This window comes from Crateriforma spongiae (assembly GCF_012290005.1).
GTDB lineage: Bacteria > Planctomycetota > Planctomycetia > Pirellulales > Pirellulaceae > Crateriforma > Crateriforma spongiae.
Genome location: NZ_JAAXMS010000008.1, coordinates 173014 through 288356, shown reverse-complemented (window position 1 = coordinate 288356; position 115343 = coordinate 173014). Strand labels below are relative to the sequence as shown.

Below are 115343 nucleotides of genomic sequence, written 5' to 3'. Positions count from 1 at the left end.
GTGTACGGCAAACGCATCATCGAAAACGCTCAGGCCTTGGCCGAAACGCTGACCGCGACCGGCATGCGGTTGGTCAGCGGCGGAACCGACAACCACCTGATGTTGGTCGACGTGACCACCGCCGGTCTGGGCGGCAAGAAGGCCGAAGCGGTGCTGGACGAATGCGGCATCACGGTCAACATGAACATGATCCCGTTTGACGAGCGGAAACCGATGGACCCGTCGGGGATCCGCATCGGCACCCCCGCCCTGACCACCCGCGGCATGGGACCGGACGAAATGCGGCGCATCGGCGGCTGGATCGATAAGGCCCTTCGCAACAGCGATGATGCGTCGGTCCATCAATCGATCCGCGGCGAAATCAAAGAACTGTGCGACAGCTTTCCTGTCCCCGCCGGTCGTGCAGCCGTGGCCGAAGTGGTCGGCTGATCCGTACCGGAAGGGAAATCGAAAAGTGAATCGGATTCTGATCGCCGACGACAATGCGGCGAACCGCGAATTGCTGGAAGCCTACTTGGTGGGCGTCGACTGTGACTTGGAAACCGCGGTCGACGGTGAAGACACGTTGGCCAAGGTCGCCGCGTTCGGGCCGGATTTGGTCCTGCTGGACGTGATGATGCCCAAGCTCAGCGGCTTCGAAGTGTGTCGCAAGATCAAAGACGATGCGGCCACCAGCGGCATCATGATCTTGATGGTCACGGCGCTGAACGAATTGGGCGACATCGAACGTGCGGTCGCCGCGGGGACGGACGACTTTCTGACCAAGCCGGTCAACAAAGTCGAACTGCTCAAACGCGTCGAAAACATGTTGAAGCTGAAAGACGTCAACGACGAACTGGAACGTCTTCGCCAGTACATCCAGCAAATGGAAACCCGCTAGCGGGCCGACCAGATCGCGACATCGGTGGGCAAGACCACGCGGTCGTCCGAGACCGTCGCGGGGTGGATCAGCTGGCGCCGCTGGTTTCGTTCTGCTGCTTCTTTGCGGGGTCGGGCACCGCGTCGCTGCATCCTTCGGCCAACTCCGGTTGGTTGGCCAACAGGATCGTCCGCACCACATCGATCAACTGGTCCAGTCGGAACGGCTTGTACAGGACACCCTTGGGGTGCAGCCCGTTTTGTCGCGCTTTGACGATGCTGTGGCCCGGGTCGTAACCGAACCCCTGCATCAGAATCATCGGCACGCGATCCATCCGTTCCCCCAACCGCAACATCAGCTGGTAACCGCTGTAATCGGGCAACTGGATGTCGCTAATCACCACGTCGTACGATTCGCCAGATCCCAGACCACGAACCATCAGCACCGCTTCGTCGCCCTTGGACGCCGTTTCGACGATGCATCCGTATCGTTCCAGCAACTGATGGGCGTCTTCGCGGACCTTTTCGTCGGCGTCGACGACCAAGACGCGTTGCCCCCGCAACACTTCGTCCTGTGGCGAACGCGATCCGGCCGGGACCGCTTCCAGCGGCGTCATCTTTTGACCGATCTGTTGGATCGTCCGTTTGATGTCGCGGGTGTTTTGCAGAATCCGACGCAAACGATCCGCCATTTCGCCGCCGTGCCCGATGTAATCCTCCATCAGGTTGACCGCGTCGTTCAAGATTTCGTCGACGGGCATCGCCACGGCACTGTGAATCGCGTCACAGCTTTGCTGGGCGGTGTTGGCCTTTTGGGCGACCAGCAATTCCAACGTGTTCAAAGCCAGCGCGATGTCGCGGGCAAAGATTTCCAAGAACTGCAGATCCGTGTCGCCGAACGCATGGGGTTCGGGGCTTTCGACGTTCAGCGTGCCCAGCACTTGGTCGTGCAAGATCAACGGGACCGTCAGCGAACTGCGGGATCCCTGCACGCCGGGAATGAACAGCGGATCGTTGACAACGTCGGCACAGATGTAGCTGACGCCCGTGGCCGCCACGTATCCGGTGATGCCGTTGCCCTGGGGATGAGCCAGCAATTTGCGGTCGGCCGCTTCTTGGTCGATGCCCACGCTTAACAAGGGCATCAGATTGCCCGTGGCATGTTCCAACAGCCGAATTTCGATGAACTCGTAATTCAGCAGATCGCTCAGGTAGTGCCGAATGTTGTCCTTGAGCAGCTCGATCCGCTCGTCGACTTCCATCATGAAGATCTCGGCGGGCCGGATGTCGGCCAATTCGCGCCCCGCCTGGTGGATCGCAGCCAGCTTTTGCTGCTGCATGATTTCGTCGGTGATGTCGCCGACGGTGACGATCAGCTGCTTGGTTGCATCCGGATAGTGGATCGGTGCCGCATGGACCTGGAAATAGCGATTGTCAGCCGTGTGCAGCGTGCTGTTGCTTTCATCCGCGATGGCCAGAGCCGTGTGGAAGGGACAAAAATCGGGTCCCATGATTTCCGGTTCGCCCAACAGGGCATAAAAGTTCATCCCCATCGGGGTCTGCTCGTCCCGCCCGGCCCATTTCAACAGCCGGCGGTTGGCCCACAAGACGCGCATGTCCGCATCCAACAAGGCGACGCCTTCGGGCATATCGCGCAACATCGCGCCCGATTGTGCGATACCGCGCACCTCACCGATCTGGGGCAGCTGGTCGCGAGCGATCCAAATGCCCACCACATCACCGCACTCCAGTTCATCAAACGCTTCGGAAGCGGAACGAACCGGTACCACATCCAGGCTGTCGTGCGTTGCAGGAGCCAGCGAGGGGTCTCCGATGCAAATCAGCCTGGGCGTCGACGACTCTGGTCGCTGACCGCCGCGATCTGAATTCGACCCGTCGAATTGAGACATCGATCTTCCCCACCCGTGAAAACCGGAAATTGAATGGCAGGCATCGGAGCAGCGAACCAGGACACGTTTGTGTCCGTAGCAGCATCACCCGTCCGCGACGGCCCCATCCACCGCCTTCTGACGATGAAATCGTGCGCCCCTGGATTCGTTTCACCCCTGGTCGTCCGTCTTCTCCGGTGGGACCGGAATCGGCGTCAGAAATCGTCGCAAACGCCACCCCCGAACCCACGGTTCCGGCCGAAGCCGGATCGATGAAACGGTGCCCCCATCAGTCAACCGCGAATTGACTGACGCAATTCTCGGTCCACTTTCAAGGACGCGGATTTAGGCGAGACGTCCCCATTCTGATTCCAGTCGAAGAACGGCCATTCTTTGTTCGACAAAAACTAGCCCAAAGCGACACGACATAAAACAGTTATTTCGCAAGGTCTTTGCACAGCGGTGCTCAAGGCGTGCCTGTGGGAGTCGCGGCGATGGGGCCAACGGTAAAAAGGCACGCCCTAATGCCCCGTGGCGGCAACGATCAAATCCTTAAGGAATGACCGTACCTCCGGGCTGCCTTCTCAGAATTTTCTCGACCCGTTGTCGCGGGTTGTCCCAGTCGGATCGACAGGCTGGTTTTGCGGCTCTCGGCAGACTGGGCCCCGGCCGCAGACTGGGAAATCTTTAGCGGTTCACCGCGGTTTGTTGGACGCGATTACGCTTTGCCAGATTGACAGATTATCGGGTCGACAGCGTCATCGAATCGGCCCCTCAGTCTTTCATTCGGGTGCCGTCAATTTGTGACAGCACGGCTGTATCGATGCAGCGGCGCCCGGAATCTCGTTGCGAGACTTCTGGCGGATGACCGCCGGATCGGGACCGCAGCGAGGTGTGACGGGAGTCACGATAGCCACACCGACTTTGGGAGTCGCGAAGGGGCGTCCGATCAGAATTAGCCTGATCAGGCGACCCTTGCACCCCAGATTAGCGTGTCCCCTCGGGAATGGCATGACAGGAAGAATCGCAGGTCGCTATTTCTTCCCTGAATCGCCCATTTTCGCTTGGCAAATCGTTGACACCCCCATGCCAATGAATAAGGTTACGACGCGGGTGGGGAATCCACCCAGAATACGCAGCCGTTAAAGTCCCCTCGTATTTCTTCTGTTGCCCCATGGGCTGTGAGACTTTTTGGAGGTCCTATTGATGAAAGCCTTTGTGCTGAAAAGCATTCTCGGCTCGGCCGCGGCGCTGATGTTCGCCGCCACTGCCGATGCTGGATGCGGTGATTGTGGCGGCTGCGACAGCGGTTCCGCCTGCACCGGCTCGGTCGCCGTTGCCGGTGCCGTCGACGGTGCTGTTGTTGCAGGTGGCGGCTCGGCCGGCGCTTGTGGCCCGACCGTCACGTACCAAACGCAAACCGTGATGCGTTCGCAGTACGTCACCGAGACCCGCATGGTCCCGACGACGACGTACCAGCGTCAAACGCAAACCCGCATGAAGACGGTCACGAAGAAGGTCGCTCGAGTGGAAACCCGCTCGCAAGACTACACCGTCAACGTGCCGCAAACTCAAACCCGTACCGAAACTTACGACGTTCAGGTTGCTGTTCCTTACACCGAGGAAGAGGAATACACCGTTCAAGTTCCGGTCACCACGGAAGTGGAACAATCCTACGATGTCACCGTGCCCTACACGGAAATGACCACGCAGGAATACACGGTTCAGGTTCCGAAGACCGAAGAGGTCGAGCAAACCTACACCGTTCAAGTTCCCTACCAAGAAACCAAGACTCGTACGTACACCGTCAACGTGCCGTACACCGAGCAAGTCGAACAGACTTACACGGTCCAAGTCCCGGTTCAAAAGACCCGTGAAGAAACCTACACGGTTCAGGTCCCTTACACCGAGCAAGTGGAACAGACCTACACGGTCAACGTTCCGGTGACCAAGACGCGTACCCAGACGTACCAAGTTTGCGTCCCGTACACCGAAACCGTCACCCAGTCTTACACGGTTCAGGTCCCTTACCAGCAAGTTCGCCAACAGACCTACATGGTCAACGTGCCTTACACCGAGTCGGTTGAACAAACCTATTCGGTTTCGGTTCCCTACACCGAGCAAGTCGAACAAAGCTACACCGTTCAGGTTCCTTACACCGAAGAAGTTGAACAAACCTACACCGTCCAAGTCCCGGTTCAAGAAACCAAGACGGGCGTTCGCACCGAAACCAAGTGTGTTCCGGTTCAAACGACCAAGACCGTCACCAAGGACATGGGCAGCTACCAGTGCCAAGCCGTCGTCTCTGACGCCGGTGCGGTTGCAGCCGGCAGCGGCTGTGGCGGTGGATGCGGCGAAGCAGCGAGCAGCTGCGGCGGCGGATGTGGCGAAGCGGTCAGCAGCTGTGGCGGATGCGGCAGCTCCTGCGGCGGCGGATGCGGCACTGCAGCCAGCAGCTGTGGTGGTGGATGCGGCGGAGTCGTCGGTGGCGGTGTCGCCGCTGGTGCTTCCTGCGGCCCGACGGTCACCTACCGTCAGGTCTACGTCCCGAACTTGGTCACCGAAGAAGTTCCGGTCACCACGTACCAACAACAAACCGTCGAAGTTCCTTACAGCTACACGGTCACCAACTACGTCACCGAAACCAAGAGCCGTATGGTTCCGGTTCAAAAGTGCCGTACCGAAACCCGTAGCCGCACGGTCAACGTGACCAAGTACCGCACCGAGCAAAAAACTCGTACGGTCCAAGTCCAAAAGACCCGTCAAGAAACTCGTACGCGTGACTACACCGTCACCCTGTGCAAGACCGAAACCCGCACCCGCGAAGTTCCGGTTCAACGCACTCGTATGGAAACTCGCACCCGCGAAGTTCCCTACACCGTGATGGAACCGCAACAGCGGACCCGCATGGTCACCGTGCAGAAGTGCCGTACCGAAACCCGCACTCGCAGCGTGCCTTACACCGAAATGACCACCGAGCAACGCACTCGCATGGTCACGGTGCAAAAGTGCCGTCAAGAAGAGCGGACTCAAGAGTACACCGTCACCAACTACCGCACCGAAACCCGCACCAAGATGGTTCCGGTCACCAAGATGGTCACGGAAACTCGTACGCGTGAAGTTCCGGTCACCAAGACCCGTACCGAAACTCGTACTCGTATGGTTCCCCAAACGACGATGACGACCGAAACCCGCACGCGGACGGTCAACAAGACTCGTATGGAAACCCAACAGAAGACCCGCGAAGTTTCCTACACCGTCATGGTTCCGGAAACCCGCACCCGCACCTACAACGTCACCGTCTATGACGATGTGACCGAAGAAGTGCCGGAAACCTACAGCGTGTGTGTCCCCGTCACCACGATGAAGGAAGTCCAAGTTCAGGTCTGCAAGCAAGTTCCGACCACGGTTCAAGTCCCGGTCTACAGCAGTGCTCCCGCTGTCTCGACCAGCGGATGCAGCAGCTGCGGTTCGGCCGCTCCGGTTGTTGAAAGTGCCCCGGTCATGACCGAAGGTGCTGTCATCCAAGCCGCTCCGATGGCGACCGGCGCTGGTTGCACCAACTGCAACTGATCGCAGATGAACGTCATCAACGCCGACCCGCATCGGCGTTGATCGAAACCACGAACCCCGCATCAAAGATTCCCTTTGGTGCGGGGTTTTTCATTGCGCCGACGGTGAACCCTGACCATAACCCACAGACGGAAATCGACGGCGATCGATTCCGAACCGAACTCGATGGGGGTCCAGCTAGGGCTTCAACGCAACGGTTTTGATCACCGGACGACTTCGATCCGCCATCAGACGTCGACAGCCCATCGCACCCACCTCGCCCACGGCCCACATCCCACCGGCAGCCAACGCCGCCGCCGGGCCCGCCGCCACGCTGACCCCGACCGTGGTCGCCAAGTTCAATCCACGGCCGACACCACGCCGCAGACGTTGGTCACGCAAGCCCAGATGGCCGCCGACCGCTTCGGTCGCCCACTGTGCCGCGTCACCCAACAACGTCGCCGGATGCAGTCGTCCGGTCAGACGCCCACGCACCAGATGCTTCGCCATCGACACCGCTGTCTTCGCGGCAACCGAACCGCCGCGTTCAACGATCGCATCGACCTGCCGGCTTTCCCATCGCCCGGTCGACGCCCAACGGGCAAAGTGTTCGCAATTGCGGAACACCAAACAGTATTCGGCTTCACCCAATTGCTGCATCGCGCGGCCGACGATCAGATCTCGCTGGGAATCCGGTGCCGATTCGACGATGTGAATCTTGCTTTTGCCGCCGACGGTCAATCGATCCATTGGGGTGCGTCGGATGCGATGATCCAGTCGACCGCCCCAGGGCCGAGCCGTGCTGTGGTCATCACCGCAGTAGTGCACCACCGTGCCGTCGCCCATGTCGATCGCATGATGCTGGTACGGCACCACACAATCGAATCGCCAAACAAAAAGATGGTCCCCCTTGCTCATCGGCATCGCTTTCCTGTTCCGGTTAATTCGTCAGCCGATGATTCGGCGAGACACCCATCATTCCACCCGCGACCTCGGTGTCCAGTCGTCCGGACAACGCGATCGCCGCCACCGATGTCGCGTACAAGACGGCAAAGGTCGCATAGTCGCCCCAATAAACGCTGGACAATTCGGGTGGACGGCCGCCGACTTGCACCTGCAACCGTGACAAGACGAACAGCGCCAGTATCGACCAGGCCGTCGCCGCCACACCACCACCGATCCAAGTGAACGCACGGGCGGCCAATACTGTCTTTCCGATCAGAACCGAAAAAATTGGCAACCAAATCCAAACGACGCACCATCCGGCCAGAACATGCCGGATCGATGTCCAATATTGATCGGCCGGGACACCGATTCGAATCCGCAGCGATCGCCCCAGATCGGCATCGGTCAGCAAAACGTAAAAGGCACGCAGCGTGGTGATCATGATCGCAACCGCGGCGGTCAGTGCGACCAAATCGGCGATCCGGTACTGCACGTCGACCGCCGCACGTGATTCACGTGGTCGCCAAGTGGGAACCCGCGTGAACCAGAACACGAAACTTTGAACAGCGGCCAGCCCGACCAGCGAAGCGACGTACATCATCCACGGTCGACCGCTTTGCATTGCCAGCACGCCGGCGCATCCGCCGACCGCGGCCGCCACCATCGTCCAACGGGCCAGACCGCGACGCCAACAAGACGACCACCAGACAAATCCGCTGAAGGCCCCATAATACAAACCGTTGACCATGACCAAGTATCGATCGCGGTCGCCGTCGGATTGCCACCGCGTCGAAGACACATCGGAAACCAACCACCACGTCGACGCGGTGGTGATCAGTGCGACGACCGCGAACATGCCCCCCGTCCACCGTCCGGCCGATGGCCGTGGCGGTCCGTCGTCACCATCGTCCGGCGGGACGGCCCGATCGGTCTTAGGATTGAAACTTCTTTGCATCGCCTCTCGTGACTCACCTGTTCAGCCGACATGGATGAAAGCGTCGAACCCGTCATCGCCCTGCTCGGTCATCCGATCGCCGGCAACCCCGCCCCGTTGGCGCTCAGCCGCGCCGTCGCCGCACTCGGCTTGGATTGCCGACTGCATTCATTTGACGTCACCCCCGACGATTTGCCCACAGCATTGTCGGGGTTGCGTGTCCTGGGATTCACCGGCGTCTGGCTGGACGACCGCCTCAGTCCCCACGCCGGTCGATGGGATTCCATTCAAGAAAACGCCCCGCACCACGGCGGCGAACCCGCAAACGTCCAGCCACCTGGCCCTGGTTCGCACCCTGGCAATCCCGCCTCCGACGACAAGGCCCCGACGAATCAACCGTCCAGCGATGCAATCCACATCGATGCGATCACCGATAAAGCCACTCGATCGATCGCGACGCGATGCGATTGCCTATGGCGATGCCAAGACACACCGGACCAGCTGGTGGGTGCCAATCGCAGGCGTCGATTTTTTCGTGAACGCATGGCCGTCGCCCTTCGGCAATGTGACGACGCGGCCAACAGCATCTGGGTCATCCACCATCGCCAGCGAAACTTGGATGACCCCGCATCGAACCAGCGGTTGTCGCAAAGCCGTGTGATCGTCCTTCCCGATCTTTCGTCCACCGGCGACGCGATCGTTTCACGCCTGAACGCCGATGCCTGGCCCGAACCCACCGAACCCACCGTCGTGTTTGACCTTTCTCGGGAAGGCCATCCCGAATCGGACAAGCTTCGCAAACGCGGTTATGAATTGATCGGCTGGACCGAGGCGTTGGTCGGATCGTTGAACGCTTGCTTGCAAATCTGGACCGGTCGCCAAGGGTCCAGTGAAATCATGTTCGAAGCGATCGAAGAATACCTGGGCGTCTAACCCTTTGATGCCGCGGGGTCGACGTTGCCCGACCACTTTTTCCACCCACCTATTGTTTTGACGATGCCACGGACCAACGCCCGCAGCCGCGCCCTGATCGATGCCGCCGACCGGCTTCGTGATGCAGTCGACCGGTTGAATTTCGCACCCCCGGTGACCCACATCTACAATCCTTTGCGTTACGCTTGGAAATCGCACCAAGCCTATTTGCGGATGGCCCCCAGGGGTGATGTCAATGCGGTGTTTTTGGGGATGAACCCGGGACCGTGGGGCATGGCCCAAACCGGCGTACCGTTCGGAGAGATCCAGTTGGTCAAAGATTTTTTGAAGATCAACGAACCGGTCGATCGTCCGGCGCTTGAAAACCCCAAGCGTCCCGTCGAAGGCTTCGACTGTCCCCGCAGCGAAGTCAGCGGTCGACGTCTATGGGGATACTTCCGCGACCAATTTCAAACCGCCCAGCGGTTCTTTGACGAACACTTTGTGACCAACTATTGCCCGCTGGTCTTCATGGAATCCGGCGGGCGGAATCGAACCCCTGACAAGCTGCCGGTCGGCGAACGTTTGCCGCTGCAGCAATGTTGTGACCAGCACCTGCGCGAAGTCTTGGACATCCTGCGCCCTCGTTACGTCGTTGCGGTCGGCACGTTTGCCGAAGCATGTGTGAAACGCTGTCGTGACGGTCTCGCGAAATCAGACGCACCCAAAAGTTCCGACGTCACCACCCCTTGGTCATTGGTTCGGATTTTACACCCCAGCCCCGCATCACCGGCGGCCAACCGAGACTGGGCGGGCACCGTCCATCGTCAACTTTGCGAGGCGGCCGTCCTGGACGGCAAAGAACACACGACCTGATCGGCGCAACGTTTCCAAAATCGCGATCGTTGCCGCCGTCAGACTTTTCAGATTCTGACTCCTATCCGGCAATCCTAGACGCGATGAATCAACGCAAATCGATCGCCAATGCGCTTCTGTTCGTCGCTTTGACCGTGACGGCGCTGGTCGTGGTCAACCTACCCCATCGCTACGTCGACCGAGATCCCCAGTGGATGCGGCGCGGGACCAGCAACGACTTGCTGCCACTTCAATCCCCGCGGCCCAGAATCATGGCCGGGTGGCCGGTCCGTTATCTGATCCAACACGAAAGCTACGATAAGTCCCGAACGCGCTGGTGGTCCCTTGCCGCGTTGTCGACCGACATCGCCGTCGCCTTGGCATTGGCCGCATTGGTGGGAGGATTCACTTGGTATCGACACCGCGCGATGATCCGTTCGGATGATCCCCGTCGCTTGCGTCGACGCTTGGACCGGATCATGGTCGCCGGCATTTTGGTATTCATCGGCATCTGTGCCGCACGAACCGGATGGACCAGTTACCAACACCATCGTGTGGCCCAAGGGGTTTTTGCCAAGGGCGGCGACTGTTACCGATCCTGCATCTTGCCCGAAACCATCGCCCAGCGGATCCCCAGCGGGTTCTTGCCGCTGTTCCGCCGCGTCATTGCCGTCGACGTCATCGCGCCCGACGATGCACTGGTTCGACGAATCACCCTGTTGCCGACGTTACGGACGTTGGACATCAGCGGCGAAACTTATGACCAAAGCCTTTTGGGACAATTGGCCGGCCATCACGAATTGTCCGCCATCCGTTTGCGACGAAAGGACCTGCGCCCCGAATCGATGGTCTTCCTGCAAACGTTGCCCCAGTTGCAACAACTTGATTTTCAAAGGTGCAATGTCGGACACGAACACCTGTTGCCCCTGCGTCGTTTGAACGAATTGGTGCGGCTGAACTTTTCACGCACGCCGTTGCGATTGGAAACGGTTTCCAATTTTCTTGCCCTTCCGCAACGTATTGAGGTACTGGAGCTGTCACGACCCCCGATCGGTCAAACCGACAGCCTGGTCATCGACGGTTGGGATTCGCTGCGACGTATCAAAATCGATCGCGATCGTACCGTCCGGAATCACACGCCGCTGCGATTGGTCATTCGCAACTGTCCCAACCTTCGCAAGTTGGATCTGGATCGTTTTCAAAAGTATGACCTGGATTTTGAAAACCTGCCGCGTCTGGCCGACTTTGGTGAAGAGATCGGCGACCTATTCATCTACATCAAAGTCCATGATTCCATTCCCGGCATGACTTGGGTGCGAAACTTAAGGCTCAAAGACGTTCCGTCACTGGAACACATTTCGTGTAGCGCGCTGGATCTACAGTCGCTGAAAATCGAAGGCCTGACGTCGATCAAGTCTCTGGAATTGGGCGGTCAGATCGTCACCGGGTTCGGCATGCTGTCTCCGCAACCGATCGCCAAAGAACTGCGTCAACGCCTGATCGATGACTTGGGTCGATGTGAAGGTCCGTCGCGACTGTGCTTTCAAGGCATGTCACTTTCGGATCTCGACCTACAACCGCTGAACGAAAACCAGGGCATTCGATCGCTGGACTTCGCTCGATCGGACATCACGTTTTCTCAGGTGCAGTCCCTTGCACCCATGGGCGAACGGTTGGACGAGATTCTATTGGATCGTTGCCCGCTGGAAGAAAAGGATTTGTCTTGGATGTTGAAGACATTTCCCAAGGCCCAGTCCATTGGCGTCAACCTTTACGATTCGTCGGACATTCGCATCGTGTCCAACGACCAACTGGAATTGATGCTGACCTCGGTCATCGACAAACCACGCCAGGTCACCATCGTGGACGCGCCCAAACTGCGATCGTCATTGCTGATGCTGGATTCGCCACGCAAGTTGGACATTCGCAACGCGCCGTCATTGCAGGGCGTCGCCGTCGGCGGTGTTTGGCCCAAGGATTGTCGATTCAAAGGCCTTCGAAAACTGCGCTGGTTCGCCGGCGGCGGTCCCACGCTTTCCAACGATGTCTTCGATCAACTGCTGGATTGCCGACGACTGGATGAATTGACGTTGGCCTATTCGGGTATCAGCAAAGACCGCCTGCGAAAGGTCGGCCTGTTCCGACAACTGACGGTTTTGAACGTTCCCGGATCCGACGTCGATGACGATGTCGCCGATCACTGGCGTGGCATCGAACGGATCCAGCACTTGGATTTGAGTGACACTCAAATCGGTCACCGAACGCTTCACTGGGCGACCGGATTGCCCAACCTGCGAAGCCTGTCGATCAACGGTGTCCCACTGGACAAACGGTCCAGCCGGCTGTTGTCAAACCTGGGTGACCTGCAATACATCCACGTCGGTGACACCAACGCCGACGTCGGTGATTTGATCCCCACACTGCATGGCGAAGTCGTCATGATGTTGGACGTTTCCGGACTGACGCTGACCGACGCATTCATCGATGCCGCGATCAATGCCAAAGCGTTGAAACGGATCCGCATCGATCGGTGCGACATGACGCCGGAACAACTTCAACGGCTGGTGGACCGATCGCGACCGGACCTCCGAATCGACATCGATCCCGGTCATCCGGCCCTCAGCGACCAACTGGCCGGTTTCATTGATGAACGCAATCGTCTCGCGGGGCGACCGTTCCAGCTTGATCCATCCGAAGCAGCGTTGGCATCGCTGGCACAGACCGAAGGACTGCAGCGACGCTGGTTGACCAGCCGTCGCGCGTCATTTGAAGCCTTCACGCGTCCGGGAAAGATCGACACCGAACGCTTGCGGCAAATACTCAATCGCTAGCGACGGCTCAGAATGGCGCGTCTTCGTCGTCGGCCGCTTCGCTGAACGCCGAATTGGCGTCTTCCACCGCATCGCCGGTCACGCCGCCGTAGCCCGACAGGACTTTGTACGACATCGCTTCCAGACTTAGGAAATACTTCACGTCACTGTTGCTGTCACGCTGCCATTTGCGACCGCTCAGCCGATACGACACTTCGACATCGTCGCCCAAATTCATTTCATCGACCGTGTCACAGCCGTCTTTGATGAATTCGACCGGGATGTAATTGGTGAATCCACCCTTTTCTTGTTCCAAGACGACCAGACGTTTGCGGAAGCCTTTCTGACCGTACGTCTTGGTCTCTTCGATCACGTGGACGACTCCACGAACCGTCGAATCACTCATCAATTCTCTCGCTGGTTCCGTTGGCGATTTTCTCTAGCAAAGGGGCAGGATTATAGCGTTGAAACTTCCAACGCACGATGGCCAATCCCCCGCCATCGAAGCACCCTGCACCGTCACCATTTTGATCAGGGGCACCGCTGGCGGACGAATTCGCCGATTTCATCAATCGCCTGTTGGTGATTGTCGAAACAAGCCGCGAAGTGAACGAATCCGTGCAGCGTTCCCATAAAGTGCGAATGGGTGACGTCCACGTCGGCCGATTCCATGGCCGACGCCAAATTCGTGCCCTCGTCACACAACACGTCGTATTGTGCGGTGATCAAAAACGTCGGCGGCATGCCCGCGACATCCATCTGCAACAGATCGATCGGCCATGTGTCATCGTTCTGGATCGCATCGACATAGCAATCCCAGAACCAACGCATGTCCGCCCGCGTCAGCCCGTATCCTTCGGCGCACCGCAAATACGACTTGGTGTCAAAATTCGGGGAAACCACCGGATAGACCAAAATCTGGCCGCACACCAGCGGCCCGCCGCGGCGTCTGGCCACCGCCGAAACACTGGCGGCCAAGTGGCCACCGGCACTGTCACCCCCGACGAACAACCGCGTGACATCCAAACCATGATCCGACGCATGGTCGCTGAAATATTGCAGGGCGGCAAAACAGGATTCCGCGGCCGACGGAAAACGGTGTTCCGGGGCCAGCGGGTAATCCACGCTGATCACGACCGCATCGGCCGCCACGGTCAACCGACGACACATCGCATCGTGCGTGTCCAAGTCACCCATGACCCATCCGCCGCCGTGGAACCACAAGATCGCCGGCAAATCCGGTCGGTCCGACGGCCGATACAAACGCACCCGGATGTTTTCCGGAATGACCAAGTTTTCCACGCGATGCACGGGCGGTCCGATCCCGAAAATCTGGCCCATGCCGGTGAACGCCTCCCGAGCCGCTTCGGGTCCGACGTCTTGCCAGGCGGGACGTTCGACGGCGGACATCGACGCGATGAACGCTTCGGCTTGTGGATCAAGAGTCATCAGAAATCTCTTCGGGTCCCTATCGTGATGCCGTCGTCCGGCCCGACACACGGAATCCAGCGACTGGCCGATCGATCACCCTGAACAGATGTCGGCGGGCGTCGATGACCAGTATGCCAGAACGGCAAAAAACTTGCGAATTCACACCGCCCCCTGTCCAATCAACCGTTGGCGTTTGGTTCACCCCGACCACCACGCCACCCCCGACGACTCGTCCGCCAACATTCGGCGAGAATCGGCTTTTTCGAGAATTTCGACTTTTCTGCGCGCCGTTTTTCGTTCACCCCAGACTTACCCGGTGAACAACTTGTCCGTCGCATCGCTGTGAACCCGCTGGCATCTCCGATGAGCACGATCGAAACCGACGCGTCGCCATTGCGCTGCGATGCCCTGACCGACGCCGATCTGTTGGACGCATGGGTCAGCGATCGAAATCACCAAGCGATGGATGCGTTGTTTCATCGTTACGCGACGGTCGTCTATCAGGTCTGTCGCCGTCATTGCCGGTCCCACTGCGACGCCGAAGACGCCATGCAAATGACGTTCTTTTATCTGGCAAAGTCCGCGGGAAGCATTCGCAAACCCGAGTACCTGCCGGGATGGTTACACCGCGTCGCCCAGCGGTCCAGTTTGGCCACCATGAAATCCCATTCCGATCGACCCTTGGAAGATGCCGACGTTGCGTCACGCCCCGATGACCCGTTCCAGCGGCTGACGCGTCGGCACGAAGCCTTGGTTTTGGACGAAGAACTGTCGGATCTGCCGGCACGGTATCGCACGGCGCTGGTGCTGCATTTGATGGACCGGCACAGCATCGCGACCATCGCCGACCGAATGCAGACGACGACGGGATCGGTCCGCGGATGGATCCAACGTGGCAAACAACGGTTGGCCAAACGATTGCGACATCGCGGCGTGGTGCCGGTCGTCGCGATGGCCACCGTCACATCGTGGGCACGCGACGCCGCCGCGGTGACCGCCGAACGGACCCTTGATTCTCCTCCCGTCGCCCCGCCCGATTGGGACCATCCTCCGTCCGAATCGGACTTCTCTTCCCTTGAAACGCTCCTCCAATCCGGTCAATCGATCATGACATCCACCCTCATCAAAACCTCGGCTCTCGCGGCTCTCGCCACCGTCGCCTTGGGGCTGACCACGCTCAGCGTCGGACAGCCCGCCCACGACGGAACATCGACCAGCATCCAAGGATTGCCGCCATCAAACCAAATCCCCGTCGCCCTGGCCCAAGGCGACGATGCCGGCCAGGGAATGGAAATGGAAGATGCCTATGGGATGGGGATGGGAGGAGGCTATGGGGCGATGTCGGAACAAGACGACGGCATGGGCGGCATGATGATGGGTGGTTACGAATCGTCAACGAAGCGACGTAAACCCGGTTCGCCTGTCGGCACGACGACCTATCGTCCGCCTTCGACCGTGGTCGACCTGTCCAGCGAAGATTCGCCCCTGGTCGTCCAGATCCGCCAGGCTCTGGATCGATCGATCGACTGGAACGGTCTGGACAGCCTGAAAAATCTGCCACGATTCCTGGGCCAAGAGATCAACGTTCCGGTCTTGCTGGACGACAACGGCTTGGGCATCGCCGGTGTTTCACCCGATCACGCCCTCCGCCGCCCCGAATCGTCCCAAGACCACGTGCGGACGGGCTTGCGAGTCATCCTGCGGCCCCTGGGGTTACGCGCCGAAATTCAAGACGACGGATTGGTCATCACCGCCGACATGAATCAACTGACACGCCAAGGGATCGCCACCGATCGCTGGCTGGATACTTCGGGTGAACAGGCCGATCGGCTGGACCAAGTCTTGGATTCCAAGATCACGGTCCAATATATCGATACTCCGGTGCAAGAAGTTGCCATGGACTTGGCACGTGAACTCGGTTTCCCGATCGTGTTGGACCTGCGCGCCATGGAAGAACTCGGACTCTCGTCCGACATGCCAGTGACATTCATGGGCAAAGACCTGTCGGCCCGATCGGTGCTGTCCGCCATTTTGAAACCGCTGGACATGACTTACACCTACGCCGATGAAACACTAACTCTGACCACCGTCGACGCCAGTACGCGACGACTGCGGATCTATTACTTGGAAGGCCTGGGGATCAACCCGGGCGATCCGTCCGGCTTGGTGGAACTGATTCAATCCACGATCAAACCGGACGGCTGGGATATCCTGGGCGGCACCAGCACGATCGTCCCCCTACCCAGCTCCGGTGCACTCGGTCGTCCGGGACTGGTCGTCAACGCACCCGATTCGATCCAGCATCGCATCAAACAGATGTTTGCCGGCCTGCGACGCAGTGATCAACCGGCCGCCTTGCCCAATTCGCCGATGATCGATGACACCGCCGCTGAACAGACCGCACCAAGTCGACAAGCCGATTCGCAGCAATCTGACACACTATCAGCCGACACACCCCAAGGCGCCCGAGCACGGCGTCCCCAGCCCAAGCCCGACTCGTTCGGCAACGACGCGGGTGCGGACGATCCGTTCGGCCCCAACCACGCTAACAACGATCCCTTCGGCGGCCCGGCCGGCGAGAACGATCCTTTCGGAAGCAACCCGTTCGGAAATTAGTCACCGCGACCGCGGACCCGATGCTGACAACTCTTCCAACCCCAGCCGATACGTCTGTTGTCGCTGGCCGGTCCAGCGATCCGAAACGCTTTTGACAATACCACGCACCTGGTCATCGATCTGGTGCCTTCGGCACAGCCGGTCGATCAAAGCGATCTGGTACCGTGACTGGGGATACACCGGAACGCCTCGGCGATCCAGTGACCACGCGGACATGTCCAACGTCCGCCATCGATCGCCGTCGGAATCGGATTCCAAATGGCGACTCACCGACGCCGGCAATCGATTCGTGGCCGTCTGGTGAAACTGCACTTCCAATCGACTGGTGTGTGGCGAATACAGCGACCAAGAAAGCCAGTGGTCCCAGTACCCCGCTCGCTCGGACAACGGCATCAACAACGCCGCCACCAAGACCAGACGGACTGCCACGCCGGACCACCCATCGGTTGTCGGTCGGTGGCCCGATGCGTCCGCGTGATCGTTTGCTTCCTCGGATGTCGGGCCGTCAAACCATCGCGGACGGACAAACAAACACCACGCTTGAACGATCAGCAAGACATTCCACAGCACCACCCCACGACTGTGCGCCAGCCCCAACGGCCCCAGCACCAACAACAACACGCCGTGCATTCCCATCGCGGCGATCCCCGCCGCCCGGCGTGTCCAGGGCATCCATAACCCGATCGCGATCAGCAATTCACCAGCCGGCAACGCCAACGCCAAGCGAGGCCGAATGCTCTCGGGCAAAGATTCCGGATCACCGCCAACGGTGGCCCACAGATTCGTCACCAAGTCGGCGCCGACGGTGTGCGCGAACTGGAAATCAAACTTACCGGCCGCGCTGTACAGATACACGCTGGACGCCAAAGCGATCAGCCAAGCTTTGGAACGCCGCACGTCCATTGTCGCAAACACCAGCGCGTATAACGCCGCCTGATAGGCCCACGGTTGTAACCGGTGTTGATCGATCACAAACAAGACGATCCACCCACCGGCGACGATCCACCACCGCCGGTCGGCCGCCGTCATTGGTTCGGGTGTCGGTCTGTCAGCGCGGACGCCCCGGACAGTCGGTCGCACCAAGATCCACCCACACGCGATCAAAACGACGATCGTGGACAGTAAACTGATCGATGCGGCGGTCGCCCAGGAAAGCCGGACGAAGCCGACCATCGGATACTCAGGCGATCCCCAGGGAATCCACAACCGCCAAGTGGCGACCAGCAACACGATCGATCCGATCGCCCAAACGCCACGCAATCCCACCGCCAACCGCGGCGGCCCGCCCCGCCATCGATCATCGTCTTGATCGCTCAACGCCCAAACACCCGATTGAAAAGTCTCACTCGGCCGAATAAATCATTTCGGCCAACAACTTAAGATCCAGCCAAGAAACCACACCCCATGCGAAACATCATTCTCGTTGCATCATGCGTGCTTTGCCTAGCCGCGGTCGCCACCGCCGACGATCGTCCCAACATCATGATCATCCTGGCCGACGATCTGGGATATGGCGACATCAGTCTGCACGGATGCACCGACATTCCCACCCCCAACATCGATTCGATCGCCCATCAAGGTGCACGATTCACCAACGGCTATTCGTCTCACCCGTACTGTAGCCCCATGCGTGCGGGATTGATGACCGGGCGTTACCAACACCGTTTCGGCTATACAAAGAACGTCGCCTATGATCCGCACAATGCGGTGCTTGGTTTGCCCACGACCCAAACCACGATCGCCCAGCGATTGCACGACGCCGGCTACGCCACCGGCATGGTCGGCAAATGGCACTTGGGCGCTCACGCAAACTTCCATCCACGCAATCGGGGCTTTGATGATTTCTTCGGCTTCCTGGGCGGCGGTCACGATTACTTCGTCGTCGATACCACACGGCCGCTTCGTGAAAATTACCAAGCCCCGTTGGATAAAAACGGCATCGGAACCGGTTTGGATCAATACCTGACCACCGAATTGACCGACCATGCGTTGAAGTTCATCGATGATCACGCGGATCATCCGTTCTTCATGTATGTCGCCTACAACGCGCCCCACACTCCGCTGCAAGCTCCCGACGAAAAGCTGGAACAATTCGCATCGATCACCGCCAAGAAACGCCGCACTTACGCCGCCATGGTGTCATCGATGGACGACCAAATCGGACGTCTGCTCCGCCGTCTGGACCAGCACGACTTGTCCGAAAACACGCTGGTGTTTTTTCTCAGTGATAACGGCGGACCTGAAAACGCCAACGCGTCGGACAATGGCCCCCTGCGTGGACAAAAAGGCGACGTTCACGAAGGCGGCATCCGTGTCCCATTCTTGATGCGATACCCGGCGGCGATCCAACCGGGAACCGTGATCGACACGCCCGTCATTTCCCTGGACGTCAGCACCACGGCGTTGGCCGTCGCCGATGCTGATCAAGACGCCACGCTGGATGGCGTCAACCTGATCGATCGATTGACCGGCAAAGTTCCCTTTGATTCCCAGCGCGAACTGTTCTGGTTGTCGGCGACCAATCCCAAGACCGGAAAGATGGCCGTGCGCCGCGGCGCGATCAAACTTTCGCGTTTCGACGGCAAAGCCCACTTGTACAACTTGGACGACGACCTGGGCGAAACCAATGATCTGTTCGAACAAGACACGACGACGGCCCAATCGCTGAATCACGCTTTCGGCCTTTGGTCTTCGCAAAACCAACCCACGATCTTCCCCAGCTACAGCACCTACCATCGCTTGCTGAAAGAATTCCATGAATCCGTCAAAGCATCCACGATGCAATCCGAACCACCGCCCAGCGAAATGATTGATCCTTAGGACTCCACTTCGATCGGCCGCAACATGCTTCCGATTTGGAATCGCGCGGCCGCCCCAGCCGCGTCGACGCAATGTCGCACCACCCATCCAGTTGCTTGAACCTGGGACGCACATCTTCAAAGAATGGAACGTTTTCAATCGCAATCCATTCGGGGCACGGACATGACGGATCAGACAAGGAACCCGACACGCAGACGCCTGCACGCCACCGACCGAATTCACGTCCACTGGTCTCCCCAACCGGTGCGGATGCCCGACGGACGCCCCGGCCACGTGCGATCGCTGATGCCCGGCGACCGTGACGCTTTGGTGCATGGGTTGCAAAGCCTTTCGCCTCAAAGCCGCGTGCGCCGATTCTTCTTCGACAAACGTTCCTTTACCAACGACCAGTTGTTTCAGCTGACGCATCCCGATGGGTTTCAGCAAATCGCATTCGCACTGGAAGTCCGCGATGATTCGATGGACCAGATGGTGCCCATCGCGGTGGCCCGAATGATCCGCGATCCCGATCGAATGCGGACCGCCGACCTGGGCATCGTCGTCGTCGATCAATGGCAAAATCGCGGGGCCGGAACGCTGTTGTTGCGTTCCCTAGCCGCTGCGTCTTTGCGTGTGGGAATCACCCGCTGGCAAGCCACCGCCTTGGCCGACAATCCATCGATCGCCGCAGTGTTGCGCAAGACCACGCATATCGAACGCCGCCGGATCGACCCCTCCGGCATCGCGCGGTTTCGCTGTCGAATTCTCCCTGATGCGATCGACCCACGCCGTGCGCCCCGTTCCGAATTGTCCACCGCCGTCTAATCGGACTGCGTCACTCCCCGCTACCCGCTACCGCTACCGCTACCGCTACCGCTACCCGCTACCCGCTACCCGCTACCCGCTACCTTCAACCCATCGGTGTCGGATCGGCGGCCTCTTCGACCATTCTTAGGTATTGCCCCGTCCCGCCGCATCGACGTCAAATATTTCGATTGACCGGCCCCGGGGTGACTCTCTAGCGTAGTTGTATGGTCCCATTTCGCAGCATCATCGCGTTCGTCCTCGCCGCGGCTCTGGCGTTCCCGCCGGCCGTGATGGCGTCGTGCTGTTGTGACCAGACCATCACCGCAAGCCATCCCGTGGCGTCGCCGTCGTGCTGCTGTGGTTCGACGTCGGCCGCATCAGCCGCGGACGTCCTTTGCGGATTGGACGGCAATCGTCACAACGAGCAAGACCCGTCATCATGTGCGTGCCTCAGCCGCACCGAATCTTTTGCCGTCGTCACGTCCAACGTCGACCGGCCCGACTCGGTTGCCGTCGCCCTGCTGTCTTATCCGGCTTCGGAATTTGCCGACTCCGCATTCCCGGTTCGTCGGGAACGTACGGTTGACCGGCCAATTCCCAGCCACAATCAGCGGCAATCTCAACTCAGTGTTTGGCTGAAATAACAACTCCGACTGACCTTTCGTTTTTGATTCGAATTGTTTTGTCTGTTTGGAGTTATTGTCTGATGATCAAGAATCTTATGATCGGTACCGTTCTGGCCGGCGCTCTGGCCACCGCCCCGTTCGCCCTGAACGCATCCACGACGCAAGCCGATGCGGCCTGTGCATGCTGTGGCGACAGCTGTTCGTGTGAAAACTGTCGGTGTGATGCCGCCGGTTGTGTCTGTGACGACGGCGGACCTTGTGCCTGCGAAGCCGCCTGCTGCACCACGTGCTGCGACGACTGATCCAGCCGGATCTGCGAAGAAGTTGAATTTCCAAACGGGCCGCCGGGTGATCCATCGGGCGGCCCGTTTCATTTTGCCGTCCGCGCGATCGGACCGTGCGCGGTGCGCGTGGCCAAGACCACAGAAAAACAAAGAAGACCAGCATGCCCGGGGCGGGACTCGAACCCGCAAGGCCGTAACCGGCCGGGGGATTTTAAATCCCCTGTGTCTGCCAATTCCACCACCCGGGCTGGGCTGGAACGATCGGGGGCCACGCGGTGGTGGCCGATCCCAATCGTCGGTGTTTTCCCAATATCGGTCCATTCAAACGACCGATGCAGCACGACCAGTGTTGAGCCCAAAGCCGGGTTGTGCAAGACAGGCAACGAAAGCCGCGATGGCGACCCGCTCTTTGCGAGCCGAACGCTGTGAGACGGACTTGGCGGGCCTGGCACAGTTGCTCCGCCGGGTCCGGATGACGGGCGGCTTTCCGACGTCACCGCCCCAGCGTCCCGAACATCCTCGGCCGACGATGCGATCGGCCGGCGAAGACCCACGCGTGCCGGTTCACGACCGGCAACGGGAACTTGCCACACAGTCGGCGGCGGAGCTGGGGCGATGACCGAGCGTGAGTTGAAAAGGATGCGATCGTTACTGATGAAAGCCAGCGATCCGGATCGCTATGCGGCGCGAATCCAATACATCGACGCGGCCGGCGAAGTGACGGATCGCATCATCAGTCCGATACGCATGACCACACCCACAACCGTCCGTGCCCTCTGCCTCCAAAGGGAGGAGGTCCGCCAATTCCGCTTGGCATCGATCCGGACGATTGAACTGGTCCCGGCTCATGAGGTGTTGGCTGGTGCAAAGCCCTCTGGACATCTGTAGTCGACCGCCAATCTGCGATTGAGATCCCAATTCATGTCGCCGCTGTCGGCCACCGGATAGTACTAGCGAGGGCGTAACATCGAATCGCCGGGATCAGGCAACACAGAGGAAACAGGTTGCCAACTAAGACTTCACGCCAGTTTCAGAAACCGATCCGCCATGCGATGTTAGCTGACCACAATCTTCAAACGGCGCGAAGCCGGGTGTCGAGCTAGCAAGGAAGACATCGAACACTCGTGTCAGATTGTCGTGTGCGACGGTGCGCCCCTGATGCAACAGTGCCGGAAGGTGCTGCAAAGAATCAAGCGTCCACGATGCGTCAGGCAGTTCAAAGTTGATTCGCGAGTACCTCTCACCCAGCAAATAGTTGAGTTGGAAACTGACGCCCTGGGATTGCGAAATCGAAGCCACATCAAAAACCTGCGGTCCCCACCATCCAATGCCCGCGTTGTCCCCAGGAGGGACCAGAGAGTATCGTGGTTCACCAGTTCCTATTGACAGGATGTGAACGTCAGCAGAATCGAAATCAGGATCAACTTCTCGACAAGCACACTCTCGAATCTTCATCGCTTCGGTATAGGCAACAAGGCTCGGGTTGTTTGCCCACAAGCCGCCGTCAACCACCGCTCCGTCTTCGCCTAGCATCGCGTGCGGAAAAAAAGTTGGTGCCGCAGTCGTCGCCATCAGAATATCCGCCAGCTTGTAGTGACGATCACGAGTCATTCCGGGGATGTGCGGAGTCTTGAAGACAATCGTTCTTCCGGCAGTTACATCGACGGCTGGAACAACCAGTCGACATCGGGTGATATCTCCCATCAGCTGCTGGCCAAAGACACCCTCTACGGCCGACCGCAGCGGTCCACCTTCGTACTTCGTCTGCAGCACATCATCCAACTGCACACCGACAGCTTTCTTGGCTGCGAATCTGGCGACTGGCATTCCGATTTTGCGACCGAACTTTTTCGGTTTGTATTTCGGGCGAGGAGCAAACACCTCCGGGCCTTTCTCTTTGTAGAATTCCACGATCGTGGAAGCTGACATACCAGTGGCAACAGCTGCGGCTATCAGCCCGCCTGTCGATGTGCCAGCGACCAGATCAAAGTAATCTCCGATTGGGCGTTGTAGACGGTTTTCAATTTCGGCAAGGACCGCCGCCGTAAAGGCACCACGGATGCCGCCGCCATCAAGACTAAGAATTTTGAACATTAACTTAACTCCTCTTCATCTGATTGATTGTGTGTTTCATTTGAGTCGGTCGGCACCTCAGGGTGCTCTCCACCGCCCAGCCATTCCCCCGTCGCATGCCAGAACTCGTAGTACATCAGCCACATTGCAAGCCACGGGATGAGGGTCGAGGCCAATATCTTTTCATCTGACCAGTCGACTCCCGGCCGAAAAACACAAGGCTCGTCTTCAAGATAGGTATGAGGGATCTTGCTTTGGTCACTACGGCACCGAAGGACCGGGTCGAGAATCCACACTTTTGGGCTCTCGCCAATGCGGTACCTCAGCCTGAACCGATAACAGCAACATGTTGGCGTTGGCTGCATCGATCCCGTCCCAACGAGCTCACCCTTGCGGATGCTGTATTTGAAATCCGGACAAACGAGGCAGACGCGGGCCGCTTGTTCGGGAAGACCGTAGATCCGTTTACCGAATTTAGTTGCCGAAGAATTCATTTCGCGGCACCATCCGTGTTGCGGTCGAAGCGGCGGGAGTCAGGATGACTGGTCCAGCCGAAAATCCCAATTTGCTGCTTCTACGTTTTTCTTCCAAGCTCTTGGCGTATTTTTCCACGGCACCACGTGCTCGATCGCCAAAAAGTTCTTCCAACGCTTCGGTGATCTTGTCCCAGCCACGCAGCTCGAGCAGCTCGTGCATTTCCTCCAGGAACTGGCTAATGAACCGCTTGAACCGAGCGTATGATCGTTCATTCCAATGACGTCCGAGATTCTCAGATCGATCTACAGGGTTCGGGATCACCAAGATGCCGGAAGCCTTGTTGATTTCTTCCTGTATTCTGGTCAGCACTGTTAGCAACGCATCGGTGCACATTGCCTCGCCGTCGTAGTGTTTGGATGCCAAAGTCGTCAAAGCAATCGACTTCGGAGCGTCTTCACTTCCGTCGAAGAACAAATCTCGACGACGCTTCATCAATTGAACGGTCCGCTGCAATGGTGCGATGTCCTTGGCTCGTTTCGCAGGCTGCAGCGGCTGGACGTCCGCTCGAGCTTTGTATTGCTCAGCGGCCATTTTCGTGACGGGCGTCCGGCCGAAGAACCAATCCGCGTATCCGAACGGGTCAGTTGGAATCCAGACTTTTTGTTTCCTGTCTGGGATCATGAGCTTCTGGCCAAGCCCGAATCTTGGAATCGCAGGCACGATATCGAGATGGAATTGGCCCGCGTAGTTGAGTTCGATGCACCGTTCCTTGCGTGTCATCAAGCGTCGATACGTGGCGTGCTCGGCGAGTCGAGCCGCAACCAAGTCGTACACCGCCATGGGATTCGGGTGCTGTACACGGTCGGTATTCAGAATGCAGAGCAAGTCGACGTCAAATTCTTCGCGTCCCCAAGGTCGAACGACTGTCTCGATCAACGCAGAGCCCTGATACTTGATGTCTGGTTTCAGCAAGTTCAGCTTCGATTCCGGAGCAGCAAGCCAATTGCCCACAGCGTTGTACTTCTGCTGTGCGTCTCCCCACAGGGTTGGGGTTGGTTGGAGTGCCTCGCACAGCAGCTCAAGCACTTCGTCAAGCTCGGCATTTGCCGAGGCTCTAACTTCTTTTAACATTTGCGTTTACCTCGTATTATGTATGCTTCGTTGTGGCGGATTTGCCACGCCCTATTACTTCATGCCGGCCTACAGTTGGAATTTGCCGTGCATTTCGAAGAAATTTCCCAGCGTCTTTGAAATTGGCTGAACGCCCCAAATCTCAGCAAAAAGCGGATCGGAGGCCGTTGCTTGGTTGAAGTACCCAACTTGTCCGATGCTGAGTGGGAAGAGCTGGTTGGGAAACTGACGCTCCACGCCCATTCCAAGCTGAAAAAGCTGTACTGGCGGGGCGTTCCGTATGCCAAGGGTGGAGCAGTTCCGGGCGCCGCTGGCGCTCAGGATTTCGCTGCTGAGGCCATCGAGGCGTTTCTCGATGGAACGAGGAAATGGGACAAAACCAAACACCCTGATTTCTTGCAGTTCCTACAGAGTGTGGTCGACAGCAAGATCAGCCACCTTGTGGAAAGCGTCGAGAATCGCAAGACACGAAGGATCAACACGGCAAAAAAAGACAACGAGCCGGCATATAGACTTAGAGGCAAGAGTAAGAGGCCTGACGAAATCGTGATCGACGAGGAAGGACGGCTTCGTACCCGAGAAGCCGTGCTTGCCGAATTGGGAGACGACGAATTGGCGAAGTCAATCTTCGAGTGCATCGAGGCCGAAATCACGAAGCCTGCTGAAATCGCGGAGTATCTTGGATTGGATGTATCTGATGTCAACAACGCACAGAAACGCCTGCGACGGGCAGTAGACAAGGCCTTCGTGAAACTTGGGAGGTCGCGAAAATGAACGACTTAGACCGATATGCTGACGAGGTTTGGGACCGATTCTTTGACTTTGTGTCGGAGCCCGTAAGTGCTCTCAGCCAGGAAGAGGTTCGTGATGAGCTAGCCCGCTGTGGGTTAGACATCACAAATGCTGTCTCACGAGTTCAGCGGGCCCTCGCAACGGCAAAGGCAAAGAATGAGCTTGCTGCCGCCAGAGAAAAACGCGCAAGCATCGTGGAAAAGCTTTCGTCAGTTGTCGCTCCGAAGATTGAAGGACTGCGTGAACGCCTGGATGAGATGATCGCGGGGAAGCTGAAGGGATCAGTTCAGGCAGCCTACTTCCGCAAACTTGAAGAAGCCGCCGACGAAGATGACTTGCGTCGCTTAATGGACGACATCGAACGACTGGATGCATTGGCTGATATTGATGAAACAGAAACCGAAACCTAGCGTCGCGCTTCCTACAGCCGAAGCAACACGGCTCTGGAACCTTTACGGCTTCGAAAGCAGCTCTGATCTCGTTCTCGAAGATCTTGCCATGGCCCTCGGAGTCGTAGTGCTCGATGATGACCTTAAGTCCGCTGATGCTTGGCTCGTTCGCAAGGGAGACAAAGGGATCATTCGCGTCAGCAATACGATTGTCGAATCTGGCCGGAGGCGATTTGCAGTCGCACACGAACTGGGTCATTGGTCCCTTCACAAGACAGTAACCCAACTGATGTCTTGCACGAGTGCAGACATGCTTGCGCGATACAAAGCCAGTCCGCCGGAGATGGAGGCCAACACCTTTGCTGCTGAGTTACTTATGCCGCGGCACCTTTTTCAGCCAGCGTTAAGACAATCTCGACCGACCTCGCACTTCGTCAATAAACTTGCCAAACAGTTTGGAACAACTCGAACTTCAACCGCTTACCGAATTGCTGATGTGACCAAAGACTACTTCGCTTTGGTGATGTCGAAGAATGGCGTCATCAAATGGTGGCAAGCTAGCGAAGCCCTGAAAGACCTCATATGGATAGACGCCGGCGAAGAAGTACCTCCCCACAGCGTTGCGGCCCAGTTTTTTAATGATGAGGCGCTACCGAATAGGCCCGAGAAGGTTGATCTAGATGATTGGATTGCGGAAAACAGGGGTCTCGACGCGGAGTATTTCTACGAGGACGTGATCCCAATGCCCGTCTACGGCCAAGCCTTGAGTCTCCTCTGGCTTGAGTAGAAAAACGCACTCATCCGGCCTGTTGTCAACGGATCTCAATGCAGTGGATGTTTTGCAGAGTGATGCTGTAAGCCACGCCAAAACAGGAGAATAGCGAACTGTTAGGTGCATTGGTGTCTTAATTCTGAACTCAAACTCGAATGGACGTGCCGGTGCCCGACGTCAAGGGTCTAGTGTCGACTCTGACGCCGACGCCCTAGGTTCTTCCCTCCCGGGGGTTTGTTCTTACCCGACACGAAGATACCGGGAGGGGAGAGAGTGTTTGTTTCGCGCCGGAGACTTGTCCGACCTCCGGCGATCGCCGATACCGACCACCGCTGCGCGGACGGCCGGCAACGGCAATCGCCTTCGGATGTGTTGGCTGTCCGGCCGGCGACGCCAGTCCGAAGAGATTGAATGGCTTGAGAAGGCTTCGGGCCAAGTTCCTTCTGCAAATCAGCGGGCAAACGATCAATGAAGAAACAAGTCTCGCTTCGCACAGTGCTGTTGGGGTGCACCGGCTTTGCGATCGTTCTGTTTGCCGGGCGTCTCTATCGTGATCACCTGACGCGGACCAATTTTCGTCTTCGCGACGAGATAGCCACTCTGAATAATTCGATCCGTGGCAACGTTTCGAAAGGGAGCTACGACATCAGCATCGTCAACGAGATTGCGGTGGACAGTGACCAAACAAAGAGAGCCCGGATTGCAAGTCTCCAGGCTCGATTCGAAAGCAACCGTTTTCGTGAAGCTTGTCTGAGCGTGATCTATGGCGATTCTACTCGCCCCCACCGTACTCCAGATTCATAGGAGCCGCGTCGATGACCGATGCCGCTCCAGTGAACCAGTCGAATGGTGGTGGAAATCAGGTTCCATATCCAACGGGTTTGAGAAAGTCAGACCGTCCATTACCTGTCCAGCGGATTCAGACCTTGCGATTGCGGACTCAAACTCGGCCTGAGGGTCCCCCAAATGTTTTGGTGAACCCAGACCTCCCGACAGAAGAGATCGCCCCGCTTCCGCATACAAAACCGCGCAACGAAGTCCCCGACGGTGAACACTACACCGGCGGGTACCCATTTCCTGGCGTACTTGCATGCGGACCAGAGCGAGATCATGGATCGCAACACGCGAGCGTGTCAGCAGACTGTCGAGATGCTGAACGAGACACGGGCTTCCCCGGCTCAAACCCGCCTGGTGATCGATGCCGCGGAAATCGAAACACAGAGACACTGATTGCTACCGAGGATCAGCTCTACGCTCTCTGCGGCTTAGCATTTCGTCGGCTCACGCAACGAAAGATCAACCATCAACGGCCGTGTCTGTCTTTAGGCGTATGACACCCAGCCTCGGAAAGCGAACCCGGCGTAAAAAAGCTCGACGTTCGTGAAGCCCGCCTCTTGCAACAACGCTTCGTCTTGTTGGGGTTCGAGAATGGTGAGATAAGCATCGACCGCCTTTCGAAACTGCGATGCCTTTTCCGCATCCACGGCGGGACGAACCATGTAAGCTGCGTACCGTGAAAGCCACCGCTCGCGCGCACCATCGGTTTGAGGGAAACTCAGGTGCACCACGATGAACGGTGCTTGTGGCCCGAGTCGCTGACGAATGGCGGTCAACATCTTTCGTCGCTCTTCGAAGTCTGCAAAATGCATCGTCAAAATGCACGTGGCCGCATCAAACGGCCCCTCCGGCGCAGCATCGACCTTGCCCTCGTGCAGTCTGACTCGCGAGGCAAGCGGCCCCAGCGTTTGCTCGGCAAGTTGCAACATTGCCGGGGAAGGATCCACGCCATCAAACTCCCAACTCGGTTCCGCTTCGGCGAACACCTTCATCTCCAGTCCGCCGCCGGCTCCGACGACCAGGATACGACCGTGGCTCTGCACCCGCTCGGTCAACAACAATGCCGCCATCCGCTGCATGTCCGCGAACCCCGGAACGGCAATCGGTGGCGAATCCACGTATTTCGCAACCGCTTCGGGAGCGTGAAAAGCCGCTTCCAAAAATTCAGCTTTGGAGTCCATGTCGGTTCCGTTTGGCTTTGAGGGAAATGCCTTTCGCTTCGAGGCGTTGGTGGCAATCGGCGCTCAGCGAGGCAAGCGTGACTTCCCCCAACCGCCGGAGCAGCAGTTGTTCGGCTTCGTCAAACGTCCTGCCCAGTGCGGCGTTCACGGATTGCTCCACCAAACAACCCGGAGCTTTCGTGCGATTGCCCATTGCCAACAACCCCGGGCTGCCCACCGCCTCGTAAATGTCCAGCAAAGTGACCTCGGCCAGCTCGCACGCCAAAATCCAACCACCTCCGTGGCCCTTGGCGCTTTGCACATACTGCCGCTCGCGCAGCCCCGCCATCAGACGACGCACCACGACAGGATTCGTGTCGATGATCTTCGACAAATCGTCCGAAGTCACCGGTTCGTCCAGCTCCGCCATGTGCAACAAAATGTGCAGGACCCCGGATAGCCTGCTATCTCGCTTCATGTAACTTACGTTATTACATGAAAGTGGCGTCGTCAAGTTCGGCTTGGAAAGCCATGGAGGCTTCAGCCATCGACGCGAGCAGCCACACGTTGTCACTACCAGATTAGAACGCTCGCTATTGCGAATCCAAATTTGCATACGGCACCGAACCGAATGCAATTCTCAAACAGCAGGCCGCCCTGTTGTTGGACCGGTACTTTCGATTCCCGACGGCCAGGGCCGCAACGCCGTGTATCTGGCCTCCAAGGTCCTGCCGTTGGTGCTCTGCGGCCACCACTCTGAACGATGGACTGGCTTCAAACACGCCAACAACACTGTTCGATTGGGGATGTCATAGGTGATCCACGCTTCGGCCCCGCGTATCCGCAGTCCCTACCGTGCATCAAGCCAATTCTTCGTGACTTCATCAAGCGGCTGGTTCTCTCGGCAAACTCGGTAGTCCAACTCGGCGATGATTTCGTTGGACCAACGCAGGCTGTCGAGCGTTTTCAATTCGTCTTCCGTGAAAAGAGTCGACTGGTCATCGCGCAAAAGCAGAACCGCTTTGTCGACAACGCCCAGCAAACCCTTTGGTTCCCTCAGCTCTCGAATCTTGTGTTTGAAGTGCAGGAACTGCGGCTTCCATAGCGGGACGACGACCCATTCACCGTTCTCGACCGCATGCTCAAAGGCGGTGAAGCAGTCTTCTTCACTGCCCGTGTGAAACCGGTATCCCGCATCGTTCAATCCGTATTCACTCATCATCGCGATGGAGAACCGAGTGATGCCCGCCCCCGGATTGATGCCCTGAATATCACGCTTCATTTTGTCGGACACATCGGGCTTGAGCAGGTCAGCGACTTCGGCAACCGCGGATTCGGGAACGTAGTCGGGGACTCCCCAGAGTGCATACGGTTCGTAGTGCAGGCCGAGAACTCGAAGCGGAACGGTTTCTTCGACCTCCGCTTTGTAACCGCCATGGCTGGACGGTAGCCAAGCCGACGCCAGCATCTGCGTCTCACCTGCTTTCAGCTTTTGAAAGTTGGCTTCGTGTGGTGAGTAGATCCGCTCGACCTCGATTTCCATGCCATTCAGAACATGCGCCGTCAACGATCCTGCGACTCGATGAAACGAAAGATCGGTGATGCCAAGCGTGATATGCCGCGTCATTTTCGTAACCCTTTTCGTTGCCGTTTGAATAGCCGGTCTCGGATCAACCAATTTTTGTCATCTCGTGCAATGTGAACTCTTCGAACGCTCCGTCTGTCGCGGCCACGCAACTCCATGCACCTCATCCTGGTTCGAACATTGAACAGGCAGACATAACCTCTCGATTAGGCAGACGGGCAAATCGTATTAAGTTCAGCAACCCGACGCGTAAGTTTTGAAGTTGCGCTTTTCTGGTAACCCGACGCGTGAGCGAGGAATGAACTGGCGAAGAACGCGGTCTCTCGCTTACGCGTCGGATTGCCATTTGTCGTAGAATTCCTGTCCGCCTGCAAAAAAACTGCAATTAGCGGCCGATCAGACCGGACGCCAGCGGCTTGAATCGGAAGATGAAAAACGGTTTCGATGTCTTGTCTTTTCCACCGTTGAACGGCGCGCCAAGATGCACCTGAGCGGCAGACACGTACATGAAGCCGTCGTGATTGAAGCTGATGCCGTCCGGCCATCGCATGCGATCGTCGGATGCAAATTGTGTGTATTGTCGATCGCTGGCCGAGACCATGCCGATGCTGCGGCTTTCCACATTGGTCGAGTAGACATTGCCAGCGGTGTCGATCGAGAGCCCACCGTTGTTGACCTTGGGACTGTACGTTTCCACCGCCCTCGCCAATTCGTCTTGAGACAAGGTCTCGTCGGCGATCGCTTTCATCGGCACCCGATACAGCTTCTTGCCGCACAAGGGTGCGAAGTAAAGCCACTCGCTGTTCGCATCCAAAGTGATTCCGTCACAGCCAACCAGGACAGGAGCTTTTTCGCCGTCGCTTTCGACCGTCATCGGTTCGCCGTCGATCATGATCGGTGAATCTTTATCGGGCTGCGTCATCGAGCGGCCTTCGAGCAATCGGCGAGTGGATCCGGTTTTCAAGTCGACGACGACGAGAGCGGCTTTCGATCCATCACCACCGCGGCCGATCCCTTCGTCGGCGATCACCGCAAGCTCACGTTTTGGGTCGATCACGAAGTCATTCAGTTGCGAAGTCGGACGACTTGCTGGTGCGGGGATATAGTAGATTCGGTGAAGCTCATTCGACGTCGTGTTCCAACCGACCAGTTTCGGGGTGATGTTGTTTCTCGTCCCCATGTCCAGCATCCAAACAACTCCCTGATCATCGTTGCGAATCCCCAGTACATCATCGAGATACCAGTCGTTCTCCTCGCGTGGTGTGTTCCATTGTTTGTTGGGAAATGGCGAGACGATCTTCTTGTCAGCGTCATACGTTGCGACACGAATTTCCGGTTTGAAGAACGGATGGTGGCTAAACACCAGCTGACCATTCGGCTTGAAAGCGATGTTGCCAACCGCTTGATCGAGAGACGCGTACAACTCGAGTTCGGTCTTGGCGGTCGACGACTCTTGCGACACGGCCGGAGTTACGAAGCCGCAGCAAAGTAGCGCGGCAACGAAACAATTCGAAAAGGCCCGCTGGTAAGTTCGGGTTCCGATTTTTGGAAGGCGACGACTCATTGCTTTTTGCGGTCCGTTCTTGAAGAGAAACTGCCTTTTTGAATCGAAAAACCGATACTATCGGTACTACAGAAAACATCAAGAATGAACATTTTGGGTACCTAGTATCAATTTGGTCCCCCCTTCAAGCCGCAACACAAAGACGATGAAAAGCCAGCTTGCCAGGTGGGGGCAACACCGGGGTTGATCGGAGGCCAGTGGAGTGGAATCGCCCTCGCTGTGCAAAACCGCTCCGGACAATATTGCAGGCCTTTTCTGGCTCGGAATGGTCGTTGTGATGCGTTTCTAATCTCTCGACCAGTCTCGAAACGAAGCGAAAACGAACGCGTCTGCGCCCCTGGCAATCTGTGCCGGTCATCTTCAGCGACACGATGGGATTCCGAAGGCGCCCGCGTAAACGAGAGCACCTCACAACGCCACCCCAATCATTCCAGGATCGGCCAGGGAATCAGTCGCACGAATGCTGGCCGAGTTGGAGTTTGTGGAGAACCATCCGCCGGGGACCACGCTGCAATGCTTCGCGATGGACTTCCGCAGCGGCGACGACTACAGCGGCGACCGAGCCCGGCGGATCAACATCACCGGCACCGGTACGGACTTGGCCGGCAAGAAGGTTCAGTTGCAAGGCTGGCTGGACGACCTGGTCCAGATCAGTCACGAAGTCGACATTCAGGGCACGCCCGGATCGCATTACATCCTGCTGGATCCCGACACCGCGACCACCGCCACTTGGCCGCCGAACTACTACCTCGGCCTGCTACGCATCAAGCACGACGCGACGACGTTCCAAACCATCTGGGAAGGCACCCTACGCATCCACGCGTTCCCAACACCAGGGATCTAGGGCTGCCGGTCACCGGCGATCGAGAGCGATTACCTGAAAAATCCAGAATGCTGTCATCGACGCCTGAACGGAAAAGCCCCCCGTCCAGATTTTCCTGGTTCTGCTCTTCTGTGCGCTACGAACGCACTTCCAGCTGAGCACGTTCCAGTGCTTCGTCTAATGTTTGATGCACGCCGCCAGATCCGTAAAGATCGAACATCAATCGAGCCCTGGGTATTGCGTCGGCTTTGACAAAGAAGCCGCCCTTGCCGTCAACTTCTGGTATTGGAAGCAAATACCGGCCGCCGTCGACAAGAACCATCCGAGATTCATCAACGATAACGCCGCGATACCGGACGCACACATGACGGGCGGTTGCAGTTGGAGCGGGAAAGTTCTGAACCCATGGTTCGTCAAACGAATCCCCGTCGTTCGCGCCAAATACGAGCGTGATGTCAACGTCCGGTTTGTATACCGCAAGGTAGTGGTGGGTAATCGGTCTCAAATACGGACCGCCTGAGTCTGTTCCATATTCCCAACCGTGAACTGTAGGGGTTTCCATTTTGTGCCAATCGTTTGCGTGCGATGCTGACACGGTGTTTAGGATTTCGTCAAGCGTCATTTGCGTTGTGGATTCAAGGGAGGTTTCAGTAGCGGAACGTCTGGCATAACCGGGCCGCCGCGGTTGATGCTCCACTTGAAAACGCGGCATCGGCGGCTCCGCGTTCATGCCTTTGTTATCTGACTTACGTGTCGCGCGGCTCCTTCACGTTCAACGCTCGAATTAGGCCGTCATGAAGCTTGTATACGTCTGATTCGATAAACCCTTGTGATCGAGAAAAGCAGCGATAACGCCATGCTGTAGAGGCACCGACCTTGAATCCAATGACCGAATTTGCGAATAGAAATCGTAGATCGTCAACGATTTCGGTTTGTGTGAATTCAACGCCTAACGATTTGAGTTGCGACTCCAATTCGTCTCGCTTGAATTGCGTAGACCCGTGGTTTTGTATCGCTGAAAACAGTTCCTTTATTCGTGGACGCTGAACGGACCATTCGTCGAGCAATTCTTGCCGAAGCCAATCAGAGTAGCCAGGCTCAGCTGTGTATATCGCCTCAACAGACAAATGTGTGTATTCGTCGGGCGTTTCTTCGAACGGATCATTCGCGCTGTCTCGCATTGCGTCAACCGTACGGCGAAGGAAACAAATCATATCGCGCGGTCGCATCATCGTACGTTTTAGCAAATAGTTTGGCGGCTTCGATCGTTGTCGCATTTCCTTTTTGTCGAACAACGCTTCGAAATCATCGACGGCATCAACCCCTTTCTGCTCCGCGAAGAAAGAAAGCCGACGCAGAAGCAACTTAATTAAGTCGTCGCGTTCCCATTTCAACAAAGCCCCGCAATCCTCGCGCAGCTTGTTGGAGTCATTTAGCGGCAAGACCGAGAATATATCTTCACGCAGAAAGACGATGGGCCTGACGACACCATCGTATTTCTCAGTCAGGGAATCACAAGCGGAGACCAGCCCCGCCAACACTTTCCGGGAAACATCGAGCGATACATCGTCCCATGCCTCATCAACACGGTCGAAGCAGATGATGGTTCGAAATTGGAGGGGCTTAGACTGCGATATTGCGGATTCAAGAATCGCGATGATGTTGGAAATATTTTGTGACAGAGCCGTGCGGATGTCATCATCCGCTGCGACATCGTCGAACGAAACTTCACCACCGGACACCTCTACAGAATCAAAGTCGCCCTCCTCTAAGTCCAAACCGGCTTTGGGAAGTTTGACTTTTGAAAGTCCTAGCAATTTCCTCCCGATCAGTTGGTAGATAGTCGGGAGCGGATGCTCGAAAATCCTTTCAAGGAGTCTTTGTGCTTTGTCAATCGGCTTTGGAATCGCGACGCCTTTCTCCGTGCAGCGAGACGAATAAGCTTTGATCACTTCCACAAGAATCACGAAACGCCACGATTGCTTATAGGCGAGCGATTCCGCCGCTTCGGCGTTGGCGAGAAGGGAGTGCACCCTCCAGTTGTAGTCTTCAAAAGACAGCGACACTAAAACGTCGTCATCGCCGAGGTGTTCACTTGGATTCTCCCGTAAGTATCGGAAGACCGCGGTTTTGCCCGCGCCCTTACGCCCCAAGACCAAGAACGATGATTTGCTTTCCAAAACTGAGCGAAGAACCCCATTGTCGTAGAAGTAGTTGACTAGGTTATCGTCACGTTCCGCTGAGACTTTCCCAACGTCGATCCATTCGAGGATGTTCATTCGCGTCCTTGGTGTGTTTGAATTTGGTCAGATAACTCAGAATTCTTCCGCGGTTTCGGGGAGAATGCCCGTTCGCATCGGCTTCAACAGATTTGCCCCGGGCCGACTTCCCCTCAGATGAGCGGAATTATAACCGTTCCCCCTCAGTTGGTGAAACGGTAAGGCATCGGTTCTGGCAGGGCACGATTATGCGTCAATCACTAGGGCTCGGATTCAGAAAATCCTCCTACATATTTTGGTCCGCGTTCCCGCCTCCAAAATGACTGGAATTACACCGGTGTAACGGAGTTCAGCGATTCGGATCGGAAGCCCGGTTTTGCCCGTTGAACGGGAGACGCTTGCCGCCAATCGTTGACGGCATGGCAGATCCATCCGTCGAAACGATCACCGACCAAATCGCATCCAACGCGGCCCAGCCGGCGAGCGCCTCGGGTGACGGTCACTCCGCCGCGCAGCACTCGCTGCGGGAACAGATCGAAGCGGACAAGTATCTCCGCAGCGTCAAAGCCGCCGAAGGTCGCAAGAGCCTGAAACAAAAGATCGGCCTGGGCCGCTTCGCTGCTCCGGGGGCCTGCGGATGAACGGACAATTGATCGGCGTCGATGGCAAACCACTGACAAACCTCCACCGGTAGCTGGCGGATCGTATGCCGGAAAAAGACCTCCGTCCCCTTAGATGTCTTCGATGCCAGCGAGAACACGACGACAACCGTCCGTCACGAACCTGTGACCAAAAGTGAATGCTACTTCATTCGTGATGCTCATCATCTTGCGACCGAGATCTTCCAGCTCGTTGCACGAACAGAATTGCGAGAATGATGATGGCAACAGGAATCCCAACCAGAACGAGCAGGATCGCCGCAATCACCAGCAATTCAGTTGGACCGGGGAGACCCATAGCGATCACTCCATGGTTTGTTGTTTGGATGCATCAAATAAAGCACTCTAAGAGTGGCCAGCCGGTGGTTAGACCTACCGACATTCGCCGGGATTTTCGAAATTTTGGCGATGCCAACGACTCTTCTTGTCAACAAGCGGTCTCGACCACCGAATCACGGCGTTGGATTGATCGCCTTCTCAAACATCGGCTTTGCGACGACTGTTCATTGCAGGATTCGTTTTCATCTCGCATCGTCGGTCCGTGCTCGTCACCCAGCGACATTCCCGAGCGTGTGACGACCATTTTGTGCTTTCGCGAAAGTGACGCAGCTGTCATCGCCGCCTGCCAAGGAAGCTCATCACGTGGTCGACAAGGGTAAATCCGGCGAAGACACAAACCACCGAAAAGAAAAATGTTATCGCAGCATGTGTCCATGAAGTCACGTGGTCGCGGGGGATGTCCCAATAGAGTAGCGGCGCCTGATTGCAAAAAAACGCGTTCACGTTGCCGACAACCGCACCAAGCACAACCGCAAGCTTGTTGGTGCGAGTCGCGGGGTACCTATACGCCAAGACACAGACGACCCCGAGCATCGCACCGCCCATTGGCGGAAATTCCGTGTCGAATGTGTCTGTCCAGAAGAGTACCCATTGCAATGCCGTTCCACCGAAGAAACCAGTGAAGAACGAAGGTAGTACTCGACGCAGCGATCTCTTGGACGCCCTTGCCGCGTTGGTGTCGGCGATGGGTGCGTATGGATTGAGTCCTGGCTGCACTATTGGATCACCAAACCGGAGTTTACTTTCGACAACCGTTAACAATAACCGCTTGGATCGTAGCAGATGCGGAGAAATCGAGCGTGAAGTGGCCCGAACCGGCGACCGCCTCGGGTGACTGCTACATCACCGCTAAGCGCTGGCTCCACGAATCAATTGATTCGCCGACAAGTATTCACGCATCGTTCAATCCATCGAAGTTCGCGCAAGCCTGCAGCGAACGATCGGCACTGATGGCTTCGTTACTTTTGCTGCCCAGCTGATGCGCTGCCGGTAGGTCGACGTCCATCCTCATCGAATGACTCCTACGGAACGGCACTGGATCCAAAGCAAGATCCGCTGTGCGAGGAACGTTGAAAGCACCACCGCAAAGAAAGGCTTCCGGTCGAACAGTGGAACCACACTGCCACACGGTGACTCAGCTGCACGCCCTGCAGACGACTGATCGACCGGAAGCCAAAAACGGAGCGACGAAGCCATGGCCAAATCACCGGAGACCATGACCGCGCCGCTCAAAGCAACCCTATGTCAAAACCAAGCCTTGTAGTCGTTTTGATACCCGCATTACACCGCTGGCAATGTGCTTCTCCACCAACCGGGCTGCACTAATCGCTAGAACCGGCAAGCGATACCAGCGCGACGCGACGGCCCCGGTGCTGTTCGCTCATTGGACTTAGCCGCGCAGAACATCTCTCGGTCGCACTGTCGACACTCAGCCGTCAGCCGAACTTCACTGCAAACTGGGTACTGGCACCGCCATCTGCCGCCCCTCGACGTCCGTAAACGTGAACGTGTCGAACGCGAAGTACCCGTTTTGCGGACAAGGAACCGGACTTAAATTCGATAGGTAGTCCTGGGGAACCTTGATCACCGGAGATTCATCCACCAACGGTTCGCCCGCGTTGTATCCGCGGCCATATCCAAAGACGAAGCCCGTCAGCAACGATAGCGTGATGGTCGTCACCAGGACAAACGGTTTCCACCACTTCATATTCGTCATAGGTCATTGCTCCGAACGGACCCAGATTGAACTCATGTTTCTCACGGTAGCCGCGTGAACCGCATCAGGTCAAGCCGAGTGTTGCATCGTCCCGCCATCGCTTCACTCACCAAGACGATCTTTGTAGATCACACCGTCTTTCATGATCAACATAAAGTTCTTATCGGCATCGACGACCAGCCCCAAGTCTTCCAGCGGATTGCCGTCGACGATGATCAAGTCGGCATAAGCACCCACGCGAATCACTCCAAGCGGGCCATCTGGATATGGATTGCGAGGTCCCGACAGACTGAGCAGTTCTCCCGCCGTCGATGTGGCTTGTCGCAATGCCTCCACTGGTGTGTACCAACGGCCGAGCTTTGCCAGCAACTTGCCTTGTTTGTCGGCAAGTTCGGGATCAAAAAGAGCGTCGGTTCCGAATACTGTCTTAACCCCAAGCGCCCGCGCCATTCGATAAACTCGATCCGTTCCCCGCGTCACCTCGACATACTTCTGACGACTGAAAGAACCCTCAGGAAACTGAATCGCGTCCTCGTCATCGAGGATGGGCTGCATGCTCAGGTAAGCCCCTTTCTCCTTCATCATTTTTAATGTTTCAGCGGTGAACAGGTGACCGTGTTCGAGGCACATCACACCTGCACTGAGTGCTCGCTGGGCGGCTTCATCGGTAAACACGTGCGTGCAAACATAGGTATTCCAGTCGGATGCGGCGTCAACAGCGGCCTTCGTTTCTTCGAACGTAAACTGGGAAACGTCCAGAGGATCGAACGACGATGATACGCCACCGCCTGAATTTATCTTGATCTGTGTTGCCCCCATGCGAAGCGCTTCACGCGTACGCTTGAGAACATCCGGAACACCGTCTGCGACCATGACATGGCCAATCCGTTCCATATAAACCAACGGCATGTTCCGGTCCGCTGGCACGGCCGTCGAAGGACGAAAATCCGTGTGACCGGATGTTTGACTGATTGCCGGACCGGACGGAAAAATTCGGGGTCCATCATACAACCTGGCGTCCGTCAATTCCGCCAAGGAAAACACGTTGCCACCAACGTCTCGAACCGTGGTGAATCCTCGCATCAATGCCCGTTCGTTTCCTTTCGCAGCGATAAGAAGATGGTAAGCGTGATCGGAATTCAGCCCCTTCTGCATTGGGATATTCGCATACGCAGAGTGCCAATGCATATCGATCAATCCTGGCATTAGCGTCCTTCCACCAGCATCAACAATCGTTTCATCGCCCGACAGTTTGACTTCGCGCCCAATCTTCTCGATCAAGTTGCCTCGTATGAGTACCGTCGAAGGCTCGCTGAGTCGCTCAGATACACCATCGAAAATTCGTGCATTCCTGATAGCGATCATAGAATATTGATTCGTGTCGCCCGACTCCTGTGCACACGTCAAACCGACCAACATGCAAAGCGATAAGCACATAAGGCACATCCGGATCTTCGAAAACATGTTGTCGTCTCGTCTGGGGTTTTGTGACGGGGAAACGATAGCGATTTACGGGCAGCGGTCGGCGTATCAACAATCACTCGCACGGCTGCCACCACCATTGCCCGGTGCGCAGCAGGCGAACAGAACTTCTTCAGTTTAGTAACTAAACGCGAACCCGAGGAACGAACCGGCGGAGAATGTGGTCCCTCGTTTACACGCCAGGTTGCCATTTGTCGCAAAGCTCCTAACCGCCTAAGCAGTAGGGTCACCCGAGACCAGGCTTACGAAAACGCTGCGGTAAAAGTCTTCGGTGGGAATTCAAAGACCACTGTTCAACACACAGCATTGACGCCCCCATGGATACAAACGCGACCAACAGTGCAACCATGTTGAAATGCACAAACATCGGTCCCATGTTGATTCACTAGCCGATCATCAGAAGCCACGCGAACACGACTTCGGTTTGCAGCTTGGTCATCGATCGTTCAGAGGCGACGTCCGATCGGTGGCGGAAGTAGGCAAATGGATGCGGCGCCAACCGCAGCTACCGAGATAAGCCGAGATAACGACGAAGCCAAGACCGAAGATGACGAGGAACATCGGATCCACTGGGTCGTCAGCCAAGACAACCTCACCAACATTCGTCACACCACCGAAGACGAAGAATGCGGCAAGCAACAGGTTCAGGATTCCCATCGGACGCCTAAGCCAATGCTCGCGTCGATACCAACAAAGCCATTCGGCGATGGCGTATCCCAAAACGGGCAGAAGCATGAAAACGCCGCCAAGGAATGCGAACGGATTGTCGGCGGTTGCAATCGCAATGACGCACGCGATGAAGAAAAGTGTTGCGACAGCGAAGTTGATTCCGAACAACAAAGTGTCCACAAAGCTGTTGGTTTCCGACTGGTTTCCCATCTCAAAATCCATCGGCGGAAGGCGGGGCTTGGCTGCATGGTGGACATATTCCGTCGGATAACATGGGCGGCATCCAAACGAGGGATTTGGGTCAAGGCTACACTCAACGCAAATGAGTAGCGTTAGTCGGGCGGGAGAAACCATTCCACCATTTACTTGGCGAGCACCCCGGTCGTCTTCGATAAATCACAGGCAGCCAAGGCGAACACATCGAATGAAGTTCTCAATCCGCTCGCTATTGATCGCAGTCTTCGTCGCCGCCGTGACCATCTCAGGATCACACACCATAGCAATCAATCTTGATCATCGGATAGAACGCCTGGAACAACTGCGGAGGTCGGCTTCACGCAGGGTACGCGACGCGGATCATTGGCTCGAGTCACTGGAGCGGTTCACGTCATTCAGTGATGCTCGCGTCAACGGTTCGCTACCGATGATTGCCGAGGGAGCGAACATCGACATCAACAAAGGTGCAACACAGCAAGCTTTCACGTTGATGAGCCGCAAGCAATTGGCGGAATTAGAACGTCGACAATTGGATCAAAAGATCGAACAACTGTCTCGTATACGACGCTGTCTACCGACCATCCCGATTCGCAATCACATTCGATCTCCATGACCGTCGATTAGGTGGTCCGATACCAAGGGGCTCCCCGCAATATCGCCTTTTCAACACCGCCACCCCGTGAAAATTCCCCCCGTCCTCTTTGTTTTGCGTCACGTTCGTTTTGTACGCTGGGCGGTTTGAAATTTTGCCGTCGATGGGTGTAAAAGCAGGCCACCGCAGATCGCGAGATAGACCATGAATACCAGCGTGATGATTCGTTGCGGCGTAGGATCGGTGTTGAATAGAGACGTCAATAAAAGCGTCAGCGCGATGACGAGCGCGAGCAAGAGGGCAATCACCGATGTACCGATCCGAAACCCCTTCGAACCACGCCAAATCATCAATGCACAAAGCCAGCAGATTCCGGTTCGAATCACTTGCACGGCGATCGAGTTACCGACTGCAAACATCACTTCTGAAAACTGGCATAGGAAGGGAAACGCGGCGACCATGGCGACGGTCGCCATTCCCAGAAATCGCGAGTTGGTTGGGTTCGAATCCATCGCCGGCAACCCTCATTCCATGGGATAGCCACAGAGCTTGTATAGTGAAACGAAGATATTCACTTCGACTGCTCCTTGGTCAATGACGGATCAATCCTTGGGGTCGACCTTTGTCAGTCGTGCGCCGCAGGAATCACAACAGACATCAGACCGTAGAATCGCGCCGCAGTTGCTGCAGGTCATCACTGTGTCGACGTACGACCCGGAAATACGACCGGCATAGTCCAGATCCACCGATCGCTTCAACAGGCGGATGACTTCGGCCAATGCCCGGAACACCAACCAGTTCAAAAATGATCCCAGGATCAACCAGCAAGCCATGCCGAGACCCACGATCCCGACCCATGCCAACACCGTGATCGATGCCGCAACGCCCAAACAGAGGATGACAATGGCGGCAATATCAAGCAGCGATTCAATCGCCGTACTGGTGACCCTGCGGCGCTCGGGCACGGGCGTTGCGGTCAATTCCATCGGGTCAGATCCTGGGCGTGGTCGTTCGTGATTGCGTGATTGTCGGCGCTGGCGATTAGATCCGGCATTGAACCCCATCCTGGTTTCCCGGGACGAACTGCGTTTGCCGCAACCGTAACGATCATGGTACACGATTCCGTTCGCTTGAGATTGCATCCGCGCGAATCACCTGCCGGACGACGCGTGATTCAGCCAAAGTGTTCGGCAAGTTTGCCAAGATCCAACAGTCCCAGCTTCGCGTACAGCCCCGTGTAATCGATGATATTATGTGCCCTGTAAATCAGCCCGTTCCGCATCGTTCCGAAGCAGCAGACTTCCATCGCGACATCCAAGTTCGCATCGCGCTGACGTCCTTCGAACTCCATGGCAGCCGAAAATTGGTCGCCCCGCATCAACAGGAATTGAATCGTGGCGGTGCGGTGTTGCAATCGCGCGCACATCGCACGATGGGTGACCCGCATTTCGTCCAGGCCTTCGATCACCTCCGGCGCCAGACCGCTGATGATACATTCCGGATGAAAATGTTCGTCGACCAACGAGCTGTCGTTGGCTTCCCATCCCGCCTTCAGCCAACGCCGCAACAGCGCCGCATTCAGCTCTTCCCGTTGAGTCCAAGGGGGATCAATTTCGGGAACTTCTTCTTTGAAATTCATCAGGATGCGATTGAATGTGCTTCAAGGGGCGAGTATTTCTCGCATTGTCTTTCACTCATGATAAGATCATTGCCATACAAATTCCGCCCCTAGCATGATAGCGAACCCGCCACCGGGAAAGCCGACGCGTTCCGATCCATCGCGATCCATTTTTGCCCCGTTTGAACGCATTCCGGATGCCAGGATTTTCATGGCGACAGGACAACGGAACCGATGATCGTCATGCCGATTGCCATGCATGATATCGCTGCAAATTCGCTGGAAATGGTCTGCGACCATCGCGATGGCAGACCAGCCATTGGGGTTTGATCCCGTATCATTATGCTTTTCGCCCCACGTACTGGATGACGGATGCCATGCCGGTGTGGAACTTCCCTTCGTGAACCTCGCGTTCAATTTCGTGCAAGCAAACGGTTTCGAGACCCACAAATTCATTCTCGATCTTGCTGCATGACATCAGCAAGTCGACATCGCCCGGACCTCCCGTCCCACGACCAATCTGATTCTCCGAATAGGCCTCTAGGATCAAGATGGCTCCAGGCTTGAGGGCTTTGGCAAGCAGCGGATACAGCCGTCGACGAATGGACCCGTCCAAGTGCGCGTAAATCGAAATGATGGATCTGAAAGCGTTTTCGGCTGGTTCGTAGTCGCTCAGATCAGAAACTTCGGTTGAAATTTGCACGCCATATTGATCGGCCAGTTTGACGGCTTTTGCAAGTCCGACTGCGGAACCATCAACTGCATGAACATGGTGCCCGTTGCTGGCCAGATACGCGGCGTTGCGTCCCTCGCCTTCGGCGATTGAAAGAACGGGGCCCGACACGCGGAAAGCCTGTTGGACCAGAAATTCATTCGGTTCCGTTCCGTACGCATACTCGCTTTCCGAAAATCGAGCATTCCAGTCGGGCGATGGCATAAGAGCACTCACGAACTGCAAAAAGAAAGATCGGCCGTAATCGACTGCAATGGCTTCAACAGGTTAGGTGTTCCGATAAATCGGGGGACTCGAATCACCGCCCTTCCAGACAAACTGAACGCTAGTACAGACGCCCCGTCGCGGTAGGGCAACCAGGCGGAATGCACCACATCCGAAAGCCAAGACTAGCGTTGACGAGTCGAACGATACGTTAGATTGGCGATATCAACGAGGCCGACTCGAATCATTTTAGAGGAAATTGTCATGCATTTGCGGATGATCATGTCCATCTTGATTGTCACCACCGTCGGCCTGTTTGTGATACAGCATTCAGACGCCGACAATCAATCAAGCGACCGCGAGGCCAGAATCGATAGCACGGATGACATGGATCCCGTCATTCGTAAACTCTTGACCGAGCGACGGGATACATTCAAATCGCTGGTCGAAATTGTGAACGAATCTTATCTGGTGGGACGCGCCGAGCATCGCCAGTTGATCCAGGTTCAAAACGATTTGCTTCAAGCCGAGTTAGACTTGGCCACAACGCGGTCCGAACGACTGAAACTTTACCAACAGTTGGTCGACAACTTGCAGGCCTATGAAAAGCTGCTGGAAGCACGGTTTGCAAACGGTACGACCCAACAGACCGACGTCTTGTCCACAAAAGCAGATCGACTGAAAGCGGAAGTTGCACTGCGGCGACAACAGATCCTAGACGAGTGATTCAACATCCGCTGTTCTTCGGTGATCAGACAGCGGTTCGATGGCGTTGAAGAACTTCGATATGCAAACCAATCGTCGATCAATCGCCGGATGACGATTCGCCAGCATCTGTGTTGAGTGCTTTCCGAGCTATTTATTCAACCGGGGAAACCCCATCCATGCCAAGAATCGGAATCAGCGTCGTCGTCCCCCGTCGGTTCACATCGGCAGCAACATTTCTGCTTGGGATGTCGCTTCTGACAATACCGACGGCCGATGCCCAACCATCGCAGGCCAAATTGGAAGCGAAAATCGGCGAGATCTGTCGAAAGCACGATCTCCCTGCGATGACGGTAGCCGTTGTCAATTCAAAAGGGGCGCTGCAAACCGCACGTTGGGGAGTACGCAAACGAGGGACAAGCGACCAGGTTCAGCCGACGGACCGATTCGCGATCGGTTCGAACACCAAATCGATGACGGCGACCTTGGCTGCGGTCTTGGTGGAAGCTGGAAAGATTCAATGGAACACGACCATCGGACAGGTTTGGCCTAAGGCGACCGATCAGCATATTCATCCCAAGTTGAAAGCCGTCGCCATTGACGACCTGCTGTCGCACCAAAGCGGACTGCCGGCCAACATCAGCGATTTGTCACCGGAAGCCTGGGCCGGGTTCTTTGCCGAAACTCGCGCTCCCGCGCTGGAGCGCCGCCGAATGCTGGGAATCGTCTTGTCCAAGCCACCGACGGGCGACCGTGGACAATACCTGTATTCAAATTTGGGCTATGCGGTCGTCGCCGCAATGTTGGAAACGCGTGCGGGCGAACCGTTCGAAACACTGATGAAGAAGCACGTGTTCGACCCGCTAGAAATGACATCGGCCGAGTTTCGATCACTTGCCACAGCCAAACAAATGAAACCGCCGATGCTTTGGGGGCACAAGGCCGACGGTTCGCCAATCGATCCGAGAATACGGGGTGCAGAGAATCCGACCGTCTACGCTTCATGCGGGACGATACACATCGCACTTGATGATTATGCCAAGTACGCGCGGTGGCATCTGGCGGGCGATCCCAAACCCGTATTAGAAACGCAGGAAGCATTCGATCATCTGCACGAACCGTTGGTCGAATCAGGACCGGGAACAAAATACGCGTGTGGTTGGATCTGTGCTCCGACGTCGCTGGGTCCCGGTTGGAATCACGCCGGAAGCAATACGAATTTCTTTGCGTTGATCTGGGTGGTTCCTGAATCGGACATTGCCACAATCGTCTGCACCAATTCAGGACAATCTCAAGCGTTCACCGCTTGCGATGCGATGACCGGTCATCTGTTTGAATCTCATTCACCGGATCTTGGGAAGGTCAAACCGGAACGATTGGTGGGTCGTTATCAACTGAATCCGAACTTTGTTTTTGACGTTCGATATCGCAATGGGCGAATGATGGTGGGGATCACCAACCAGCCAACACAAGAGGTCTTTGCGGATTCACCGACGCGTTGGTCGTACCGTTCAGTCAAGGCGACGTTGGAGTTCCACCTGCGGCCCGGAAAAGGTCCGGCGCATGCTTTGACACTCCACCAAAACGGTGCGGCCCAGAAAGCCAAGCGGATCGGTAACTAGCTATCTGCGATAGCCTTGAATGCAGTTGGTTTTCGTCTGGTTTTCGATCACGGACTGATTCCGGAAAACTGGGCCACACCCACCCTGTTTTCCCATCGCCAGAGTTCGCGTTTCAGTTCTTCGGTGATCTTAGGACGCTTTTTGGACAGGTCATGTTGTTCGCTTCGATCTTTCACGACGTTGTACAAAGCGACCTGACCGCTGCGGTTGACCAGCAGTTTCCAATCACCGTCACGGACCGATGCATACAGGTCTTCGTAAGCCCGATAGCCGAAAATCGGTTCGTTGCGCTGGATCGTCACATTGTCTCGCAGAATCGGCATTAACGAGATTCCATCCAAGTTGTCATACGACGACGCATCACCTCCGGCCAATTCAACCAGCGTCGGAAACAAATCCGTGGTTTGAACGATACTTTCATTCACCGCGCCTTCAGCGATAACACTGGGCCAGTGGAAGATCATCGGAACCCGAGCACCGCCTTCGCACAAGGTGTCAACACGCTTGCCACCGCGATACGGTTCCCATTCGAAAAAACTGCCTTGATCTGACGTGAAGATGATCAGGGTATTGTCGTCGATTCCTTTGTCGGCCAACGCCTTTCGCACGCGTCCGACCGACCGATCAACGGCGGCGACTTGAGCGGCGTATTCGGCGCGTTTGCCGTCCAAACCTTCGCGTCCCTGGTACTTGGGCACCAGTTCGCTCGGCCCTTGGCTGGGTGTATGCACGTTGTAGTACCACAACGAGATCATCAGCGGTTGATCGATCGAATAGTCCGAGATGAACTGAACCGTTTCGTCGGTGATACGATCGGTCAGGTATTGTGTTTTGGCATCGGGAAAGACTTCACCGTTGGGCGCATATGGCGGATAGTATCCTTTGGGATGACCAAAGTTGCTGGTACCGATTTGACGATCAAAACCTTGGTGGATGGGATGATAGGGTTCGTGGCCCAAATGCCACTTTCCGACAAACAGGTTGTAATATCCCAGATCACTCAAAGCTTCCGCATACGTGACATGTTCCAGCGGCAACCAATTGCGGCAGGGGAATTGTGCGGGGTCGCCGGGCCACAGGTTGAATTCGACATCGGTGCGGCCGAACTTATCAAAATCCGGATGCTTTGGACCGCCAGGGATGTGGCGAACCATTTGCAAGCGTGCCGGGTGTTGTCCGGTCAACAACGTGGCGCGACTGGGGCTGCAGGTTGGACTGGCGACGTAGACTTGTTGTAAATCGATCCCCTGTTGAGCAAGCAAATCGATATTCGGCGTGTCGAACTGATCCGGCTGGCGATATCCCAGATTGCTCCAGCCAAGATCATCGACAAAGAACAGAACGATATTGGGGCGGTCTGCCGCCAATGCCTCGGTTGAAACGAGTGCCAAAACGCCCAGAAGTAACCACGGTCGATACATGATGAATCTCGCTAGAAACCGAGCTGCTTTTTATTCAACCCTTCGGCACCGATCACTTTTTCCGGCGCCACGTCGGCGATGATACGGCGTAACTGTGCAACCTTATCGGGGTGATCCGTGGCAACGTTCTTCAATTCGCCTGGGTCATCGGCAAGGTTGAACAACCAGCCCGGTTCATCGACGGTGATTGATTTCCATTGGTCGATGCCACCACGCTCGGTAATGCTTCCCGGCGGCAAGTATTTCCAGTCGCCTTGTCGCACGGCCAACTGGGTTAAAGCTTCTTGGATGACGAAGTCGCGACCTTGATCGGTATGACCTAACAGGGCCGCGGAGACGTCTTGACCATCCATTGCGGCGTTATCGGGAAATGGCATCTTGATCAGTGCAGCGATGGACCGGAACAAATCGACTTGGCTGATCAAGGCATCAGAAACGCCGGGCGATATCGTACCGGGCCAATAGGTGATCAAGGGCATCCGCGTGCCGCCTTCCCATCGACTGTACTTTCCGCCACGCCAGGGACCGGCGGCTCGGTGGTCCCCTGTTCTGTTGATCGCGCCGTCCCAGTACCCATCGAACAACACGGGGCCGTTGTCGGATGACAGAATGATCAACGTGTTCTGTTCCAAACCTTCGCTGCGTAGTGTTTCAACGAACCGGCCGACGCACCAATCGAACACCATCAGAGCGTCACCACGTGGTCCAAGGCCAGATGATCCTGCGAATCTTGGGTGAATGACGCGAGGAACATGGTTTTCGTTGGGGGCGTAGTACAAAAAGAACGGTTGGTCTTTGTTCCTGCGGACAAAGTCGATTGCCTCGTTCAAGTACGTATCGGCCATGTCTTCGTCCTTGAAGCGGGCCGCTTTTCCACCGGTCATGTATCCGATGCGGCTGACGCCGTTGACGATCGTGCAGGAATGCTGATCATCGGCTTGGACCTTCAGCAATTCAGGGTGTGATCGTCCGGTCGGTTCATCGCCGATCTTGGATTGATAGTTCACACCAATGGGATCATTGGGATCCAAGTTCACGACGCGCCCGTCGCGGATGTACACCGACGGGACTCGATCAGCGGTGGCGGCCATGTTGAACGATTCATCGAATCCGACTTCGGCGGGACCAGGTGCAATCTTGCCGTTCCAGTCCAGTGGACGGTCGGCGTGTCCCAATCCCAAGTGCCACTTGCCGACCAAACCCGTGCGATATCCGACCGATCGCAGGAAGCTGGCAAGATTGGGTCGATCGGTATCAATGATCAGGGGTGCATTGCCCGGAAGGATCTTCGCAGCCTGATTTCGAAACGCATACTGTCCGGTCAACAAGGAATAGCGTGACGGCGTGCACGTCGCCGCCGTGCAGTACGCGGACGTGAATCGCATGCCGCCGTCGGCCAGGGCGTCGATGTTTGCTGTGTCGGCCCCGGTTCCGCCGTAACAACCAAAGTCGCCGTACCCGATGTCGTCACCATAGATGACCACGATGTTGGGCAACCCCTTTGCATCCCCGGCGACGCAGACACGATCCACACCGGCAAACAATAGGCCGCCGATCACGATGACGAGCGGAACAAACATGTCAACGAGCGGTCGAACTTGGTCAGACGATAAACGCATATTGATGTCAACCATACCGACGTGATTCACCAAAGAGGATCGCATCATTTTGATCGCTCGGCGTGCAGGTAGTCATTCCACCATTGCAAATATTCTTCGTCCGACAGGCCCGGATCTAAACCGCGTTTGCGAAGGGACTGTTCATACCACCGGCGTTTTTCTTTCATCAACGCATCCATGTCCACATTGACGGATTCATCCAACCGTCCCTGGTCGTCGGTGCGAACGATCCATTGGTCGACCAACTGGCGAAGTCGAATCAACTGGGTCGCATACTGTGGATCGTCGGCCAGGTTGTGCTGTTCATGCGGGTCGGTCCGCAAGTCGTACAGTTCTTCGGTTGGTCGACGATTCGCCATGAAGGGCGAATCAAATTCACCACGCTGGTGCAAGACACGCATCAAGGTATCCACGGGGTACTGCAAACGCTTGTATCCGCTGTGCTGCATGTAGGGCAATTCTGGGTGGAAATTGCGGATATATTTGAAATCCTTGGTTCGCACCGAACGGATTCGGTCGATGGCATCGCCGCATCGATCCCGTGCGGCGAACAAGACGTCATGGCCGGAGGCGTTCGGATCCAGAAGATTGCGTCCCGGGAGTTCGGGAACATCGGCGTTCGCGGCGGCCAGAGTCGTCGGCATCAGGTCCAGCAGAGACGCCAAGTCGTCGCTGACCTCCTTTGCCGCAATACGACCGGGCCATCGCAGAATCAGTGGCACGTGTAATCCGCCTTCATACAACCACTGTTTGGCACGCACATGTGGTCGACCATGATCACCGGTGAAAATCACCAGCGTGTTGTCCGTCAATCCCTCGTCATCCAGACGCTTCAGCACGGCACCGACTTTTCGGTCCAGCATTTCGATGCTGGCCAAGTAGTTTCCCCAATCGGCGCGGGTGATCGGATGGTCGGGATAATACGGTGGTATCGGCACATTTGGATATTCGCGATCCCGCTGGACGAACGTGCGATGAGGCTCCTTGATTTGCACCTGTGCAAAGAACGGTTGTCCGGGACGTCGTTGCGACCAATCGGCACCGTCAAAGAACGCGTGAGGTTGGTATTGAAAATTCAGGTGTGACTTGGCGAACTTTTTGTCGCCCGCCTTTCCGCTACCGTTGCAAACAAAGTAACCAGCCTTTTGCATCTGCTGCGTCACCGTCGTGATGCCGTCGGGCAACGGTTGCTTGTCACGAGTGTTGTGGTGATGACCGCCAACGGTGGTTTGGTAGTGGCCGGTTTGAAATGCGGTGCGTGAGGAGGAACATACCGGTGCGGTGGCAAACGCATGAGTGTATCGCCGGCCTTCGTGGGCAAGCCGATCGATGTTCGGCGTCTGGACCGATGGATACCCATAGCAGCCCAGTTCGGGGCCCAAGTCATCGGCGATGATCCACACGACGTTGATTCGATCTTCGGCGGATGCGCTGCGCGAAACGCCCAGTGGGTCGACCAAACTGCCGGTCAAGCTGATCCATAAAGAAAGCCCACCCAGAATGCCGGGCAGAAATGTCGTCGGGTTCAAACGTGTGAGCATGGATGAGCGTATGGAGGTCAAAGTACCTGTCACTATCACGGTTTGGGATCGCCAAGGGCGGGCAGCATTCCAGGACATGGTGACGCCGCGGTTCCTGGCACGAAGGTTTAGGCCACGACAGTTTTACGCACGACGATTCTGTGCACCGAGGATGTCATTGTTAACAGTGGGATCGACACTTGATTGTAATCCAGATCGGGCCGAGCATCGGTGTGGTCGATCGCCCCTGCAGCGGCACTCGGCAAGCCACTACGATGACACGACACTGGATCCTTGAATTGGCCGTTACGGCCGTCTTTTTCGAACCCGATACCCGGCGGAGTTGCTGTGGAAATCCTGGATGTCATCTCACGCATCACCCACGTCGGCACGGCGATCGTCTTGATCGGCGGCAGCGCATTCACCGCGTTGGTGCTGATGCCCGCCGCGTCACAGATTCCCGACGAGTCGCATCAGGCGTTGCGTGCGGCGGTCGCCGACCGTTGGAAACGATTTGTCCACGCCGGTATTTTGCTGTTTTTGATCAGCGGTTTTTACAACTACATTCGTGCGATCGAAGACCATCGGGGCGACGGGATCTATCACGCCCTGATCGGAACGAAAATGTTGTTGGCTTTCGTCGTCATGTTTCTAGCCGCGGCCTTGGTCGGACGAAGCGCGGCACTGCAGAAGCTCCGCCAGCAGCGTGGTCGGACGTTGACCATCATGCTGACATTGGCAGCCGTCGTGGTCGCCATCGGCGGCTATGCGAAGGTGCGCGGGGTCCCCGTCGGCGTCCCGCAAGAAATCACGGTCGACGCCGAAGAATCGAACGAATCCGATCGGTGATCCAACCGTATCGCCCCGGGCAATGCGGTTAGACGTTTTTCCAAGCACGGTCGGCGGCACTGGACAAGACAGCGTCGCAGACCTTCTGGGTTTCCAGGGCATCGCGGAAGGTCGGACCGATCGCTTCACCGGTCTCCAACGACTTCAGGAAATCGGCGACTTGGTGAATGAAGGTGTGTTCGTAACCGATCTGCAGACCGGGTACCCACCAGTTGCCCATGTAGGGCTGATCGCCGTCGGTCACGTGCACACTGCGCCAACCGCGAACGACTGAATCATCGCTGTGATCGAAATATTCCAGGCGGTGCAGATCGTGAAGGTCCCAACGGATCGATGCTTTTTCGCCGTTGATTTCCAGCGTGTAAAGCGCCTTGTGGCCGCGGGCGTAGCGGGTCGATTCGAACAATCCCAGTGACCCGTTATCGAAGTGGCAGAAGAAGCTGCATGCGTCGTCGATCTTGACGGGTTTCTTTTCGCCCGTTTCCGCGTGGGTGCGTTCCTTGACGAAGGTTTCCGTGACGGCGGAGACATCGGTGATGCCGCCGTTGAGCCAGATGGCGGTGTCGATACAGTGCGCCAGCAGGTCGCCTGTCACGCCGCTTCCGGCCGCTTCGGCATCCAACCGCCACGTCGCCGCACCGCCTTGGGGCACGTCCGCGTTGATCGTCCAGTCTTGCAGAAAGTTTGCGCGGTAATGAAAGATTTTGCCCAAGCGACCTTGGTCGATCAGTTGTTTGGCCAGCGTCACGGCGGGAACACGTCGGTAGTTGTACCAGACCATGTTCCGAACGCCGGCGTCTTCGACAGCCTTGCACATTTCTTCGCCTTCGGCCGTATTCATTGCCAACGGCTTTTCGCACAGGATCATCTTGCCCGCTTTGGCGGCGGCGATGGAAATTTCCTTGTGCAAATTGTTCGGCGTGCAAACGTCGATGGCGTCGATGTCGTCACGCTCGATCAGCTTTCGCCAATCGGTTTCCACCGATTCGTATCCCCATTGCTGGGCAAACGCCTTCGCCTTTTCCTCGTTGCGTGCACAAACGGCTTTCAGGACCGGCTTGTACTGCAAATCAAAAAAGTGATTCGCCTGGCAGTAACCATTGGTGTGGGTTCGGCCCATGAAGCCGTAGCCGATCATGCCGATGTTCAAGGTTTTCATTGGTGCAGGTGCGTTCGCTGAGCGGGGAGAAATGGGTGGGAGCGTTTCGGCAAGGTTTTAACATGCACCGATCGGCCGTTGGTGCCGAACGGTGATGATCGAAGACGGGACGCAAAGGATCGATTGATCCGATATCCGTCGGGTCGTGGGAGAACTATTCGTTCCAGCCGTGAGCGTCTTGAACGCTAAGCATGGCGGCCAAGATGTGATTCCACGTGTCGGCACTGTGCATGACGTCATTGGGGAACATGCATCCGTCCCAACAGATGTGTCGACACGTCGTCAGCACATCACCGTGTTCGTCACGCAACCAGTATCCGGCGTCATGGGCGATGTCTAGTTTGCCGTTGGGGTCATCGGGCAAACAGTGACGTCCTGTCTTGTCGTGGCTGCCCGTTCCGTGGACCGACGCGTCGTTCTGGGCGACATGAAAATCAATGGTCCATGGACGCAAGACGTGGGTCAATTCCTTGAACGCATGATCCAAACGATCTTTGTCGTTCCAGTCAAAGTCTTGCGGCAGGATGGCGTCTTCCGGTGCGTTGTAGCCCAACAGGTACAACAACGTGTGCGCCATGTCGGCTTGGAAACCGAACCGTTCAGGGTGACCGACACGTTCCAAAAGGTCGGCCATCTTTCGCCAACTGTGCATACCGCCCCAGCAGATTTCGCCTTCGGCGGCCAAACGTTGGTCGTATTCTTCGGCGATGTCCGCGGCCGCTTTGAACGTGTCGGCGATGCGCGACTGGTTGGCGTGCGGATCTTTGATCCAATCGGCCACGGGCATGGCCGAATCCAAACGCACCACGCCGTAGGGTCGAATCCCGATCTCGGTCAAACGTTTGGCAACGCTACAGCCTTTGCGGACCTGCGTCAGAAAGGCTTCGATGTCGTCCTTGGTGCCGCCGGCAGGGCCACCGCCGGTCGGTCCCCAAACCGGTGCGACGACGCTGCCGATCACCAGTCCGCGTTCTTTGACCCGGCGGGCGACATCTTCCAACTGTTCGTCAGTGGAATCGATCGAGATGTGTGGATCGTACAAAAAGATGTCAACGCCATCGAATTTGCGTCCATCGACTTGGGCGGCTGCGGTCAGATCCAGCATTTCGTCCAGTTCGATCACCGGGTTGGCGTCGTCGTCGCCTTTGCCCACGACCCCCGGCCATGCCGCGTTGTGCAGTTTGGGAAATTGATTGGGATGATCAGTCATCGTTGTGCTCGCTTTCTATCGAATTCGCGTTTCAGCTGCCGGCGGAGGGAAGGTTTTCGTGGGTGTCGGGACCAAAGTATCGCAGACCGACCAACGGTTCGCTGCCGGTGTTTTCGATTTCCACACCGGCGGTCGCCGCGGTGTGAGAGATGAAGACTTCGTCGGTCGTGTGTTCACCGAAGCGAATCATCGCGGGGGTCTGCAGATCCAAATTGCCCATCCGTCCGCGTCCTTGGACGGTGATCCAACTGCTTGCACCGGGGTCTTGCAGTTTGCACTTCGCACCTGGCTGGATGGTCAACTCTTTTGCGCTGAACAATTGACGTCCGTCGACAGTCCCATAGACGATCCACAGGTCTTCGTATCCATCGCCGCTGCGTGATTCGTCGCGAACGGGTTGCAAGAAATTGCTTTGCTTGAAATGGGTGTCGACATTCTTGTCCCAATCCAGCTGGCCGACGATGAAATCCAAGTCGCGATGTTTTTCCTCCGGCATGTCTTTGACCAACAAGTCCCAGGGGACGTAGCGGCCTTCGACGATTGATTGGTACATGCCGAACACGTCGCTGCCCCACTGCGGTTCATAGGTGCACAGTGAACCCGGTGCGTGCAAAACACCCGGCGGGATCAGCCAACCGGTACCACGCTGCAATCGATAGGCGCGACTGAGATCCAAGATGCCGTTATCGCCGTCGTCCCAACGTTCCAAACACCGACGGACGTCTTCGGGTTGCGTGCCGGGTTCCAACCCCATGAACGTGTATGCGAAGTTGTTGTCGACGTTGTTCAGTTGGGGCGGAAAGTAATAACTTTCCGGTTTGCCTTCTTGGCCGACCAGTTTGGCGTCCTCGAAGGTCTGGTGCATGTGGTGCGGGATCGGCCCCATGTTGTCGAAGAATTTCGAATACACGGGCCAACGGTCATACTTCGCAAACATGTCTTTGCCGATCAGTCGATCGCCCTGTTCGGCAACGGCGTCCCGCAGCAAAAATTGTTGGCCTTCGAACAGGCACATGCTGAGCCCTTCGTGCCAGACGCGACCATCGTTTGCCGCCTCGGTCGTGCTGCCGAACCATCGTTCATCGATCCCACCGCGTTGGGCGCCGAAGCGATAGTAGTCGTTGGGGTGCAGTTTGATCCGTCGTCCGGGATGCAGAAACGAACGTGGCACCCAGGTCGGGGTCAGCCGCAGCAATCCATCGCCTGCGTCCATGGCGCGGTCCAAGATGGCGGCCACGTTGTCGCTTGAAATCAAACCTTCGTCTAACTTGATCTGGCTCATGGTTCCGGTCTGGTATTGAATGTCGGTTGCCGATCGCTTTGGGCAGGATCCAGGGGGACGCCAAGCAGGGTTCGCGTTCGGCGGAAGGGGCGTTTGGCGCAACCCGAAACGACCGTTTTATTCACTGCCTGTTCTGGGTACAAGAACGCACACCGGTGCAGCACATTCCCGAAAGACCAAGATGACAACAGAATCCCAGCCATTGCGTTCGCTAGAAAACCGATCGGATTCCATCCGATGGGACCCGGATTCGCCGCTTTCGATGACGGTCAACACGCGTCAGGGCGACATCGTGACACGCCTGGGTCGGTTCGTCGGTGGCCGCAGCGACGGGGTCGAAATCGTTGAAATCGACACCGGTGCGGCAATTGTGCGCGTCTTGCCCAGTCGCGGAATGGGCATTTGGGAAATCGAAGTCGGTGGGACTCGTTTCGGTTGGCGATCCCCGGTCGAAGGCCCGGTTCATCCCCAACATGTTCCCGTGTTCGATCCCAGCGGGTTGGGTTGGCTGGAAGGTTTCGACGAACTGGTCGCACGTTGTGGGTTGGAAAGCAATGGCGCACCCCAACACGACGATGCGGGCCATCTGGTGTATCCGCTGCACGGCCGGATCGCCAACTTGCCGGCCGATTCGTTGTCGATCGAGTTTGACGAAGCGTCCGGACGTCTGGACTTGATCGGTGAAATGTTGGAAAGCCGTCTGTTCTTCAAGCGATTGCGCCTGCGAAGTCGTATTCGCATGCATGCCGGGTCGACACGAGTGGATCTGTTGGATGACGTGACCAACGAGCTGGATAAAGCCGCCACGGCACAGATGCTTTATCACATCAACGTCGGTCCACCCGTCTTGGGCGAAGGTGCGACGTTGGACGCCCCGACCGTTGAATTGGCCGGCAAAGATGATCTGTCTGCCGGCGAGATCGACCAATGGAATCAATTCGGTCCGCCCACGGCTGGTTATGGCGAACGGGTGTATTTCAGCCAGTTGCAAGCCGACGACAACGGGCACACCACCGCGATGCTGTGTTCGGCCGATCGCGACAAGGCGCTTGCCGTTGACTTTGCGACCAAGACCCTGCCCTACTTCGTGACCTGGAAGAACACGTCGTCGGAAAACGATGGTTACGTGACCGGTTTGGAACCGGCAACCAATTTGCCCAACACCCGCGAGTTCGAAACCGGACAAGGTCGCGTCGTCACGTTGGAACCGGGTGAATGCGTCTCATTCCGTCTGGCGCTAATCCCAATGACCGATGCCGCGAAGATCGAAAAGGTCAGCGACGCGATCGAACGGTTGCGCGAAGGCGTCGACACCACGGTGCACCGCGAACCAAAACCGGGCTGGTCCGCCTGATTTCAATGAATCAGCGAATGCACGGACGCCTGGAGGCGGTCTATCGGGCTGCTGGTTTTGATCGTCGCCATTGGCTTCGCGAAAGTTGCGTGTTGCGACGATGCTTTCGCAGCAGCCAGAGGCAACGATGAGAAAACCACAAGTCGCTAGCGGACTTCGACGCCTTCGATTTCAAACACGGCCAAGTGGCTGGCACCGTCGGGTCCGCGACCGCCGGGGTAGCGATAGGACTTGGCATCGATCTTGAATTTGCCCCGCACGGTCACCGGACGAGTGACAAAGTCGGTGGTGTTGCCATCGGTCATCTTGACCATCACACAATCAAAAAGCGCCGCGCCGGGTCCGAAGCAACATTCTTGGTTGTCACGTACCAAAACGAACTGATCGATGTTGGTCATCCGGAACAGTGTGCTGGGCAAGATATAGCCGCGCAGTTCGACGCTTCGTCCGTTCAGAAATTTGACACGATCGGTCAATTGTTTTTCGTCAAAGGTTTCACCTTTTTCGATATCAAACTTCAAGTCGTCGAAGTTGATATCGCCTTTGGCCAACCGCGCCTGACTGCTCTTGCGATCTTCCGCCAGCTCGCGTCCCTCATCGTCCACCTGGGCACCGCGAATGGCCGCGCGTGAGGGGCGGGATTGGTCCTCGGCGCTCACCGTCGCGGCAGCCCACAATCCGGCCGTCAGGGTCAAACAAGCGGCCAGCAGGTTCCAGCGAATGCCCGCGGCTTGGCGTGCCAGGGACGCGATCGAGGTCGGGACAATGTTCGGCTGCACAACAAAAACCTGGGATCGCGGTGTACGGATGACGAGGTTCAGCGGATTTGGTCGACCTTCATTCGATACAACACTTGGTTGTCAAAGTCGGCGATTTCACGCGGCGTTCGGTTCAACTGGAACTCGCCGGCCAGTTTCTGTTTCAGGAAACCGGCACGAACGGTCTGCCCGCCCTTGAGCGTCACTTCAATCATGTCGCTGCTGACCGGTTGTCCGCCGAAACAGCAAGTGCCCAAGTCGGGAACCAGGATGAATTGACGAAGCATTCCGCTGCCGGAGGACGGGTGGATGTAACCCTTCAAAAAAACCTTCTCCCCGTCAATCTCAAAAGCTTTATCGGCCGGCATGTCCGATTCGCTTTCGGGTTGCTGCAGCTCGTAAAAATGGACTCGCGTATAACCGTCGGGCACCTCGGTCATGTACCAATACGCGTGCAGCGATCCCACGCCCGCAAGCATCAGTCCGTTGACCGCCAGCCCGATCATCGCCAGCAATTTGCCGCTGTATTCGTCGGGATAACGGCCGATCATCCGCAGCGCCAGCACCGACGCGGCCAGGCCCAATGCCGCCATTCCCAGCACAGGCCACCACAAGATGCCGACCAACGCCAAGAAGGCAAACACGATCGACATGATCGCCCAAGGACTGATCGCGCGATAGGGAAATTCAACCGAATCATCGGTCGCGGACAGTTGTGCAGCATCAACAGACATGGCAGCAGTCATGATCGAAAATTTAAACCGTCACGATCGAACACAGAAACAAAAATCCGGAATCCGACCGTCCAACGCGATCTTTAGGGCCGTTCCCCCGACCTGCGTCGTGCCGACGCCAAGGGAAATTCAGCGGGCTCCGCCGGTCAAAAGCAGGTACTGGCCGATCACGATCGAACCCAGATTCACCGCCATTACGCCGGCGATGCGACAAAGGTTCGCCCACGGGGCGGCGGCCGCCTCGGCCGTCTGCACCTTCAGCGCCGGCCGGTCGGTTTGTTCAAATCGCCAGGATGACGTGGCGGCGGGTTCCGCATTCTCGGATTCGGATCCCGAATCCTGATCACTAGAATCTTCGGGCTGAGGCTTGGGAATCGAAAAGAACATGTTGGCCCGGCGGACCGCTTCGGGGTCGACTTTGGACAATTCGTCCAGTGCTTCGCGCGCCTCGGGCTTGGGACAGGCTTTCAGGTAATTGACGACCGGGACGCGGACAAAGCTGGTTTCTTCATCGGCTTCCAAAAACAACTGTTTCATGCGATCGATTTGCGACCAATCTTCCCATCGTGCCAAGTCGGGAATGACCAAATCGGCCAAGTCCGGACGCTGCAGAATCAGGTGCAAGGATTCAATCAATGCACTGCGGGCGATCACATCGCCTTCGGTCCCGTGGAATCGGATGGCCATGATGGCCGCGTAGGTGTCGCCGTAGCCGCATTGCCTGTTGGCCAAGAATTTCTCGTTGATCAGCGGCAATCCCTTTTCGCCGGCCAGTGTCAGATAACAGGCGATCAAGGCGTCCAGGCCGTTCCGGACACTTTTTTGTTCGCTGCGCAACATGCGTTCCAGCATCGGCAGGTCGTCTTCGCTGCCGCAGACGCCCAGCATGGTCAGGTACAAGCGTTTTCGATCCGCCGACAGTTCCGGATCTTCGATCCACTGGATCAGTTGGGCGTGGTCCATGTCGTCCTTGATTTCGCGGACCGCTTCATAGGGGGTGATGGCGAATTCGTCGTAGGCGTCGCGTGACAGCATCGAATCTTCATCCTGCAAATAATCGATGAAGAACCGAAGCCGTGATGCGGCATCCTCGGCATCCAATTCGCTGACTCGGATGACGTATTTTTCGACGCGTTCGTTCACCGGCAGACTGGACCACTGCAGATCCGGTGGCTGGGCACCCTGAACCAAGAACCGACGGGACTTTTGAATCTCGCCAAAGTAGATCGCGGTGATGACATCGCCGACTTCCGCATGCTGGTCGCCCTTCAGGATCGTTTCGATACGCATCCGGACACCGCCGGTTTCGCTGTCACGCGTCGTTTCGGTGTCGACCACGGTCGCGATGGCCACGACGTCCATGGCCTGCATTTCCTGGCGAAGCGTTTGCGAAATCGCGTTGCAAAAGGGGCAGCCCAGTGCCACCGATGTCCCGCCCCAGGGGGTCAGGGTCGCGAAACAGGCCAACAGCGAAGCGACGATGGCGAGCGGGGTTCGGCGGAACATGACAGCCTTTTTCGGTGAAACGTCATTCAAAAGCATGGGGACATCGTTGCAGCGGAATCCAGCGTCTCCGGCGGGATCGCTCGCGCGTTGTGGTTCATCATACGTAGGGCGGCCCCGCGCTGAGAAGGCAAAAGCGTTCCCCGAATCGACTCAACCCGCCATGACGGACGTGCCGATAGAACGGGTGCGTCGGATTGCAGGGGATATCCCATTTGCCGGCTGCGCCATGTCGTTCGTAGGGGGAAATCACAGGATGATCCGTCAGATTTTCATTGCCGCCGTTTTAGCGGCCGCGGCTTTTGCCACCATTCAACCGGCCTCGGCCGAACCTCGTGCCTATGGTCAGGCATGGGGTGGCGGCGCCAGACCGCATGACTGGAACCGCTTTTATCACTATCCGTACGTCTATTACCCGCAGAACTTCTACGGGCAAGACTACTACAAAAGCAGCGACAGCTTGTACCATCGTTATCCGTCCGAAATGCGGATTCCGGTGTACAACAAACGCTGGCACAACTTTTATCCCAGCAACCGCCGGTTCCACAGCGGACATCACTTCATCCTGGACACGTTCTAGGCCGACGGCGGCGGGTTTCGACGTGTAAGACGCAGATCCCGCGGCCAGACGCGGCGAACGGTCCGGCGTTGATGCATCCCTTTGCAGGGACAAGTCCGTACCTTTCGTCCGTCGATCCCGCTTTCGGGGGCTTAGCCGTTGCCAAACGTTACGCAACTGCGTTCGTTCGCCAAGCTGTTGACCCAGCACGGCTTGGCAATGTGGGTCCTGGATGAAGATGACCGGATCGCCCTGGCGACCGACGCCGTCGGCGATCGATTGCGCTGTGACAGCGACGAATTGATCGGCGTGCGTGTCACATCCGCCGGCGACGATGATGCCCTGTCGCGCTGTGCGGCTCATCTGACACCGCCCCCGGGTCGTGGGGTTACCGGCTTGTTGGTCGTGCCGTGGTCCGGCCCCGAATGTCCGAACGCGGCACCGGGTCTGGTCGAATGTGCGGCCTTTCTTTCTTGGCCGACCGCCCCCGGGCGATCACTGACAATCGGTTGGATCGGGCCTTCGGATCGCTTTCCGCTGTATCCATCCCAGACAAACGATCCTTCTTGGCAAGCGTCCATCGAACTGCAACGCCATCTGCGGATCTGGATGGATGAAGATCGACGGATCCACGACCCGATCATCGCCGGCGACAGTGATGCGATTCGACGCACGCGTCGCCAGTTGGAAATCGCCGGACGCATTCGCGATGACACACTGATCACCGCGCCGGGGGGTTTTCCAAGCGAACGCTTGGCCCAACGGTTGCATCAGCTTTCCACGCCCGTCGATTCGGACGACGCGAACCAACCGGCGATCGAACCGACCGAAACGATCGACGGTGCGCTGATGGATTTGGAATTGTTGGAGGCGGTCGCCGCACCGTTGATCAGCCACCTGACCGGGGACGGCCGACCGACCGCCACCGTCGTGCTTCGAGGTTTGGAGGAAACACCGCCGGACGTGCAACAGCGGGTGGATCAGTGGAAGGATCTGTTCGGACAACGTTTGCGATTGATCGCGATTCTGGATCGACGCCACAAAGGATCTGCCGACGTCATTGAGCCTTTGATGCGGCGGTTGTGCGGATTGATGATCGACGTTCCCTTTTTGGCCGATCGGCCCGATGACGTCCCGACGGTTGCAGCAGCTTTGCTGGAAAGCCGACGAAGTGGCGGCAACGTCATTGCCGAACGCTTCAACCGCGACGGTCAAGATGCGTTGGTCCGCTATCCCTGGCCCGGCGACATTGGCGAACTGGACGATGCGGTTCGTTTTGCTGCGGGCATGGGTTCACAGGCCGTGCTGACCCGCGAACACTTGCCATTGGCGGTGCGTTCCTATCGTCCACCTTCGGCCGAAGCCGATGCGATGGGTGACATCGACTTGGACGCGACCCTTCATCAAATCGAACGGCGGTTGATCGAAGAAGCGGTTGCGGCGGCCGACGGAAACCGCAGTGAAGCTGCCAGGCGTTTGGGAATCAGCCGTGCGCGTTTGCTGCGCCGTTTGGAAAGTCAGCCGGACGGTGACACCGGCACAACCAAGGACGACAGCACACCTTCGATCTCCAACGAATGATGCCTTCGCAATCTTCCGCCGATGATTGGATGCGACCGTGGCGTCGCCGACGACCGGATCGAATCGTCGTGGTGACCGACGAAGAATCCTGGTTGCTGAATGTTCGCTTTGTCATCGATCGTATGAATTCCGTTCGGGATACATCCACGTCGACGTCCCCGAATATGAACCCAACCCCGCCCGTCCGTGTCGACCGGGCGGTTGCACCGCCGATCCGCGACAACGGACCGGGGGCAAACGCGCCGGGGATCCTGGCAGACGACTTTCGACGATGGCTGGATGACCTTGCCGTGGATCGCCCCGACATTCTGATCTGGCATGACAGGATTGCCACGCCGCTGGTTATTGCCGCGCACCTGCGAAGCGCCCGTGACGTCGCGCGACGACAGTGGGTGGTGGGCGAAGGTTTGTCCGATCGCGACCGATTACTGATGCACAGCCAAGGCGCCGAAGGCACCGCGGCGACCGCAGCGGAACTGTGGCGAATGCGACATCGATTGACCGCGGGATTGGCGATCTTCGACGGATGCTTAGACTGACATTGTTCACGTCGGTGGTTTTGACGAACCACCGGTGGTCAATGTTTCGGCGGCGCGACGGATACTTGCGTATGCCCTTTCGACTGTCCCGGTCCCTTCTGCCACGGTCACAACCCCATGTCTGAAATCACGCTTACGGCCGTCCAAGCCATCTTGGATCAAACGCTTGACCCCGAAACCGGTCGCGCGATGGGACCGATGGGTCAGATCCAAGACGTTCAGGTGGACGACAACAAGATCAGCTACAGCGTGGGCATCACGTCGTGCATGTGGGCGATCGGTGACGAAGTGCGCGACGGCATCAACGACCGATTGACGGCCGCGTTTCCCGGCGCCGCAATCAACGCAACAATCGTTCCGCATGAACGCCCACCGGCGCGAATCGGTCAATTGGGACTGCGTGTCAAGAAGGTCGTGTTGGTCGGCAGTGGCAAAGGCGGTGTGGGGAAAAGTACCGTCGCCGCATCTTTGGCGGTCATGCTGAATCAAATGGGCAGTCGTGTCGGATTGATGGATGCGGATGTCTATGGCCCCAGCGTGCCTCACCTGTTGGGGCTGGAAGGACGTCCGGAGGTCGACGCGGACAAGAAGATCCGACCGATCGAATTGCGTGAAGGATTTCCCGTCATGTCGATGGGCTTCTTGGTGGAACCCGACCAAGCGGTGATCTGGCGTGGGCCGATGTTGCACGGCAGCATCCAACAGTTTTTGCGTGACACCCAATGGGGCGAACTGGATTACCTGATCATCGACATGCCACCGGGTACCGGTGATATCGCCCTGACGTTGTCACAGTCGGTCCCGATCAGCGGCGCGGTCGTCGTTTGCACGCCGCAAGAAGTCGCTTTGTTGGATGCGGTCAAAGCGATCAACATGTTTCGCAAGGTCAACATTCCGGTTGCCGGCATGGTCGAAAACATGAGCGGCTTTCTGTGCCCGGATAACGGCAAGACCTACGACATTTTCGGCCGTGGTGGTGCACGTGACAAAGCTGCTCAGATGGACGTGCCGTTCTTGGGCGGCTTGCCGATCGACATTCGCTTGCGCGAAGCCGGCGACGAAGGCCGTTTGCATGAAGTGATTGCCGATCAGCCTGATGCGGCGGCACCGATTGAACAGGCGGCGCGTGCGTTGGTGCGGCATTTGGCATCCAAAGCGGCGTCGGAGGGCGTATCGACCAGCCTTCCGACCTTGTAGAAGACACCACGGGGGCGATTCGTGGCGGCATTGGGGCCGTCGCTGCACTGCATTTGCAGCATCCGGGCACGTTTGCAGCATCCGGGCACGCGGAGCGCAAGAAAAAAGCCGCATCGGAAATGCCGACGCGGCGATGTGGATTCTGTCTTGCCGATCGAGCTGAAAATCAGCAAACGATCGAATCAAAAAGGCACTAGCGGCGCTTCTTGGCGGCCTTCTTCTTGGTCGCGCGCTTCTTAGCGGTCTTTTTCTTGGCTGCCTTTTTCTTTGTTGCGCGCTTCTTAGCGGCCTTCTTCTTGGCTGCCTTTTTCTTCGTTGCGCGTTTCTTGGCTACCTTCTTCTTGACGGCTGCCTTCTTCGTTGCACGTTTCTTAACGGCACGTTTCTTCGCTGCTTTCTTTTTGGCCACGTTCTTCCTCCGCGAGAAAGGAACTGCCAGTGAGTCATTGTGACTTGCAAAACTTTCGTTTCAGAAGTCACCGGCCACGGCTCACTGAACATGAATCGTGGTTGATCCAACGCATCACGACATCCACGTCGTACCGATCCATCGACTCAACCGTAAAAAACTGCGCGTAACTGTACGCAGTTCAGCAGATTTCGCAACATCTTTTCAACAAAAAAGTGGTTGCGAAGAAAACTTTTTTTGCTACGCGAAGACGTTCAAACAGCGTGTTTGATGCTGCAACATGCTCTGTTTCAAGCATGGCTTTGGTCGATCAATTGACACGCGACATGCAATGTGTTTTGCACACGAATCGATGGTTCGTTTACCACGCATGCGTCAACTTTGACCTTCAACGGACCTTGAACGATCAACTTGTCGCGTACCGTCGCAACGTTTCATCATTCGACCGTACAAACGGACGCATCGCTAAGCCGCGTCAACGCCAGACAGCGTTAAAAACGACCGCCGTACTGCTGCAGCATCTGGTAGTTGCCCATGGCCAGCGAAGCGAACAACAGCGTGATGAAAATCTCGCCGCTTTGCAGACCCCAAACTGCCATCAAAACGGCCACCACCAGACTTAACCACAGCGACTGTTCGATCTGGCCGCCGGCCAACTGAATGATCGCACGCGCGACGCGTCCACCGTCCAACGGATAGACGGGCAAAAGGTTGAAAAGGGCCCACAAAACACTGGGCAAAATGTAGAACAACGCGATCGCAAACATCCCCACCGTGGCCAGCGGTTGGCCCTCTTGAAGCCATTCGATTCGGTTGAAACCGGGAATGATTCCGAAGGCCGCAACGCCATAGCCGGCCGCCTTTAAACCGACCGCCAAAACCATCGCCGACGCGATCTGCAGCAAGGGTCCTGATGCGGCGATGAACAGGTCCTGGGACGGCGAAAGTCGAGTCACCGGAGCGAATTCGAAACCGCCACCGGTGGTTCGGCCGCTACGTGGAATCGCTAAACCACCGAAGTGATACAAAACGATCGATGATTCAATGCCCAGCGTCCGAAACGCCAACGCATGGCCCAGTTCATGGATGATGATCGAAACCAACAAACACGCCGCCCACAACAACAACAGCGGAAACCGCCCCGGGCTGGAATCTTGGAACAACTGGTCGACCATGTCGGCCAAACCGTAACCAAACACGACCGCTCCGATCCAAAACGTCCACGCCACGCGGATCGGAAATCCGAACAGCTGGAATCGCAAGTCGTAGGGGGATTCGGCAGGTTGTTGCAGCAGCATTGTCGGTGTGATTCCCAAAGACGTCGGCGTCGCTGCCGACAGAAGACTTTTTCGCGGATGTTGTAGTGCATCAGCGGATTCGCGGGGTCGCGCGTTCTCCGGCGCGACGGTCGTCGCTGTTTCCGGCCGCTAGCGTTCGTTTCCACCGGTCGCGGCGTCCAAGAACGACCACAAGTCGGCGTATTCTTCGATTCGCTTGCTGACCGGCGTCCCCGCACCGTGACCGGCACGGGTTTCGATACGGATCAGTGTCGGATGTTCGCAACCCTGGGCCGCTTGAAGTGCCGCGGCGAACTTGAAACTGTGCCCCGGAACAACGCGATCATCACGATCGGCCGTCGTGATTAGTGTCGCCGGATAACAAACGCCGGGTTTCAGGTTGTGCAGCGGAGAATACGACAACAGGTTGTCGATCTGGTCTTCTTCATCACTGCTACCGTATTCGGTCGCCCACGCCCATCCGATGGTGAATTTGTGGTATCGCAGCATGTCCATCACGCCGACCGCCGGCAAACAAGCCGCGAACAGATCGGGACGTTGCGTCATGACCGCACCGACCAACAATCCGCCGTTGCTGCCGCCTCGGATCCCCAGCTTCGACGAACGGGTGTAACCCTGATCGATCAAGTATTCGGCTGACGCGATGAAATCATCGAACACGTTCTGCTTCTTCAGTCGCATGCCGTCTTCGTGCCATTGGCGTCCATATTCTCCACCACCACGCAAGTTGGCCACGGCGTAAATGCCGCCCGCATCCAGCCACGCGGCGATGGCCGGTGAATACGATGGCGTCAGTGAAATGTTGAAGCCGCCGTAACCGTACAACAATGTTTGGTTTTCACCATCAAGCTGACTGTTGCGATGCCGTGTGATGATCATCGGCACTTGGGTGCCATCGCGACTGGTCACAAAGACTTGTTCGGTCAAGTAATCCTGCACCGCGAAATCGACATCGGGCGATCGCCAAAGTTCGGTTTGCCCGGTGGTCAAATCCAACCGATAGATCGAACTGGGCGTCACGTAATTGGTGAAGCTGAAAAACGTTTCGGTCGCATCCTGTTGCCCCGACAGCCCGACAACGCTGCCCACGCCGGGCAATTCCAGGTCGTCCATGGCCGTGCCGTCGATGGTGTAACGCGCCACTCGCGATCGAGCGTCCTGCAGATAGTCCGCATAGAACGTTTCGCCGAACAGTTGGACGCCTTGAAGAACGTCACGCGGATGTTGGGCGATGACTTCACGCCACTGTTCCCGTTGCGGGTCGTTGGCGTCAACGGCGATCAAACGTCGTCGCGGTGCCTGATCGTCGGTCAAGAAGTAAAGCGTATCGTCGACCGATGCGACGAATTCAAAATCCGCTTCGAAACCACCAATCAGTAATTCCAATTCGTCGCCTTCACCACGAAGCGGGTCATCCCCGTTCAACCGACGAATGAAGATTTGAGTTTTCGGTTCAGTCCCTTTCCAGTTTTGCACGACTAGAAAACGTCCGTCGTCGGTGACTTCGGGTGAAAAGCCCCATTGCGGATGATCCGGGCGTGCATAGACCAGCAGGTCGTCCGCTTGGTCGGTGCCCAGCCGATGAAAGAACAGTTTTTGGTTCTCGTTGGTGCCCGTCAGTTCTTCGCCATCGCCCGGTTCGTCGTAGCGGGCATAAAAGAACCCGCTGGCATCGGACAACCATGCAATGCCGCTGAACTTGACCCACCGAACAAGGTCGTCGGTGTCTTCGCCGGTGGCCACCGTTCGAACCTTGACGGTTCGCCAATCACTGCCGCCGTCGGCCAGCGTATAGGCGACCAACCGGCCGTCTTTGCTGGGAACCCAAGACGATAGCGCCACGGTCCCATCGTCAGAAAGTTGGTTGGGATCGATCAACACACGACGCGGCGAATCCGGTCCCTGGGCAACGTACAGAATGCTTTGATCCTGGAGACCGTCGTTGTGACTAAAGAAATACTGTTGCGGTTTTGCCGCATCAGATTCGCTGTTGTTGGCAACCGGATGGGGCAATCCGAAACGCTCGTAATTCCACAGACGTTCCAACGAATCACGAAACTTGGACCGGGACGGCAATTCGGAAAGGTAACTTTGGGTTAATTGGTTTTGAGCCTGCACCCATGCGGCGGTTTCATCACTTTCGACATCTTCGAGCCATCGGTAAGGATCGGCCACTTGGCGACCGTGATAATTATCGACGACGTCGACCGTTTTGGTTTCCGGGTATTCCAAGGTCATGTTGCTTTGTGCAGAAGCAGACGATTGTGGAAGATGTTTCGAAGCAGGCTGCGCGTTCAAAATGGCCGACGGGATCAAGGCCACGCCGACGATCCGCAGGAAAGTGAATTTCATGATGCGACTGTGCTTGAAGGAGAATGGTGCATGGGGCAAAGCGGCCGATGTTCCACCACGATAGACTATGTTTTGGCCGATCGGGGTGGGAATGGATAGACGTCGCCAAACACATCACAGTTCAAATGATCTCGTCAAGGATTCCGGCGTTGACGGGTCGGTGCGGACGACGGCTTCGCGGATGGTGTGGACGATCGGGCGATCTGTGACGCAACGGGGTTCACGCTGGCTGCACCGTCAACCAATGGTGATATTGGCGGTACTGGCATGCGTGGGAATTCTGCTGGATCGGTTCGTCGGCACCCGTTGGGGCGTGATGAGCCTGTGGGTGATCGGATCGGCGGTCTGGACGCTTTGGGGTCCGGTGCGGGGGCGGACGTTTGCCGCGATGCTGGTGGTGGTCCCATGTTTCGCGATGCGACACCACCTGGAAACGACGCGTTACGACGCGGCGGAATTACGACAACACATCGGTGAATTTTCGCGGCCCGCCATTGTTCAAGCCGTCGTGGACCGACCACCGACGTTTCGTCGTCACCCGCTGGCCGACCAACGACGGCTTCGCAATCAACCGACGATGCAAACGCGATTCGAAGTGACCGTGTCGGCCATTCGCATCGGCAAAGCATTTCGAAGCACCGGGGGCCGTGCGATGGTCACCGTCGACCAGCCGTTGTCCGATTTGCGGTGTGGCGATGCGGTCACACTGCTGGGTGAGTTGAGCCGTTTTCAGCCGGCTAGCAATCCAGGACAGCCTGACTTGCAACGCGTTTATCGGCAACGACGACTGCATGGTCGAATCCACGTGGATGACGCGGCCGGTGTCATCACATCCGCGGCCGATGACCAACCGGCCTGGTGGGCGGCGTCGGGGAATTGGATCGGACGCTTTGCGGGCGAACTATCGCGATTGGGCCGTCAATCCATTTTGCGTCACACCGATGTCAGCAGCGGTCCGCTGGCGATGGCGCTGATCTTGGGACAACGCGACAATGTGAATCCGCTGACCCGTGATCAGTTGTTGGTGACCGGTACCGTGCATTTGTTGTCGGTCAGCGGTTTGCACCTGGCGATCGTCGTGGTGATGGCCGGATGGTTGGCGACATTTGTCGGCGTCCGCGTCCATGGTCGCGTCGTGCTGATTCTGTTGACGTGTTTGGTCTATACCGCGGTGACCGGTGGTCGGCCGCCGGTGGTTCGGGCATCGATCTTGGTGGCGGTTTACGCACTGTCACTGTGGGTCCGGCGACCCGCCGTATCGATCAACTCGTTGGGGTTGGCCGCCTTGTTGTTGTTGTTGTGGAATCCCACGTTGATCGAAAGCATCGGCGTTCAACTGTCGTTCATTGCGGTTTCCACGTTGATCATTTGCGGGTCCACCGATCCGTTGCAAAGCGAAGCGGTCCGCCAAGAACTATCGCGAGAAGAACAGCTGGATCGATTGATCGAAAAATCCAGCCCGCCGATCGCCTATCACGCCAGACGAATCTGGACAGGTGTCCGCAACGCGTTTTCCTACAGTGCCGCGGTGACCTTGGTCAGCGCACCATTGGTGTGGCACCAGTTTCATGTCATTTCACCCATCAGTGTCTTGGCCAATGTGTTGTTGGGTCCGTGGATGTTCATCGCCCTTGCATCGGGTCTGGTGACGATCGCGCTGGACCAGTTGTGGATGCCTCTGGGTCTTCCCAGCGGTTGGATTTGTCACCAAACCATTTTGGTCATGCGCTGGATCGTCCAGCGGGCGGCGGAAATACCCGGTGGCCATTTTTGGTTGCCTTCGCCGCCGACCTGGTGCGTCGTTGGGTTCTACGTCGTCTTGATCGTGGCCTTACTGTCACGTGGCATCGGTCGATCGACCAATCCGATTCCGCCGGCACTCGAAAATCCACGGCGGCGGAGTCTCATGGTGGCAATATCGGCATGGGGGTTATGGGTTGTGATGGCTTGGTGGTTGTCCACGACGCCGGTTCCCATGAACAACGCCACGACGGAATCGATCTTCGTCGACGTCGGCCATGGAACGGCGGTGGTGATGCGTTTCGACCAGGATGATGTCTGGTTGTATGACTGTGGGCACTTGGGCAACGACCTTGGCGAAAGCCATGACATTGACGGCGTGTTGTGGTCACTGGGCACCACGCACCTGTCGGGCATCGTGTTGTCGCACGCCGACTCGGATCACTTCAACGCGTTACCGTCGCTGTTGAATCGGTTTGACGTGGATCAAATCATCACGCCGCCCGGCATGATGGATGAACCGGACGAACCCGCGCTGATTCCGATCCGAAACGCCATCCGGCGGCACCGTGTTCCGGTGAAGACGTGGTCGGTGGGTGATCATCACCAACGCGATCGTGCGGATCTGGTCACGTTGCATCCGCCGAAAACTCGTCTGGCCGGGTCGGACAACGCGAACAGTTTGGTGTTGCAGATCAATGCCGGATCGACGTGGATGATTTTGCCCGGTGATTTGGAACCGCCTGGTACGATGACTCTGGTCAACGGCCCACGTCCGTCGCCCGGCGGCGTGATGATGGCACCCCACCACGGCAGCCTGGCAGCCGATTCAGACATGGTGCTTCGCTGGGCCAGACCTTCGAAGGTCGTCGTCAGTGGTGGCCGACGCGCACTGCATCCGGACGTAGAAATCGCGATGCAATTGACCGGTTCGGATGTGGCGATCACGCGTCGCGACGGCGCCGTCCGCGTCCGTTTGTTTTCCCAGGGGCCCGACCAGATTCAGATTCGGCGTTGGAACCAGAACCCGTGGTGATCACGACCGATCAACGCCGGCGCATTGTTTTGTGATTCGTCTGCCGCGTACGTTTGGCGGCCGACCGAGTGTATCGGGCAAGGATCCTTTCGGGGCGCATCGAATCGGGACGGGCCACCCTAGTGAGGCAGGCGAATCGAAGTCGATCGATTAGACTTGGCGGTAACACCCCCCGGCACCCCCAAGTTGCTGTTCAGTTTCCATGTTGGATTTTCTCAGCGAGATTTCCGTGATCTGCTTTGCCAGCTGTTATCTGCTGGCTTTGCTGCTGGAATTGTCGCGATTGATCGGGCGGTATCCCGGTCGCGGTATCGCCGTTCTGGCGCTAACCATCATCGGGCTGTTGACGCAGTTGGCGTATCTGACGTTGCGGGCGACCGGATCGGACGGCGGCGATGAATTGTCACGCTTGGCAACCTGGATGGACTGGTCTTTGCTGACGTCGTTCGGATTGGCGGTCTGCTTTTTGGTGATGTATCTGCGTCGTCCCGATACGGTGATCAGCTTCTTCTTCTTGCCGGCGATCTTGTTGTTGATCGGGTTGGCGGCGATGCTGCGAAACCAGCCTCCGTTCACCCGCAGCGAAGCGTTTGAAATCTGGCGGACGGTCCATGCGATTGGGATGGCTGCCGGATCGGCGGCGGTGACCGTTGGGTTTTTAAGCGGTTTGATGTACCTGTTCCAGTCGCGACGTTTGAAACAGAAACGTGCCGGTTCGACGATTCGCTTGCCCGATTTAGAAACACTTCAGCGTCTGAGTCGCGGTTGTTTGCTGACCAGTTTGCTGTCCGTCGGCGTGGGCGTGCTTGCCGGCGTTGTGATGAACTTGAATCGATGGGGCCAAGTCGGCTGGACCGACGGCGGCGTTCTGTTCAGCGGTGCGTTGTTTCTGTGGCTGTTGATCGCCAGCATCGTGGAGATGTTGTATGCCCCGGCACGACGCGGCCATAAGGTGGCCTATCTGACGTTGGCCAGTTTCGGCTTTTTGGTTTTGGCGATGTTCGGCGTGTTGGGATCACCCCACGGTGAACCAGCGGTCGAACCCGGGCCGCCCGCTGTGGGAATCCACACGACGACACCAATCGATTCGATCGTCGTGGGCAAATTCTTGGATCAGCCGGAGGTCTTCCTGCGGTGACAAAATCCGACACGCCAAAATCCGCTGCGACATCGGAAGATTCGACAACGGACAATCCGACACCCGACAATCCAGTCGCACAGCCGGCCAATGGTTCGGCCGGGGCACTGCAAATGATCGGCTGCAGCCACCACGATGCATCGGTGGAATTTCGTGAAAAGGTCAGCGTTCCCGCCGATCAAATCGATGCGTTTCTGGGTGCGTTTCGGAACCGATTCCCCAAGGGCGAATTGGTTCTGTTAAGCACCTGTAATCGTGTGGAGCTGTATGCCGCGTCCCCCGACCCGTCGACGTTGGACCGACGAGCCTTCGCCGATTTCGTCGCCAACCAACAGCGTTTGAATGCCGACGATGTGTTGCATCAGATGATTCATCGCAGTGGTCCCGAAGCGGTCGAGCACCTGTTCACGGTGGCGGCCAGCCTGGACAGCATGGTGCTGGGCGAAGCGCAAATTTTGTCCCAGGTGAAACAGGCCTATCAACAAGCCAACATGTTCGGTTCAACCGGACCGCTGACACATGCCGTCTTTCAAGCCGCCAATCGCGCGGCCAAACGTGTCCAGCAAGAAACCACGATTCACCGACGACGTGTCAGTGTGCCCAGTGTCGCGGTGGGCGAAGTCGTTCCCGAGGTCTTTGATTCCTTGGCCGACAAGCGTGTGGTGCTGTGCGGCGCCGGCGAGATGGCGGGGGAAACATTGCGCTACCTGAAAGACGCCGGTGCCCGCGACATTTGCGTGCTGAACCGCAACCGTCCACGTGCGATCGAATTGGCAGATCAATTTCAATGCGAAAGTGATGACTGGGAACAGTTGAATCAGCGTTTGGTCGGCGCCGATTTGTTGATCGGCACCACATCGGCCGCTGAACCGATCGTCAGTGCGGCGACCTTTGCCCAGATCCATCCGCGGCGCCGAGGCAAAGTCTTATTGATTTTGGACCTAGCGGTACCCCGCGATTTCGATCCGGGGATCGACGATTATTCCGGAGTGTATCTGTATCAGATCGATGACTTGGAAGCGGCCTGCACGCGAAACCGACGTGAACGCGAAAAGGAATGGCCCAAAGCGAAGAAGATCATCGCGGAAGAAACCGAACGTTTCTTTCACGATTTGAATCATCGTGCCACCGGTCCGGTGATCCGGCGTTTGCGGAACCAAGCGTTGGAGATCAAAGACGACGAATTGGTCCGTCTGAACAACAAGCTTCGCGAAATGGGAATCGAAGAAGCCGCGATCAAGGAGATCGACAAGTCCTTTGATCGTGTGGTCAACAAACTGTTGCACCCGCCCCTGGCATCGCTTCGAGACGATGCCGCCGAAGGCCACAGCCGCGGGTTGTTAGAAGCGCTGCGGCACTTGTTCAATCTGGGCGACGATTGATTCGGCTGCGCGTGGTTGATTCGGCTGCGTGTCGCGATCGTTCATCACGAAGCGACGAAGCTTACTCTGACCAGTCCTCATCATCGTCAGCGGACTCATCGTCGTCATCCCAGTCGTCCGACTCGTCTTCTTCGTCCCAGTCTTCATCGTCATCGTCGCCGACTTCTTCCCAGTCGTCGTCTAGATCATCTTCTTCGTCGTCGTCATCGGACGAATCTTCATCATCGTCGTCGTCTTCTTCGTCGGCCCAATCGTCGCTGAATTCATCGTCATCGATTTCTTCATCGTCGTCGTCGTCGAAACCACCTTCGTACAACTCGTCTTCTTCATCCTCGATGACAGCGACGGGCGAAGCGGTGACGTCGGCCGCTTGATCCTGTGCGAACGAATCGGAATCGGCCGCAGCTTGATCCGGCTGGCTGGTGGTGAATTCGATTGGGGATGCCATGGCGGTACTCACGACTGACTCCTTCGTTGATGTCGATGATTCGTCGAAGTTTGATTCGCGCGAAGGGGATTCGTTCGGTGTTGGATCGTTGGGATCCGAGGGCGGATCGTCGCGAACGGCCTGCCATTGAATTTTCGGCAAGTCGTCGGCGCCTGTCAGGCCAAAGAGTTGTAAAAAACGTTTGGTGGTTCCGTAAAGATAGGGGCGGCCGAGCTGTTCGCTACGTCCGGCGATCCGTATCAAATCGCGTTCCATCAGTTGTCGTAGGATTTCGCCACACGCGACGCCTCGCACTGCTTCGGCGTCGGCACGCGAAACCGGTTGGCGATACGCGACGACCGCCAAGGTTTCCATCATCGGGGATGATAACCGGATCGGCCCCGGCACGTGGCTAAGCCGTCGCAACCAAGGTGCCAAGGCCGCACGGGTCACCATCCGGTAACCGCCGGCCAGTTTTTCGATCCGCATCGCACGGTGATGTGTGCTGTAAATCTCGTTCAATTCACGAATTCGTGTCCTGGCCTCGGTTCCATCGGCCAATTGGGCCAGCTGGGCCAGTTTTCTTGTCGAAAGCGGGCTCTTGGCCAGCAACAAAACGGCTTCACATCGCATCCGACGCTGCTGCGGGTCTTCATCTTCGGCGTCGTCCGCTGCGGCGACGGTGTGCCCCACGCCCATGGCGGCGGCCGATTCGCCGCGGTGATAGACGTCATAGGGTCGACGCAGTGGCCGTGATCCCCAACCATGATGGCTACCCCACGGATTGCCGCCGGGTCGATTTGTCCCAACCGTCATGGACAACGATGGCACCGCAGCGGTTCGAATCGTGGGTGGGAAGCGGCGTTTCATCCCAGCAACTTATGAAAAATGAGCACGGTAAGCCACACGAGCGAAACGCCAAGCGGAACCGAACGCCCGACCAATCGCCGTCCGCGGCGTCGTTGGTCGGCGGCCCGTACCCGTGGCTGGATCATTGCTTTGACGATCATTCTGACGGCGGGCGGCTTGTTTTTCGGGATCCGGTTGCTGGGATACGTCGAAGGCGAAGAACTTTCACCCGACACCTTTCGCCAACGCAGCTTTCAGTTTTATGAAATCCCGTTCCTGCAATGGCAGATCACGCCGATTCGTCGCAAGGTGCGTTCGGACGCCTTGGCGACGTACCTGCGACAAAACGGACTGATCCAGGCGTCACCCGCATCGCAACCACCCGTCGATGGCGAGCAAGACGCTTCCACTTGGCACTTGATCCGATTGAATCGTTTCGTCCGTGGTTCCTCCAGCGCCGATGCCGCCTTGCTGGTCGATCAAATGGATCTTGATCGAAACGGGAAACCCTATTGGAAGACTTGGTCGACCAATCACCCCGAAGCCGCCAAACAGCTGTGGCCCGAAATTCAACGGTTGGCCCGACGCGAGTTGTATATCCTGATGCCCGGGGTTTTCGAGATCGCCCAGCGTCACACGAACACGACGTCAGCACGGGGTGATGCACTGAATCAAACGATTCGACGCTATGTCGCTGGTCAGTACGATGGTTTGATTCAAGACGCCAAAGCAGCGAACAACCCCGCTCTGGCCGATGAACTGTTACGGGAAGCATTAGCGGATGATCCTGAATTCCGTCTGCGATCCGTAGTAAACCCGTGACCACCGATCAATGTGTTTGGCACCTCCGGGGCCGAAGTGATGCAACGTGATTTATCTGGATAACAATGCGACGACGGTGACCGATCCGGACGCCGCCAAAGTGGTTCATGACGTTTTGATGCAAGGGCCGGCCAATGCATCAAGTCAACACGCCGAAGGCCAGCGCGCCCGCGGTGTGTTGGACGATGCGATCGAACAGGTCGGTCGACTGTTGGGCAGTGATCTGACCCGACCCGGTGGTCCTCGGTTGGTCATCACCAGTGGCGGTACCGAATCGAACAATACCGCGCTGCGGGGCATCGGTGATCCGGATCGACCGCTGGTGGTCAGCTGTATCGAACACCCCAGCGTTTTGTCGACGGCCCAAAAGATGCAAGACGCCGGTCGAGCCGTCCGGTACTTGCCCGTTGATTCCGATGGCGTCGTCCGTACCGATCGGCTGGCCGACCTGATCGGTGAAGGCGATGATTTGGCGGGTCTGGTCAGCGTAATGTCGGCGAATAACGAAACCGGGGTTCAGCAGCCGATCGATGAAGTCGCGAAGATTTGTCGCTGGAAGAACGTTCCGCTGCACGTCGACGCGACCCAATCGATTGGCAAAGTCCCCTTCTCGGTGCATTCCAGCGGCGCAGCGGCCGTGACCCTTTCGGCCCACAAATTTCACGGGCCTCCGGGAATCGGCGGCCTGTGGCTGGACGCGGGCGTCCGCGTCGATGCATTGATGCAGGGCGGCGAACAACAATTGGCCAGCCGTCCGGGAACCGAGCCGGTCGCCTTGGCGGCCGGGATGGCCAAGGCCCTGGAAAACAGTTTGGCATCGCTGGAAAAGATGTCCGGCACCGTGGCGGCAATCCGCGACCGTTTGGAATCAGAAATTTGCCGTCGTACCGGTGCGGCAGTCATCGGCGGCGATTCCCCCCGGCTGCCCACCACCACGTGCCTTGCTTTTCCGGGCGTTGATCGCCAATCACTGTTGATGGCGCTGGACATGATGGGGGTTGCCTGCAGTTCAGGGTCCGCTTGCAGCAGCGGCAGCAGCCAGCCCAGTTACGTGCTGATGGCCATGGGATTGGATCGATCGCTGGTGGATTCCGCGTTGCGTTTCGGGGTGTCCAGGTTTTCCACAGAAAAAGATGTGGATCTTGCCGCCGAACTTATCTCTAGTGCCTATCAGCGTTTACGCAGTATTTAGGCTGTGGAAAACTTTGATTTTTGGGCTCGATTTTCTCGACCTTTGCACATAAAACACAGCAGTCAAGACGGTGACTTTCGCCTCTTTCGGTCTTTCCCGCTGTGCAAACGTCGGCCCAACCCGAATCAATGCCCACCGCGTCATCGCTGGGATCTGCGGATTCCCGGTCGCGTCGTGTCGTGTCGTTTCCGCTGGAACGCCCGCGTTTAAAAGTCCGGCGACACCTACGCCCCCGTCGCGGCGGGAACGATGCAACCACCGCTAAATCGCTGCCCTATTGCGTTTTAGGCCCCGAGAATCAATTGCTGTGCCATCTGGCCGGTCCGCAAGGCGGATTGTTGTCATTGGCCAGCCCACTGTTGATTACCGGACCATCGGGCATCGGCAAATCGGCCTTCGCCCTGCACTTGGCGGCCCGACATGCCGTCCAGAATCCGGACGACGGTCAGCCCGCGGTGGTGCATTACTTGCCGGCGGTGGATTTTGCCCGTCAGTACGCCGATGCGATCAATTCGGATGACCTTCCACCGCTGCAAAGCGAATTGGACGAGGTTGAAATCCTGGTGCTGGATGACTTGCACCTGATTGCGGACAAGTCGGCGGCTCAGGAGGAATTGGCCAACCGAATTGATCGACGCGCCGAATCCGGCAAGCTGACCATCTTGGTTTGTCGGCGATTCCCGTCGGACACCCGCGGATTGCGTCCTCGATTGGTCAGTCGTTCGATGGGCGGGCTGACGCTGAACATCGCCTGCCCGGGTGATGAAGCTCGTCGGGTTCTGTTGGGCGAATATTGCCTGCTGCACGACCTGGACGTCCCGCCCGACATGGTGCATTTGTTGTCGGCGGGTCTTCCCGACGGGCTGACACCACGCGATTTGGAAGGCTGTGTCAAACAGCTGAACCTGTGGTGCCGGATGAACGACCGCGCCCCCGACATGGAAGGCATCCAATTCGCTCTGGATTCGCTGCAACGCGATTCGGAACTTTCGATCAACGCGATCACCAAATCGGTGGCCCGGCATTTTCGCTTGCGATCGGCTGATTTGCGCAGCAGTTCACGCCAACAAAAGATCGTTCGAGCACGATCCCTGGCGATGACACTGGCGCGACAATTGACCACCCACAGTCTGCATCAGATCGGCGAATCCTTTGGCGGGCGCGACCATTCGACGGTACTTCACGCGATCCGTAAGACGGAAGCTTCATTGGTCAGCGACGCCGATTTGCGCCGTGCCGCGGCTGAAGTCACCGAAAAGCTGGGCGCCTGAGCCCAATCCGCCGTCGTTCGGCTTGACGACGGTTGCTTCGTCTTTTTCCCGGCGGATTCTGGAAAAGAAATCTCTACGGAGGATATGTCTGCACGCTGGTTTTCCGCATGGATAGGCTCGCCTTCGGTGACAAGATGAAAGGATTCAAACGATCGTCCGGAAAGAATCCCGAAAAAGATCATCGTGGAAAACTTGGTCAGACTCGGTCGCGTCTCGGTGTCCGTTTTCCCGATCGCACTGTCAACGTTTTCGATGCGATGTTTCCGAGTGTCGGAAACTGTCACATCGGGCGACAAAGAACGCACCGATTTCAATCGCGTTTTCCACAGCGGGTTGATTCACGTAAGTGGTTGCGACAACGGTGTTTGGCTTGACGATTCTGGCAAGATCAACATCATTCGCGTGCGCATTCCGATGACGACGGTCAATAAAAATATAAATCCCTGGATTCAATCCTCTGGGGGAACACTATCGATGCCTACAGCCGTCTTCATCCTGCGGGTACCATCCTCGGTCAGGTCGGGTACAAAAGCATGGCCGGACGGATTCACACTTTCGCGAACGTGGTCTGTCCGATCCGTGCACCCTTGCTTCGGGCCGGTGTGATCGTCCCCTGTCATTTCCCCTCCGTCCTTCTGCGACTTGTCAGCCCTCGATGAAAATTTCTTGCCAGCGTGACACCCTGACCGCCGCCTTTTCCTTGGCGGCCAGCATCGCTCCCGCACGATCGCCCAAGGAAATCCTGCAGAACGTCAAGGTGACCGCGGCCGGTGGCAAGTTGACGCTGGCAGCGACCGACATGGAGGTGGGGATCCGTTTGGAAGTCACCGAGGGCGTGGAAATCGAAGTCGAAGGCGCGGCTTTGCTGCCCGTCCAGCGGACCGGAGCGATTCTGCGGGAAAGCAACGACGAAACACTGACGATCGAAACCGACGAAGGCGGCATCCGCGTGACCGGTGGACGCAGCAAGTTCAAGCTGCCCGGCGGCAACCCCGATGAATTCCCGGTCGTCGACGGCTTCGACGAAGACAAGTACCACGTCGTGCCCACGCGGCTGTTTCGCGAAATGGTTCGCCGAACCGTTTTCGCCACCGATTCGGAAAGCAGCCGTTATGCCCTGGGCGGCGTGCTGTTGGAATTGGACGCCAATCGTGTGATCGCCGTCGGCACCGACGGACGCCGTCTGGCCCGAATGGAAGGCAAAGGGGAATCCCAGGGTGGGCACGAAACCAGTGGGATGAGCACGATCGTTCCGACACGAGCCATCCAGCTGATCGAACGGGCGCTGAACGACAAAGAAGAAACCGTCGACATCGCCGCCCGACCAAACGACTTGCTGTTGCGAACCAGCACGGCGGTGATCTACAGCCGTTTGGTCGAAGGGCGTTATCCGAATTGGCGTCAAGTTTTTCCGACTCGCGAAAACGCCATCCAGTTGGACATGACCATCGGACCGTTGTTTGCGGCATTGCGACAAGCGGCCATCGTCACCGATCACGAAAGTCGCGGGATCGATTTCACGTTTGCCGACGGAACGCTGAAGCTGGAAGCCAGCACCGCCGATATCGGTGAATCGCAGGTCGAATTGCCGATCGCGTACGACGGGGAACCGATCACCCTGACGATGGACCATCGCTACGTCGCCGATTTTTGCAAAGTGTTGGATTCGGAAACGGCATTCATCTTCGAAATCGAATCGGGCAATGCCCCTGCCCTGCTGTCGACCGACGACGGCTACGGTTACGTGATCATGCCCATGGCACGCGACCGATGAACGAAGACAAACCGCGGCTGCGAAAGGTCGGCTCCATCATCAATCAATTGATGGCACGTCGCGGTTATGCCCAAATCGCGGCTTCCGAACAAATACAGAACATTGTTCGACAAGCCGCCGGTCCGCCGTTGGCTGACAGTATCGAAGTCGGGCAACAAAAGGCGGGCGTGCTGTTTCTCTATGCCACCGATTCAGTCACGTTGCAGGAACTGAATTTTCAAAAGCGTCGGATGTTGCGAAAGATTCAAAAGGAAATGCCGGCGGCCAATGTGACCGACCTGCGGTTTCGCATCCAAGCGCCCGGCAAATCGTCATCGGCGTGATCGATCATGTCCGAATCGACTGATCCGTCACACGCCCCCATTCGCGTCAACGACTGGCAAGACCCGCGTGTCGCGGTGTTTGCGAATCTACCGCGTTCGGGTTCTGACCGACGGTTGCACCACGATGGGGTGTTCGTTTGCGAAGGCCGCTGGGTCACCCATCGAATGTTGGATAGCGATGTAAACCCGGTCGCGGTTTTGGCTCGCGAAGACCTCGCACCAGAGTTTGTCCAAGCCGCTGGTGGACGTTGTCCCGTTTATCAGATGGATAAACCGGTCATGGACCAGTTGATGGGTTTCGAATTCCATCGCGGTGTCATCGCCTGTGGAACACGGCCGGCGATCCCAAACGCCGGTGATTTTGATCGCATCCGCGGGCGTGGCTTGGTCGTCTTGGATCAGATCCATACCGCCGAAAACGTGGGGATGATCCTGCGAAGCTGCGCCGCATTCGGCGTTCAAGATGTGTGGATCGGCGGTGGGACCATCGACCCACTGCGACGACGAGTGACTCGTGTATCGATGGGGGCGGTCTTTGCCCAGCAGTTCTTTCACACTGCAGCTTTAGCCGAAGATTTGGATCGGCTTAGAAAAAAACTTGACGTGACGATTTTGGCGACCTCGCTGGAAAACACCGCCGACAGCATCCGAGGCTACCAAGTGCCCGACCGACGACCACAAGTGTTAGTGTTGGGAAACGAAGCAGAGGGTGTTGCCGAACAGACCCAACGAATCGCCGACCGATGTTTACGTATCCCGATGGCGCCGGGTGTCGACAGCCTGAACGTCGCGGCGGCCGCGGCCATCTTTTTACAGCACCTGTTTGGTGTGGACTGAATCGATCCAAGATAGTTGTCACCGCGCGTCGACAAACGGATCGGAATATTTAGGGTCTGACAACAACGCGTGATCGGTCAGCGTTTTTAGGAAAGCGATCAAGGCGTCTTTGTCCGTTTCACGGATTGCCAAGCCATCGGTGGAAGCAACGCGAAGCGATCCGCCCAGATTGGGATGTGGTTTGACTGACCAGTTGTAATGTTCCACGACTTCATACAGCGTTTCAAATCGTCCGTCGTGCATGTAGGGTGCGGTGACTTCGATGTTTCGCAGCGAAGGTGACTTGAATCGACCCATGTCCAGATCGACGCCGTTAAACCCGCCCACACCCTGATCCACGTCGGGGCCATCGATATCGATACCGTTGGCCACCGGACGCAGCATGTGAAAGAAAGCGTCTTGTCGAACCGGGCGGCGGCCGTCGGCCAATCGCGTGGGGACACCATTGCTGAAGTGACAGTTTGCACATCGCCCCTGGCCCAGGAAAACTTGCTTTCCCCGGTTCTCCTCCGGTGTAAAATTTGGAAACGGCTGGGAGATATCATCAACCGCGGCGCGTCCGATGTCGTACTTAGCGCGGTACGAAACGATCGATCGAACAAACTGGGATAAAGCCTTGGCGATTCGGTCTTGGTTGATCTCGCGATCCCCGAAGGCCTTTTCAAACAGAGACGGATAAATGGGGTCGTTTTGTAACTGGCTGGTCAGCGCGGGTAACTGATGGCCCATTTCGATCGGGTCGATGATCGGCATCAAGACTTGGTCTTCCAACGTCCGGGCCCGTTCGTCCCAAAAGAATCGGCCCCGCTGATAGAAGCGTACATTGATCAGGCTCATCGAATTTCGTGCGACGGTTTCACCCCGATGGCCGATGCTTAACCTTTCGTCGTCGGTGAACGCCAATTTCTGCTGATGGCAACTGGCACAAGAAGTGTTTCCACTGGATGAAAGGGTCGGGTCATAAAAAAGGACTCGACCCAGCGTCGCCCCGTGGTCGGTGATCGGGTTGTCATCGGGTGTGTTGTCCAGCCTGTCAGCCGATCGAGCGAAATGATCCGGCCAATCCGGATTGCTGTAGTTATCGGGCGTATCCGGCAAGTTCAATCGACGCCCGGCGCGATCGTACAAGTCGGGGCGTGTCGCATTGGACGGCCCGGACAGGAATGATCCGGCGATGGCGAACATCAGTGCGACGCGGAGGGTTCGCGGGCGATTCAAAGGCGTCATGTGGATGCACCGCAGCGTGAAATCTTTAACGGACATGGATCAAACGGCGTTTCACGATTCGGGATCGTCCGCCGTCGGCGGTGGGCCCCAACCGCCGCCGCCGGGCGACAGAATTCTAAATCGATCACCGGCACAGACCTCGATTGTATCGGCCGAGCGTAGGGTGACGATTTCTCCATCGTGAACCCATTGGTTGATACCTGTTGCACCGTCGCAACCGCCATGGACCCCATAAGGTGACGTGGTTCGCCGCCCGGTGATCCATGAAACCGTCAAGTCCTTGTGAAATTCGATTTCGCGAATCAATCCATCGCCGCCGCGGTGTCGACCGCTGCCACCGCTGTTTCGCCGGATCGCGAACCGGATTAACGAACACGGCAACCGACTTTCAAAAATCTCCGGATCGGTGATCCGCGTGTTGGTCATATGCGTGTGAACGCCGTCACATCCCGGACGTTGACTGGTTGCCCCGGCACCGCCCCCAATCGTTTCGTAGTACCCAAACGTGTCATCACCGATCAAAAGATTATTCATTGTTCCCTGGGATGCCGCGGCAAGGTCCAGGCAACCCATCAGCACGTCCACAACACGTTGACTGGTTTCAACGTTTCCGGCGACAACCGCGGCGCAACGACGTGGATCGTCGTCGGCGGGCGGATTCAATAGCCCGACCGGAATGACGAGTTGAACATCGCGTAGAAGCCCATCGCACAATGGCAAGTGATCGCCACCGGCAACTTTAAGGACGTACAAAACAGCGGCGGTGACGATTGCCGGTGTCGCGTTAAAGCCGTTTAGGTGAACGGCGGATGTGCCAGTGAAGTCGATCTTCAGTTTGGGACGATCGCCTTGGTTTGACTTGCCGATCTGAACCGCGATTACGGTCCCATCGTCCAATTGGTCTTGGTAATGACGTGGTTCGTCGGGCAACGTCGTCAGCCAGGTGTCCAAAGAATTACCCGCCAAGTCAATCAAGCGATCCATCACGCGGGTGATAGCAGCGACGTCATAGCGACGGGTCAATTCACGCAGAGCATAAACGCCATCGGTACCTGCGGCGCGTTGTGCTTGAATATCAGCCAGGTTCTGATCGGGACATCGCGAAGGGTAATCGCCCCCGGTCAACAACCGCATCAGTGCATCCGTGTTTTCATGGCCGTTTCGGCACAGCGGAAAGTCGCGAATCAAAACGCCTTCCTGTGCCAAACAGGTCGCATCCGGTGGCATTGATCCGGGAGTGATGCCACCGATTTCGGCATGATGGGCACGCGAGGCGACGAAAAAGTCTGGCGCACCCGAGCGATCGCCTGTTCGGCAAAACACCGGGGTGACGACGGTCACATCGGGAAGGTGTGAACCGCCCGCAAAGGGATGATTGCTGATGTAACAATCGCCGTCGTGCATGTCGGGATAGACATGCATCAGATGGCGGACGGTGTGTCCCATCGCTCCCAAGTGGACGGGAACATGCGGTGCGTTGGCAATCAGTGCACCATCGTATCGAAACACAGCGCAACTGTAATCTTTACGTTCGCGAACGTTGACGCTGATCGCGGTGCGACGCAGCACTTCGCCCATCGAATCGGCGATCCCTTGCAGACGACGCGCGACGACTTCGACGGTCACATCGTCCACCGTTTCGGATTCGGCCTTGGCATCACCGGAGCCGCTTGGCCCTAGGGACCCATCGGCCAAACGCTTCATTCGAATCGTCCCGCCCCGATCCACCTTGGCGTTCCAACCGGGCGACAACAGCAACGTGGAATGGTCGCTGATGATCATGGCGGGTGCGTCGATGGATTGCCCCGTCGTCAGAGCTTGCCGTTCCCAGACGCGGACGTCTTGCCAACGTCCATTGATCCAAACGCTGGTCAGGGCTGAACCAGCGTCGTGGTCCGTCGCGGGGTCGACCGATGATTCAGGGGACGGATCGACAAAAATGTCCGAGTCCGACGCCAAGGTGACTTCGCACCGCACCGCCACCCACTGGACGGGATGATCACGGCGATAGCCAAAGACTTGTTCGTGGCGTTGGTGAAACCGTTTCACCCACTGGTTGGGATCAACATGTTCCTGCAGATTGATGTCCAGTGTCAGGGTCGATTCGGTGCCTAGGTAGCGACAATCGATTTCGAAGCGAGTTTGCAACCGATCGTTGATCTTCGCCCCACGATCCGACTGCGAATCGATTTGGTTTTCCGCCAATTCGTTGGCCAGCCGTTGGTGGCACTGTTTTTGTAAAGATTCCGCAGTCTTGATCAGTTCATCGACATCGCATTGATCGGCAGCTTGATAGACACCCGCGGTGGCAACATGACCGGTGGAGGCCAGCCCCATGCCAAGTGCACTTAACAGGCTGGCATCTGGATGATCGACCACTTCGGTGATGCCCAGAAGTTCCGCGACATCGCATAGGTGACCTCCGGCCGCGCCGCCGAACCCCACCAAAGCCATGTCGCGCGGATCGATACCTTGGGACGTCGTGACCGTTCGGACAGCTTCGGCCATATGGGTGCAGGCGATTTGCAGAAAACCGGCCGCCAGTTCGTCGCAGTCCGACGATGATGGTGGGTCCAAATTTCGTTCGTCGGCGATCTCTTTCAGACGCGACATCGCCGCTTCGCGGTCCAGCGGGAATGGAAAGCGATCGGCTGGCAAACGTCCCAACAACAAATTGACGTCCGTCACCGTCAACGGGCCGCCACGGCCGTAACAGGCCGGGCCAGGGTCGGCGCCCGCACTGTCAGGTCCGACGGTCAATCGCCCGGCCACTGATGCACAAACCGAACCGCCGCCCGCGGCAACGGTGTGGATATCCATCATCGGTGTCAGGATCCGAGTGCCCGAAACTTCGGATTCGTAGCGTCGTCCGACCTTGCCCACAAAACGGCTGACGTCCGTGCTGGTGCCGCCCATGTCTAACCCGATGGCACCTTGGCAATCCATCGCTTCGGCCAGTCTGCCTAGTGCGACGACGCCACCGGCCGGTCCCGACAACACACTATCGCGGCCACGGTAATCGACATCCGGAACCAAATTTCCGGCACTGGTCATCACCAATAGTCGACAATGCCGGCTTCCGCCCAGCTGCTGACGAACGCGACGCAGGTAGTCATCCAGAATGGGACTCAGGTAGGCGTCCAAACAAGTCGTTTCGGCACGGTGAACCAGCTTGATCAATGGTGCAACTTCGGACGAACGACTGATGTTTTCAAAGCCCACTTCATCGGCCCACTGTGCGACGCGACGTTCATGTTCGTCGTTGACGTGTGCGTGCATCAGACAAATCGCAATGGAGATCGCACCTTGACGTTTCAGGTCGCGCAGCACGGTGATCACGTCATCGCGATCGGGTTGCCGGATCACTTCGCCGTGATGATTCAATCGTTCGTTGATACCGATCATCCATTTCGGCAGAGGTGCCGGTTTGATGATGTCTTTGGCAAACAAATCGGGACGGTCTTGTTCACCGATCAACAGCAAGTCTTCGAACCCCGCGGTGGTGATCAACGCGGTCGGCGCACCGGTCCGCGTCAACAGCGCGTTGGTGCCACGAGTGGTTCCCAAGCGGACAGACACCTCAGGCAACGAAGCGGCGATCGGCGTTTTCAGCAGAACGTGGGCCGCCAAAGCCGGTGCTTCCAAACCGGCATCCAGTTCCAGTACGACCGATTCGGATAGGTCCGCCCGGCTGGGCTCTCGTTCGGTCCCATCACGTTCGCCGGCCGATAATTTCAGTCGACTCGACGTCGCGTCCGTTTCGGACACGGTTCCCAGCATGATCGCTTGGCCGCCAGCGTCGATCCGACGGACGGTCGCCGAATTCCAAAATCCAGACACGCGATGTTCATCGGGCAAATCAACCGACCAATGTTCGGCGTCGATCCGCCTCGCGGTGTATCGCACCAGGCCGCTGGACAGAACCTTGGTGCTGTGTCGTCGGCCTTGGTGGCTGACGAACGCATCGGTGAAGGTACCACCGACATCGATCCACAGACGAATCGTGTCAGACGTTAAAGCATTTTTTCGAACCATCGGATCATTGTTTGCTTCGTCCGCTGGTCCATAAAGGTCATTAAGTGCCCGAGTTTGGGCAGTTCGGTCAATTGACACTCCACACCCTGGTCGCGAAGCGCCGCGACGAAGGATCGGCTGGTCGTGACGGGCACCAGAAAATCATCGCCCCCATGAATGATGTGAATCGGTGGATCACCGGTTGATGCCAGGGCCGTCGGTGAAGCGGCACGATAGATTTCGGGAACCTGACGTCGTGAACCACCCAGGAAATAGGCCAGCGAAGTGTTTTCCGGTGGCAGATCACGAAAGTCACAAGGCGGACCGCCCGCGCAGACCGCTTTGATCTTTGGCAACCGATCCCAGCGAGCGTCGTCGACCGCCCAGTCGCTGGACCGTTGGCGAATCTCGGGTGATTCGTCCGCCACCACGGCGACAAGCGCCGAAAGATGTCCGCCGGCGGAATAGCCGAACAATCCGACACGGTTCAGATCGACGTTCAATTCCGACGCATGATCGACCAGCCACAACAGGGCTTTCCGCACGTCGTCGACTTGTGCCGGAAATTTGTGTTCGGGGGCCAAGCGGTAATTGATGCTGATCACCACGTGGCCGCGTTTCGCCAACGCGTTGCAGTGGCTGTACATCGTCCATTTGTCACCCGACATCCATCCGCCGCCGTGAACCACGACCACGGCGGGGCGGTCGTTTGTCTTGGGCGGTGGATCGGGCGAATCCGGGTGTGATGGATCGATGGCGGGGCCGGGCAAGTAGATGTCACACTTACCTGCCCTGCCCGTTTCCGGGTCGTACACGACGTCGAACCTGCGGACGACGTCGCCGGCCGGCGCTGCCGAATCTTCCGCGCCGGTTTGGACGGCGGGTTCGGTCTTGGCGATGTTGTCATTGTCCGGCGTGTCCGCCCCGGCGGCCGCGGTGCTCATCAGGCCGATCACGAAACCGGTCACCAGGCAGAACGTTGTGATCGCGAAAGCGTTAAAACCGATCCACCCGAATGCGGCGGCGGGCTTGGCGGCCAAAGATGGATCTTGGGTTGAATGCGGTATCGAACGCATGATGTCGATCCATAGGAATCACGGGTGGGGACTTAGGACGGTTTCCGCCCAGGTCTATACTAGGAAAGCGGCCAGCGGCACAAACGCGTTGGCGGCCGCCCTCCCCCCATGCTTTCACTCAACCATCCGGCACGACTTTCATGTCCGAGCGACTTAACACCATTCCCGAAGCCATCGAAGCGATCGCCAGGGGCGAAGTCATCATCGTGGTCGACGCCGAAGACCGCGAAAACGAAGGCGACTTCATTTGTGCGGCGGAAAAGGCCAGTGTCGACACGATTAATTTTATCTTGGCCGGCCGTGGACAGTTATGCGTGGCGGTGTTGCCGGAGGTTTGTCGCCGATTGGATTTGGTGCCGATCGTCAACCAGAACGACGCCCCGCTGAAGACCGCTTTTGTGACCCCGGTGGACATCGCAACGGCCAAGACGGGGATCACGGCGTCGGAGCGAGCGGAGACGATTCGACGTTTGGCGGACCCCGAATGTGCGATCACCGATTTCGTTCGGCCCGGCCACGTTTACCCGTTGTTGGCCAAACAAGGCGGCGTTTTGCGTCGGGCCGGACACACCGAAGCGGCCGTCGATTTGGCACGAATGGCGGGGCTGGAACCTGCTGGTGTGTTGTGTGAGATCCTGGACGAAACCGGAGACCGTGCCAGCCGACCGAAGCTGCGGGAATTGGCCGACGAACACAACATGGTGATGATCAGCATCGAACAACTGATCGCCTATCGCCGCGTTAGTGAACGACTGATCACACGCAGTGCCGGTGCCCAATTGCCGACCCAGTACGGCGACTTTCAGATCTTGGTGTACCAAGTCGAATACGAGTCCCAGGAACCGATCGCGTTGGTGTTCGGCGACTTGAAAGCGCCCGGGCCGCCGCCGTTGGTTCGGATGCACAGCAGCTGTTTCACCGGCGATCTGATTTCATCGCTGCGTTGTGACTGTGGCGATCAGTTGCACATGGCGCTGAAGATGATCAGTCAGGAGGGCCGCGGCGCGTTGGTCTATCTGCCTCAGGAAGGTCGCGGCATCGGATTGTCCGCAAAAATCCGTGCGTACGCACTACAGGACCAGGGGCTTGATACCGTCGAAGCCAACCACGCGTTGGGCTTCAAAGCCGACATGCGGGATTACGGTATTGGTCTTCAGATTTTGAAAGACTTGGGGCTGCACGAAGTCCGCCTGCTGACCAACAACCCCAAGAAAACCGAAGCGTTCAATCTGCGTGGGTTCGACCTGCGGGTCGTTGATCAGGTGCCGATCGTTCCGGCGATCAACCAGCACAACCAACGTTACATGGAAACCAAACGCGACAAGATGGGGCACCAATTGCCGTGACCGACGACGACTTTCGGTTGACCATCGTCGGCGTCGGCTTGTTGGGCGGAAGCGTTGCCAAGGCGATCCGTCGCACGCATCCCAACGCGCACGTTCGTGGTGTCAGTCGCCGTCCTTCGACACTGGAACGCGCTTTCGATGCGGGGGTGATCGATCAGGGCTTCGAACACTTGGCCGATGCTTGTGTGGACAGTGATGTCGTGGTTATCGCCACGCCCGTGGATCGTTTGGCAGGTTATGTGATCCAGGCGGCGAATCACTCGCCAGCAGAGTGTCTGATCACCGACGTCGGCAGCACTAAAGCGGGAATCGTCAACGATGTCGGCGACGACGCGGATGCTGCCGCCAAGTTTGTGGCCGCTCATCCGATCGCGGGCAGCGAGAAAACCGGTGTCGAAAACGCCACTGATGATTTGTTCGACGGCAAAGTCATCATCCTGACCCCCACGGCGGCCAATGGCCCGGCGGTGCGTGAAAAGGCGGATCAGTTTTGGCGTGCCACCGGCGGGCGATGTCTGGAAATGACGCCCGAGGAACACGACGATCGACTGGCCGCGATCAGCCACGTTCCCCATTTGATGTCGTCCTTGGTCGCCAAGTTGACGGATCCGGAATCGTTGCCGCTGGCCGGAAGCGGTTGGCGAGACATCACGCGGGTTGCCGCGGGCGATCCGGAAATGTGGACGGCCATCTGTCAACAAAATCGTTCTGCGGTGCTGGATCAGCTGCGGCGCTGTGCGGACGAACTGAAAATGTTGCACCAGTGGATTGAAACTCGGGACGACGCAGAATTGTGCCGCTGGTTGGCCGACGCCCAGGCGGTTCGCTGGCAGTCCGACGAATCCGACGCCGGCGAGTGATTCATCCTGGCCCACTTCTCGATCCGGTCGGCCGGTCCGTATGCTTTGGGGAAACCTACGGCGATCCCTAGGGTTCGTTTCGGCGATTGATCGCTGATTCGGACCGGTTCGATCAGTCCCGACCTCGTTTTGTCACCGGGCCCGCTGGTCCAGAGACCGTTGCATTCCAGGCCGGGCCATTCATTTTCGGTCCACCGATCGGGTCGCCCGTAACACCGATGATCGAGACGCGAATCCAGGAAAATCGTGAACCATGGCCCTCTGGCAAATTGACATCTATCCGGCCGACGGCGAAGTGGATCGAGAAGGACAGCGGACGCGCGAGGAGATTCACGAGCTAGGGTTGGGCGATGTGGATGTCCGCTGCGCCACCGGCTTTCTGGTTCAAGGCGACCTGGATGAAGGACACGCCGTCGATCTGGCCCAATCTTTCCTGGCCGATGCTGTGGTCCAACGGACCGTCGTCGCGATCGTCGGCGATCCCGATTTGGCCGAACCACCTGGCGCCGAAGAAACCCTGGTCCATGTGTTGCCCAAGCCCGGGGTGATGGATCCCGTTGCAGCGTCGACCCTATCGGCAGCTGCCGATCGCGGATTGTCCGTCGACGCCGTTCGCTCGTTTCGCAAGTATTGGCTGGGCGAACTGTCCGCTGATGATCTGGACCGGATTTGTCGTCGCGCGTTGTCCAACGATGCGATCGAACAAGTCGTCCAAGGTCCGCTGCAGATGGATCGGTTGGACGTGGGATCGCCCTATGAGTTCCAAAAGGTGGTCGTCCCGATCCGCAACGCGGACGACGATGCATTGATGCGATTGTCCAAGGAAGGACAACTGTATTTGACGTTGGTCGAAATGCAGACCATCCGCGACCACTTTGAATCGATCGGTCGTGATCCTACCGACATCGAACTGGAATCTGTCGCGCAAACGTGGTCGGAACACTGCAGCCACAAAACACTGGCCGGCCGCATTCATTATCGCGGCCCCGGACCGGACGGTACGCCCGACGCTGATGAACGCCAGTATGACAACATGCTGAAAGAAACGATCTTTGCGGCCACGCAACAGATCCGAAAAACGTTGGGCGACGACGATTGGTGTGTCAGCGTGTTTAAAGACAATGCCGGCGTGGTCACCTTTGACGATCAATACCATGCGTGTTTCAAAGTCGAAACGCACAACCACCCATCGGCGCTGGAACCCTATGGTGGGGCGAACACGGGGATCGGTGGTGTGATCCGTGACCCGATGGGCACCGGTATGGGCGCCAAACCGGTTTGCAACACCGACGTGTTTTGCTTTGCCAGTCCGGACACAGATCCCACCACATTGCCGCCGGGTGTGTTGCATCCCCGACGCGTGATGAAAGGTGTGGTGTCTGGTGTTCGCGACTACGGCAATCGGATGGGCATCCCGACTGTCAACGGCGCCGTTTATTTCGACGAACGGTATTTGGGCAATCCGTTGGTCTTCTGTGGCAACGCCGGAATGATCCCGGTCGGCATGGAAGAAAAGGAGGCCAAAGCGGATGATCTGATCGTCGCGATCGGCGGTCGCACCGGTCGCGACGGCATCCACGGGGCGACCTTCAGCAGCGCGGAATTGACCAGCGAATCCGAATCGCTTTCCGGCGGTGCGGTCCAGATCGGTAACGCGATCACCGAAAAGATGGTCTTGGACGTGCTGATTCAGGCGCGTGATCGCGGACTGTACAACGCGGTGACCGATTGCGGTGCGGGCGGTTTCAGCAGCGCCGTGGGCGAAATGGGTGAAGAAATCGGCGCAGAAGTGTGGCTGGAGAAAGCGCCGCTGAAGTACGAGGGTCTCAGCTATACCGAAATCTGGATCAGCGAAGCGCAAGAACGAATGGTCTTTGCCGTTCCCCAGTCCAGTTGGGATGAACTGCGGGAATTATGCGAAAGCGAAGGCGTCGAAGCGGCGGTCATCGGGCGATTCACACCGACCGGACGATTGACGTTGACCTACCACGGCGAAACCGTCGGCGACGTCGCCATGAAATTCTTGCACGACGGTCGTCCGCCGGTGATCCGCGACGCGACCTATCATCCGGCTCCGGTGCAAGATATTGAAACCGAAGCGTTGTCGGCAGATCAACATCGACAAACGTTGTTGGACATTTTGGCAAGCCCCAACGTCGCCAGCAAACACGCGATCGTTCGTCAGTACGATCACGAAGTCCAAGGCGGCAGCGTGATCAAACCTTTCGTGGGGCCGCTGTGTGACGGACCCAGTGACGCGGCAGTGCTTCGCCCGTTGTTGACGTCGCATCGTGGCCTGGTCATCAGTTGCGGCATGAACCCGCACTACGGTGACTTCGACACCTATCACATGGCCGCATCGGCGATCGACGAAGCGATTCGAAATGCGGTTGCCGTTGGTGCGGACCCCGAACGCATTGCGATCTTGGACAACTTTTGTTGGGGTTACACCGATCGACCCGAAACGCTGGGGTCGTTGGTACGCGCCGCCATCGCATGCCAAGATTTGGCCGTTGCATTGGGCACGCCATTCATCAGTGGCAAAGACAGCTTGAACAACGAATTCAGCTATGTGGATGCGTCGGGTGAAAAGCAGACAATTTCGATCCCGCCCAGTTTGCTGATCAGCGCGATGGGTCAAATCGATGACGTGCGAAAAGCCGTCACCATGGACGCCAAGCAAGCGGGTAACGCTGTCTTTTTGATCGGCCAAACACGCCGTGAATTGGGCGGTTCCCACTTCGGTCTGGTTCACGGTTTGTCCGGCGGCCAGGTCCCCCGCGTCGACCCAGCGATGTCCAAATCCACCTTCACCGTGGTGCATCAGGCGATCATGTCCGGAATGATCCGGGCCTGTCACGACTTGAGCGAAGGCGGGTTGGCGGTCGCGGCAACTGAAATGGCCATGTCAGGAGGCCTGGGGATCGAATTGCAATTGGATGATGTCGGTGGCAATGGATCTGAGTCGTCGGCGTTGTCAGCGACCGAACTGCTGTTCAGCGAATCGAACACGCGATTCTTGGTCGAAGTGGCTCCAGGTCACGAAGACGAATTGCAGAAACGTTTCGCCGATGCCGGGGTTCCACTTTGGCACGTCGGGTCGGTCCAGTCGGATCCGCAGGTCAGCGTCGGCTGGGGGAACCAAACCGTTCTGCAGATCGACACGGCCGATGCCAAGTCGGCTTGGCTGGGGACGCTGGATTGGTAATCACTTCGTCGCCGGGCGGACTTGCTGAATTTTTGCGGGTCCGGCGACGGCGTTGCTTGTAGACTGGACGTCGAACGATCCCCGTGAACGACCCCAGCAAAACATCCCGATCGACGAACCCGATTCAATCAGTTTCATGATCTCAGCTGTACCTTCCGCCCAAACGATCACGGTCGTTGTATCCAAAGGCCAATCGCGAAACCCGGAAAAGCGTGGTTTGGAACAGGCTTTGGCGCAGCAGGCCGGGCAGATCGATGGCGTACGCGTGATCGTGGTCCCGCACCTGTACGACTTGCCCCGCAACAGCGATTCGTATCGCGAATTGGCCGAGGTCCAAGGCGATCTGATCATCGCCTCCTGGATCTTTCCGCGTGCGGCGCACTGGGTGTTGGACCGGAATCAAATTCGCGGACGATACCAGGAATTTCTGGCCGACGATGATGCGTCCGGCGACGCAGAACCGGTCGCGATCACGCCGTCGAACGACGAAGACGAACCCACGCGAGTCACCGAATTGCACCCGCGTCCGGATCGCGTCATCCACTGTGTCGATTTGAAGACCGGAAAAGATGTCGGGCGATATGTCGACGGGATCCGTGAATTGATTGGCCGGACCGATCCGGAATCGGCGGGGCTGCCGATCGTCGGCGGAAAGATTGTCGAAGTGGACGAGCCGACCAAACGTCGGTGGTACCCCGTGATCGATTTCGATCGCTGCACCAATTGCATGGAGTGCATCGACTTTTGTCTGTTCGGCGTCTATGGCGTCGACGGTGCGGAAACCATCTTGGTCGAACAGCCTGACAACTGTCGCAAAGGTTGTCCGGCGTGCAGTCGCGTGTGCCCTGAGAACGCCATCATCTTTCCTCAGCACAAGGCCCCCGCGATCGCCGGCGCCCCGACCGATGGCGATGAAGGGTTCAAGATCGATCTTTCACAATTGTTTGGCGCACCGGCCAAGGGTGATGATCCGATCGCGACAGCGGCCCGCGAACGTGACGAGCAGTTATTGTTGGCCGGGCGAGATGCGATTGGGATCGACGATCAACTGCGACGCCGGCAATCGGATTTGGAAAATCAGCCCAAGGATCGTCTGGACAATCTGATCGACGCTTTGGACGACATGGATCTGTAGCCATCGCCGCGACGATCGTGTTTCATGCCCTATGGGCATTGTCTACGGCGAAATTTCGCAAACGACGCAGCTTTTCCAAACTGTCATTGCGGTGCGTTTTCCGCGCTCTGTGAAGCGTTTTTCCCCCGTGTGGTCGAAACGGCTCGATGTCTGTTCATTAGCCGATTCGTTTCTGTGAACTTCTGGCGCCGGTGTTCCGATGGAGAAGGATGTCTGATCATCCGCCTAGGAGCCCACCGTGTCGCTGCGAACCCGCCGCCAATGTGCCGCCCGCCGAACCGCCCTCGCTTGCCTGATCGCCATGGCCGGGGGGGCTGATACGGCACGGGCTGATGAGAGCGGACTGACACTGCAGGGGCCGGCCAATGTGCAAGTGCGCATTCGCGAGGCACACAAGCCGTGGCAGGACGAGCCGGTGGAAACCATCGAGCCGGCGTTGAAGCTGTTGCCGCCTAAGGATCAGACCGCCGAATCGAAAGCGGATGAACCACAGGCCGAGCCCGCATCGGTTGAAAAGAGCCAGCCGAAATCGGTGGCCGCATCGTCGATCAAGCTGCGTCCGCTGAATCTGGCACCGGCCCGTCCCTCGGCGACCGTCGAAAAGTTGGTCCCCGCGAAACCGGTCAACCAGCGCGAAGCACGTCCTGGTCCGCTGTCGTTGGACGCCCCGGCCGCCGCGTCTCAGCCCAAGCCGATCAATGGGTTGCCGCCATCGTTGCGGACCGAATCGGATCGTGGCCTTGATTCACCTGCAAACGATTCGTCGTCGCGGAAGCCATCAGCACCCGTTCAGCGACCGGCACCCGTACAGCGAAACGTGCAGCGCGGCGTCGTTCCGAACGCCGGCGTCGATCCCGATTCCAACTGGGTCGCCCGCGAAGCGATCAACCGGATCGCCCCGTTGACCGATCCCGTTGCTCGGTCTCGTCAACCGTCGGCTCCGATCGCAACGACACCTGCCGCACCGTCGGCTGATCGTTTCCGTCCGATGCCGGCCGTGACGAAGCCTGAATTGGCGAAACCGGATCTTGCAGAACCGGACGTCGCAAACGAAACGACGTTATCACCCCAGGATTCGACTCCGTCGGCGGACCTGGAAACCCAACCCAAACTTGAACGGGATACATCGTCCGATCAGCTTCGGCCCGTGCCATCACTGGGCGACCCATCGGCGGATGTTCAGGTCAAAGAAACTCAGCGGGATGTCGCCAGCGAAACGCAGGCAACGACCAAAAAGCCAGCCGAGACCGCCGACGAACCCGTCGCGTCATCCAGCAATGCACGCGGCATCACCGTGCGTTCGTTGAAGATCGATCGTTCGGGTCGACACACCGAATCGGTGCACCCCGATTACCAACGTCCGTCGGCAGACGCGGATCAGAAAATGGCGGTTGCCCCGCGTCGTGTCGATCGTCGCAGCGATGATTCGTCCGAATCGCCTCGCATTGCCCGATCGACGCAACAGAAGACATCACCTGGACTGACCGAGGCGAACGTCAAGGATCTGGACGCGCATGATTCGAAGGCCGCATCGCCTCAAGCCGACCAGCAAGACAAATCGCCATCGGTGGCATCCGCCGCACCATCGGACGTCGATGAAGTCCCTCAAGTCGAACTGGACTACACCGGAAATCCGAAACAGGATTTCGGTTTGACCCGCACCGCGGCGTCGATGAAGGGGCGAATCGCGGGCGTGTTGAAGTATTTTTATGACCGACCGGAGATCGCCGACGGCCGCAGCAACTGGGGCATGATTCACGCGATGTTGGTGTACGGGCCGGATACCAAAGTCCGCGTCGGCAAAAAACATTACAGCACCATCGCTTGGGTCGCGGGGAACAATATCTGTCGTGGCCAGCGATTGTTGGTCGATGGGCCCAACGGCATCGAGGCGACCAATGGTGTGGGGCTGCAAGGACACGACGGCCAATTCCTGATGACCCTTGGCCTGTCTGGTGTTCCCGACACTTATCCGCTGTATGCCAGCGGTAAAAAGTACACGGTCGCTGACTTGGTCCAACGCGAAGCCAAGTCGTGTAAGTCGGGAACGGAATTGACGTTCATCATGATCGGCTTGCTGCATTACATGAGCACCGATGCAACCTGGGTTTCCGATGACGGCCAGCGTTGGGATTTTGAGCGATTGTTGGCGGAAGAATTGTCGCAGCCGATCGTCGGTCAAGCCTGTGGTGGCACACACCGTTTGATGGGCTTTGCACACGCCTTGCGGAAGCGTCGCGCCGAAGGACTGCCCATCACCGGGCAGTGGCGTCGGGCTGACAAGTTCGTGCAAGACTTCATGGCTTACACTTACAAACTTCAAAACCGCGACGGATCCTTCAGCACCGATTGGTTTTCCGGTCGTGAAGACAACGGTGATCTGGATCGAAAGATTCAAACCACCGGTCATATGACCGAATGGTTGTTGACCGCCACACCGGATCATGAAATCCAAAACCCGCGACTGTTGGCCGCGGTTCGATTCCTGGCCACCGAAATCGGCAACGAACCCCAGCGTGAATGGTCCATCGGGCCAAAAGGTCACGCCCTGCGATCCCTGGCGATGTTCTACGATCGGGTATACCGTGAAGGACCAGCGTGGCGACATGGTGCCGTCGCACGATCTAACAATGGTTCGACCCATCGGCGATATCGTCGATAAGACAGATGCCTAAAAGCTTGTATCTGGCGACCAATGCCAATGCGACCGGCAAACGCATGGTTGCTCTTGGCGTGATGGAACTGGCCATGCGACGCTTTGATCGCGTCGCTTTCTTTCGCCCGATCGTCCGCCATAGTGCTGAGGATGATCAAAGCATCCGATTGATGCGGGCGCGTTACCGCATGGAAACGACCCCGGCACAGATGGCCGGCGTGACACGTCGCGAAGCCCGCCAGATGTTGGCCGCGGATCAGTACGACGGACTGATTCAACGGATCCAAGCGGTGTTCAAAACGCTGGAGGAAAACGCCGACATCGTGGTCGTCGAAGGCACCAGTTTCCAAGGCTTGGTGCCGGAGATCGAGTTCGAGCTCAATGCCGACATCGCGATCAATTTGGGCTGTGCCCTGATGCCCGTCTATGCCGCGTCGCACGACACGGTGGAAGACTGCGTGCAATCGATCCGCATCGGCAACGACAGCTTGACCGACCACGGCGGGCAAATCGTCGCGACGGTGGTCAATCAGGTGACCGACAAGATGGACGTCGGGCTACGCCAAGCCTGTCACGATGCCGGCTTGGACGCGCAAGCACCGATGTATTTCTTGCCCGAGGTCGCGCTGCTGCGCCACCCCACGGTCCGAGAGATTCAAAAAGGGATCGACGCGACGTTGCTTTCCGGCGACGAAGTGACGTTGGATCGCGAGATCTCGCGTTTGAAAGTCGCGGCGATGCAGTTGCCCAGTTTTGCCGAGCGAATTTATCCGTCCAGTTTGGTGATCACCCCCGGCGACCGCAGCGACATCTTGGCCGGGTGTGCCCTGTCCTGTTTGCGGCCGGAAGGTCCGGCGCCGGCGGGGGTCGTTTTGACCGGCGGAATTCTGCCGCCCGATTCGATTCGTGACATGGTCCGTCACGCGTGCGGGTTGCCGATCCTGATGACGACCGACGACACGTTCACCGCGGCGAGAAAGGCATCCCAGGTGCGCGCCGAAATCGGTGAACACGCGCCAAGAAAGATTGAATCGGCCATCGGGCTGTTTGAACAGAACATCGACAACGATGACTTGGCCGCTCGATTGGAGGCACCGGTCGCCTTCAAGGTCACGCCGCTGTTGTTTGAATACTCGCTGATCCAGCGGGCCCGCGCCGCCGACACGCGAATCGTGTTGCCCGAAGGCACCGAACCTCGGATCTTGCAAGCCGTCGATGTGCTGCGACGCCGTAAAGTGGCCGACCTGATCCTGTTGGGCGATCCGGCGGAGATCCAAGCGGCGGCCGTGGCCGCCGGCGTGGCGTTGCCCGACGAAGGCGTGGAGATCATCAACCCGTTCGACAGCCCGCTGCACGAACAGTTTTCGCAGGATTACTTCCAAATGCGTCGCGACCGCGGGGTCACTTTGGACGTGGCCCGCGACCGGATGCACGAAGTCAGCTATTTCGGGACGATGTTGGTCCACCGCGGGTTGGCCGGTGGCATGGTCAGTGGTTCACGCCACACGACGGCCAACACGATTCGGCCCGCGTTCGAGTTTGTCAAAACGCGGCCCGGGGTTGGTGTGGTCAGCAGTGTCTTTTTGATGTGTCTGCGTCACAGCGTTTTGGTGTACGGCGATTGTGCGGTGATCCCCAATCCGTCGGCCGACGAACTGGTGGAAATCGCCAGCAGTAGTGCCGACACCGCGGCGCAGTTCGGGATCGAACCACGCGTGGCGATGCTGTCTTATTCCACCGGTGAAAGTGGGAAGGGCGCCGACGTCGATCGGGTCCGACAAGCCACCGAAATGCTACGCCGCCGACGTCCGGAATTGCCCGTCGAAGGTCCGCTGCAATACGACGCCGCGATCGACCCGCGTGTGGCTGCCCAAAAGATGCCCGACAGCCAAGTCGCCGGACGCGCAACGGTGTTCGTCTTTCCCGATTTGAATACCGGAAACAACACATACAAGGCCGTCCAGCGGTCGGCCGGCGCCGTCGCGATCGGTCCGGTCTTGCAAGGTTTGAACAAACCGGTGAATGATCTTTCGCGTGGTTGTACGGTCGCCGACATCGTCAACACGGTGGCCATCACGGCGGTTCAAGCGCAAAGCGTATCGGTTCCTGAAAACGCCACGAGTTCAACAACAACGATTCCAACGGGCACGTCCCCATGAACGTTTTGGTCGTCAACGTGGGCAGCACCACGTTGAAATATGCCTGCATTGACACACAGCGACGAGAACGACTGACCGAAGGATTGATCGATCGAATCGGACAAGACGGTGGCGATGCACCCGATCACATGACCGCCGTTCAAGACGCGTTGCAAAAACATGCGGACATCGAATTTGCGGCGATCGGACATCGGGTGGTTCAAGGTGGTGATCGCTTTACCGAACCCACACGTGTGACCGATCAAGTCCGATCAGACATGGTCGAATTGGATCCGCTGGCGCCGCTGCACAATCCGCCGGCTCGACGGGTGATCGACCACATCGCCACGACATCGGCGTCGATTCCCCAGGTGTTGGTCTTCGACACCGCGTATTTTTCCACCCTGCCACCGGTCGCCTATCGCTATGCGGTTCCCGATTCGGTGTATGTCGATCACGGAGTGCGAAAGTATGGAATGCACGGCACGTCGCATCAGTACGTCACCGGATTGGCGTTGGACCATCTGGCCGCCCAAGGCATCGACCGGGCGTCGGCCAAGGTGATCACGCTGCATTTGGGCGGTGGTGCCAGCGCGACCGCGTCGAAGGGCGGGCGTGCGATCGACACGTCGATGGGGCTGACACCGCTGGAAGGTTTGGTGATGGCCACGCGTTGCGGCGACATTGACCCCAGCGTGCCGATCTATCTGATGCGAACGGCCGGCTGGACCGTCGACCAAGTCGAACGGGTTCTGATCAAGGAAAGCGGGTTGCTGGGGCTGTGCGGCCAAGCCGACATGCGTCGTGCGTTGGAAGCGGCGACCGATGATGACGAGTCCGCGAAACTGGCGATCGACATCTATGTTCGGCGATTGCATAAATATGTCGGTTCGTATTTTGCGGTTCTGGGCGGATTGGACGCGTTGGTATTTACAGCGGGCATCGGTGAAAACAGTGCGGAAATCCGGCGATGCGTGGTCGAACCTTTGCACCATTTGGGGCTGCGAATGGATCTACCCGTCAACGCCTGGGCCAAACCCGATGTCCAGCCGATCGACCTGTCCGGCGACGATGCCACGGTGCGGACGTTGGTGGTACCGACCGACGAAGAATGGGCCATCGCCCGCCAGACGGCCGACGTGATCGACGGCCGATGACGCGAATCCTGGCCGATGTCCGTTCTATGATCGTGGGGGATCACCTACACTGGCATGTACGCCGTGATTCGCTGCGCCGATACATCCACCGGATCGTTTTTACCGACCTGATATGCCGACCCAACGATTGACCAAACAAACAGCGGCCATGATCGCGGTCGGCGTTGAACTGTTGAACAAACGCGATGGTGACGCGTTACTGTTGCTGTTGGACGGTTCGACCGACTGGATTCGTATCGCCGGGTTAGTGGCCGATATCGAAAAGCCGGTGATCGTTGCCGTCGACGATCCGGCCGATTTGGAGGGTGCCGCCGAAGCCGGGCTGGTGCCTCTGGCGTTGAACAAAGAAAAGGCGCCGGTGTTGGAACGTTTGCAGGAAGCCCTGCTGGAAGCCGCCGCCGACGAAGTGATCCGGCCCAACGGCGACGTCGTCGCGGTGTACAGCGGATTTCAGCAAGGCCGTCTGGATTCGATCAGCTATCTGCAGCTGGACGAACGCATGCGTCGGTTCACCAGCCGCGATCTGCAGCAGATCGAAAGCAGCGTGCCCTTAAAAACGATCAAAGCGGTGGTCGATCTGGCTGTCGACATCGGCCGTGAAGGTCGCGAGGGCAAAGCCGTGGGGACTTTGTTCGTCGTCGGCGACACCCGCAAAGTCATCGAACATGCCAGCGACAGCGGCGTCGACCCGTATCGCGGTTACAACAAGTCGTTCCGTTACCTGTTGGATCCCAAGGTCCAGGAAGACGCCAAAGAAATCGCCCAGTTGGATGGTGCGTTCATCGTTTCGGCTGACGGCTACATCGAACGCAGTCGTCAAATGCTGGAAGTTTCCCATGACGACCTGAAGATGACCAAAGGTTTGGGGTCGCGTCACTGGGCCGCCGCGGCGATCACCCTGAAAACCAAAGCCGTGTCGGTGGTCGTCAGCCAAAGCACCGGCACCGTCCGGCTGTACCAAAACGGCTTTCTGATCCTGCAGATCGTGCCGACCAACAAGGCGATCAAGTGGCAGGAATTCTCGTTCGAACCGCCCCAAGCCGGCGGGGACGACTGAAACGTCTGGCCCCCGCTGGGCAAACCCAGGCACGGGCCGCGTTTCACAACAAATCTTGCCACCGTGACGACGGAAACGCTACTGTCGTCGTCATGAAACGGACCTCGCTACGCTGGACGCACTACGCCACCTGCCTTTGGCCGGGGATGGCGGATTTGTGGTGGCGGGGTCACTTGTCGGGGCTGCCCGTGGCGATCGTGTTCGCGATCGCGCTGAACTGGTTTCTGGTGGCCAAGTTCTTGTACCCCGGATGGTTGTCCGGCGGCCTGATCCACGTCGGTTTTTGGGTCGCCATCATCGTCTGGGGCTTTTGGGTCCAACGCAGCCTGCGGGAACTGCCCGAGCGATTGGTGCCCCGCGAAGTCACCGAGAAACCGGACCGATTCGGCGAAGCCCACGCGGCCTATCTGGCGGGCGACTGGGAGCGTGCCGAAGCCTTGTTGACACAAACGCTAGCAATTGAACCGAGGGATCCGCCGGCGCTTTTGATGCTGTGCGGCGTGTATCGTCACACCGGACGTGTCGAGTCGGCGGAGATTTTGTTGGAAGAAATGCGTCGGATCGAAGTGGCCGACAATTGGCGGTTGGAATTGGCAGCCGAAGCCCGTCGGTTGGCTCGTTCTGCCGAAGAACCTATCCCAGCGGTTTAGCATAACCGGTAAAATCGTTATCGTTGCCATGGCCGGGGGGCTCTAACAGCGTTCGCATGACCAGTCGCTAAAACCGTTGAAAAAATCGAACGGAGTACGGTTTTTGGCTGGGTTTCGACGCCGCGAACCCGAATCGTGGCGGATTCACGGCGTGGTGTGGCCTACGGTTTGCTTCACACAACAATTCCTTGACGAACGATTCGCCAGATTGACAGCCATTCGATCAACCTGGATCACGAGAAAAACATGTACGAACGATTTACGGATCGAGCCCGAAAGGTCATGCAACTGGCCAATCAAGAGGCTCAGCGATTCAACCACGAATACATCGGGACCGAGCACATCCTGCTGGGCTTGGTGAAAGAAGGCAGCGGGGTCGCCGCCAACGTCCTGAAGAATTTGGAAGTTGACCTGCGAAAGATCCGTCTGGAAGTGGAAAAACTGGTCCAAAGCGGGCCGGAAATGGTCACCGTCGGCAAATTGCCGCAGACGCCCCGGGCCAAGAAGGTCATCGAGTACTCCATGGAAGAGGCTCGGAACCTGAATCACAGCTACGTGGGTACCGAGCACATTCTGCTGGGTCTGCTCCGCGAACAAGAAGGCGTCGCCGCCCAAGTGCTGATGAACTTGGGTCTGAAGCTGGAAGACGTCCGCGAAGAAGTCTTGAACTTGCTGGGCCATGGCCTGGACAGTGCCGAAGTCGGCGAACGTGGCGGCCGCGGTGGTGAAGGCGAAAGCAGCGGCGGCAGCAGCAGCAGCAAAAGTGGCAAAAGCAAGACGCCTGCTTTGGACAGCTTCGGCCGTGACCTGACCGAACTGGCCAAGAAAAGCGAATTGGATCCGGTCATCGGTCGCGAACGCGAAATCGAACGCGCCATCCAAATTCTGTGCCGACGGACCAAGAACAACCCGGTTCTGCTAGGCGAAGCCGGTGTGGGTAAAACCGCGATCGTCGAAGGTTTTGCGCAACGTGTCATCAGCGGCGAAGTGCCCGAGATCTTGGCCGACAAACGGATCGTCGTCTTGGACTTGGCGATGATGGTCGCAGGGACCAAGTATCGCGGTCAGTTCGAGGAACGGATCAAGGCCGTGATGACCGAAGTCCGTCGCGTGAAGAACACCATCTTGTTCATCGACGAATTGCACACCCTGGTCGGCGCCGGTGGTGCCGAAGGGGCAATCGATGCCGCCAACGTTCTGAAGCCGGCTTTGGCTCGAGGCGAAATTCAGTGCATCGGTGCGACGACGCTGGATGAGTATCGAAAGTACATCGAAAAGGACAACGCGCTGGCGCGACGTTTCCAAGAAATCATGGTCGAACCGACCGGCAAGGCGGAAACGATCGAGATCATCAAGGGACTTCGCGAACGGTACGAAGAACACCACCGCGTCCAGTTCACTGATGACGCCGTCGTCGCCGCGGTCGAAATGTCCGAACGCTACATCACCGCCCGTTGCCTGCCCGACAAAGCGATCGACGTGATCGACGAAGCCGGGGCGCGGGTGCGGTTGCGAACGATGACCCGTCCGCCAGACTTGAAGGAGATCGACGAGGAAGTCGAAAAGCTGAACAAGGAAAAGGAAGACGCGGTCGCCAATCAAGACTTTGAAAAAGCCGCCAATCTGCGGGATCAAGCAGAGAAACTTCGCAAGAAGAAAGATCAGATCACGCAAGAGTGGCGCGAGAAGTCACAACAGACCGATGGCGTCGTCGACGAAGAAGTCATTGCGGAAGTCGTCAGCAAGATGACCGGTATTCCGTTGACGCGATTGTCGACCGAGGACAGCCTGCGTTTGTTGCGGATGGAAGACGAACTGCACAAACGTGTGGTCAGCCAAGACGCTGCGGTTTCGGCCATCGCCAAAGCCGTCCGTCGCAGCCGCAGTGGATTGAAAGATCCGAAACGGCCCACCGGTTCGTTCATCTTCGCCGGTCCCACCGGTGTCGGTAAAACGTTGCTGGCCAAGGCGCTCGCCGAATACATGTTCGGTGACTCCGAGGCGCTGATCCATATCGACATGTCCGAATACATGGAAAAGCACAACGTCAGCCGATTGATCGGGGCGCCTCCCGGATTCGTGGGATACGAAGAAGGCGGCCAGCTGACAGAAAAGATCCGTCGTCGTCCCTACGCGGTCGTGTTGTTCGATGAAATCGAAAAAGCACACCCGGACGTCTTCAACATGTTGTTGCAAGTGATGGAAGAAGGCCGGCTGACCGATTCGTTCGGTCGCAACGTCGATTTCCGCAACACCATTTTGATCATGACGACCAACGCCGGTGCCGAAGCGATCAAGAACGAACAGTCGCTGGGATTCCAACGTCCCGACGGCGATGCGAACTTCGAATCAATGAAGTCACGCGTGATGGACAAGATCGAACGCGTCTTCCGACCGGAATTCCTAAACCGGTTGGACGATACGATCATCTTCCGTCACTTGGAGAAGAAGGACCTGAAGCTGGTCATCGATTACGAACTGGCCAAGGTACGCGAACGATTGCTCGAACGCGGCTTGGCGTTGGAATTGACCGACGATGCCAAGGAATTCTTGATCAAGAAGGGCAGCAACCTGGATTACGGTGCCCGTCCGCTGCGTCGTGCAATCGAACAACGTATCGAAGATCCGTTGGGCGAAGAATTGCTGCGTGGAACCTTCGAAGGCAAAGACACCATCATTGTCGATGCGTTCCGCAACGACGACGGCAAGGTCACACGGCTGGACTTCAAGGGTGAGACACGCGGAACCACCGAAGAACCTGTTGCCGCGGGCGTCAGCGACGGAAACGACGACGATAAGTCCCAGGACGACGAAAGCTGATGTTCGGCTGCCAGTCGACGGCAAGACTTGCCTAACAATCGCGAGCGAGGTCACTCACAGTGGCCTCGCTTTTTTTTGGTGTGATCTTTATCGATCCGCCGGCGTTGGTTTCCCGTGGACTTGCCAGGGTTTCGCAAAGCGTCCGGATCAGCCCACGTAGCGATCGTACAGCGATCGTGCAATCGTGATGTCGCGGGTCCCGCTGATCACGGCCCGGCCGTCTCGAAACAGTGTCAAACTTTGGGATTCGTCCAGATGAAGGCGAACAAAAAAGGGCGTGCACTGAACCCTGCCCAAGTTTTGCCATCGCGATTCAAATGATGAAAGATCCAATCGCGTTCCCTGACGCGCCGGAACTTGCACGCTTTTGCGCCCACACAGTGCAGCGGCCGGCGGCCTGGCGTCGGCATTCAAGAAATCGCGTCGTTTTCCGAAACACGCCGGACACTGCGGATCAACAATCTCCGATGTATCGACCTGTCGAATTTTGTTTTGCCACAAATCAATCGACAACACGGACGTGCGGATGGATGATCGACTTCCGACCAGCCACTTGATCGCTTCGGCGGCCTGCAGGCTGGCAATCAGATGCGTTGCCGCACCCAAGACACCGGCCGTGTCGCAGGTCTGAACCGAACCGGGCGGCGGAAGATCGCGAACAAGGCAGCGAAAGCACGGCCGTCCGGTTCCATCGAATAGACGCACCTGACCGCCGGATCCAACGCATCCACCGTGAACGAACGGGATTTCATTTTCCAGTGACCAATCATTGATCAGCAAACGTAGTTCGAAGTTGTCACAGGCATCGATGACCAAATCAACGCCGTCGAGTACGCCGGTGATGTTGCCCGACAAAACATCGACAACTTGGGGTTCGATTTGGATTTCCGAATTGATCCGTTGCAATCGGTCGGCTGCGGCCGCCGCTTTGGGCGATCCCGATCGGGCATCGTTTTCGTCAAACAGGGACTGTCGTTGCAGGTTGCTCCATTCCACAATATCGCGATCGACCAGACGCAATCGGCCGACACCCGCACGCGCCAGCAATTCGGCTGCGACCGTGCCCAAGGCACCGCAGCCCACAACCGCTACCGTCGAATCGTCGATGCGACGTTGTCCCTGATCGCCAATCGGGGCGAACTGGATTTGTCGGGCGTATCGGTCTCGGGGGCTATTCAACAGTCTTACACGCGGCGGGGATATCGGGAATTCGATTGCGGCCGGCTCCGCGGATCGTTCAACCGGTACCCAACAATGTGCACGCCAATGGAAAATTCGTCCATGCACCCGATGGTGGTTCAGCGGGCCGACCTGCTTCGACAGGTTCGACGTTTCTTCGACGATCGTGACTATTTCGAAGTCCAACCGCCTTGTCTGGGACGCGACTGCGTCGTCGACGTCTACTTGGATCCGATTCGTGTTCAGACGTCCGAGTTGGGATTAGCGACCGATGATGTGCCCCGCCACTACTTTCTGCAGACATCTCCGGAATCGGCGATGAAACGAATGTTGGCCGGCGGTGCCCCATCTATCTACAGTATCGGACCGGTATTCCGCAGCGGCGAAATCGGCCGGCACCACAACGTCGAATTCACGATGTTGGAATGGTATCAACGCGACGGGAATGCGGAGTCCCAGATCGGCCTGTTGAAGGATTTAGCAAAGGTGATCCTGCGACGGACCGCCACTTCGGTGATCAGCTATCGCGAAGCCTTTCGGCAATCTCTGGGCGTAGACCCGATCGACGGTGAACTGCAACGTCTGCGTTCCCTTGTACAGCAAAGGGAGCCCGACTTGGCCCAGGATCTGGGGGACGACCGTGACGGGTTGCTGGATGTTTTGTTTTCCGAACGTGTTATTCCGAAATTGACCAAAAGGTCATCCTGGATCGTACGAGACTATCCGTTGACGCAGGCGGCACTGGCCCGTCGATCGGCCCGCGATCCGGACTGTGCCGAGCGTTTTGAGTGGTTCGTCGACGGCATCGAACTGGCCAACGGTTATGACGAATTGTTGGACGCAAACGAATTGTTGCATCGGTACGAATCGAATAACCGAAAGCGTGAGGCTGTCGGTCGGTCAACGCTAGAAACCGACACCACGCTACTGGCCGCGATGCGGTCGGGGTTGCCCCAGTGTGCGGGAGTCGCGCTTGGTTTCGATCGGCTTTTGATGCTTCATATGGGCGTCGAACAAATCGGTGACGTCATCCCGTTACCGATTGACCGAGCATGATTGTCGCAAACCGGTCGGATTGTGCCCGACGCGTGAAGGATTGATTAAAATGATGGTCGACAAACGTGGCTGTTCAAGCTGTTTCGCGACGACAATGGATTCACCGTGCCGGAGAAAGATTCATGAACACATCCGATACCGCACGTCGCTTGGGCGTCAACGCTGCGTTTTTGAAAGACATCAAAGACGACAACCAGCATTTGAAGCAGTTGCTTGACCGGATCGACCCGTTGATCAAGCACCCGACCGTCGCCTGCAATCACTGGTCAGAAATCATCGCATTGTTGGATGAATTGCGGGACCAGTTGGCTTTCCATTTCTCACTGGAAGAAGCCTACGGGTACTTCGATTCCGCTTTGGATACCGACCCGCTTCGCAGTGCCGAAGCGGAACAATTGCGGGCGGCTCATCCGAAACTATTTGCCCGCATCCGCGACTTGGCTGATCGTGCAGGCGAAACCGCACCTGATGCCGAGACGAAAGTTGCGGCCGTGGTGTCCGATTACAAGATCTTTTTCCGCAGTTTCGCGGATCATGAAGAAGCAGAACTTCGATTGATCTTATCCACGTTGGATGATGACATCGGTGTGGGTGATTGATGCACGATTCAGGCCGCGCGACCCAGCATCGCAAAGAAGCTGGGGACAAGAATGGTGCGAACGTAGAACGTGTCGATCAAAACACCCAGACCTAATGCGAACCCAAGCTGGATAATGCCCTGCAGTGTCGTCGGCTGCTCAACGGCGACCCCCATCCACTGGATCAGCGACGGAAACCATGCCGACGCGGTCATGCTAAAGAAAGTCGCCGCCATCACCAATCCGCATGCCGAAATGATGCCGCCGGTTCGCGCGACCGATCGGCGGACGGCCATCAACCATCCGCCTTTGCGCTGTTCTTCCAAAATGCGTGTGACCAAGTAAACGTTGTAGTCCTGGCCAACCGCCACCAGGATCACGAACAAGAACAGCGGCAATTTCCAATCCAAGCCGAGAAAGCTGTCGCCGTAAAGCGACGAAAAAAAGATGACGGTTAATCCCAGGGTTGCGTAATAGCTAAGCAATACTGTCAGGATCAAATACAAGCTGACACCGATGCGGCGGATCACCAAAATCAAAACGCACAGCACTGCCAGGATCACCGCAATCTTGATCGTTCGATTGTCGCGAATGGTCACCTGGCGAAGGTCGACAATCGACGGTGTGGTCCCGGTCAAGTAAAGGTCATAGTCCGTCCAGATCCCCGATGATTCTTTCGTCATCGAGCTCAGCCGATCGGTTAGATTCTCCAACAGCTGTGCGGTCTGTTGATCAAACGGATTTCCTTCCAAGACGACGTCCATGCGAATCAGACGTCCGGCGTAATCTGGAACGTCGGAAAAGAAATGGCGCTGAGCGATTCGGTGGTTCCTCAACGCGCGGCGGAACAATGCGTCGCGGCTGAATAATCCTCGCTTGCGTTCGCCCAATGGATCATCCGCCGTGCGGACGGCGATCACACCGTCGATCCCATACAGCGTCTCGGCCAGCGATTTGACTTGCTGTTGCAGGTCGTCGGAAGGCAGTGATTTCGGCGCTACCATCATCAGTGTGACGGGGTTGATTTCACCGATGCTGAAATGATTTCGCAGCGCCGCCATGCCCCGCGTCGTGACACTTTTGGCGCCCAATTGGCCGCTCAAGTCATACGTCACGTCGCTTTCGTGGACGTATCCGTATCCGGCAGGGATCACCAGCAACACCATGCCGATTCCCAGAGTCATCGCGGGTGCCCGGGTCAGCATCAACGCGATTTGGCTCCAGGTTCGCGATTTGACGCCACCAGATTCTTTCCAGCTTCCCGACAGCGTCAGCGTGGGCATTCGATTCTCGGTGATCTTCATCGGCCAGAACGCAATCGGGCCGATCCAATACAAAATGGCGGGCGTCAGTGATAGACAGACCAACAAAGCAATGAACAGACAGACGGCGATCACCGGGCCGGTCGACTGGAACTTGCCGAAATCTGCAAACGCCAATGTTCCCAGGCCAACAATGGTTGTTAACGCGCTACCAAGAAGTGCACCGGAGACATTGCTCAGTGCGCTGGCACAGGCTTTGGGCCAAGATCGGATCGTGGATTCTTCACGCAGACGAGCAATCAAGAACAGACAATAGTCCGTTCCGGCACCAAACAGAATGACGACGATGAAAATTCGACTGGTGGTGAAGATGCGCAAATCCAAAAGCGGCAATGCTCCCGCGGCCGACCAGGACGCAAGATGTGTCATCGTCCCGCTGGCCACCACCAAAGCAACGCCGATCGAAACGATTGGAATCATGACCAGCAGCGGCGATCGATACACCAGCGTTAACAACACCAGGATCATTCCCACGGTGAACCATTCGGTATAGCGAATGGCATCCCGCGACGCGGACAGCGTTTCGCCACCGATGGCGGCGGAACCGGTCAAATGCAACCGCACGCCGGGTTCGACGAAGCGACCACTGTAGGCAACGGTGTTCCGAATCAGATCACCGGCCGCTTCAAAGGTTGCGATATTCGATGTGCTGGCCAATTCGGTTGACAAGCGACCGACCACCAATCGGGCCTGGTCGGTCCGCAGCTTGCCGCCGACCAAGGAATCATTCCACGACCAGATATCGATCAGATGATCCCAGCCGTCAATGTCACGCTCGGCGATCGGACGCGTTTCGGTGGCGATCGTGGGACAGAAGACCACCGCGGCTTCGACATCACGGGCGATCGCGTCATCCGGTTCGTGCAGCGATCGCAGCAGGTTGCCGCGATCCCAGTAGGCGATCGCCATGCGTGGTTCGGTCGGCGTGGGCGACGTGTCGGGAACCGATTCACTGATCGCGTCATAGAAGGCTTCGTCGGTACGAATGGCTTCATCCAGTGCCGCACGTGTCAGCGCGATCCAGGACGCATAGGGCTGGTCGGGGTCCGTCGGCCCGGATTCATACCCATAGCGGATGGCCCGCTGCCAACTGGCTTCGGCCAACCGATGATAAAGCCGCCGCAACAAATCCAGACCCAAGATCTCGTCTTGCTTGGTCAGTTCACCATCGTCACGACACAGCAGAAAAACCAACTGGCTGCGACTACGTTCCCCCGGGAACGCCTGATTCAACAAGCGACCACCGGCCACGCTGGTCAGATCAGCCGGCAGATAATCGAAATCGCCGTCCAGCGCGACCTGGTCCCAAGTCGGAGCCGTCGATCGGACCGCAACCGCCAAAGCGATCCAAAATAGGACAATCCACTTGTGGTATCGCACCACCCAAGTGGTCCATCGACGCGGTGTGGCGGTCGGCATTGGGTCGGCAGAGGTTTCGAGAACAGCGGCCCCATGGAACAACGCGTTTTGACCAGAGATTCGTTCAAGGCATACGCGTCGAAGAAAAGGCCCGTCAAAACGCCACGATACGGGCAAGTATGTCGCGCGGGAGCCCGAAACGCGAGAGCAGGATCGGATTGGCCGTGAACCCTCGGGTCACCACCATCTGACTTGACCGGCGACGACGAATCTGACTTTCGCAACGTGTCGCTGTCGACATACGGATCAATTCCGCAGATAGCCCTGTGCCGCGGCCGGATTGAACGGACGACCACTGCCGCCCCGTCGGGGGCCACGTTCGACGTTGCCATTCGCCGGGCGGTTGTCGTCGTCATTCCCTTCACGATCGGAACCGTCCAATCCAAACGCCTCGAGCGCTTGTTGCAGTGACTGTCCGCTTAGGTTGCCGCCGATCCGTAAGACTTCCACATCCCCGCCGGGGCGAGCCGCTTCGTCCAGTTGCCGGACCATTTCTTCCATCAGCTCCAACAGTGACTTTCCTTCGGCACTGATCAACAACGTGTTGCCGATTTCGTCGATGCCGAACGACAGCTTGCCTTTGAAACTGTACCCACCGCCACCGCTATCTTGACCGCTTTGCGAATCCGTCAGACCTCCGCCGCCACCGTTTTCGTTGCGTTCCTGGTTTTCGCCCTGGCGTCCGTTTTTGGCGTTGTTCTTATTGCTAAACGCCTTGTCGTTTCCGCTCAGCAGGTCCCGATAGGCGTCCTTCAAAGTCTGGGCGATCGTTTCGGCACGACCGTATTGAATTTTTACCAGCTTGGTAAAGCGGGCACGCGAATCATCGACCGGTTCGGGAACATCCCACAGTTCGACAAGTTCGCGGATCGTTCGCAGTTGACTGGGTGTTGCACCGGAGACGACCAGAGTATTGGTTTCGATGTTGTAGACAAATTTCAAGCGGCTGCCGGCCGCCAATCCGGACGGCTTGTCGCTTGATGAACTGCTGTCATCGTAGAACCAATATCGATAGAAACGATCCGCGTCGGATTCCTCTTCCTCTTCGGTGGCAAAGTAATCTTCCAGGTCGATCGTGATCATGCTGGCGCGGGCATGCTTCAGGTGAAAGACAACATATTCACGCTGGGGCGGGCGAATCTTCAGCATCAATTCTTCCAGCGAATCCAATGCATCGGTGTCATTGCTTCGAAGCACCAAGTTTCCGTCGTCATCGACGATGATGTCGATCGGTGTTTCGTCGGCCTCCGCATCTTTGGCGGCTTGTGCCTCCACGCTGCGACGGATTCGATCACGAAACTGGCGATCAAAGTCTTCCATCGATTCGATCGTGTCGGTCAATGGCGGTTCGGTGGTTCCGTCGTCGTTGGTGGCGATTTCATTTTCGGTGACCAATAGCTGTCCCCGGACCGTTGAAACGCCGGTTGTCAGGTTGGATGCGGCGGGCTGTGCCAGCGGTTCGACGGGCTGGCCTTCGCTTGGATCGGGCGAATCGTCTTCACTGTTCTTTGACTTCGATTCATCGTCCGCGGATTCGCCGGACGTTTCGTCGTTTTCGTCCTGGTCTTTGCCGTCCGGATTTTCATCGTCGGTGCCGTCATCGGTATCGGATGTTTCGTCGGGATCGGAGATCGGGCTGGCAAAATTTTCTTCATCCGGCAGTCGGATTTCTTTGCCCGTCATCTGCTCGAATTGCGACTTCAGACGCTGAAGGTATTCATAGGTTTCTGGGGTAGACGCCGCTTCGACGACGCGGAACGTTTCGCGATTACCACCGGGCGGCGGTAGTTCACCCAGCTTGACCAACAGCGAACGGACTTCATTCATTTCATTTTCGTTGGCCCACAACAAGACTTGGTTGTATCGGGCGTTGGGGGCGACGCGGAATTGATCCGCTTCTTTTTTGTCGTCACCGCCACCGCCGCCATAACCGTAGTAGTAATAGCGGCGCGATTGGTTGTCGTCGTCGTCTTCCTCTTCCTGTCCCATCAGAAAGGCGATGCTTTCGGCGACCTCTTCGGCAGCCAGACGACGTAACTGCAACACCTCAAAGCGTCGACCACTGCCGTCCAATTGGTCGATCAGCTCTTTCACGATGAAACGATCGACCGCGGCACCGGAAACAATGACGGCCGAGTTGTCGGTGTCCACCCGGATGTGAGTCTTGGGTTGCAGGACGTTCATCTCCGTGACGATATCGATCAGCTTTTCGGCATCCAACGATTTCAAGCGAAAGGCTTGCACACGCGATTTGATGTCGTCCAGCGTTTGAAATGAATCGCTGGGAACATCAATACGGCGGACAAATTCAGCGGCGGTTGCGATCTTGTCGCGAGGTCCACGAATCAGCACGCTGTTCTGACGGGTGTTGGCAACGATACTGATCTCCGTTTCCTTCTTTGCCGTTGGCGCTTTGTTGGCGTTTTGTTGCTGCATCCGCTGCATCATCTGCATTTGCTGGGGAGTCATCGGAGCGGACGATTTCTTTTCGACGCCCAAAAATTCTTCCAGCATTTGTTTGGCTTCTTCGGCCGGGATATGCACCAAACGGAACTCGGGTGCCAATGCGTCACGGCTGGCCACGTCGCGTTCCTGTTGCAACAGTTCGGCGATCTGACGCAGATTGATCGCCGCGTCCATGGCTTCGATCCGATTGGTTGTGGTCAACGCGGTCAGGCGGCCGTTGCTGCTGATCATCGGCTTCAGTTCTTCGGCCAACTTTTCAGACGACAGCCAACCAACATCCATCAACGTCCGGACAAATGTGTGTGGCTGAAGCGAATCCAAGTCCGATTCTTCCACGCGCCGCACCATGCCGGGATTGATGTTTTCGGTTTTGACAACCGTGATTCCGCCGTCCAATTCCAACAGCGTGTAACCGCGTGCCAACAAGTGACGATTGAACAGGTCACGTGTTTGGTCGACGGTGTATCGTCCGGGCGAAGCCAAATTGACTCGATCCGCCGGCAACTCTTGCCAATCCAATGGTTGTTCCGAGATCTCCGCAAGCCACTGAATCAAGTCGACCCACGGTTGGTTGCGAAACGCGAAGGCGACCTTGCCGTCGGTGCCCACCCCGACCTTCAACTCTTCCGGGTCGGCTTCTTTGCCATCCAAGGTTTCGCGACGGATGACTTTGGGGTCTTCGGGTTTTTCTGCAGATGCATCGCCCCCTTTTTCATCCGCATTCTTGGCGTCTTTGCCTGGTGGACCGGGTTGTGGACGCCCCGGCGGTCCGTTGGGTGCGCCTTTGGGAGCCCCCGGCCCAGCGGTGGCGACGGCAACGGGGCCTGACGGAGTTTGAACGATTGCCTGGGGCTGGGCCCAAGCCGAGCCGGCGACGAGCCAAAGGAAACCGACACCCAACGAAAGTTGCCATCGCTGGGAAGTTCGCCATCGATGCAAATTCAGACGCCGCGCGTCCGTCAACTGTCGGGTCTGTGTTCGGCATCGCGCGCATGTTCGGCAAACGCCGAAAGTCATTGGTTCGAACACGATAGCGCTCGCTGAGACGACGGGTGGGATAAGCAGAGGAGTCACTCGGGGGACTCTCAGTATGCCCTCCAGCACCAGCCGGTTCAAACAAATGACGCAAACGTCAGTGGAACCTACTTCCAGGTTTCGGGTGGTGGAATGAAGGGGTCCAACGGCGAAAGCGAGGATCCATCGTTCTTTGCCGCGAACAAATATCCAAGCTTTGCAATGGTTTGCGCCGCATTGTTCAGAGATTCACGGTTGTTCAGTTTCAATTGAACGCCATCGAAGACTTTCAGGCTGGCAGCGACATACGGGTCGTCGATTTTTTCGCTGACACTGCGAAGACGTTTGGCCGCACGGGCCGTTCGACCGGCCGCGGTGATTCCGTATTTGGCTTTCTGGGTCGCCTGGGCCGTCGCCGTCAAACTGGCTTCCAGATCGGCCAATATGCCCGCGACGAACATGACTCGCAATCGTTTCACGTCGCTCGTTTGGTTATGTGCACCGTCGGATCGAACAAAGTTGTGACGGATGCTTCCCTGGCTCCATGCAACAAATTCAAAGTCATCGCTGCCGGCGGAATGGCCGCCGACGTTGACCAGTTCTTCGTCGGCAGTGGTATGACAGCGGTAACAACTTTGGGCGACCAAATAGACGTTGTCCGGATTCCGCATTCCTGCGGCGATGCTGCGGCGCAGTCGCTCGGCGCGATGAGCGGGTGATTCGCTTTGCCGCGTCGTTTCGGGGCTGCCGTAATCGTGATGGATTTCCAGCCATTGTTTCGCAGCCGCGTGGCAGGATTCACAGGACACCCCGGCAATGGCCGCCAAAGACCCTTGGTCGGTTTGTTGTTGGGTGTAGTGACAGGCGACGCAACGTCCATCGTGTTTGATGCTGCGCAGTTTCAAGTTGCGGGCGATCTGACGTGCCTCGGGACGGCGGTGCAGTTCGTCAAAGGTCGTCGCGTGGGGTGTTTTCTTCCAGACGCTGATTTCGTTCGCATGGCATTTCACACAGGCATCGTTGCCCAACACGTGGGCCGGATCGGCGGGACGCGCGTGCAGCAGCAAATCAAAATCACCCCGAGATGATCCGCCCGACGATGCATCGGATGTTCGGGCGGCGGGGCCGGCAGCGTCGGCAACGGCCAGACTGGAGACCCAGATCAATAACACAAGGATGACGCGCAACATGAGATGTGGAGGGTAAAACCGGACGGACGAATCTGAGCAATCGTTGCAAACGGAACCCTCCGCAAGCATGCGGCGTTCGCGACGCAACTCCTTGCAACCCTAGGTCACCCTGGGCCGTCACGACGAGAATTTCCCTTGTGCGTCGACCGATCGGCGTTCAGGCGGCGACGGCTTTCGCGGTGGTGTCGGTATCGACCGCGACGGACGAACCCGAATCCGTTTCGCTCAGTACGGCGTGATGAAACCGTGCTTCTTTGGGATCGAAACGCTGTTCCAGATCCAGCAGTTGTGCTTCGACCTGTTGAATGATTTCGCGTGCCGATAGACCGTCGGACGGATCGATCGGTTCGCCGGCGTAGATGTCGATCGTGCAAAACGGCATGGGGATCTGGATACGATCCCACGAATCCTTGAACACCCAACGGCGGCTGGGCACGGCGCACACGGGGATGATGACCGCCTTGGCCTTGCGAGCCAGCAGGGCGATTCCCGGCTGGGCCTTTCCACGCGGACCCTGGGGACCATCGATCGTGATCGCAGCGGGGCCGTGGTTACGGACGTGCCGAATGGCTTGCTGCAATGCGGCCGCGCCGCCCTTGTTGCCCTGGCCGCTGCTGCCCCGAATGGGCGTCACACCACACCGGCGTAGGGCGGGGACGACCAAATCGCCGTCCGATGATCGCGATGCCATGGCCGCGACGCCTGGTTCGACCGAACAGATGCAAGCCATTTGATGGCAATGCAAAAGGGCATAAGTCAGGGGAATGCCCCGTCGTCGCAACATGTGCCGCGGATCGTTGTGATATCGCCGTCGGCACGTTTGGCGCACCGTCAACATCGCAATACCGAACAGCCAAGCGACCAGACGTTTCATTGGGACGAATTCAAAACCGGACCGACCAGAACACTGTCAATCGCGGGCCTGGACCGAAATCGGACGCCCGCACTGGACCGGGAATACCAGGATCTTTCATGAGGGTAAACGTCGATTTTCCGGTCGGCGGCGGGTGTGGACTTGATCGCCAAAAATTCCCCGTCGCGAACGCGCCGAACCGAACTGGTAACAACACTTAACATTCGCCTGAAAACCCGTCATTTGCGTGATTCAGCCGGAAAAGACGCCTATACTGCGATGGTCCTGCGACATTCTTTACCTCTCCGACCACCCAGCTACGGGAAGAACACACCATGATCCGAACTATCGCCGCTTCGTTGACGCTATTCGTGTTTGCCTCGATCGCATCGGCCCATTGCCAAGTGCCGTGTGGAATTTATGGCGACCAGATGCGGTTCGAGCAAATGTTGGAAGACGAGCACACCATCAGCAAAGCTCAGTTGCAATTGAACGAGCTAAGCTCGGGAGACATCAACGCCCAGGCAATCAATCAGATGGGTCGTTGGACGCTGACCAAGGAACAGCATGCCACACGGATTCAGGAAACCATCGCCGCCTATTTCATGGCCCAGCGGATCAAGCCCGACGGCGACGGCTATGGGAAAAAGCTGATGGCCGCCCACGCGGTGATGATCGCCGCGATGAAGGCGAAACAGTCCGCCGACCCCGCCACGGCGAAAGCCTTGGAAAAGTCGATCTTCGACTTCTATCGTGCATACGAAGGCAAAGAACCCGATTTCGAGCACACTCACTGATCCCGCCGTCGAATCACGGTTGATTTCCCGCCGACCGTTCAGGGATTCGTCCAGCGTGCACGCGAACGGCTTGTCCCGTCCGCCCTACCCCGCCCTGTTTCATCCGGCCCATCGGGTCGACGTTGGACGCCCTGATCTGGTCACCCCGATCCTACCGAACTTACCAACGCATGTTTTCAGTTGTTTTTCGCCCGGTTGTCCGCTGCGCTGTTGGCCAAGCGATTCGCCTTTACTGCGGGATTGGCTTGTTCCTGATCGCGTCAACGGTCGTGGCCGAATCGGCCAACGACAAGC

Annotated in this window: 94 protein-coding genes and 1 tRNA gene (2 of these 95 only partly in view); 52 read left to right on the top strand and 43 right to left on the bottom strand. The window is 57.5% G+C overall.

Translation table 11 applies throughout. From position 1 onward, the window contains the following. Positions 1-429, top strand: partial view of a serine hydroxymethyltransferase gene (gene glyA / locus HFP54_RS20925; RefSeq protein ID WP_146416479.1) — the 3' end only. Its footprint begins 837 nt before the window's first position; the window shows 429 of its 1266 coding nt (coding positions 838-1266); the start codon falls outside the window, past its left edge; its stop codon occupies positions 427-429. Between the two features lie 25 nt (positions 430-454). Next, entirely contained in the window at positions 455-880 is a 426-nt protein-coding gene (locus HFP54_RS20920) for a response regulator (RefSeq protein WP_174820196.1), read from the top strand. A gap of 67 nt (positions 881-947) precedes the next feature. Here the strand turns inward: HFP54_RS20920 and HFP54_RS20915 are convergent, their stop codons facing one another. Beyond that, entirely contained in the window at positions 948-2768 is a 1821-nt protein-coding gene (locus HFP54_RS20915) for a response regulator (protein ID WP_168566649.1), read from the bottom strand. A gap of 1185 nt (positions 2769-3953) precedes the next feature. Here HFP54_RS20915 and HFP54_RS20910 point away from each other — a divergent pair. Continuing rightward, on the top strand, positions 3954-6320 hold the full coding sequence (locus HFP54_RS20910; protein ID WP_168566648.1) for a hypothetical protein: 2367 nt from the start codon (positions 3954-3956) through the stop codon (positions 6318-6320). 177 nt (positions 6321-6497) lie between these two features. Here HFP54_RS20910 and HFP54_RS20905 read toward each other — a convergent pair whose 3' ends face one another. Together HFP54_RS20905 and HFP54_RS20900 are read right to left on the bottom strand one after the other, a co-directional pair. After that, a complete protein-coding gene (locus HFP54_RS20905) occupies positions 6498-7223 on the bottom strand; it encodes a lecithin retinol acyltransferase family protein (protein ID WP_168566647.1) in 726 nt (241 codons plus the stop codon). Positions 7224-7239: 16 nt separating this feature from the next. Beyond that, entirely contained in the window at positions 7240-8100 is an 861-nt protein-coding gene (locus HFP54_RS20900; RefSeq protein ID WP_206036320.1) for a hypothetical protein, read from the bottom strand. Positions 8101-8229: 129 nt separating this feature from the next. On the opposite strand from HFP54_RS20900, the gene HFP54_RS20895 reads away from it, so the two are divergent. The 3 genes from HFP54_RS20895 (at position 8230) to HFP54_RS20885 (ending at position 12776) form a co-directional block, all read left to right on the top strand. Next, complete coding sequence (locus HFP54_RS20895) at positions 8230-9111, top strand: hypothetical protein (RefSeq protein WP_168566645.1); 882 nt, start codon at positions 8230-8232, stop codon at positions 9109-9111. A 63-nt stretch (positions 9112-9174) separates the two neighbouring features. Beyond that, positions 9175-9966 (top strand): single-strand selective monofunctional uracil-DNA glycosylase, encoded by a 792-nt coding sequence (locus tag HFP54_RS20890; RefSeq protein ID WP_146416485.1) that lies wholly within the window; start codon positions 9175-9177, stop codon positions 9964-9966. A gap of 83 nt (positions 9967-10049) precedes the next feature. Next, entirely contained in the window at positions 10050-12776 is a 2727-nt protein-coding gene (locus tag HFP54_RS20885; protein WP_168566644.1) for a hypothetical protein, read from the top strand. Between the two features lie 7 nt (positions 12777-12783). Here the strand turns inward: HFP54_RS20885 and HFP54_RS20880 are convergent, their stop codons facing one another. Next, the gene (locus HFP54_RS20880) at positions 12784-13161 is read right to left on the bottom strand and encodes a DUF3127 domain-containing protein (protein ID WP_168566643.1); all 378 of its coding nucleotides are present in this window, start codon (positions 13159-13161) and stop codon (positions 12784-12786) included. A gap of 125 nt (positions 13162-13286) precedes the next feature. Beyond that, entirely contained in the window at positions 13287-14204 is a 918-nt protein-coding gene (locus HFP54_RS20875; protein ID WP_146416488.1) for an alpha/beta hydrolase, read from the bottom strand. Positions 14205-14549: 345 nt separating this feature from the next. Here HFP54_RS20875 and HFP54_RS20870 point away from each other — a divergent pair, with 345 nt between their 5' ends. After that, positions 14550-16802 carry an RNA polymerase sigma factor gene (locus tag HFP54_RS20870; protein WP_168566642.1) on the top strand — a complete coding sequence of 751 codons (2253 nt, stop codon included), beginning with the start codon at positions 14550-14552 and terminating at the stop codon, positions 16800-16802. Here the strand turns inward: HFP54_RS20870 and HFP54_RS20865 are convergent, their stop codons facing one another. Then, the gene (locus tag HFP54_RS20865) at positions 16803-18119 is read right to left on the bottom strand and encodes a hypothetical protein (RefSeq protein ID WP_168566641.1); all 1317 of its coding nucleotides are present in this window, start codon (positions 18117-18119) and stop codon (positions 16803-16805) included. It lies immediately after the preceding gene. 87 nt (positions 18120-18206) lie between these two features. Between HFP54_RS20865 and HFP54_RS20860 the strand changes: the two genes are divergently transcribed. From HFP54_RS20860 to HFP54_RS20850, 3 genes are all read left to right on the top strand, one after another. Beyond that, positions 18207-19622: a sulfatase-like hydrolase/transferase gene (locus tag HFP54_RS20860; RefSeq protein WP_168566640.1), complete on the top strand. Its 1416-nt coding sequence runs from the start codon at positions 18207-18209 to the stop codon at positions 19620-19622. 249 nt (positions 19623-19871) lie between these two features. After that, a complete protein-coding gene (locus HFP54_RS20855; protein WP_168566639.1) occupies positions 19872-20426 on the top strand; it encodes a GNAT family N-acetyltransferase in 555 nt (184 codons plus the stop codon). Positions 20427-21114: 688 nt separating this feature from the next. Then, the gene (locus HFP54_RS20850; RefSeq protein WP_146416494.1) at positions 21115-21336 is read left to right on the top strand and encodes a hypothetical protein; all 222 of its coding nucleotides are present in this window, start codon (positions 21115-21117) and stop codon (positions 21334-21336) included. Between the two features lie 144 nt (positions 21337-21480). On the opposite strand, the gene HFP54_RS20845 is transcribed toward HFP54_RS20850, so the two are convergent. Then, positions 21481-21566: transfer RNA gene (locus HFP54_RS20845), tRNA-Leu, on the bottom strand. Positions 21567-21712: 146 nt separating this feature from the next. Between HFP54_RS20845 and HFP54_RS20840 the strand changes: the two genes are divergently transcribed. Together HFP54_RS20840 and HFP54_RS20835 are read left to right on the top strand one after the other, a co-directional pair. Beyond that, positions 21713-21937 (top strand): hypothetical protein, encoded by a 225-nt coding sequence (locus tag HFP54_RS20840; RefSeq protein WP_168566638.1) that lies wholly within the window; start codon positions 21713-21715, stop codon positions 21935-21937. Positions 21938-21972: 35 nt separating this feature from the next. Then, on the top strand, positions 21973-22206 hold the full coding sequence (locus tag HFP54_RS20835; RefSeq protein ID WP_168566637.1) for a WYL domain-containing protein: 234 nt from the start codon (positions 21973-21975) through the stop codon (positions 22204-22206). A gap of 123 nt (positions 22207-22329) precedes the next feature. Here the strand turns inward: HFP54_RS20835 and HFP54_RS20830 are convergent, their stop codons facing one another. The 3 genes from HFP54_RS20830 to HFP54_RS20820 are packed head-to-tail and all read right to left on the bottom strand — an operon-like array spanning position 22330 to position 24999. Continuing rightward, positions 22330-23412, bottom strand: a complete 1083-nt coding sequence (locus tag HFP54_RS20830; protein ID WP_168566636.1) for a CBASS cGAMP-activated phospholipase — start codon at positions 23410-23412, stop codon at positions 22330-22332. Next, the gene (locus HFP54_RS20825; protein WP_168566635.1) at positions 23412-23885 is read right to left on the bottom strand and encodes a type II CBASS E2 protein; all 474 of its coding nucleotides are present in this window, start codon (positions 23883-23885) and stop codon (positions 23412-23414) included. Before HFP54_RS20825 ends, HFP54_RS20830 begins: the two co-directional genes overlap by 1 nt. Then, positions 23866-24999, bottom strand: coding sequence for a nucleotidyltransferase domain-containing protein (locus HFP54_RS20820; RefSeq protein WP_168566634.1), 1134 nt, complete (start codon positions 24997-24999; stop codon positions 23866-23868). The genes HFP54_RS20825 and HFP54_RS20820 overlap by 20 nt, the downstream gene beginning before the upstream one ends. 189 nt (positions 25000-25188) lie before the next feature. Between HFP54_RS20820 and HFP54_RS20815 the strand changes: the two genes are divergently transcribed. The 5 genes from HFP54_RS20815 to HFP54_RS20795 all read left to right on the top strand — a co-directional run bounded on the left by HFP54_RS20815 (position 25189) and on the right by HFP54_RS20795 (position 28182). Continuing rightward, complete coding sequence (locus tag HFP54_RS20815) at positions 25189-25773, top strand: hypothetical protein (RefSeq protein ID WP_168566633.1); 585 nt, start codon at positions 25189-25191, stop codon at positions 25771-25773. After that, positions 25770-26201 carry a hypothetical protein gene (locus tag HFP54_RS20810; RefSeq protein ID WP_168566632.1) on the top strand — a complete coding sequence of 144 codons (432 nt, stop codon included), beginning with the start codon at positions 25770-25772 and terminating at the stop codon, positions 26199-26201. Before HFP54_RS20815 ends, HFP54_RS20810 begins: the two co-directional genes overlap by 4 nt. Further along, complete coding sequence (locus HFP54_RS20805; protein ID WP_168566631.1) at positions 26179-26967, top strand: ImmA/IrrE family metallo-endopeptidase; 789 nt, start codon at positions 26179-26181, stop codon at positions 26965-26967. The genes HFP54_RS20810 and HFP54_RS20805 overlap by 23 nt, the downstream gene beginning before the upstream one ends. Positions 26968-27420: 453 nt before the next feature. Continuing rightward, a complete protein-coding gene (locus tag HFP54_RS20800) occupies positions 27421-27756 on the top strand; it encodes a hypothetical protein (protein ID WP_168566630.1) in 336 nt (111 codons plus the stop codon). Between the two features lie 243 nt (positions 27757-27999). Then, entirely contained in the window at positions 28000-28182 is a 183-nt protein-coding gene (locus HFP54_RS20795) for a hypothetical protein (RefSeq protein ID WP_168566629.1), read from the top strand. Positions 28183-28274: 92 nt separating this feature from the next. On the opposite strand, the gene HFP54_RS20790 is transcribed toward HFP54_RS20795, so the two are convergent. From HFP54_RS20790 to HFP54_RS20775, 4 genes are all read right to left on the bottom strand, one after another. Continuing rightward, positions 28275-28970, bottom strand: a complete 696-nt coding sequence (locus HFP54_RS20790) for a class I SAM-dependent methyltransferase (RefSeq protein ID WP_168566628.1) — start codon at positions 28968-28970, stop codon at positions 28275-28277. Beyond that, positions 28954-29427 carry an Rrf2 family transcriptional regulator gene (locus HFP54_RS20785; protein WP_168566671.1) on the bottom strand — a complete coding sequence of 158 codons (474 nt, stop codon included), beginning with the start codon at positions 29425-29427 and terminating at the stop codon, positions 28954-28956. The genes HFP54_RS20790 and HFP54_RS20785 overlap by 17 nt, the downstream gene beginning before the upstream one ends. Before the next feature lie 372 nt (positions 29428-29799). Then, positions 29800-30576 carry a glycine betaine ABC transporter substrate-binding protein gene (locus HFP54_RS20780; protein ID WP_168566627.1) on the bottom strand — a complete coding sequence of 259 codons (777 nt, stop codon included), beginning with the start codon at positions 30574-30576 and terminating at the stop codon, positions 29800-29802. A 343-nt stretch (positions 30577-30919) separates the two neighbouring features. Continuing rightward, entirely contained in the window at positions 30920-31996 is a 1077-nt protein-coding gene (locus HFP54_RS20775) for an L-dopachrome tautomerase-related protein (protein WP_315853950.1), read from the bottom strand. 562 nt (positions 31997-32558) lie between these two features. On the opposite strand from HFP54_RS20775, the gene HFP54_RS20770 reads away from it, so the two are divergent. Beyond that, the gene (locus tag HFP54_RS20770) at positions 32559-32942 is read left to right on the top strand and encodes a hypothetical protein (protein ID WP_168566625.1); all 384 of its coding nucleotides are present in this window, start codon (positions 32559-32561) and stop codon (positions 32940-32942) included. A gap of 115 nt (positions 32943-33057) precedes the next feature. Here the strand turns inward: HFP54_RS20770 and HFP54_RS20765 are convergent, their stop codons facing one another. Beyond that, entirely contained in the window at positions 33058-33633 is a 576-nt protein-coding gene (locus HFP54_RS20765) for a hypothetical protein (protein ID WP_168566624.1), read from the bottom strand. Positions 33634-33667: 34 nt separating this feature from the next. After that, positions 33668-35200, bottom strand: a complete 1533-nt coding sequence (locus HFP54_RS20760; RefSeq protein ID WP_168566623.1) for a P-loop ATPase, Sll1717 family — start codon at positions 35198-35200, stop codon at positions 33668-33670. Positions 35201-35559: 359 nt separating this feature from the next. On the opposite strand from HFP54_RS20760, the gene HFP54_RS20755 reads away from it, so the two are divergent. Next, on the top strand, positions 35560-35781 hold the full coding sequence (locus HFP54_RS20755; RefSeq protein ID WP_145304440.1) for a hypothetical protein: 222 nt from the start codon (positions 35560-35562) through the stop codon (positions 35779-35781). Positions 35782-37585: 1804 nt separating this feature from the next. Here the strand turns inward: HFP54_RS20755 and HFP54_RS20750 are convergent. Together HFP54_RS20750 and HFP54_RS20745 are read right to left on the bottom strand one after the other, a co-directional pair. After that, positions 37586-37855 carry a hypothetical protein gene (locus HFP54_RS20750; RefSeq protein WP_168566622.1) on the bottom strand — a complete coding sequence of 90 codons (270 nt, stop codon included), beginning with the start codon at positions 37853-37855 and terminating at the stop codon, positions 37586-37588. A gap of 102 nt (positions 37856-37957) precedes the next feature. Beyond that, positions 37958-39136 (bottom strand): metal-dependent hydrolase family protein, encoded by a 1179-nt coding sequence (locus HFP54_RS20745; protein WP_206036319.1) that lies wholly within the window; start codon positions 39134-39136, stop codon positions 37958-37960. Between the two features lie 684 nt (positions 39137-39820). Here HFP54_RS20745 and HFP54_RS20740 point away from each other — a divergent pair. Together HFP54_RS20740 and HFP54_RS20735 are read left to right on the top strand one after the other, a co-directional pair. Next, entirely contained in the window at positions 39821-40336 is a 516-nt protein-coding gene (locus HFP54_RS20740) for a hypothetical protein (RefSeq protein WP_168566621.1), read from the top strand. A 94-nt stretch (positions 40337-40430) separates the two neighbouring features. After that, positions 40431-40835, top strand: a complete 405-nt coding sequence (locus HFP54_RS20735; RefSeq protein ID WP_168566620.1) for a hypothetical protein — start codon at positions 40431-40433, stop codon at positions 40833-40835. A gap of 98 nt (positions 40836-40933) precedes the next feature. On the opposite strand, the gene HFP54_RS20730 is transcribed toward HFP54_RS20735, so the two are convergent. The 4 genes from HFP54_RS20730 to HFP54_RS20715 all read right to left on the bottom strand — a co-directional run bounded on the left by HFP54_RS20730 (position 40934) and on the right by HFP54_RS20715 (position 43369). Beyond that, positions 40934-41290, bottom strand: coding sequence for a hypothetical protein (locus tag HFP54_RS20730; RefSeq protein WP_146416431.1), 357 nt, complete (start codon positions 41288-41290; stop codon positions 40934-40936). A gap of 126 nt (positions 41291-41416) precedes the next feature. Next, a complete protein-coding gene (locus tag HFP54_RS20725; RefSeq protein WP_146416430.1) occupies positions 41417-41800 on the bottom strand; it encodes a zinc ribbon domain-containing protein in 384 nt (127 codons plus the stop codon). A gap of 188 nt (positions 41801-41988) precedes the next feature. Beyond that, positions 41989-42453 carry a nuclear transport factor 2 family protein gene (locus HFP54_RS20720; protein ID WP_168566619.1) on the bottom strand — a complete coding sequence of 155 codons (465 nt, stop codon included), beginning with the start codon at positions 42451-42453 and terminating at the stop codon, positions 41989-41991. 319 nt (positions 42454-42772) lie between these two features. Continuing rightward, on the bottom strand, positions 42773-43369 hold the full coding sequence (locus tag HFP54_RS20715; protein ID WP_168566618.1) for a class I SAM-dependent methyltransferase: 597 nt from the start codon (positions 43367-43369) through the stop codon (positions 42773-42775). A gap of 264 nt (positions 43370-43633) precedes the next feature. Between HFP54_RS20715 and HFP54_RS20710 the strand changes: the two genes are divergently transcribed. Both HFP54_RS20710 and HFP54_RS20705 read left to right on the top strand, forming a co-directional pair. Further along, positions 43634-44095 carry a TolC family protein gene (locus HFP54_RS20710; RefSeq protein WP_168566617.1) on the top strand — a complete coding sequence of 154 codons (462 nt, stop codon included), beginning with the start codon at positions 43634-43636 and terminating at the stop codon, positions 44093-44095. A gap of 158 nt (positions 44096-44253) precedes the next feature. Beyond that, positions 44254-45696, top strand: coding sequence for a serine hydrolase (locus tag HFP54_RS20705; protein ID WP_315853949.1), 1443 nt, complete (start codon positions 44254-44256; stop codon positions 45694-45696). A gap of 47 nt (positions 45697-45743) precedes the next feature. On the opposite strand, the gene HFP54_RS20700 is transcribed toward HFP54_RS20705, so the two are convergent. The 3 genes from HFP54_RS20700 to HFP54_RS20690 all read right to left on the bottom strand — a co-directional run bounded on the left by HFP54_RS20700 (position 45744) and on the right by HFP54_RS20690 (position 50277). Further along, entirely contained in the window at positions 45744-47117 is a 1374-nt protein-coding gene (locus tag HFP54_RS20700) for a sulfatase (RefSeq protein ID WP_168566615.1), read from the bottom strand. 11 nt (positions 47118-47128) lie between these two features. Then, positions 47129-48697: a sulfatase family protein gene (locus HFP54_RS20695; protein ID WP_168566614.1), complete on the bottom strand. Its 1569-nt coding sequence runs from the start codon at positions 48695-48697 to the stop codon at positions 47129-47131. 83 nt (positions 48698-48780) lie between these two features. Continuing rightward, positions 48781-50277, bottom strand: a complete 1497-nt coding sequence (locus tag HFP54_RS20690; RefSeq protein WP_168566613.1) for a sulfatase family protein — start codon at positions 50275-50277, stop codon at positions 48781-48783. 327 nt (positions 50278-50604) lie between these two features. Here HFP54_RS20690 and HFP54_RS20685 point away from each other — a divergent pair, with 327 nt between their 5' ends. Continuing rightward, the gene (locus HFP54_RS20685; RefSeq protein ID WP_168566612.1) at positions 50605-51105 is read left to right on the top strand and encodes a hypothetical protein; all 501 of its coding nucleotides are present in this window, start codon (positions 50605-50607) and stop codon (positions 51103-51105) included. Positions 51106-51133: 28 nt separating this feature from the next. Here HFP54_RS20685 and HFP54_RS20680 read toward each other — a convergent pair whose 3' ends face one another. The 3 genes from HFP54_RS20680 to HFP54_RS20670 all read right to left on the bottom strand — a co-directional run bounded on the left by HFP54_RS20680 (position 51134) and on the right by HFP54_RS20670 (position 54756). Next, the gene (locus tag HFP54_RS20680) at positions 51134-52264 is read right to left on the bottom strand and encodes a Gfo/Idh/MocA family protein (RefSeq protein WP_146416421.1); all 1131 of its coding nucleotides are present in this window, start codon (positions 52262-52264) and stop codon (positions 51134-51136) included. A 154-nt stretch (positions 52265-52418) separates the two neighbouring features. Next, on the bottom strand, positions 52419-53474 hold the full coding sequence (locus HFP54_RS20675; protein WP_146416420.1) for a sugar phosphate isomerase/epimerase family protein: 1056 nt from the start codon (positions 53472-53474) through the stop codon (positions 52419-52421). A gap of 31 nt (positions 53475-53505) precedes the next feature. Continuing rightward, a complete protein-coding gene (locus HFP54_RS20670) occupies positions 53506-54756 on the bottom strand; it encodes a cupin domain-containing protein (protein WP_146416419.1) in 1251 nt (416 codons plus the stop codon). Between the two features lie 181 nt (positions 54757-54937). On the opposite strand from HFP54_RS20670, the gene HFP54_RS20665 reads away from it, so the two are divergent. Beyond that, entirely contained in the window at positions 54938-56110 is a 1173-nt protein-coding gene (locus HFP54_RS20665) for an aldose 1-epimerase family protein (protein ID WP_168566611.1), read from the top strand. A 146-nt stretch (positions 56111-56256) separates the two neighbouring features. Here HFP54_RS20665 and HFP54_RS26250 read toward each other — a convergent pair whose 3' ends face one another. From HFP54_RS26250 to HFP54_RS20650, 3 genes are all read right to left on the bottom strand, one after another. Beyond that, complete coding sequence (locus HFP54_RS26250; protein ID WP_390657962.1) at positions 56257-56799, bottom strand: DUF3299 domain-containing protein; 543 nt, start codon at positions 56797-56799, stop codon at positions 56257-56259. 128 nt (positions 56800-56927) lie between these two features. Next, positions 56928-57602, bottom strand: a complete 675-nt coding sequence (locus HFP54_RS20655) for a DUF3299 domain-containing protein (protein WP_146416416.1) — start codon at positions 57600-57602, stop codon at positions 56928-56930. A 129-nt stretch (positions 57603-57731) separates the two neighbouring features. Next, complete coding sequence (locus tag HFP54_RS20650) at positions 57732-59108, bottom strand: hypothetical protein (RefSeq protein ID WP_206036318.1); 1377 nt, start codon at positions 59106-59108, stop codon at positions 57732-57734. 253 nt (positions 59109-59361) lie between these two features. On the opposite strand from HFP54_RS20650, the gene HFP54_RS20645 reads away from it, so the two are divergent. The 4 genes from HFP54_RS20645 (at position 59362) to HFP54_RS20630 (ending at position 62981) form a co-directional block, all read left to right on the top strand. Continuing rightward, positions 59362-59685 (top strand): calmodulin-binding protein, encoded by a 324-nt coding sequence (locus tag HFP54_RS20645; RefSeq protein ID WP_146416415.1) that lies wholly within the window; start codon positions 59362-59364, stop codon positions 59683-59685. A gap of 138 nt (positions 59686-59823) precedes the next feature. Next, positions 59824-61245: a helix-turn-helix domain-containing protein gene (locus HFP54_RS20640; RefSeq protein WP_168566609.1), complete on the top strand. Its 1422-nt coding sequence runs from the start codon at positions 59824-59826 to the stop codon at positions 61243-61245. Then, positions 61242-61784, top strand: a complete 543-nt coding sequence (locus HFP54_RS20635; RefSeq protein WP_168566608.1) for a hypothetical protein — start codon at positions 61242-61244, stop codon at positions 61782-61784. The genes HFP54_RS20640 and HFP54_RS20635 overlap by 4 nt, the downstream gene beginning before the upstream one ends. Before the next feature lie 117 nt (positions 61785-61901). Beyond that, positions 61902-62981, top strand: a complete 1080-nt coding sequence (locus tag HFP54_RS20630; RefSeq protein ID WP_146416412.1) for an Mrp/NBP35 family ATP-binding protein — start codon at positions 61902-61904, stop codon at positions 62979-62981. A gap of 193 nt (positions 62982-63174) precedes the next feature. Here the strand turns inward: HFP54_RS20630 and HFP54_RS20625 are convergent, their stop codons facing one another. The 3 genes from HFP54_RS20625 to HFP54_RS20615 all read right to left on the bottom strand — a co-directional run bounded on the left by HFP54_RS20625 (position 63175) and on the right by HFP54_RS20615 (position 66926). Beyond that, complete coding sequence (locus tag HFP54_RS20625) at positions 63175-63390, bottom strand: hypothetical protein (protein ID WP_146416411.1); 216 nt, start codon at positions 63388-63390, stop codon at positions 63175-63177. Between the two features lie 491 nt (positions 63391-63881). Further along, entirely contained in the window at positions 63882-64688 is an 807-nt protein-coding gene (locus tag HFP54_RS20620) for a site-2 protease family protein (protein WP_146416410.1), read from the bottom strand. A gap of 129 nt (positions 64689-64817) precedes the next feature. Then, on the bottom strand, positions 64818-66926 hold the full coding sequence (locus HFP54_RS20615; RefSeq protein ID WP_390657960.1) for a prolyl oligopeptidase family serine peptidase: 2109 nt from the start codon (positions 66924-66926) through the stop codon (positions 64818-64820). A 367-nt stretch (positions 66927-67293) separates the two neighbouring features. Between HFP54_RS20615 and HFP54_RS20610 the strand changes: the two genes are divergently transcribed. From HFP54_RS20610 to hemA, 3 genes are all read left to right on the top strand, one after another. Next, positions 67294-69816, top strand: coding sequence for a ComEC/Rec2 family competence protein (locus HFP54_RS20610; protein WP_168566606.1), 2523 nt, complete (start codon positions 67294-67296; stop codon positions 69814-69816). A 202-nt stretch (positions 69817-70018) separates the two neighbouring features. Continuing rightward, a complete protein-coding gene (gene ccsA, locus HFP54_RS20605) occupies positions 70019-70954 on the top strand; it encodes a cytochrome c biogenesis protein CcsA (protein ID WP_168566605.1) in 936 nt (311 codons plus the stop codon). A gap of 113 nt (positions 70955-71067) precedes the next feature. Beyond that, entirely contained in the window at positions 71068-72336 is a 1269-nt protein-coding gene (hemA, locus tag HFP54_RS20600) for a glutamyl-tRNA reductase (RefSeq protein WP_146416456.1), read from the top strand. A gap of 61 nt (positions 72337-72397) precedes the next feature. Here the strand turns inward: hemA and scpB are convergent, their stop codons facing one another. Beyond that, the gene (scpB, locus tag HFP54_RS20595) at positions 72398-73594 is read right to left on the bottom strand and encodes an SMC-Scp complex subunit ScpB (RefSeq protein WP_315853947.1); all 1197 of its coding nucleotides are present in this window, start codon (positions 73592-73594) and stop codon (positions 72398-72400) included. A 57-nt stretch (positions 73595-73651) separates the two neighbouring features. Here scpB and HFP54_RS20590 point away from each other — a divergent pair, with 57 nt between their 5' ends. From HFP54_RS20590 to HFP54_RS20565, 6 genes are all read left to right on the top strand, one after another. Further along, a complete protein-coding gene (locus HFP54_RS20590) occupies positions 73652-74434 on the top strand; it encodes a hypothetical protein (protein ID WP_168566604.1) in 783 nt (260 codons plus the stop codon). Between the two features lie 46 nt (positions 74435-74480). Beyond that, positions 74481-75626 (top strand): cysteine desulfurase family protein, encoded by a 1146-nt coding sequence (locus HFP54_RS20585; protein WP_168566603.1) that lies wholly within the window; start codon positions 74481-74483, stop codon positions 75624-75626. A 128-nt stretch (positions 75627-75754) separates the two neighbouring features. Further along, a complete protein-coding gene (locus HFP54_RS20580) occupies positions 75755-76897 on the top strand; it encodes a helix-turn-helix domain-containing protein (protein ID WP_168566602.1) in 1143 nt (380 codons plus the stop codon). Positions 76898-77552: 655 nt separating this feature from the next. Next, positions 77553-78671, top strand: coding sequence for a DNA polymerase III subunit beta (gene dnaN / locus HFP54_RS20575; RefSeq protein ID WP_146416403.1), 1119 nt, complete (start codon positions 77553-77555; stop codon positions 78669-78671). Beyond that, positions 78668-78994, top strand: coding sequence for a DciA family protein (locus HFP54_RS20570; protein ID WP_146416402.1), 327 nt, complete (start codon positions 78668-78670; stop codon positions 78992-78994). The genes dnaN and HFP54_RS20570 overlap by 4 nt, the downstream gene beginning before the upstream one ends. 6 nt (positions 78995-79000) lie before the next feature. Next, the gene (locus tag HFP54_RS20565) at positions 79001-79831 is read left to right on the top strand and encodes a TrmH family RNA methyltransferase (protein WP_146416401.1); all 831 of its coding nucleotides are present in this window, start codon (positions 79001-79003) and stop codon (positions 79829-79831) included. A gap of 18 nt (positions 79832-79849) precedes the next feature. Here HFP54_RS20565 and HFP54_RS20560 read toward each other — a convergent pair whose 3' ends face one another. From HFP54_RS20560 to HFP54_RS20550, 3 genes are read right to left on the bottom strand one after another with little or no spacing between them, the layout of a single operon-like run. Continuing rightward, positions 79850-81094: a cytochrome-c peroxidase gene (locus HFP54_RS20560; RefSeq protein ID WP_235952112.1), complete on the bottom strand. Its 1245-nt coding sequence runs from the start codon at positions 81092-81094 to the stop codon at positions 79850-79852. Between the two features lie 15 nt (positions 81095-81109). Next, a complete protein-coding gene (locus HFP54_RS20555) occupies positions 81110-85093 on the bottom strand; it encodes a hydantoinase B/oxoprolinase family protein (protein ID WP_168566601.1) in 3984 nt (1327 codons plus the stop codon). Further along, a complete protein-coding gene (locus HFP54_RS20550; protein ID WP_235952110.1) occupies positions 85072-86148 on the bottom strand; it encodes an alpha/beta hydrolase in 1077 nt (358 codons plus the stop codon). Before HFP54_RS20550 ends, HFP54_RS20555 begins: the two co-directional genes overlap by 22 nt. Before the next feature lie 140 nt (positions 86149-86288). Between HFP54_RS20550 and ribA the strand changes: the two genes are divergently transcribed. The 10 genes from ribA (at position 86289) to HFP54_RS20500 (ending at position 103175) form a co-directional block, all read left to right on the top strand. Next, positions 86289-87494: a GTP cyclohydrolase II gene (gene ribA, locus HFP54_RS20545; protein WP_145292499.1), complete on the top strand. Its 1206-nt coding sequence runs from the start codon at positions 86289-86291 to the stop codon at positions 87492-87494. Further along, positions 87491-88354, top strand: coding sequence for a prephenate dehydrogenase (locus HFP54_RS20540; RefSeq protein ID WP_168566600.1), 864 nt, complete (start codon positions 87491-87493; stop codon positions 88352-88354). The genes ribA and HFP54_RS20540 overlap by 4 nt, the downstream gene beginning before the upstream one ends. A 253-nt stretch (positions 88355-88607) precedes the next feature. Next, complete coding sequence (gene purL / locus HFP54_RS20535) at positions 88608-91562, top strand: phosphoribosylformylglycinamidine synthase subunit PurL (RefSeq protein WP_168566599.1); 2955 nt, start codon at positions 88608-88610, stop codon at positions 91560-91562. 136 nt (positions 91563-91698) lie between these two features. Next, a complete protein-coding gene (locus HFP54_RS20530; protein WP_168566598.1) occupies positions 91699-92697 on the top strand; it encodes a ferredoxin family protein in 999 nt (332 codons plus the stop codon). A 238-nt stretch (positions 92698-92935) separates the two neighbouring features. Then, positions 92936-95359, top strand: coding sequence for a hypothetical protein (locus tag HFP54_RS20525; RefSeq protein WP_168566597.1), 2424 nt, complete (start codon positions 92936-92938; stop codon positions 95357-95359). Between the two features lie 5 nt (positions 95360-95364). Beyond that, positions 95365-97512: a phosphate acetyltransferase gene (pta, locus tag HFP54_RS20520; RefSeq protein WP_168566596.1), complete on the top strand. Its 2148-nt coding sequence runs from the start codon at positions 95365-95367 to the stop codon at positions 97510-97512. Beyond that, a complete protein-coding gene (locus HFP54_RS20515) occupies positions 97509-98648 on the top strand; it encodes an acetate/propionate family kinase (protein ID WP_168566595.1) in 1140 nt (379 codons plus the stop codon). Before pta ends, HFP54_RS20515 begins: the two co-directional genes overlap by 4 nt. 112 nt (positions 98649-98760) lie before the next feature. Continuing rightward, a complete protein-coding gene (locus HFP54_RS20510; protein WP_146416393.1) occupies positions 98761-99705 on the top strand; it encodes a DNA integrity scanning protein DisA nucleotide-binding domain protein in 945 nt (314 codons plus the stop codon). A gap of 92 nt (positions 99706-99797) precedes the next feature. Next, on the top strand, positions 99798-100355 hold the full coding sequence (locus HFP54_RS20505; RefSeq protein ID WP_145292515.1) for a tetratricopeptide repeat protein: 558 nt from the start codon (positions 99798-99800) through the stop codon (positions 100353-100355). A 246-nt stretch (positions 100356-100601) separates the two neighbouring features. Continuing rightward, positions 100602-103175, top strand: coding sequence for an ATP-dependent Clp protease ATP-binding subunit (locus tag HFP54_RS20500; RefSeq protein ID WP_146416392.1), 2574 nt, complete (start codon positions 100602-100604; stop codon positions 103173-103175). Between the two features lie 147 nt (positions 103176-103322). Here the strand turns inward: HFP54_RS20500 and HFP54_RS20495 are convergent, their stop codons facing one another. Then, positions 103323-104354: a ThiF family adenylyltransferase gene (locus tag HFP54_RS20495; RefSeq protein WP_235952109.1), complete on the bottom strand. Its 1032-nt coding sequence runs from the start codon at positions 104352-104354 to the stop codon at positions 103323-103325. An 87-nt stretch (positions 104355-104441) separates the two neighbouring features. Here HFP54_RS20495 and epmA point away from each other — a divergent pair, with 87 nt between their 5' ends. Together epmA and HFP54_RS20485 are read left to right on the top strand one after the other, a co-directional pair. Beyond that, the gene (gene epmA / locus HFP54_RS20490; protein WP_168566594.1) at positions 104442-105410 is read left to right on the top strand and encodes an EF-P lysine aminoacylase EpmA; all 969 of its coding nucleotides are present in this window, start codon (positions 104442-104444) and stop codon (positions 105408-105410) included. A 122-nt stretch (positions 105411-105532) separates the two neighbouring features. After that, a complete protein-coding gene (locus tag HFP54_RS20485; RefSeq protein WP_146416390.1) occupies positions 105533-106009 on the top strand; it encodes a hemerythrin domain-containing protein in 477 nt (158 codons plus the stop codon). 8 nt (positions 106010-106017) lie between these two features. On the opposite strand, the gene HFP54_RS20480 is transcribed toward HFP54_RS20485, so the two are convergent. The 4 genes from HFP54_RS20480 to HFP54_RS20465 form a co-directional block, all read right to left on the bottom strand. Then, on the bottom strand, positions 106018-108729 hold the full coding sequence (locus HFP54_RS20480) for an MMPL family transporter (protein WP_168566593.1): 2712 nt from the start codon (positions 108727-108729) through the stop codon (positions 106018-106020). A gap of 246 nt (positions 108730-108975) precedes the next feature. Beyond that, the gene (locus tag HFP54_RS20475; protein ID WP_168566592.1) at positions 108976-112158 is read right to left on the bottom strand and encodes a secretin N-terminal domain-containing protein; all 3183 of its coding nucleotides are present in this window, start codon (positions 112156-112158) and stop codon (positions 108976-108978) included. A 179-nt stretch (positions 112159-112337) separates the two neighbouring features. Continuing rightward, the gene (locus HFP54_RS20470) at positions 112338-113399 is read right to left on the bottom strand and encodes a cytochrome c family protein (RefSeq protein WP_146416388.1); all 1062 of its coding nucleotides are present in this window, start codon (positions 113397-113399) and stop codon (positions 112338-112340) included. A gap of 157 nt (positions 113400-113556) precedes the next feature. Further along, positions 113557-114273, bottom strand: coding sequence for a lysophospholipid acyltransferase family protein (locus HFP54_RS20465; protein WP_146416387.1), 717 nt, complete (start codon positions 114271-114273; stop codon positions 113557-113559). Positions 114274-114587: 314 nt separating this feature from the next. Between HFP54_RS20465 and HFP54_RS20460 the strand changes: the two genes are divergently transcribed. Continuing rightward, positions 114588-115049: a superoxide dismutase [Ni] gene (locus HFP54_RS20460; protein ID WP_146416386.1), complete on the top strand. Its 462-nt coding sequence runs from the start codon at positions 114588-114590 to the stop codon at positions 115047-115049. Positions 115050-115219: 170 nt separating this feature from the next. After that, on the top strand, positions 115220-115343 hold the 5' portion of the coding sequence (locus tag HFP54_RS20455) for a PSD1 and planctomycete cytochrome C domain-containing protein (RefSeq protein ID WP_168566591.1). The gene runs 2366 nt beyond the window's last position; 124 of the gene's 2490 nt are visible here — the first part of the coding sequence; it begins with the start codon at positions 115220-115222; its stop codon lies beyond the right edge, outside the window.

What these genes read in the sequence shown, in the direction of transcription:
- HFP54_RS20915 (WP_168566649.1), bottom strand. Translation starts at nt 2,768, where the DNA reads ATGTCTCAATTCGACGGGTCGAATTCAGATCGCGGCGGTCAGCGACCA.
- HFP54_RS20910 (WP_168566648.1), top strand. Translation starts at nt 3,954, where the DNA reads ATGAAAGCCTTTGTGCTGAAAAGCATTCTCGGCTCGGCCGCGGCGCTG.
- HFP54_RS20905 (WP_168566647.1), bottom strand. Translation starts at nt 7,223, where the DNA reads ATGCCGATGAGCAAGGGGGACCATCTTTTTGTTTGGCGATTCGATTGT.
- HFP54_RS20900 (WP_206036320.1), bottom strand. Translation starts at nt 8,100, where the DNA reads ATGTTCGCGGTCGTCGCACTGATCACCACCGCGTCGACGTGGTGGTTG.
- HFP54_RS20895 (WP_168566645.1), top strand. Translation starts at nt 8,230, where the DNA reads ATGGATGAAAGCGTCGAACCCGTCATCGCCCTGCTCGGTCATCCGATC.
- HFP54_RS20890 (WP_146416485.1), top strand. Translation starts at nt 9,175, where the DNA reads ATGCCACGGACCAACGCCCGCAGCCGCGCCCTGATCGATGCCGCCGAC.
- HFP54_RS20885 (WP_168566644.1), top strand. Translation starts at nt 10,050, where the DNA reads ATGAATCAACGCAAATCGATCGCCAATGCGCTTCTGTTCGTCGCTTTG.
- HFP54_RS20880 (WP_168566643.1), bottom strand. Translation starts at nt 13,161, where the DNA reads ATGAGTGATTCGACGGTTCGTGGAGTCGTCCACGTGATCGAAGAGACC.
- HFP54_RS20875 (WP_146416488.1), bottom strand. Translation starts at nt 14,204, where the DNA reads ATGACTCTTGATCCACAAGCCGAAGCGTTCATCGCGTCGATGTCCGCC.
- HFP54_RS20870 (WP_168566642.1), top strand. Translation starts at nt 14,550, where the DNA reads ATGAGCACGATCGAAACCGACGCGTCGCCATTGCGCTGCGATGCCCTG.
- HFP54_RS20860 (WP_168566640.1), top strand. Translation starts at nt 18,207, where the DNA reads ATGCGAAACATCATTCTCGTTGCATCATGCGTGCTTTGCCTAGCCGCG.
- HFP54_RS20855 (WP_168566639.1), top strand. Translation starts at nt 19,872, where the DNA reads ATGCCCGACGGACGCCCCGGCCACGTGCGATCGCTGATGCCCGGCGAC.
- HFP54_RS20850 (WP_146416494.1), top strand. Translation starts at nt 21,115, where the DNA reads ATGATCAAGAATCTTATGATCGGTACCGTTCTGGCCGGCGCTCTGGCC.
- HFP54_RS20840 (WP_168566638.1), top strand. Translation starts at nt 21,713, where the DNA reads ATGGCGACCCGCTCTTTGCGAGCCGAACGCTGTGAGACGGACTTGGCG.
- HFP54_RS20835 (WP_168566637.1), top strand. Translation starts at nt 21,973, where the DNA reads ATGAAAGCCAGCGATCCGGATCGCTATGCGGCGCGAATCCAATACATC.
- HFP54_RS20830 (WP_168566636.1), bottom strand. Translation starts at nt 23,412, where the DNA reads ATGTTCAAAATTCTTAGTCTTGATGGCGGCGGCATCCGTGGTGCCTTT.
- HFP54_RS20825 (WP_168566635.1), bottom strand. Translation starts at nt 23,885, where the DNA reads ATGAATTCTTCGGCAACTAAATTCGGTAAACGGATCTACGGTCTTCCC.
- HFP54_RS20820 (WP_168566634.1), bottom strand. Translation starts at nt 24,999, where the DNA reads ATGTTAAAAGAAGTTAGAGCCTCGGCAAATGCCGAGCTTGACGAAGTG.
- HFP54_RS20810 (WP_168566632.1), top strand. Translation starts at nt 25,770, where the DNA reads ATGAACGACTTAGACCGATATGCTGACGAGGTTTGGGACCGATTCTTT.
- HFP54_RS20805 (WP_168566631.1), top strand. Translation starts at nt 26,179, where the DNA reads ATGAAACAGAAACCGAAACCTAGCGTCGCGCTTCCTACAGCCGAAGCA.
- HFP54_RS20800 (WP_168566630.1), top strand. Translation starts at nt 27,421, where the DNA reads ATGAAGAAACAAGTCTCGCTTCGCACAGTGCTGTTGGGGTGCACCGGC.
- HFP54_RS20790 (WP_168566628.1), bottom strand. Translation starts at nt 28,970, where the DNA reads ATGGACTCCAAAGCTGAATTTTTGGAAGCGGCTTTTCACGCTCCCGAA.
- HFP54_RS20785 (WP_168566671.1), bottom strand. Translation starts at nt 29,427, where the DNA reads ATGAAGCGAGATAGCAGGCTATCCGGGGTCCTGCACATTTTGTTGCAC.
- HFP54_RS20780 (WP_168566627.1), bottom strand. Translation starts at nt 30,576, where the DNA reads ATGACGCGGCATATCACGCTTGGCATCACCGATCTTTCGTTTCATCGA.
- HFP54_RS20770 (WP_168566625.1), top strand. Translation starts at nt 32,559, where the DNA reads ATGCTGGCCGAGTTGGAGTTTGTGGAGAACCATCCGCCGGGGACCACG.
- HFP54_RS20765 (WP_168566624.1), bottom strand. Translation starts at nt 33,633, where the DNA reads ATGCCGCGTTTTCAAGTGGAGCATCAACCGCGGCGGCCCGGTTATGCC.
- HFP54_RS20760 (WP_168566623.1), bottom strand. Translation starts at nt 35,200, where the DNA reads ATGAACATCCTCGAATGGATCGACGTTGGGAAAGTCTCAGCGGAACGT.
- HFP54_RS20755 (WP_145304440.1), top strand. Translation starts at nt 35,560, where the DNA reads ATGGCAGATCCATCCGTCGAAACGATCACCGACCAAATCGCATCCAAC.
- HFP54_RS20750 (WP_168566622.1), bottom strand. Translation starts at nt 37,855, where the DNA reads ATGACGAATATGAAGTGGTGGAAACCGTTTGTCCTGGTGACGACCATC.
- HFP54_RS20740 (WP_168566621.1), top strand. Translation starts at nt 39,821, where the DNA reads ATGGATGCGGCGCCAACCGCAGCTACCGAGATAAGCCGAGATAACGAC.
- HFP54_RS20735 (WP_168566620.1), top strand. Translation starts at nt 40,431, where the DNA reads ATGAAGTTCTCAATCCGCTCGCTATTGATCGCAGTCTTCGTCGCCGCC.
- HFP54_RS20730 (WP_146416431.1), bottom strand. Translation starts at nt 41,290, where the DNA reads ATGGCGACCGTCGCCATGGTCGCCGCGTTTCCCTTCCTATGCCAGTTT.
- HFP54_RS20725 (WP_146416430.1), bottom strand. Translation starts at nt 41,800, where the DNA reads ATGGAATTGACCGCAACGCCCGTGCCCGAGCGCCGCAGGGTCACCAGT.
- HFP54_RS20720 (WP_168566619.1), bottom strand. Translation starts at nt 42,453, where the DNA reads ATGAATTTCAAAGAAGAAGTTCCCGAAATTGATCCCCCTTGGACTCAA.
- HFP54_RS20715 (WP_168566618.1), bottom strand. Translation starts at nt 43,369, where the DNA reads ATGCCATCGCCCGACTGGAATGCTCGATTTTCGGAAAGCGAGTATGCG.
- HFP54_RS20710 (WP_168566617.1), top strand. Translation starts at nt 43,634, where the DNA reads ATGCATTTGCGGATGATCATGTCCATCTTGATTGTCACCACCGTCGGC.
- HFP54_RS20705 (WP_315853949.1), top strand. Translation starts at nt 44,254, where the DNA reads ATGCCAAGAATCGGAATCAGCGTCGTCGTCCCCCGTCGGTTCACATCG.
- HFP54_RS20700 (WP_168566615.1), bottom strand. Translation starts at nt 47,117, where the DNA reads ATGTATCGACCGTGGTTACTTCTGGGCGTTTTGGCACTCGTTTCAACC.
- HFP54_RS20695 (WP_168566614.1), bottom strand. Translation starts at nt 48,697, where the DNA reads ATGTTTGTTCCGCTCGTCATCGTGATCGGCGGCCTATTGTTTGCCGGT.
- HFP54_RS20690 (WP_168566613.1), bottom strand. Translation starts at nt 50,277, where the DNA reads ATGCTCACACGTTTGAACCCGACGACATTTCTGCCCGGCATTCTGGGT.
- HFP54_RS20680 (WP_146416421.1), bottom strand. Translation starts at nt 52,264, where the DNA reads ATGAAAACCTTGAACATCGGCATGATCGGCTACGGCTTCATGGGCCGA.
- HFP54_RS20675 (WP_146416420.1), bottom strand. Translation starts at nt 53,474, where the DNA reads ATGACTGATCATCCCAATCAATTTCCCAAACTGCACAACGCGGCATGG.
- HFP54_RS20670 (WP_146416419.1), bottom strand. Translation starts at nt 54,756, where the DNA reads ATGAGCCAGATCAAGTTAGACGAAGGTTTGATTTCAAGCGACAACGTG.
- HFP54_RS20665 (WP_168566611.1), top strand. Translation starts at nt 54,938, where the DNA reads ATGACAACAGAATCCCAGCCATTGCGTTCGCTAGAAAACCGATCGGAT.
- HFP54_RS20655 (WP_146416416.1), bottom strand. Translation starts at nt 57,602, where the DNA reads ATGTCTGTTGATGCTGCACAACTGTCCGCGACCGATGATTCGGTTGAA.
- HFP54_RS20650 (WP_206036318.1), bottom strand. Translation starts at nt 59,108, where the DNA reads ATGTTCCGCCGAACCCCGCTCGCCATCGTCGCTTCGCTGTTGGCCTGT.
- HFP54_RS20645 (WP_146416415.1), top strand. Translation starts at nt 59,362, where the DNA reads ATGATCCGTCAGATTTTCATTGCCGCCGTTTTAGCGGCCGCGGCTTTT.
- HFP54_RS20635 (WP_168566608.1), top strand. Translation starts at nt 61,242, where the DNA reads ATGATGCCTTCGCAATCTTCCGCCGATGATTGGATGCGACCGTGGCGT.
- HFP54_RS20630 (WP_146416412.1), top strand. Translation starts at nt 61,902, where the DNA reads ATGTCTGAAATCACGCTTACGGCCGTCCAAGCCATCTTGGATCAAACG.
- HFP54_RS20620 (WP_146416410.1), bottom strand. Translation starts at nt 64,688, where the DNA reads ATGCTGCTGCAACAACCTGCCGAATCCCCCTACGACTTGCGATTCCAG.
- HFP54_RS20615 (WP_390657960.1), bottom strand. Translation starts at nt 66,926, where the DNA reads ATGACCTTGGAATACCCGGAAACCAAAACGGTCGACGTCGTCGATAAT.
- ccsA (WP_168566605.1), top strand. Translation starts at nt 70,019, where the DNA reads ATGTTGGATTTTCTCAGCGAGATTTCCGTGATCTGCTTTGCCAGCTGT.
- hemA (WP_146416456.1), top strand. Translation starts at nt 71,068, where the DNA reads ATGATCGGCTGCAGCCACCACGATGCATCGGTGGAATTTCGTGAAAAG.
- HFP54_RS20590 (WP_168566604.1), top strand. Translation starts at nt 73,652, where the DNA reads ATGAGCACGGTAAGCCACACGAGCGAAACGCCAAGCGGAACCGAACGC.
- HFP54_RS20580 (WP_168566602.1), top strand. Translation starts at nt 75,755, where the DNA reads ATGCCCACCGCGTCATCGCTGGGATCTGCGGATTCCCGGTCGCGTCGT.
- dnaN (WP_146416403.1), top strand. Translation starts at nt 77,553, where the DNA reads ATGAAAATTTCTTGCCAGCGTGACACCCTGACCGCCGCCTTTTCCTTG.
- HFP54_RS20570 (WP_146416402.1), top strand. Translation starts at nt 78,668, where the DNA reads ATGAACGAAGACAAACCGCGGCTGCGAAAGGTCGGCTCCATCATCAAT.
- HFP54_RS20565 (WP_146416401.1), top strand. Translation starts at nt 79,001, where the DNA reads ATGTCCGAATCGACTGATCCGTCACACGCCCCCATTCGCGTCAACGAC.
- HFP54_RS20560 (WP_235952112.1), bottom strand. Translation starts at nt 81,094, where the DNA reads ATGTCCGTTAAAGATTTCACGCTGCGGTGCATCCACATGACGCCTTTG.
- HFP54_RS20555 (WP_168566601.1), bottom strand. Translation starts at nt 85,093, where the DNA reads ATGGTTCGAAAAAATGCTTTAACGTCTGACACGATTCGTCTGTGGATC.
- HFP54_RS20550 (WP_235952110.1), bottom strand. Translation starts at nt 86,148, where the DNA reads ATGCGTTCGATACCGCATTCAACCCAAGATCCATCTTTGGCCGCCAAG.
- ribA (WP_145292499.1), top strand. Translation starts at nt 86,289, where the DNA reads ATGTCCGAGCGACTTAACACCATTCCCGAAGCCATCGAAGCGATCGCC.
- purL (WP_168566599.1), top strand. Translation starts at nt 88,608, where the DNA reads ATGGCCCTCTGGCAAATTGACATCTATCCGGCCGACGGCGAAGTGGAT.
- HFP54_RS20530 (WP_168566598.1), top strand. Translation starts at nt 91,699, where the DNA reads ATGATCTCAGCTGTACCTTCCGCCCAAACGATCACGGTCGTTGTATCC.
- pta (WP_168566596.1), top strand. Translation starts at nt 95,365, where the DNA reads ATGCCTAAAAGCTTGTATCTGGCGACCAATGCCAATGCGACCGGCAAA.
- HFP54_RS20515 (WP_168566595.1), top strand. Translation starts at nt 97,509, where the DNA reads ATGAACGTTTTGGTCGTCAACGTGGGCAGCACCACGTTGAAATATGCC.
- HFP54_RS20510 (WP_146416393.1), top strand. Translation starts at nt 98,761, where the DNA reads ATGCCGACCCAACGATTGACCAAACAAACAGCGGCCATGATCGCGGTC.
- HFP54_RS20505 (WP_145292515.1), top strand. Translation starts at nt 99,798, where the DNA reads ATGAAACGGACCTCGCTACGCTGGACGCACTACGCCACCTGCCTTTGG.
- HFP54_RS20500 (WP_146416392.1), top strand. Translation starts at nt 100,602, where the DNA reads ATGTACGAACGATTTACGGATCGAGCCCGAAAGGTCATGCAACTGGCC.
- epmA (WP_168566594.1), top strand. Translation starts at nt 104,442, where the DNA reads ATGGAAAATTCGTCCATGCACCCGATGGTGGTTCAGCGGGCCGACCTG.
- HFP54_RS20485 (WP_146416390.1), top strand. Translation starts at nt 105,533, where the DNA reads ATGAACACATCCGATACCGCACGTCGCTTGGGCGTCAACGCTGCGTTT.
- HFP54_RS20480 (WP_168566593.1), bottom strand. Translation starts at nt 108,729, where the DNA reads ATGCCGACCGCCACACCGCGTCGATGGACCACTTGGGTGGTGCGATAC.
- HFP54_RS20470 (WP_146416388.1), bottom strand. Translation starts at nt 113,399, where the DNA reads ATGTTGCGCGTCATCCTTGTGTTATTGATCTGGGTCTCCAGTCTGGCC.
- HFP54_RS20465 (WP_146416387.1), bottom strand. Translation starts at nt 114,273, where the DNA reads ATGAAACGTCTGGTCGCTTGGCTGTTCGGTATTGCGATGTTGACGGTG.
- HFP54_RS20460 (WP_146416386.1), top strand. Translation starts at nt 114,588, where the DNA reads ATGATCCGAACTATCGCCGCTTCGTTGACGCTATTCGTGTTTGCCTCG.